The organism is Hymenobacter sp. 5516J-16, from assembly GCF_022919335.1.
In the GTDB taxonomy this organism is placed as follows: Bacteria; Bacteroidota; Bacteroidia; order Cytophagales; family Hymenobacteraceae; genus Hymenobacter; species Hymenobacter sublimis.
This window is the reverse complement of sequence record NZ_CP095058.1, coordinates 3,773,099-3,888,441: the sequence shown is the minus strand read 5'-3', so window position 1 is coordinate 3,888,441 and position 115,343 is coordinate 3,773,099. Positions and strand designations below refer to the sequence as shown.

At 59.2% G+C, this 115,343-nt stretch carries 101 protein-coding genes, 4 pseudogenes and 1 riboswitch (2 of these 106 running past the window's edge); of the genes and pseudogenes, 48 read left to right on the top strand and 57 right to left on the bottom strand.

Translation table 11 applies throughout. The features are described from left to right. From MUN84_RS19225 to kduD, 9 genes are all read right to left on the bottom strand, one after another. Positions 1–1,229, bottom strand: the 5' portion of a protein-coding gene (locus MUN84_RS19225; protein WP_244695572.1) for a tagaturonate reductase. The gene continues 295 nt to the left of window position 1, outside the view; 1,229 of the gene's 1,524 nt are visible here — the first part of the coding sequence; its start codon is at positions 1,227–1,229; its stop codon lies beyond the left edge, outside the window. 14 nt (positions 1,230–1,243) lie between these two features. Then, a complete protein-coding gene (pelA, locus tag MUN84_RS19220) occupies positions 1,244–2,938 on the bottom strand; it encodes a pectate lyase (protein WP_244695571.1) in 1,695 nt (564 codons plus the stop codon). 59 nt (positions 2,939–2,997) lie between these two features. Continuing rightward, positions 2,998–3,417, bottom strand: a complete 420-nt coding sequence (locus MUN84_RS19215) for a pectinesterase family protein (RefSeq protein WP_244695570.1) — start codon at positions 3,415–3,417, stop codon at positions 2,998–3,000. Positions 3,418–3,442: 25 nt separating this feature from the next. Beyond that, the gene (locus tag MUN84_RS19210) at positions 3,443–3,775 is read right to left on the bottom strand and encodes a cupin domain-containing protein (protein ID WP_244695569.1); all 333 of its coding nucleotides are present in this window, start codon (positions 3,773–3,775) and stop codon (positions 3,443–3,445) included. Positions 3,776–3,880: 105 nt separating this feature from the next. Further along, positions 3,881–5,731: a RagB/SusD family nutrient uptake outer membrane protein gene (locus MUN84_RS19205; protein WP_244695568.1), complete on the bottom strand. Its 1,851-nt coding sequence runs from the start codon at positions 5,729–5,731 to the stop codon at positions 3,881–3,883. 33 nt (positions 5,732–5,764) lie between these two features. Then, entirely contained in the window at positions 5,765–6,526 is a 762-nt protein-coding gene (locus MUN84_RS19200) for a hypothetical protein (protein WP_244695567.1), read from the bottom strand. 8 nt (positions 6,527–6,534) lie between these two features. After that, complete coding sequence (locus MUN84_RS19195) at positions 6,535–9,015, bottom strand: SusC/RagA family TonB-linked outer membrane protein (protein ID WP_244695566.1); 2,481 nt, start codon at positions 9,013–9,015, stop codon at positions 6,535–6,537. A 38-nt stretch (positions 9,016–9,053) separates the two neighbouring features. Continuing rightward, positions 9,054–9,884, bottom strand: coding sequence for a 5-dehydro-4-deoxy-D-glucuronate isomerase (gene kduI, locus MUN84_RS19190; RefSeq protein WP_244695565.1), 831 nt, complete (start codon positions 9,882–9,884; stop codon positions 9,054–9,056). Between the two features lie 111 nt (positions 9,885–9,995). Then, complete coding sequence (kduD, locus tag MUN84_RS19185) at positions 9,996–10,766, bottom strand: 2-dehydro-3-deoxy-D-gluconate 5-dehydrogenase KduD (protein WP_244695564.1); 771 nt, start codon at positions 10,764–10,766, stop codon at positions 9,996–9,998. Positions 10,767–11,076: 310 nt separating this feature from the next. On the opposite strand from kduD, the gene MUN84_RS19180 reads away from it, so the two are divergent. Beyond that, on the top strand, positions 11,077–12,105 hold the full coding sequence (locus MUN84_RS19180) for a LacI family DNA-binding transcriptional regulator (RefSeq protein WP_244695563.1): 1,029 nt from the start codon (positions 11,077–11,079) through the stop codon (positions 12,103–12,105). A 244-nt stretch (positions 12,106–12,349) separates the two neighbouring features. Here MUN84_RS19180 and MUN84_RS19175 read toward each other — a convergent pair whose 3' ends face one another. The 10 genes from MUN84_RS19175 to MUN84_RS19130 form a co-directional block, all read right to left on the bottom strand. Continuing rightward, positions 12,350–13,975, bottom strand: a complete 1,626-nt coding sequence (locus tag MUN84_RS19175) for a glycoside hydrolase 43 family protein (protein ID WP_244695562.1) — start codon at positions 13,973–13,975, stop codon at positions 12,350–12,352. Positions 13,976–14,092: 117 nt separating this feature from the next. Further along, positions 14,093–16,024 carry a glycoside hydrolase family 88 protein gene (locus MUN84_RS19170; protein WP_244695561.1) on the bottom strand — a complete coding sequence of 644 codons (1,932 nt, stop codon included), beginning with the start codon at positions 16,022–16,024 and terminating at the stop codon, positions 14,093–14,095. A 56-nt stretch (positions 16,025–16,080) separates the two neighbouring features. Continuing rightward, positions 16,081–18,420: a glycosyl hydrolase family 28 protein gene (locus MUN84_RS19165; RefSeq protein WP_244695560.1), complete on the bottom strand. Its 2,340-nt coding sequence runs from the start codon at positions 18,418–18,420 to the stop codon at positions 16,081–16,083. 425 nt (positions 18,421–18,845) lie between these two features. Further along, the gene (locus MUN84_RS19160) at positions 18,846–20,159 is read right to left on the bottom strand and encodes a di-heme oxidoredictase family protein (RefSeq protein ID WP_244695559.1); all 1,314 of its coding nucleotides are present in this window, start codon (positions 20,157–20,159) and stop codon (positions 18,846–18,848) included. Between the two features lie 421 nt (positions 20,160–20,580). Continuing rightward, a complete protein-coding gene (locus MUN84_RS19155; RefSeq protein ID WP_244695558.1) occupies positions 20,581–20,808 on the bottom strand; it encodes a DUF2905 domain-containing protein in 228 nt (75 codons plus the stop codon). Between the two features lie 475 nt (positions 20,809–21,283). Next, a complete protein-coding gene (locus tag MUN84_RS23235) occupies positions 21,284–22,414 on the bottom strand; it encodes a DNA topoisomerase (RefSeq protein ID WP_262920577.1) in 1,131 nt (376 codons plus the stop codon). After that, complete coding sequence (locus MUN84_RS19145) at positions 22,408–23,823, bottom strand: DNA topoisomerase (protein ID WP_262920576.1); 1,416 nt, start codon at positions 23,821–23,823, stop codon at positions 22,408–22,410. The genes MUN84_RS23235 and MUN84_RS19145 overlap by 7 nt, the downstream gene beginning before the upstream one ends. A 123-nt stretch (positions 23,824–23,946) precedes the next feature. After that, positions 23,947–24,375, bottom strand: a complete 429-nt coding sequence (locus tag MUN84_RS19140) for a hypothetical protein (RefSeq protein WP_244695557.1) — start codon at positions 24,373–24,375, stop codon at positions 23,947–23,949. Positions 24,376–24,446: 71 nt separating this feature from the next. After that, on the bottom strand, positions 24,447–24,932 hold the full coding sequence (locus MUN84_RS19135) for a hypothetical protein (RefSeq protein ID WP_244695556.1): 486 nt from the start codon (positions 24,930–24,932) through the stop codon (positions 24,447–24,449). 610 nt (positions 24,933–25,542) lie between these two features. Beyond that, complete coding sequence (locus MUN84_RS19130) at positions 25,543–26,340, bottom strand: SUMF1/EgtB/PvdO family nonheme iron enzyme (protein WP_244695555.1); 798 nt, start codon at positions 26,338–26,340, stop codon at positions 25,543–25,545. A gap of 110 nt (positions 26,341–26,450) precedes the next feature. Here MUN84_RS19130 and MUN84_RS19125 point away from each other — a divergent pair, with 110 nt between their 5' ends. After that, positions 26,451–26,924 carry an EamA family transporter gene (locus MUN84_RS19125; RefSeq protein WP_244695554.1) on the top strand — a complete coding sequence of 158 codons (474 nt, stop codon included), beginning with the start codon at positions 26,451–26,453 and terminating at the stop codon, positions 26,922–26,924. A gap of 315 nt (positions 26,925–27,239) precedes the next feature. On the opposite strand, the gene MUN84_RS19120 is transcribed toward MUN84_RS19125, so the two are convergent. From MUN84_RS19120 to MUN84_RS19105, 4 genes and pseudogenes are all read right to left on the bottom strand, one after another. Then, positions 27,240–27,815, bottom strand: a complete 576-nt coding sequence (locus tag MUN84_RS19120) for a carbonic anhydrase (RefSeq protein WP_317239008.1) — start codon at positions 27,813–27,815, stop codon at positions 27,240–27,242. A 78-nt stretch (positions 27,816–27,893) separates the two neighbouring features. Further along, positions 27,894–29,504: a SulP family inorganic anion transporter gene (locus tag MUN84_RS19115; RefSeq protein WP_244695553.1), complete on the bottom strand. Its 1,611-nt coding sequence runs from the start codon at positions 29,502–29,504 to the stop codon at positions 27,894–27,896. Between the two features lie 183 nt (positions 29,505–29,687). After that, a complete protein-coding gene (locus MUN84_RS19110) occupies positions 29,688–31,124 on the bottom strand; it encodes a sensor histidine kinase (protein WP_244695552.1) in 1,437 nt (478 codons plus the stop codon). Between the two features lie 287 nt (positions 31,125–31,411). Next, positions 31,412–32,091: pseudogene (locus tag MUN84_RS19105) on the bottom strand (response regulator transcription factor). Positions 32,092–32,446: 355 nt separating this feature from the next. Here MUN84_RS19105 and MUN84_RS19100 point away from each other — a divergent pair. From MUN84_RS19100 to MUN84_RS19005, 20 genes and pseudogenes are all read left to right on the top strand, one after another. Further along, a complete protein-coding gene (locus tag MUN84_RS19100; RefSeq protein WP_244695551.1) occupies positions 32,447–33,166 on the top strand; it encodes a polysaccharide biosynthesis/export family protein in 720 nt (239 codons plus the stop codon). Between the two features lie 51 nt (positions 33,167–33,217). After that, complete coding sequence (locus tag MUN84_RS19095; protein WP_244695550.1) at positions 33,218–34,186, top strand: Wzz/FepE/Etk N-terminal domain-containing protein; 969 nt, start codon at positions 33,218–33,220, stop codon at positions 34,184–34,186. A 53-nt stretch (positions 34,187–34,239) separates the two neighbouring features. Then, positions 34,240–35,610 (top strand): polysaccharide biosynthesis tyrosine autokinase, encoded by a 1,371-nt coding sequence (locus tag MUN84_RS19090; protein ID WP_244695549.1) that lies wholly within the window; start codon positions 34,240–34,242, stop codon positions 35,608–35,610. A gap of 132 nt (positions 35,611–35,742) precedes the next feature. After that, entirely contained in the window at positions 35,743–36,696 is a 954-nt protein-coding gene (locus tag MUN84_RS19085) for an oligosaccharide flippase family protein (protein WP_244695548.1), read from the top strand. A 46-nt stretch (positions 36,697–36,742) separates the two neighbouring features. Next, positions 36,743–37,384 carry a hypothetical protein gene (locus MUN84_RS19080; protein ID WP_244695547.1) on the top strand — a complete coding sequence of 214 codons (642 nt, stop codon included), beginning with the start codon at positions 36,743–36,745 and terminating at the stop codon, positions 37,382–37,384. 2 nt (positions 37,385–37,386) lie between these two features. Then, positions 37,387–38,541 carry a glycosyltransferase family 4 protein gene (locus MUN84_RS19075; RefSeq protein ID WP_244695546.1) on the top strand — a complete coding sequence of 385 codons (1,155 nt, stop codon included), beginning with the start codon at positions 37,387–37,389 and terminating at the stop codon, positions 38,539–38,541. Next, positions 38,538–38,981 (top strand): hypothetical protein, encoded by a 444-nt coding sequence (locus tag MUN84_RS19070; protein ID WP_244695545.1) that lies wholly within the window; start codon positions 38,538–38,540, stop codon positions 38,979–38,981. The genes MUN84_RS19075 and MUN84_RS19070 overlap by 4 nt, the downstream gene beginning before the upstream one ends. Continuing rightward, positions 38,959–39,219 carry a hypothetical protein gene (locus MUN84_RS19065; protein ID WP_244695544.1) on the top strand — a complete coding sequence of 87 codons (261 nt, stop codon included), beginning with the start codon at positions 38,959–38,961 and terminating at the stop codon, positions 39,217–39,219. The genes MUN84_RS19070 and MUN84_RS19065 overlap by 23 nt, the downstream gene beginning before the upstream one ends. Then, positions 39,219–39,875 carry an O-antigen ligase family protein gene (locus tag MUN84_RS19060; protein ID WP_244695543.1) on the top strand — a complete coding sequence of 219 codons (657 nt, stop codon included), beginning with the start codon at positions 39,219–39,221 and terminating at the stop codon, positions 39,873–39,875. The genes MUN84_RS19065 and MUN84_RS19060 overlap by 1 nt, the downstream gene beginning before the upstream one ends. Beyond that, positions 39,859–40,815, top strand: coding sequence for a nucleotide-diphospho-sugar transferase (locus tag MUN84_RS19055; RefSeq protein WP_244695542.1), 957 nt, complete (start codon positions 39,859–39,861; stop codon positions 40,813–40,815). Before MUN84_RS19060 ends, MUN84_RS19055 begins: the two co-directional genes overlap by 17 nt. A 186-nt stretch (positions 40,816–41,001) precedes the next feature. Further along, the gene (locus MUN84_RS19050; protein WP_244695541.1) at positions 41,002–42,198 is read left to right on the top strand and encodes a glycosyltransferase family 4 protein; all 1,197 of its coding nucleotides are present in this window, start codon (positions 41,002–41,004) and stop codon (positions 42,196–42,198) included. A 52-nt stretch (positions 42,199–42,250) separates the two neighbouring features. Further along, on the top strand, positions 42,251–43,048 hold the full coding sequence (locus tag MUN84_RS19045; RefSeq protein ID WP_244695540.1) for a glycosyltransferase family 2 protein: 798 nt from the start codon (positions 42,251–42,253) through the stop codon (positions 43,046–43,048). A gap of 130 nt (positions 43,049–43,178) precedes the next feature. Then, positions 43,179–43,481: a hypothetical protein gene (locus tag MUN84_RS19040; protein ID WP_244695539.1), complete on the top strand. Its 303-nt coding sequence runs from the start codon at positions 43,179–43,181 to the stop codon at positions 43,479–43,481. Further along, positions 43,478–44,185, top strand: coding sequence for a hypothetical protein (locus tag MUN84_RS19035; protein ID WP_244695538.1), 708 nt, complete (start codon positions 43,478–43,480; stop codon positions 44,183–44,185). The genes MUN84_RS19040 and MUN84_RS19035 overlap by 4 nt, the downstream gene beginning before the upstream one ends. Positions 44,186–44,324: 139 nt before the next feature. Then, positions 44,325–44,465, top strand: a complete 141-nt coding sequence (locus MUN84_RS19030; RefSeq protein ID WP_244695537.1) for a hypothetical protein — start codon at positions 44,325–44,327, stop codon at positions 44,463–44,465. Positions 44,466–44,983: 518 nt separating this feature from the next. Then, a complete protein-coding gene (locus MUN84_RS19025; protein ID WP_244695536.1) occupies positions 44,984–47,254 on the top strand; it encodes a hypothetical protein in 2,271 nt (756 codons plus the stop codon). 402 nt (positions 47,255–47,656) lie between these two features. Next, positions 47,657–48,768, top strand: a pseudogene (gene gmd, locus MUN84_RS19020) (GDP-mannose 4,6-dehydratase). Between the two features lie 127 nt (positions 48,769–48,895). After that, positions 48,896–49,846: a GDP-L-fucose synthase family protein gene (locus MUN84_RS19015; RefSeq protein ID WP_244695535.1), complete on the top strand. Its 951-nt coding sequence runs from the start codon at positions 48,896–48,898 to the stop codon at positions 49,844–49,846. Positions 49,847–49,881: 35 nt separating this feature from the next. Then, positions 49,882–51,126: a glycosyltransferase family 61 protein gene (locus tag MUN84_RS19010; RefSeq protein ID WP_244695534.1), complete on the top strand. Its 1,245-nt coding sequence runs from the start codon at positions 49,882–49,884 to the stop codon at positions 51,124–51,126. 31 nt (positions 51,127–51,157) lie between these two features. Further along, positions 51,158–52,183 (top strand): glycosyltransferase, encoded by a 1,026-nt coding sequence (locus MUN84_RS19005; RefSeq protein ID WP_244695533.1) that lies wholly within the window; start codon positions 51,158–51,160, stop codon positions 52,181–52,183. Between the two features lie 141 nt (positions 52,184–52,324). Here the strand turns inward: MUN84_RS19005 and MUN84_RS19000 are convergent, their stop codons facing one another. The 16 genes and pseudogenes from MUN84_RS19000 to MUN84_RS18930 form a co-directional block, all read right to left on the bottom strand. Then, entirely contained in the window at positions 52,325–53,671 is a 1,347-nt protein-coding gene (locus tag MUN84_RS19000; RefSeq protein WP_244695532.1) for an NAD(P)H-dependent oxidoreductase, read from the bottom strand. Between the two features lie 108 nt (positions 53,672–53,779). Beyond that, positions 53,780–54,334: a dTDP-4-dehydrorhamnose 3,5-epimerase gene (gene rfbC, locus MUN84_RS18995; protein WP_244695531.1), complete on the bottom strand. Its 555-nt coding sequence runs from the start codon at positions 54,332–54,334 to the stop codon at positions 53,780–53,782. Between the two features lie 90 nt (positions 54,335–54,424). Continuing rightward, the gene (locus tag MUN84_RS18990; protein ID WP_244695530.1) at positions 54,425–55,519 is read right to left on the bottom strand and encodes an NAD-dependent epimerase/dehydratase family protein; all 1,095 of its coding nucleotides are present in this window, start codon (positions 55,517–55,519) and stop codon (positions 54,425–54,427) included. Positions 55,520–55,642: 123 nt separating this feature from the next. After that, complete coding sequence (gene rfbF / locus MUN84_RS18985) at positions 55,643–56,533, bottom strand: glucose-1-phosphate cytidylyltransferase (RefSeq protein ID WP_311136883.1); 891 nt, start codon at positions 56,531–56,533, stop codon at positions 55,643–55,645. 249 nt (positions 56,534–56,782) lie between these two features. Then, a complete protein-coding gene (locus MUN84_RS23230) occupies positions 56,783–57,079 on the bottom strand; it encodes a WecB/TagA/CpsF family glycosyltransferase (RefSeq protein ID WP_262920575.1) in 297 nt (98 codons plus the stop codon). Positions 57,080–57,132: 53 nt separating this feature from the next. After that, positions 57,133–57,297 carry a WecB/TagA/CpsF family glycosyltransferase gene (locus tag MUN84_RS23225; RefSeq protein WP_262920720.1) on the bottom strand — a complete coding sequence of 55 codons (165 nt, stop codon included), beginning with the start codon at positions 57,295–57,297 and terminating at the stop codon, positions 57,133–57,135. Continuing rightward, positions 57,273–57,563 (bottom strand): WecB/TagA/CpsF family glycosyltransferase, encoded by a 291-nt coding sequence (locus MUN84_RS18975; RefSeq protein ID WP_244695529.1) that lies wholly within the window; start codon positions 57,561–57,563, stop codon positions 57,273–57,275. The genes MUN84_RS23225 and MUN84_RS18975 overlap by 25 nt, the downstream gene beginning before the upstream one ends. A 130-nt stretch (positions 57,564–57,693) precedes the next feature. Then, a pseudogene (locus tag MUN84_RS18970) lies at positions 57,694–58,853 on the bottom strand (exopolysaccharide biosynthesis polyprenyl glycosylphosphotransferase). A gap of 508 nt (positions 58,854–59,361) precedes the next feature. After that, entirely contained in the window at positions 59,362–60,288 is a 927-nt protein-coding gene (locus MUN84_RS18965; protein ID WP_244695528.1) for a gliding motility-associated C-terminal domain-containing protein, read from the bottom strand. After that, on the bottom strand, positions 60,288–60,560 hold the full coding sequence (locus tag MUN84_RS18960) for a hypothetical protein (RefSeq protein ID WP_244695527.1): 273 nt from the start codon (positions 60,558–60,560) through the stop codon (positions 60,288–60,290). The genes MUN84_RS18965 and MUN84_RS18960 overlap by 1 nt, the downstream gene beginning before the upstream one ends. After that, positions 60,548–61,270 (bottom strand): hypothetical protein, encoded by a 723-nt coding sequence (locus MUN84_RS18955; protein ID WP_244695526.1) that lies wholly within the window; start codon positions 61,268–61,270, stop codon positions 60,548–60,550. The genes MUN84_RS18960 and MUN84_RS18955 overlap by 13 nt, the downstream gene beginning before the upstream one ends. A gap of 83 nt (positions 61,271–61,353) precedes the next feature. Next, complete coding sequence (locus MUN84_RS18950; protein WP_244695525.1) at positions 61,354–61,503, bottom strand: hypothetical protein; 150 nt, start codon at positions 61,501–61,503, stop codon at positions 61,354–61,356. Between the two features lie 598 nt (positions 61,504–62,101). Further along, a complete protein-coding gene (locus tag MUN84_RS18945; RefSeq protein ID WP_244695524.1) occupies positions 62,102–62,854 on the bottom strand; it encodes a LytR/AlgR family response regulator transcription factor in 753 nt (250 codons plus the stop codon). Between the two features lie 85 nt (positions 62,855–62,939). Continuing rightward, entirely contained in the window at positions 62,940–63,611 is a 672-nt protein-coding gene (locus tag MUN84_RS18940) for a sensor histidine kinase (protein WP_244695523.1), read from the bottom strand. Beyond that, on the bottom strand, positions 63,599–63,961 hold the full coding sequence (locus tag MUN84_RS18935; RefSeq protein WP_244695522.1) for a hypothetical protein: 363 nt from the start codon (positions 63,959–63,961) through the stop codon (positions 63,599–63,601). The genes MUN84_RS18940 and MUN84_RS18935 overlap by 13 nt, the downstream gene beginning before the upstream one ends. A gap of 775 nt (positions 63,962–64,736) precedes the next feature. Continuing rightward, complete coding sequence (locus MUN84_RS18930) at positions 64,737–65,570, bottom strand: hypothetical protein (RefSeq protein ID WP_244695521.1); 834 nt, start codon at positions 65,568–65,570, stop codon at positions 64,737–64,739. A 149-nt stretch (positions 65,571–65,719) separates the two neighbouring features. Between MUN84_RS18930 and MUN84_RS18925 the strand changes: the two genes are divergently transcribed. The 3 genes from MUN84_RS18925 (at position 65,720) to MUN84_RS18915 (ending at position 69,043) form a co-directional block, all read left to right on the top strand. Next, the gene (locus tag MUN84_RS18925; RefSeq protein WP_244695520.1) at positions 65,720–65,959 is read left to right on the top strand and encodes a hypothetical protein; all 240 of its coding nucleotides are present in this window, start codon (positions 65,720–65,722) and stop codon (positions 65,957–65,959) included. Between the two features lie 524 nt (positions 65,960–66,483). Then, a riboswitch (SAM riboswitch) is annotated at positions 66,484–66,575 on the top strand. A gap of 405 nt (positions 66,576–66,980) precedes the next feature. Continuing rightward, positions 66,981–67,997 (top strand): RimK family alpha-L-glutamate ligase, encoded by a 1,017-nt coding sequence (locus MUN84_RS18920; RefSeq protein ID WP_244695519.1) that lies wholly within the window; start codon positions 66,981–66,983, stop codon positions 67,995–67,997. A 20-nt stretch (positions 67,998–68,017) separates the two neighbouring features. After that, complete coding sequence (locus MUN84_RS18915; protein ID WP_244695518.1) at positions 68,018–69,043, top strand: LLM class flavin-dependent oxidoreductase; 1,026 nt, start codon at positions 68,018–68,020, stop codon at positions 69,041–69,043. Between the two features lie 180 nt (positions 69,044–69,223). Here the strand turns inward: MUN84_RS18915 and MUN84_RS18910 are convergent, their stop codons facing one another. From MUN84_RS18910 to MUN84_RS18890, 5 genes are all read right to left on the bottom strand, one after another. Then, entirely contained in the window at positions 69,224–70,741 is a 1,518-nt protein-coding gene (locus tag MUN84_RS18910; protein WP_244695517.1) for a glycoside hydrolase family 32 protein, read from the bottom strand. Positions 70,742–70,918: 177 nt separating this feature from the next. Then, a complete protein-coding gene (locus MUN84_RS18905) occupies positions 70,919–71,833 on the bottom strand; it encodes a carbohydrate kinase family protein (protein ID WP_244695516.1) in 915 nt (304 codons plus the stop codon). 122 nt (positions 71,834–71,955) lie between these two features. Further along, positions 71,956–73,290 carry a sugar porter family MFS transporter gene (locus MUN84_RS18900; RefSeq protein ID WP_244699053.1) on the bottom strand — a complete coding sequence of 445 codons (1,335 nt, stop codon included), beginning with the start codon at positions 73,288–73,290 and terminating at the stop codon, positions 71,956–71,958. 427 nt (positions 73,291–73,717) lie between these two features. Further along, complete coding sequence (locus MUN84_RS18895; protein ID WP_244695515.1) at positions 73,718–76,504, bottom strand: substrate-binding domain-containing protein; 2,787 nt, start codon at positions 76,502–76,504, stop codon at positions 73,718–73,720. A 530-nt stretch (positions 76,505–77,034) separates the two neighbouring features. Beyond that, entirely contained in the window at positions 77,035–77,235 is a 201-nt protein-coding gene (locus MUN84_RS18890) for an ATP-binding protein (RefSeq protein WP_244695514.1), read from the bottom strand. A 552-nt stretch (positions 77,236–77,787) separates the two neighbouring features. Here MUN84_RS18890 and MUN84_RS18885 point away from each other — a divergent pair. Continuing rightward, entirely contained in the window at positions 77,788–78,867 is a 1,080-nt protein-coding gene (locus tag MUN84_RS18885) for an NAD(P)-dependent alcohol dehydrogenase (RefSeq protein ID WP_244695513.1), read from the top strand. Between the two features lie 97 nt (positions 78,868–78,964). After that, the gene (locus MUN84_RS18880) at positions 78,965–79,762 is read left to right on the top strand and encodes an SDR family NAD(P)-dependent oxidoreductase (RefSeq protein WP_244695512.1); all 798 of its coding nucleotides are present in this window, start codon (positions 78,965–78,967) and stop codon (positions 79,760–79,762) included. A 279-nt stretch (positions 79,763–80,041) separates the two neighbouring features. Here MUN84_RS18880 and MUN84_RS18875 read toward each other — a convergent pair whose 3' ends face one another. From MUN84_RS18875 to MUN84_RS18860, 4 genes are all read right to left on the bottom strand, one after another. Then, positions 80,042–81,091 (bottom strand): alpha/beta hydrolase, encoded by a 1,050-nt coding sequence (locus MUN84_RS18875; RefSeq protein ID WP_244699052.1) that lies wholly within the window; start codon positions 81,089–81,091, stop codon positions 80,042–80,044. A 642-nt stretch (positions 81,092–81,733) separates the two neighbouring features. Continuing rightward, positions 81,734–82,468: a LytR/AlgR family response regulator transcription factor gene (locus MUN84_RS18870; RefSeq protein ID WP_244695511.1), complete on the bottom strand. Its 735-nt coding sequence runs from the start codon at positions 82,466–82,468 to the stop codon at positions 81,734–81,736. 16 nt (positions 82,469–82,484) lie between these two features. Next, positions 82,485–83,549 (bottom strand): sensor histidine kinase, encoded by a 1,065-nt coding sequence (locus MUN84_RS18865; protein ID WP_244695510.1) that lies wholly within the window; start codon positions 83,547–83,549, stop codon positions 82,485–82,487. Positions 83,550–83,675: 126 nt separating this feature from the next. Continuing rightward, the gene (locus MUN84_RS18860; RefSeq protein WP_244695509.1) at positions 83,676–84,089 is read right to left on the bottom strand and encodes an aldo/keto reductase; all 414 of its coding nucleotides are present in this window, start codon (positions 84,087–84,089) and stop codon (positions 83,676–83,678) included. A gap of 246 nt (positions 84,090–84,335) precedes the next feature. On the opposite strand from MUN84_RS18860, the gene MUN84_RS18855 reads away from it, so the two are divergent. The 6 genes from MUN84_RS18855 to MUN84_RS18830 all read left to right on the top strand — a co-directional run bounded on the left by MUN84_RS18855 (position 84,336) and on the right by MUN84_RS18830 (position 88,885). Next, positions 84,336–84,539: a hypothetical protein gene (locus MUN84_RS18855; protein ID WP_244695508.1), complete on the top strand. Its 204-nt coding sequence runs from the start codon at positions 84,336–84,338 to the stop codon at positions 84,537–84,539. 23 nt (positions 84,540–84,562) lie between these two features. Next, a complete protein-coding gene (locus MUN84_RS18850) occupies positions 84,563–85,705 on the top strand; it encodes a VPS10 domain-containing protein (RefSeq protein WP_244699050.1) in 1,143 nt (380 codons plus the stop codon). Further along, positions 85,698–86,282, top strand: a complete 585-nt coding sequence (locus tag MUN84_RS18845) for a hypothetical protein (RefSeq protein WP_244695507.1) — start codon at positions 85,698–85,700, stop codon at positions 86,280–86,282. The genes MUN84_RS18850 and MUN84_RS18845 overlap by 8 nt, the downstream gene beginning before the upstream one ends. A 275-nt stretch (positions 86,283–86,557) precedes the next feature. Beyond that, entirely contained in the window at positions 86,558–87,124 is a 567-nt protein-coding gene (locus MUN84_RS18840) for a hypothetical protein (RefSeq protein WP_244695506.1), read from the top strand. Positions 87,125–87,345: 221 nt separating this feature from the next. Further along, positions 87,346–88,155 (top strand): MBL fold metallo-hydrolase, encoded by an 810-nt coding sequence (locus MUN84_RS18835; protein ID WP_244695505.1) that lies wholly within the window; start codon positions 87,346–87,348, stop codon positions 88,153–88,155. Between the two features lie 496 nt (positions 88,156–88,651). Further along, on the top strand, positions 88,652–88,885 hold the full coding sequence (locus tag MUN84_RS18830) for a hypothetical protein (protein WP_244695504.1): 234 nt from the start codon (positions 88,652–88,654) through the stop codon (positions 88,883–88,885). A gap of 104 nt (positions 88,886–88,989) precedes the next feature. Here the strand turns inward: MUN84_RS18830 and MUN84_RS18825 are convergent, their stop codons facing one another. Then, the gene (locus tag MUN84_RS18825) at positions 88,990–89,541 is read right to left on the bottom strand and encodes a hypothetical protein (RefSeq protein WP_244695503.1); all 552 of its coding nucleotides are present in this window, start codon (positions 89,539–89,541) and stop codon (positions 88,990–88,992) included. A gap of 318 nt (positions 89,542–89,859) precedes the next feature. Beyond that, positions 89,860–90,264, bottom strand: a complete 405-nt coding sequence (locus tag MUN84_RS18820) for a hypothetical protein (protein WP_244695502.1) — start codon at positions 90,262–90,264, stop codon at positions 89,860–89,862. An 87-nt stretch (positions 90,265–90,351) separates the two neighbouring features. On the opposite strand from MUN84_RS18820, the gene MUN84_RS18815 reads away from it, so the two are divergent. From MUN84_RS18815 to MUN84_RS18790, 6 genes are all read left to right on the top strand, one after another. Continuing rightward, positions 90,352–90,546, top strand: a complete 195-nt coding sequence (locus MUN84_RS18815; RefSeq protein WP_244695501.1) for a hypothetical protein — start codon at positions 90,352–90,354, stop codon at positions 90,544–90,546. 146 nt (positions 90,547–90,692) lie between these two features. Continuing rightward, complete coding sequence (locus tag MUN84_RS18810) at positions 90,693–93,602, top strand: PAS domain-containing protein (RefSeq protein ID WP_244695500.1); 2,910 nt, start codon at positions 90,693–90,695, stop codon at positions 93,600–93,602. 26 nt (positions 93,603–93,628) lie between these two features. Continuing rightward, positions 93,629–94,036: a response regulator gene (locus tag MUN84_RS18805; protein ID WP_244695499.1), complete on the top strand. Its 408-nt coding sequence runs from the start codon at positions 93,629–93,631 to the stop codon at positions 94,034–94,036. Between the two features lie 659 nt (positions 94,037–94,695). Next, positions 94,696–94,986 (top strand): hypothetical protein, encoded by a 291-nt coding sequence (locus MUN84_RS18800; RefSeq protein WP_244695498.1) that lies wholly within the window; start codon positions 94,696–94,698, stop codon positions 94,984–94,986. Between the two features lie 121 nt (positions 94,987–95,107). Beyond that, positions 95,108–97,543, top strand: coding sequence for a PAS domain-containing protein (locus tag MUN84_RS18795; protein ID WP_244695497.1), 2,436 nt, complete (start codon positions 95,108–95,110; stop codon positions 97,541–97,543). A gap of 78 nt (positions 97,544–97,621) precedes the next feature. Next, entirely contained in the window at positions 97,622–97,960 is a 339-nt protein-coding gene (locus MUN84_RS18790) for a sensor histidine kinase (protein ID WP_244695496.1), read from the top strand. 461 nt (positions 97,961–98,421) lie between these two features. On the opposite strand, the gene MUN84_RS18785 is transcribed toward MUN84_RS18790, so the two are convergent. After that, on the bottom strand, positions 98,422–99,384 hold the full coding sequence (locus MUN84_RS18785; protein ID WP_244695495.1) for a S41 family peptidase: 963 nt from the start codon (positions 99,382–99,384) through the stop codon (positions 98,422–98,424). Between the two features lie 209 nt (positions 99,385–99,593). Next, positions 99,594–100,355, bottom strand: a complete 762-nt coding sequence (locus tag MUN84_RS18780) for a PQQ-dependent sugar dehydrogenase (protein ID WP_244699048.1) — start codon at positions 100,353–100,355, stop codon at positions 99,594–99,596. A gap of 1,664 nt (positions 100,356–102,019) precedes the next feature. Here MUN84_RS18780 and MUN84_RS18775 point away from each other — a divergent pair. From MUN84_RS18775 to MUN84_RS18740, 8 genes and pseudogenes are all read left to right on the top strand, one after another. Next, complete coding sequence (locus MUN84_RS18775) at positions 102,020–103,003, top strand: aspartate carbamoyltransferase catalytic subunit (RefSeq protein WP_244695494.1); 984 nt, start codon at positions 102,020–102,022, stop codon at positions 103,001–103,003. A gap of 95 nt (positions 103,004–103,098) precedes the next feature. Then, entirely contained in the window at positions 103,099–104,376 is a 1,278-nt protein-coding gene (locus MUN84_RS18770) for a dihydroorotase (RefSeq protein WP_244695493.1), read from the top strand. 94 nt (positions 104,377–104,470) lie between these two features. Beyond that, positions 104,471–104,743 (top strand): hypothetical protein, encoded by a 273-nt coding sequence (locus tag MUN84_RS18765; protein ID WP_244695492.1) that lies wholly within the window; start codon positions 104,471–104,473, stop codon positions 104,741–104,743. Between the two features lie 192 nt (positions 104,744–104,935). Beyond that, a complete protein-coding gene (purE, locus tag MUN84_RS18760; RefSeq protein WP_244699046.1) occupies positions 104,936–105,397 on the top strand; it encodes a 5-(carboxyamino)imidazole ribonucleotide mutase in 462 nt (153 codons plus the stop codon). Continuing rightward, on the top strand, positions 105,394–106,644 hold the full coding sequence (locus MUN84_RS18755) for a 5-(carboxyamino)imidazole ribonucleotide synthase (protein ID WP_244695491.1): 1,251 nt from the start codon (positions 105,394–105,396) through the stop codon (positions 106,642–106,644). The genes purE and MUN84_RS18755 overlap by 4 nt, the downstream gene beginning before the upstream one ends. 629 nt (positions 106,645–107,273) lie before the next feature. After that, positions 107,274–108,215: a helix-turn-helix domain-containing protein gene (locus tag MUN84_RS18750; RefSeq protein ID WP_244695490.1), complete on the top strand. Its 942-nt coding sequence runs from the start codon at positions 107,274–107,276 to the stop codon at positions 108,213–108,215. Continuing rightward, the gene (locus MUN84_RS18745; RefSeq protein WP_244699114.1) at positions 108,106–108,846 is read left to right on the top strand and encodes a hypothetical protein; all 741 of its coding nucleotides are present in this window, start codon (positions 108,106–108,108) and stop codon (positions 108,844–108,846) included. Before MUN84_RS18750 ends, MUN84_RS18745 begins: the two co-directional genes overlap by 110 nt. 387 nt (positions 108,847–109,233) lie before the next feature. Beyond that, positions 109,234–109,464 (top strand): annotated as a pseudogene (locus MUN84_RS18740) (IS481 family transposase); the annotation flags it as partial. A gap of 840 nt (positions 109,465–110,304) precedes the next feature. On the opposite strand, the gene MUN84_RS18735 reads toward MUN84_RS18740, so the two are convergent. Both MUN84_RS18735 and MUN84_RS18730 read right to left on the bottom strand, forming a co-directional pair. Next, positions 110,305–110,613, bottom strand: a complete 309-nt coding sequence (locus tag MUN84_RS18735; RefSeq protein ID WP_244695489.1) for a hypothetical protein — start codon at positions 110,611–110,613, stop codon at positions 110,305–110,307. A 117-nt stretch (positions 110,614–110,730) separates the two neighbouring features. Then, positions 110,731–110,871: a hypothetical protein gene (locus tag MUN84_RS18730; RefSeq protein WP_244695488.1), complete on the bottom strand. Its 141-nt coding sequence runs from the start codon at positions 110,869–110,871 to the stop codon at positions 110,731–110,733. Positions 110,872–111,232: 361 nt separating this feature from the next. On the opposite strand from MUN84_RS18730, the gene MUN84_RS18725 reads away from it, so the two are divergent. Then, positions 111,233–112,468, top strand: a complete 1,236-nt coding sequence (locus tag MUN84_RS18725) for a PD-(D/E)XK nuclease family protein (RefSeq protein WP_244695487.1) — start codon at positions 111,233–111,235, stop codon at positions 112,466–112,468. 105 nt (positions 112,469–112,573) lie between these two features. Here MUN84_RS18725 and MUN84_RS18720 read toward each other — a convergent pair whose 3' ends face one another. From MUN84_RS18720 to MUN84_RS18710, 3 genes are all read right to left on the bottom strand, one after another. Next, positions 112,574–113,767 (bottom strand): DUF4268 domain-containing protein, encoded by a 1,194-nt coding sequence (locus tag MUN84_RS18720; protein WP_244695486.1) that lies wholly within the window; start codon positions 113,765–113,767, stop codon positions 112,574–112,576. A gap of 67 nt (positions 113,768–113,834) precedes the next feature. Beyond that, complete coding sequence (locus tag MUN84_RS18715; RefSeq protein WP_244695485.1) at positions 113,835–115,103, bottom strand: PD-(D/E)XK nuclease family protein; 1,269 nt, start codon at positions 115,101–115,103, stop codon at positions 113,835–113,837. A gap of 25 nt (positions 115,104–115,128) precedes the next feature. Then, positions 115,129–115,343, bottom strand: partial view of a DUF4209 domain-containing protein gene (locus tag MUN84_RS18710; protein ID WP_244695484.1) — the end only. Its footprint extends 1,696 nt past the window's final position; only the last 215 of its 1,911 coding nucleotides appear in the window; its start codon lies off the right edge, out of view; its stop codon occupies positions 115,129–115,131.

Genomic DNA, 115,343 nt, shown 5'->3' with positions numbered 1-115,343 from the left:
TAGGCGGCAAAGCCCAGGGCCATGTAGTGCGGTACGGCGTGCAGCTTCTGGTAGTAGTGCAGCAGCGTGGGCACGTTGCGCATCTGCATCTTGGCCGTGTAGTTCATCGAAATCGACAGCCACTTGTGCTCAATGGAGGGGTTGCGGAACCGGTCCAGCACCTGCATGCCGAAGCGCTGGCCCATTTTTTCATCCACGGGGTAAGGAATGCCGGGCAGCAGATCGGCCAGCATCAGGTTGTGAATGAAGCCGGCCAGGTTGGCGTCGTCCATGGCCTCGCGCACCGTCGGGAAACCCGCCAGAAAGGCCAGGCCGCAGCTCAGGGTGTGGGTACCATTAAGCAGGCGCAGCTTCAATTCCCGGAACAGGTTGATGTCGGGCTGGACGATAACGCCGGCGTCGGCCCGCTCGAAACTCAGGATTTCCTTTACCCGCGCGTCGCCCTCAATGGCCCACAGCGTGTACACTTCCGACATGGTCAGCAGCTCGTCCGCGTAGCCCAGCTCGGCTTCCAGCGCTGCTTGCGTGGCCCGGTCGGGGCGGCCGGGCACAATACGGTCCACCAGGGAGTTGCATACCTGGTTGGCCGTTTCCAGCCAGTCGATGAACTCCGCGTCGAGGTTGTTGCGGTGGGCCTGCTCCAGCAGAATGGCTTCAAGCTTGGTGCCGTTGTCGGGAATCAGCTCGGTGGGCACAATCACGAGGCCCTTGTCCTTGGCGCCGTTGAACGCCTGGTAGCGGGCCAGCAGAAACGCCAGCAGCTTGCCGGGAAACGACTGGGGCGGGCTCTGGCTGATGTCGTCGGACACGAGTTGAATGCCTACTTCCGTGGTGTTCGAAATAACCACCGTCAGCTCCGGGTTGGCGGCGCAGGCCACAATGTCGGCCCACTGGCTTTTGGCCGACAGCACCCGGCTGATGGCCGAGCACACCACGTTTTCCGCTACCTCGCGGCCGTCTTCAATACCCCGAATGCCGAGGGTGTAGAGGCCGTCCTGGCGGGTGAAGGCGTCGATGTCGCCGCCGTCGGTGCTCTTCACCACCACAATGCGGCCGTTGAAGATGCCCTGGCGGTTGGCTTTATCGATGAGGTAGTCGGGCAGGCCGCGCAGCAGCACGCCGGTACCAAATTGGAGGACTTTTTCGGGGAGTTCCAGCAGGGCGGGCGAGGGCAACGCCACGGTTGCCGGGGGCGCCTGGGAAACCAGTTGTTGGGATAAGTGCGGCATGGTCAGGACCGTTATTATGGTTTGCTGCCCGGGGCGGGCGTAGCGTTGCTATTGAGTTTCTGCTGCCAGCGGGGGTAGTCGCGGCTGAGCAGTTTGGCGGGCCACACGCCGGCATACGCGTAGCCGGTGCGACGCTCGTATTCGATGTCGGAGAGCTTGGGCCGGGGCTTGGAGTCGCGGCCGACGTAGATGGGCTGGTTGGTTTGCAGGTCGTAGAAGCGGGCCCAGATGGTAGCGCCGGCTTCGGGCAGAATCACCCGGTCGAAGCCCTTGGGCTGTTTGGGGTCGGGCTGGTCCTTAATGGTGTAGCCCGTGATTTTCACCGCGTCGAGCCAGGCGACGGCCGCATCCACGCTTTTCTTGATAGCGGGGGTAGGATTTTCAGTGTCCATCAGAAACTGCACGATGTACACGGTTTCCATGCCGCTCAGGGAGGGCAGCTCAAAGGCGCGGGCTTTTACGGGCTGAAAGGTTTTCTCGTCATGCTGGGCGCACCAGGCCGTGAGCTTGCCCTTCTGCACGTACTGGGTTTTCAGGATGCAGGCAATGCCGCGGGCCACGGCCTGGGTAGCGGGCTCCACCAGACTGGCATCAACTACGTCCAGGCCATTGGTGCGGCGGCTCACGTCGCGGAGCACCTGCAGGGCCCGCACCATGGCGTTGTCGTTGTAGGTGATGTAGTGGCGGTAGCTGCTGGAATCGGGGTAGTACTGCGGGAAACCGCCGGTGCGCTGCTGCATGCGGAGCAGGTAGCGGATGCCTTTTTCGGCGGCGGCTTTGTAGGCCGCGTTGCCGGTGGCTTTGTAGGCGCCGGCCAGGTAGCGAATCTCGCGGGTGGTTGCCTCGTTGTCGATGGTGGCGTCGTTGCGGCCGGCATCGTCGCGGGTGGCCGCTTCTTCGGCTACCGTCATCGGGTGGTCGTACTTCACCTTGATGTTGTTCACCATCTTGGGCCAGCCGCCTACCGTGCGCTGATACAGCATCATGCGTTCCGCCACCGAATCAACCTTCACGGCGGCAACGGGGGTAGCACCGCCGACCGAAGCCGTGGCCGTAGCATCTGCGGATTTGGCTGCTGGCTTGGGCGCCGTCGAGTACTTGTCGGGGCCGCCGAGGTTGGAGGGCTTCAGCGGCACCGTGGCCGGCCGGCCCGACTTCGGGTACCAGCGCCCGCCAAAAGTCCAGTCGGCGTTGATGTTGCGGGCTTTCGGGGCGTTTTTGGCCGAGCTGAGGTTGTTGCTGAACCAGACGTAGTCGCCGCCTTTGCGGTGGTTGTTGTGGTAGTACACGCGGCGGCCCCACTGCTTGGCTCCGGGCCCCGACTGAGCCCAATAGATGTCGGCATCAGCCATGTTCTGCGCGAACGTGCAGTTCACCAAGTAAAACTGGGCCTCGCGGTGGAAGCGCCCCAGCTTGAAGCCAGCATCTCCCTCGAAAGAGCAGTTCTTGAGCACCGTTTTGGAGTCCTCGTCGCTGGAGCCGTCGTGCCAGATGGCGGCGTTGGGGTTGTGGCAGATGAAGCGGCAATTTTCGGCGTAGGCCCAGCCGCGGGGACAGTAGAAATCCACGCCGCCTTCCAGGGTACAGTCCTTGAAGTAGTACAGGCCCGCGTCCACATCCCAGGGGCTGACGGTGTCGCCGCCCAGGGCCCGGAAGGTGCAGTGCTTTACCACCAGGCGCGTGGTGCCGGGCATGGTGCGTAGGGCCATCTGGTGGCCGGTTTTGCTGATGGTTTTCTTGCCGCTGGGCTCCGTGGGGCAGTCGATTACTACCTCCCCGGGGCATCAAAGCCGTAGCTGTTGATGACCGTGAGGTTTTCTAGGGTGATGTCGGGGGAGTTGCGCAGGTTCAGTGTCGCCACGCCCCAGTCATCCTGGCCCGCTACTGGGTCGCAGCGCCAGGCGTCGCGGGCCTGGGCCGAGGTCAGGACCACGCCCTTTTCGCTCTGGCCCTTAAGGATGATATTTCGCTTGCCATCGAGAAAGACCTTTTCGCGGTAGGTGCCATTCTTGATGTACACCGTGCGCGGCTTGGTTGCCTCGTTGGGCAGGCTATTAATGGCGGCTTGGATGGTCCGGAAATTTCCCGAACCATCCGCCGACACCGTTACCTGCTGGGCCCGGGCCGATAAGATTCCCATTTCCCCAACCCCCGCCAGCAGGAACAGTATTGTCAGTAGTCGTTTCATAGTGCAGGGCACAAGCCGCCTCCGGTTACACAAAATCTTCCCGCATGGGGCTGAAGGAATCGAGCAGCACGCCCGCTTCCAGGCACTCCACGCCGTGCCACACGTTGGGGGCGGCGTAAAACGTGTCGCCGGCCCGTAGCACCCGCTCCTCCTCCCCTACCGTGCACCGGAACACGCCGCTTTCCACGTAGGTAATCTGGGAGTGCACGTGGTGGTGGCGCGCCCCAATTCCGCCCGCTTCAAAGGCCACTTTCACCAGCATCAGTTCGGGCCCATAGGCCAGGATCTGGCGCTGCACGCCGGGCCCCACCGTGAGCCAGGCAGGACGTGCAGTGGTAGGAAAGGCGGGGTTTAGCATGCCAAGTTGTGTAGTTGCAAGAGGTGGAGTTGTGCAGGATTAGGTAGCCAGGCCGTTACCCAGAAAGGCAATACAGAACCATGTCACAACTCCACCTTTCACCGGTTAGTAGCCGAAGTTTTGCTTAAGGGCGGGGTCAGAAGCCAGAGTGCTCTGCGGAATCGGGAGCAGTTCTCTGCCCTGGCCGGGTACGTACTCAGCGGCCAGGCCAGCGCCGGTGCTGGAGGCGGTAGTGGTGCCCAGGGTGTAAGAGGTACCGGCGGGCCGCAGGTTAGCCAAATAGGCGGCATCAAGGGCCTGGCGCCAGTTCACGCGTACCGTCCCGGTTGGGGCCGTAGCATTAGCGGGCGAAGGGCGATAGAACGAACGAGTCCACTGCACCGGGCCAGCGGCGGGCGTGCGGAAGTACATGTACTGGGGCACGTTCTGGTACGGAGCCTGGGCTCTGGCCAGCTTCTCAATGTCGGCCTTCACCTCGTTCATGCGGGTAGCAAACAGGTTCCACCGAATCAAATCGTACTTACGGATGCCTTCGCCCCCAAACTCCAGGTAACGCTCATTCACGATGGCGTTGAACAGCGCTTCTTTGGAGCCCATGTTCAGCCCAGCCATAGCCTTGGCGGCGGTGCCGAAGGCCCGGGTGCGTACTTGCAGCAGGGCATCTTTAGCCGCCTGGGTAGGACCGTTCAGCTCGTTTTCGGTTTCGGCAAACATTAGCACCACATCCGAGAAGCGAATGAGCGGCCAGTTGTAGCCTAGGTAGTTGCTGGAACCCGTCACGAGCGGAATGTGCCAGTCGCGGCGGAATTTGCCATCGGCCACCACGTTCAGGGCCACGCCCGAGAAGAAGGTGCTGGTGCTGGCCATGCCGTAGGGGGCAATGGTTACCGGCAGGCGGGTGTCCGTCGAGTCGAAGGCGTAGAAGTAGGTAGGCGCAATGACCATAGCACCCTGGCTGGAGCCGTAGGCACTATTGGCGTTCTGCAGGCGGGGGCCATTGTAGTAACCCAACTTACTATCAGATACCGAGTTAGAGCCACCGGCTCCTACCTGGAACATGATTTCATTGGCGGCCTCGGCGCGCTGCTCATTAATGCTTTTGAAAACTTCCAGGAAGCTCGGGTTGAGGCGATGCTCGGTGGGCTTGGCCATCAACTCAGCGCACTCCTGGCGAGCAATGCGGTAGTACTCCTGGTAGTCGGCGGGGCGCACCATCTGGTTGTCCTTCGGCGCATAGCCACCGCGGTACAGGGCCAGGCGGGCCCGCAGGGCCTTCACGGCGCCTTTGGTGATTCGCTCGTTGGCCGTGCCGGCGGCTGAGCGCCAGGGCACGAGCTTTTGGGCTTGGGCCAGATCGGCAATCAGGCGGGTGAGGGTTTCGTTGCGGTCGGCGTTGGGCAGGTTGAAGTTCTGACCCGATACCGAAGGCGTAAACTGCGCCGGCACGTCGCCCCAGTTGCGAATCAGCTCGAAGTAATACTGGGCCCGCAGGGTCAGGGCCTCGCCGTGCAGGCGGTGCAAAGCGGCCGTATCAGCGGCCGGGCCGCTGGTATAAAGCGCCATCTGCGGAATCTGCTGAATGCAGATGTTGGCGCGTTCCACGCCCTGGTACAGTTGGTTCCAGGGGTTGGTAATTTCGGTGTTGGTAGACTGGGCTTTGTAGCGGGCAATGCTGCGGCGCTGCCCGTCGGGGGCGCCCGGTGAGCCAATCATTTCATCGGTATCCACGGAGTAGTATAGGCTGATGCGCTGTCCGTAGCCATTGTCGCCCGAGAGCGGGTCGTAGGCTCCGATAACGGCCGTGGTAGCGCCGGCCACCGTGCTGAACACGTAGGAAGTGGTGTTCAGCGCTACGGGCTCTACATCCAGAAAGTCTTTGCAGGAGGATACCAGCCCGGCGGTTCCGGCCAGCGCCACGGCAGCCACGGCAGTCCGGAAGGGGAAGATGGATTTCATATGCAAAATGTCGAAAAGCAGTGGGTGGGAAGGTTACAGGGCCAGATTCACGCCGAACAAGAAGGCGCGGCTGCGCGGGTAGGCGGCGTAATCAACGCCGGGCGTGAGCGGCGAGGAGCGGCGGGTGTTCACCTCGGGGTCGTAGCCGGTGTACTTGGTGAAGGTGTACGCGTTGTTCAGGGTCACGTAGAAACGAGCCTGGGTTAGCTTCACGCGCTGAATCAGGGGTTTGGGCAAGGAATAGCCAAACGTTACGTTGTTCACGCGCAGGAACGAGCCGCTTTCCACGGCCCAGGAGTGCAGGAAGTAGCGCTGGGTAGGCGTCCAGATGGTAGCATTCCGGTTTACCTCGCGCAGGGTGTTGATATCCGTAATCCGGCTACCATCGGCGTTGATGGTGCGGTAGCGGTCCTCCATAATGCCCAGCACGTTGCTGTACACTGTGTTGGGCGTGTTCGAGGTGAACTCAATCTTGTTGGCGTTGTACACATCGTTGCCCAGCACGAAGTTCAGGAAGATGCTGGCATCGAAGTTCTTAAAGGTGAACTGCTGGTTGAGGCCGCCCGTTACCTTCGGGTTGGCATTACCAATAATGGTCTGGTCTAGGTCATTCACCACGCCATCCTTGTTAAGGTCCTTCAGCTTGATAACGCCGGGCTGGGCCACCTGCCCCACCGCCGTACCCGAGGGTAGCAGGCCTTGCTTGGGAATCCAGAGGTTGGTAGCTGCATTGTAGCCCTCAAAGTCGTCGGCCGTGTAGAAACCGTCCGTCACGTAGCCGTACATCTCGCCCACCGGACGCCCTACCTGCGCCTTGAAATCGGCGGCGGAGGCAAAGTTGGAGCCGGCCCAACCCGAGTTGATCGGGTAATTTCCTGCAAGTCGCCGCCCAGGCTTTCAATGCGGCCGCGGTTCATGGAGGCGTTGGCGGTGGCCGTCCAAGTAAAGTTAGGCTTGTTGAAAATGGTACCCGTTAGCTGAAGCTCAATGCCCTTGTTCGAGGTTTTGCCTACGTTCTGGAGCTGGCTGAGGTAGCCCAAGAAGGGTGGGATAGGCACGTTAATAAGCAGGTCGGTGGTCGTGTTGTAGTACACGTCGCCGGTGAACTGCACGCGGTTGTCCCACAGGGCCAGGTCAACGCCCAGGTCGCGGGAAGTGGTTACTTCCCACTTCAACCGCTCATTGCCCAGCGTGGTAGCCGAAGAACCCAGCACCTGGGCGTGGTTGAGGAAGTAAGGCGCACTACCAGCAGTAAAGAGCTGGTCATAGAGGAAGTCGCCGATGCGGTTGTTGCCGGCCTGGCCGTAGCTCAGGCGCAGCTTCAGGTCCGATACGGCCGGTACTCCCGTGAAGAAGTTTTCCTTGGAAATACGCCACGCCGCCGAAGCGCCGGGGAAGAAGCCCCAACGGTTGCCTTCCCTGAACTTGGAGGAGCCATCGGCCCGGAACGTGCCCGTAAACAGGTACTTATCGTCGAAGGAGTAGGTGAGGCGACCAAAGCCCGAGAGCAACCGGAAGTTCTGCGGAATATCGGTGCGGGGCAGCACGGGCTGGGCCGTAACGCCGGTGGGTAGTACGCCCTGGTTGATGTTGGCCCAGGCCCGCTCGGCGGTAATATCCAGGGGTAGGTAGTTGGTTTGGATGTACTGCAGCTTGTTGCGCTGCTGATACACCTCTTCACCCACCAGCAGGCCCACCGCGTGCTTGCCTTTGGTGAAGCTGTAATCCAGCACGTTCGAGTTATTAATCGTCGACTGGTTGGTGGTGGTGATGGTAGCAAATGGCAGCTCGTTGTAGCCACCGGCCGGCTGGCGCAGGGTAGGCGAATTACGGCCGTTGAAGGTGCTTAGGTCGGCATTCGTGATGTCAAAACCCGCCGTGGTCCGGAACACCAGGCCTTTGGCCAGGGTCAGGTCGGCATTGGCGCCCACGTTGAAGGTGCGGCGCTTGTCCTCCCGGAACTCGCTGTCGATGGCCACAATGGGGTTTACCAGCGAAGACGTCGTGAAGAAGTCGGGGTCGAAGGCGTTGGGGTCGAGCAGAACGCCCGTGCTACGCGGCACCGATAGCGGCAGGTACTGCACGGCATTGCGCAAGCGGGAGGTGGTGTTCGAGCCGGTGGTAGAAGTGCCGGCTCCGTTCACTTCCTGGTCGTTGAAGCGCATGTTCAGGCCGATGCGCAGCTTATCCGTGGGCTTGGTGTCGAAACGGAAGTTCACCAGGTTGCGGACAAAGCCCGAACCGCGCTGAATGCCGTCTTCGTCGTTGCGGGTCAGGCTCAGGGCATACGTGGTGCCTTTCACCCCACCCGACACCGAGAGGTTGTGAGTTTGCTGGAAGGCGTCGCGCCCGAAAGCCTCGTCCTGCCAGTCCAGGAAGGGTGAGTTGCGGGCCCGCGACAAGGTGTCGCTGAGGTAGTTGGAGCTGCCGAACAGGCGGCGGTAGGTTTCCAGGCTGCCGCTGCCGGTAGCGCCTACCTGCTGGGAGCGTTCAAACTGGTAGTCGAGGTAGTCGGCCGGGCCCAGCACGTCCAGCTTCTTGGCAATGCGGCGGAAGCCAGCGAAGCCATTGTAGCTGATAACCGTTTTGCCCTCGATGCCTTTTTTGGTCGTAATAATCACTACCCCGTTGGCACCGCGGGCCCCGTAGATGGCCGTGGCGGAAGCGTCCTTTAGCACGTCAACGGAGGCAATATCCTGGGGCGCAATAACGGACAGGGCGTTTTCAATCTGGATGCCATCCACCACGTAGAGCGGGGAGTTGTCCTGGGTGATGGAGCCGCCGCCCCGCACCCGCACCCGCACATCGAGGTTGCCGGGCGTGCCCTCCGAGGAAGTCAGCTGCACGCCGGCCAAGCGGCCCGTCAGGGCTTCAGCAGCGGAGTTTACCGGAATATCTTTGATCTGCTGGGCGCTTACTGACGACACCGAACCCGTTACGTCGCGGCGCTGCACGGCCTGGTAGCCGATTACTACTACGTCATCCAGGGTCTGGCTGTCCTCTTTCAAGGTCACGCTTACCTCAGTGCGGCTACCTACGGCCACCTCAAAAGGCAGGAAGCCGATGTAGCTGAAGCGCAGGGTAGCATTGGCCGGCACGTTCAGGCTGAAGCGGCCTTCCCCGTCGGTAGAAGCGCCGGCCGTGGTGCCTTTCACGACTACCGTTACACCCGGCAGGGCCTCGCCCTTTTCCGACTTAACGACGCCCTGCACGCGCTGCTGCTGCGCCCAGGCCGGTGCCGCCGCCGCTAGCAGCGGAGTCAGCAACAGTAGATTTCTTTTCATGACGTAGAGTGTGGGAATTATGTGGGATGTAGCGCCAGTTAGCGCAAATCGGTAATGGGCGCGGGGTCCATGTCGGTGTATTCTTGGTTTTCGCCGCCCATGCCCCAGATGAAGGTGTAGCCGGCGGTGCCGCAGCCCGAGTGAATGGACCAGGGCGGGGAAAGGATGGCCTGCCCCTCGCCTACCCACAGGTGGCGGGTTTCCTGGGGCTGGCCCATGAGGTGGAGCACGCGCTGGCCCTCCGGCAAATCGAAGTAGAGGTAGGCCTCCATGCGCCGGTCGTGGGTGTGGGCCGGCATGGTGTTCCACACGCTGCCGGGGTGGAGTTGGGTGAGGCCCATCACCAGCTGGCAGCTCTGAATGCCCTCGTTGTAGATGTACTTATAAATGGTGCGTTGATTGGCCGTTTCCAGGGCGCCCAGGGTTACCGGCGTGGCTTCGGCCTGGGTGAGGCGGGCAGTGGGGTAGGCGGCGTGCGCGGGCGTGGAGAGCAGGTAAAACTTAGCCGGCTGGCTGGCGTCCTGGCTGGCGAAGATTACCTCGCGGGCATCCTTGCCCACGTACAGGCAGTCCTGGCGGCCCAGCTCGTAGGCGGTGCCATCCACAGTCACGGTGCCGGCGGCCCCGGTATTCAGCACGCCCAGCTCCCGGCGCTGCAGGAAAAACTCGGCCTTCAGGTTCTCGGGACAGGGTAGCGCAATCGGCTCAGCGGTGGGTACTACACCGCCCACGATCATGCGGTCATAATGCGTGTACACTAGCTGAATTTCGCCGGGCACAAATAGGTTTTCCAGCAGGAAATTCTCGCGCAGCTCGGCGGTGGACATAGCAGCTGTTTCGCGGGGCCCGATGGCGTAGTACTGGCGCATTTTCAGTGGTGAAATGGTGAGATGATGAGTAGTGAAATGGTGAGTGGTGAGATGGAATAGTGAGGCGGCTGGAACGACAACTCATCATTTCACCATCTCACTAGTTCACCTTTACCTGCCCATCCAGCCGCCATCGACGGTGAGGATGGTGCCGTGGATGTAGTCAGCGGCCGCAGAGGCCAGGAAAACAGTGGGGCCTTTGAAGTCGTCGGGGGTGCCCCAGCGCCCGGCCGGAATGCGGCCCAGAATGCTCTGGCTGCGGTCGGGGTCCTGGCGCAGGGCCTGGGTGTTATCAGTAGCGATGTAGCCGGGAGCAATAGCATTCACGTTCACCCCGCGGCCGGCCCACTCGTTGGCCAAGGCCTTTACCAGCGAGCCAATAGCGCCCTTGCTGGCCGCGTAGCCCGGCACATTAATACCGCCTTGGAAGGTCAGTAGCGAGGCCGTAAAAATGATTTTGCCGCCACCCTGCTCCAGCATCCGGCCGCCCAAGGCGCGGGCCAAACGGAAGGGCGCATCCAGGTTGATAGCCAGCACGTTGTCCCACAGCTCGTCGGCGTGCTCAGCGGCCGGGGCCCGCTGAATAGTGCCGGCGTTGTTAATGAGAATGTCGATGCGCGGGAAGTCCTGCTGCACCTGGGCCAGGAAGGCGTCTACCTGCTCGCGCTGGCTGAAGTCGGCCTGGTAGGCGCGGAACTGCCGGCCCAGGGCCTGCACTTGCTGCTCCGTCTCGCTGCCGCTCCGGGCCAGGGAGGCCGAAACGCCAATGATGTCGGCCCCAGCTTCCGCCAGTCCCAGCGCCATGGCCTGCCCGATGCCTTTGTTGCAGCCCGTTACCAGCGCTACCTTACCAGACAAATCGAACGAAGTGGGACCCGACATATAGAGGAGAATGTTTGTAAACTTTTCGAAGAAATCCGGTGTACTTTTGAAACAGCCGGATGGCCGGCGGCATGATTAAGATTAAAAGATGCCTTTCCGAAAAGGAAGTATCTGGTCTTAATAATTTGCGCAAACGATGTCGGGAACGTTGCCAACTATCGCCTAGGGCAGGTAAAGCCGCCTTCTCCCGCCGTTATTCGGCCCAACATTCTGCTTACCTGCCTCCGCGCGTTCCTCCTACAATAGCCTCGGTTTTAGGACAAAAGTAAGTGCCCACTCTCCTACTCCCATCTTCCTACCGCTCACACCTGTGGAAACCTTTACCATCAAAGACATTGCCCGCGAGCTAGGCATTTCTACCTCCACGGTATCCCGGGCGCTGCGGGGGAGCTATGAAATTAACCCCGAAACCAAGCGGCTAGTAATGGAGTGCGCCGAGCGCCTCAACTACCGCCCCAACCCCATTGCCCTGAGTTTGAAGGGTAGCGCCAGCCGGGCTATTGGCGTTATTCTGCCCCAAATTGCTAACTACTTTTTCTCCCAGGCCATTAATGGCATTGAGGCCATTGCCTACAATCGGGGCTACCACGTCATCATCTTTCAGAGCCAGGAATCCTACGAGCGGGAAATTGCCAACGTGCAGCAGGCCATGTCGAGGAAGGTGGATGGGTTGCTAATGTCGCTTTCCAGCGAAACCGCCAATGTGGCGCACTTGCAGGAAGTACTGGATAAGAATGTGCCCCTGGTTCTGTTCGACCGGGTTTCGGCCGAGTTGAACGTGACCAAAGTAGTGGCCGACAATTTCGGCGGAGCCTTTGCCGCCACCGAGCACCTGATTCAGTCGGGCCGCAAGCGGATTGCCCACCTGACTATTCAGCCCTGGCTGAGCATCACGCAGGAGCGCCTGGCCGGCTACCGCGCCGCCCTGGAAAAGTACGGCCTGGAGTTCGACGAAAGCCTGATGCGCTACGGTAGCTTCGGCCCCGATGAGGTAGGCCCCATGGTCGACGACCTGATGCGCCTGCCCGCCCCACCCGACGCGTTTTTCACCGCCTCCGACCGCCTGGCCGTCGGTTGCCTGCAGGCCCTGCGCCAACGCAACCTGCACATTCCCGAGGATGTGTCCTTGATTGGCTTCACCAACCTCAACGTCGCCGATCTGCTGGCCCCGCCCCTAAGCACGGTGGTGCAGCCGGCCCAGGAAATCGGGCAGCTAGCCGCCGAGCGCCTCATCGACCAGATTGAGCGTAAGCACCGCGCCCTGCCCGTTGAAACCGTAAAAATCCCCACGGAGCTGATTGTGCGCAGCTCCACGATGGTAGAAGTGGTGAAATTGTGAGGTGGTGAAATAGTGAGTTTGCTGTTCTGTCCTGGCGAGGAGGCACGATGCGGCCATTCGTCCTTCACGAAGTCTTACCCTTAGTAAATAGACAAGCCCTTGACGCTACCATACGTCAAGGGCTTGTCACATTATCAGGTGTCAGGCACAAGAGAGGAAGGATGGCCGCGCTTCGCTCGCCATGACAACTCACTCACTCACTCACTCACTCACTCACTCACTCACTCACTCACTTACAACCTCACTACTTGGCTTCCTCCACCCGAAACCAGTCCACGTCGGCGGTGCCGGCGTCGTTGGTTTTGCCGGGGCGGGTGCAGAACAAGCCTACTTTGGCCCCAATCCATTTGCCTTCCCGAGCCGTGAATTCGGTGCCCAGGGGCTGAAACTGCTCCCCATTGAGGCTGTAGCTGAACTGACACTTGGCGCCTTCCCGCACGGCTACGCGCAGGTAGAGGGGCTGCTTACTCGGCACGACAATGGGAGTCGTGGTGGTTTCGGGGGTAAGCTTATCGGCGTTTTGGCATACCGCCTGCGCTAGGTGGAGCTGGCCGGCTTTGCTCGTGAGCGTGAGGGCAGCGTAATCGAGTCCCATCATCACGAGGCCCACTTTTTCGCCCTCGAAGCGCGGGGTAAAGGTAAGCTTGGTGGTAACGATAAACTTCTCAGCGGGCAGCTTTTGCAGCAGCAGGTTAGGCACCTGCCACAGGTTCTGGTAGCCTTCTGGCAGTGGCACCGAGTACAGGCGCAGGAAGCCCGCACTGCCGTTGAGGAAGTGCCAGCCCGGCTGGGGGTTGGCGTGCCACTGCCACTGCAGGCCGAGGGTATTAGCGTCAAACTCGTCGGAGGTAGCGGGCGTAGCCAAAGGCTGGGGCTTGCCCTTCACGGCGGGCTTGCGGTACGTAAGCACGGGCTGGCCGGTGCCGTCCCCGTCGGGGTCCTCGCCGATAATGGGCCAGTCGTTTTTCCACTGCATGGGCTGCAGATGCACCACCCGCCCGTAGGCGCCCTGGTCCTGGAAATGCAGAAACCAGTCCTGCTTACCATCGGGCGTATCAACCCAGGCACCTTGGTGGGGGCCGTTGATGGGGGTGTTGCCCTGGGCTAGCACAATTCGGTCTTCGTAGGGCCCGAACACGTTTTTGGCGCGCAGCACCACCTGCCAGCCGGTGGCTACCCCGCCGCCGGGCGCGAAGATGTAATAGTAGCCGTGGCGCTTGTAGAACTTAGGCCCCTCAATGGTCGGGTGCTTGTCGTGCCCGTCGAACACCAGCACCTCGTCGCCGAGCAGGCTCAGGCCATCGGGGCTCATGCGGCTCACGGCCAGCACGCTCTTAAAGCCCGCGCGCGAGCCCGCAAACCCATGCACCAGGTAAGCCTGGCCGTCCTCATCCCAGAGCGGGCAGGGGTCAATCCAGCCCTTGGCTTCCTTGATGCACACGGGCGTGCTCCAGGGGCCGGCCGGATTCTTGGCCTTCGTGACGAACAGCCCCAAGTCCGGGTCGGGGTAGTAGATGTAGAACTCCTTGCGGTGGTAGCGGATGGCCGGGGCCCACACGCCGTTGCCGTGCTGGGGCAGGTTGTAGCGGGCAAGGGGCGGCTGTTGGGTGAAAACTGCACCAATAAGCGTCCAATTCACCAGGTCGCGGGAGTGCAGAATTTGCAGACCCGGCGCAGCATTGAAGCTGGAGGAAGTAAGGTAGTAATCCGGCCCCACCCGTACCACATCGGGGTCGGAGTAATCGGCGTAGAGCACCGGGTTTTTGTAGCTGCCATTACCCAAATCCGGCACCCACACCTTCGATAAGGAGGATTGAGCCGCGGAAGCCAGCGGCAACAGAACAAGCAGCAGTAGAGAAAGACGTACCAAGGGCTGTAAGGCTGAGCTCCGGCTCGGCGCACGAGCGGAGCGAGTATGGAACGTGAGCCAACGCGTGGCAGGCGCGTAGAGACTCGCTCCGCTCGTGCGCCGAGCCGGAACTCAGCCTTACTTAGCCTGTTGCAGCAGCCAGGTCGCTAGGTCCTTCGCCGCCTGAAAGTTCTGGTACTCGGCCGGAATCTTGCGGCCATCCACGTATTCGTTGTAGAGCCACGGGTCACCCACGGCGAAGACTGTTCCCTTGCCTACCTTGGCGGTGGCCATGATAACGCTGCCGCCTTGGCTAACCAGGGGCTGGGCTGGGGCTTTCACGTCCAGCGGGGCCAGCTCCTTGATGTAGGCAGCGCGGGCCGTTTTGAACACCGCATTACCCGCGGGCAGCTCTACCCTACCCTGCTCAAATTGGGTGCCTTTCACCATGTTCAGGTTCTGGCTTTTAAACTGGATGCCAAAGGCCTGAGCAAGGGTGTTGAAGCGCGGAATCTCGCAGTTGCTGGTGTCATTGGCCATGAGCACCAGCGTGCCGCCGTCTTTCACCCATTTCGTTAAGGCCTGCACGTCGGCAGGTTGCACGAAGTTGGGTTTAGCCGTTTCCTTTTTGGTGTCGGGGTCCACGATGATGTACACGTCCACACCTTTCAGCGCGGCGGCCGTAGGCGCGGTAGTTATAGTAGCGGTTTTGGCGCCCAGGTCGCGCAGCTGCTGGCCCCAGAAATAGAAGCCGCCGTGGGTGCGCTCATCCCAGGTGTAGTGCCAGGTTTCCTCCTGCCCGCTAAGGGCATTCTTGCGCAGCTCGTGGTTAAAATAGTTGTCCACGGCTACGGTTTTGCCTTTGCCCAGGGTGCTTTCGGCGGCCACTTCCATTTCCAGGCTAGCGAGGATGAACGGCCCAACGCCTTTCAGATCGTTCTTGCGTAGGGGTTCGGAGAGGTAGTACTCGAAGCTACCGTCGCGGTAGGGGTTGCCACCCAGGCCACCCACGCTTACCGTGCCGTTGAAGGCCAGGGCATTGCTACCTTCCGTGGCCACGAATTGCTTAAGCAGGCCGTCATAGCCTTTGCGGGCCACCTCGGCGTACTTTTTATCGAGGTAGCCCATGCGCGCGCCCTTCTGCAGAAAGTACACGAACATGCTGCTGCCGGAAGCCTCTTGGTAGTTGCCTTGGCGCGCGGCCTGGTCGACCACCAGCGCCCAGGTGCCCGTTTTGGGGTCTTGGTATTTTGCCAGCACGGGTGCCAGGCGCTGCACGTTTTTGATGAGCTGCTGGCGCTGTGGATGGTTCTGAGGGAAATAGTCCAGCACATCTACCAGGGCCATGGCGTACCAGCCCATGCCCCGGTCCCAGAAGTTCGGCGACTGGCCCGTTTGCTTGTTGGCCCACTTTTGCTCCCGGCTTTCATCGTAGCCGTGGTAAAGCAGGCCGGTTTTGGGGTCCACCAGGTTCTTCTCGATGAGGGCAAATTGCTTGGCTACGTCGTCGAAGCCAGCGGGCTGGTTGAAGGCCTTGCTGTACTCGGCGTAGAAGGGCTCAGCCATATAGAGGCCATCCAGCCACATCTGGTTGGGGTACACCTTCTTGTGCCAGAAGCCGCCGGCCTTGGTGCGCGGCTGGCCTTCCAGCTGCTTGCGCAGCAGTTGGGCCGCTTTCTGGTATTTCTCGGCCTGGGGCACCGACATCTGGCTGAGCGTGAGCAGAGCGTGGCCGGTGGTCAGGTTATCGAGGTTGTAGTCTTCCAGCTTGTAGGTGCGAATGGTGCCATCGGGCCGCACAAACTGGTCGAGGTCTTTCTGAATGTAGGTGAAGTAGCGCCCGTCGCCGGTGCGCTGCCACACCCGCTCCAGGGCCTTCAGCATCAGCCCCTGCTCGTAGTCCCAGCGGGCCGTTTTGCGGTTACCAATGACGATGGAATCGGGGTGCCAGCTGATGAAGGCATCCGCCATGCGCTGCGACATCGGCCGTCCCGTGCTGGGCGTGGTTTGAGCCTGGGCAGTAAGCGAGGCGAGCAGCAGACCGGAAAGCAAGAAGCGGCGGGAGAGCATGGGTAGGAAGTAGCGTGTCGGGGATTTTAAGGAGATGCTTCGCTCTGGAGGCGCCATTACAGCTTAGAAACCGTCACGACTTTCTTGGCCACCTTCTCACCCATTTCTACGCCTTTTTTCGCGGCTTTGGTGTCGGTGTTGCGCAGGGTTACGGCCTTGCTGCGGCTACCCGTAACGCGCAGTAGCAGGTCGGCGCCGGGGGCGTAGCGCAGGTTGTCGAAGCTGATGTTGCGGCTGTTCTGGACTTCCAGCACGGGGTTGGTTTGCTTGGAAATCAGGGTCACGTTCTTGAGGCGGATCCCGTCGGCTTCCTGGCACACCAGGCCTTTATTGCTTTCCAGCACTGTGTTTTCAATGTCCACGTCTTTAATGGCCATTTCCGGCAGACCGCGCACCAGAATACCCGTGTTGGCGCCCTTACAGGTGACGTTCTTGATGCGGAAGCCGCGAAACTGGGGCGTGCCTTCGCCCAATGGCTCGGCCTTGATTTCCGGAATGCCGTAGGCGTCGCCGTTTACTTGCACCGGGTCTTTGGCGGCGTAGTACATATCGAAAAGGATGGCCTCGCCGGCAATGTCCGTCATGTCCACGCCATCCACGAAGATGTTTTCTACTACCCCGCCGCGGCCCCGGGCTGTTTTAAAGCGCAGGCCTACGTCGGTGCCCATGAAGGTGCAGTTGTTCACGTAGATGTTGCGCGCCCCACCCGACATTTCCGAGCCAATTACGAAGCCGCCGTGGGCGTGGTACACTTTCGTGTCACGGATAATAAAGTTCTCGGTGGGCACGCCGCGCCGGCGGCCTTCCTCGTCGCGGCCCGATTTGATGCAGATGCCGTCGTCGCCCACGTCGAAAGTGCAGCCTTCCACCAGGCCGTTGCGGCACGATTCCAGGTCTAGCGCATCGGTGTTCTGGCCGTACCAGGGGTTGCGGGCCGTGACGTTGCGCAGGGTGATGTTGTCGCAGAGCAGGGGGTGAATGGTCCAGGCCGGAGAGTTCTGGATGGTAAAGCCTTCCAGCAGAATCTGCTTGCAGCGCTGCAGGCTGAGCATGTTGGGCCGCAGGAAATCCTTGAACTCCTGGTACTTGCTGTAGTCGGGCTGCTGACCCGCCTTAATGGTCCAGGGCTTGTTGAGCGTGGAGCCTTTCAGGGAGCTAGCCGAAGGGTACCAGGTCGTGCCCTTATCATCCACTACCCCACCCGATTTTACCAGCCGCTGCCACTGCCCGGCGTTGAGTTTTTCCTTTTTCACCATGCGCCAAGCGTCGCCGGCCCCATCAAAGGTGCCCTCGCCGGTAATGGCAATGTTCTCTAGGTCGTAGCCGGAAATGGGCGACTGGTTGCGCACGGCGTCCTCGCCTTCCCAGTTGGTTTTAATCAGCTGATAGTCGGAGAGCTTGTTGCTGAATTGCACCAGGGCGCCCTTGGCCACGTGCAGGTTTACGTTGCTTTTCAGCTGAATAGGGCCCGTGAGCCACAATCCGCGTGGCACCAGCACTACCCCACCCTTCTGGCTGCAGGCCTCAATGGCTTTGCGGAAGGCTTCGGTGTTCAGGGTTTGGCCATCGGCTACGGCCCCGTACTTCGTGATGTTGAAGGTATCCTTGTTGAAAGTAGGCTGAAGCACTACCGGCAAATCGTACTGATACTTGCCCGTGAAGGCCAGAGGCTGCAGGTGGCTGGCAATGCCTAGGTTCATCTTCTTCACGTCCTGAGCTACCAGCTGCGCCACCCGCTCCGCGCCATAAGCAGAGAAGTGCGTATTGTCGAGCTTGGTGTTGTTGGCGCCGTTCTGGTAGCTCCAGAACAAGGGCTTGGAACCGGCGTCGCCGAGTTGGGAGTACAGGCCCCAGCTGGTTTCGTGCAAGTCAATCAGGGGTACTTTCTGGGTTTTGGCTACCTCCTTCACTACGCCGGGGTAGTCGCCGTGGTCATCCTTGCGCTTGCCTTGCTCGTCAAAATAACGGCGACCAACGGGCGTGAGCAACACAGGATTGGCGCCTTTAGCGCGGGCTTCCTGCACGTAGCGAGTTAGGTTCTGGCGGTAGGCGGTTTGGGGGGCGGCGTAGCGGGCGGTGTCTTCCTGCTTGGAGTCGTTGTGGCCGAATTGAATGAATACCCAGTCGCCGGGCTTGAGCTGGTCCAGCACTTTGGCCCAGCGGCCCTCGTGGCGGAAGTTGCGGGTGCTACGCCCGTTCATGGCGTGGTTCTGGATGGCCACGCCTCCATCAAAATACTGCCGGAAGTACATGCCCCAGCCGCGCTCGGCTTTGTCTAGGGGCTTGTCCGACATGGTGGAGTCCCCAACCAGGAAGATGGTGGTCTTGCGGTCATCGGCGGCCGGGCGGAAGGCCAGCAGCGCAACAGCCAGCAGCAGAACGGCAAATGGTTTCATACAGAGCGGGTGGGAAGGAGTTCAAGAACCAGGCACGCTTGCTCAGAGTGCACCCGGGAAAAGGAGTTTTCCGTGACCCGGCGCGGGTGAGTGAGTGCTGAATACATGTTAAGGTTAGCGGAATAGTTGGCCTACCCTGCACCCTCGTCCAGCATTTTTTGTGCAATCGTTATCGGGAACGTTCCCAATGCCAGCATTCGTGCCCGCGGCGGCAGCTACCTGGCGGCAGCGCCTACCCTATCTACTCACTTTGCCTTGGGGTTTAACTGGCTGAAGCTGCCCGTCAAATTGCACTTACCGCTACCCACAAAAAAAGAGTGCGGCCGGAGCGCGCACTCTTTTTTGTATTGGCAATCGACGTGTACAGAGTCCGGGGCCGCCGGGTAGGTGCCTACACCGGCCGCCGCGGGGTTGCTGCCAGTTGCTTAGATGGAGCTGAGGAAGGTTACCAGCGCATCACGCTCTTGCTTGCTCATCTCGGTCACGATTTTGCGCGAGTTTTCGCCTTCGCCACCGTGCCACATAATGGCCTCTATTACGTTGCGGGCACGCCCGTCGTGCAACAGGTTGGTGTGGCCGTTTACGGTTTGCTGCAAGCCTAGGCCCCACAGCGGAGCCGTGCGCCACTCGCGGCCGGAAGCCAGGAAGTCGGGGCGGTTGTCAGCCAGGGCCGGGCCCATGTCGTGGAGGAGTAGGTCGGTGAAGGGAGCAATAACCTGGTTTGATACCTCAGGGCGGCCGGGCAGCGTACCGGTTTTCATGCGCGGCACGTGGCAGCTACCGCACTCCGCCTTGGCAAACATTACGGCGCCTAGTTGCGCCTGAGGGCTGCTATTGTTGCGGAAGGCCGGTACCCCCATGGTCTGGGTGAAGACGGTCAGGTCACGGATTTGCTGCTCGCTTAGGTTTAGTTGGGCCGAGGCGCTGGTTTCGCCGGGCTCCACCGGGAACACCGGCGAGGTCAGGCCCATGTCGCCGTTGGCGGCACCGGCATTTTGCTGCCGCAAAGTGGGTTGGTTGGCTTTCCAACCGAAACGACCAATGCGGGTCCGGCCCTGCTCTACGTCCCACACCCGGTTAGGCCGGCCCGAAACACCGTTGTTGGTATTCACGCGGGCAAACTCCAGAATGGTTTCTTCGCGCACGGCTTCCAGCAGGCCCAGGCCCGTTACCTGGGAACCAGTGCGGGGCGAAATCATGGTGCCGGTGGGCAGGTTTTGCGTGGTTTTCACGAAAGTGTACGTGGGCCGCCGCAGGCTAACGGTGCTGCCATCCTTGAACGGCAGGCTGGGCTGTTCCGTGTAGCGCACCAATACGTTGCCTTCGGCGCTAGCGCCGCGCACATCATCTTGGGCGTCAACTCCTTCTACCACCATCAGCGGCTGAATCTGGTCGCCGAAACCGGGCACTGGCTTGGGCTCTCCGTGGGGGCCGGTGCCTGGCAGGCTCACGCGGAACAGCAGCTGCGGGGCCAACTCGCCGGTCGTGGCATTCACCCGGGGCAGACCAGCGCGGGAGCCGCCCAGGTGGCAGCTCTCGCACCGCACGTTGTTCCAGAGCGGAGCTACCTCGCCCAACTCAAACGTGCGCTGGAACACTGTCTTGCCATTCAAATGAGCCGTCATGTCAACACCGCCCAGGTTAGGGGCCGGCTGAATCATGCTCAAGCTGCTGACGTCGTTCACGGTGGTCTGGCCGCCCGCTAAGGTGAACGTGGGGAAAACTTGCCCCCAATCCACGTTCAATTCGTCATCGCCCTCATTATTAGCCGATGTTGTAACCTGCAATGCGTCAGGACCTTCCAGCTCAGGTTTTTCGCAAGAGGTTAGCACTGTCAATCCTACCGCACAACTTACCAACTTCCAGGAGGTAAAGGGTTTTATCATATAATTGTTCTAAAATGGGAATGAAACTGCAGCAATATACAATATAATTCTACTTTGATATTGTTATATTCCGTATAAAACTATTTTTATTTTCTATGACTATACTGTTCAAAACTTGGCTTTTTCAGTTGATGCAGCGCAACGCTGGTTACGTGCCACCTGCGTGCGTTAATTAGCCTTCTCAAAGTTGGAAGCAATGAGCCTTCTTTTGGTCTACTTGCAGCTATGTATTGGCACGGCGAAACAGCAACCTGTCAGACTTCTACCCCTCAGGTTAGCCCAACCGCCGCACTAGCCAGAGCACAGCACTTAGCAATAAGCTCAGCAGCAGCATGGAAACAATGGGCGCGTAAAACCGGAAGCCCGGCCGCTCAATGCGGATGTCGCCGGGTAGGTGTCCGAACCACTTCAGCAGGCTGCCGCCCCCAAGCCAGAGGAAAGCACCCAAAGCCACCAGAATCAGGCCGAGAACAATGAAGCTTTTACCGAGTTGGGGCGTCATGGGTAGGCTGATATTGTATCGTGCGTTATAATCCCTCGAAAACCACTCCCACCACGTATGAGGATGAGGTCTATCCCAATCGGCTTTTCGGTGTAGGGCAACAAATGAATAGATTCTGGAAGATAGCTGTACTCGTGTAAGCGTAGCAATTTCTGAGGCAATTGCAGCAGCGCGGGGCCACTGGCGTTTTCATCAGCAACCGCTGCCCTAGCGCTGAAACAACTGAAACGCAGCACCAGGAACTGCCCATTAGCGCAAGTCAACCGGAGCTGGCTATGAAACGACGCACCTTAAATCAACGGCCCGTTTTCTGTAGTGTAAACTACATGGGTAGCTTTTCTAGGGCTATAACAACCCACTAAAACCTAGTAACTTCCCGATAATACTGGAATTCAGCAGGACACGCTTCAGTAGTTGAAGTTGCCTGCTGCTCCCAGGAGTAACAGCAAATGCGCAGAAGTAAAGGGTGAGGTCATTACCCCTGCCCAAACACCGGCTCTATTCTACCTTCGGCACCTACCTGCAGGGCGGCCTCGTAACGGTTGCCGGTTTTGGCCGACACGAATCCGCGGATGACGCCGGTTTTGCCTTTGCGCAGAAGCTGATTCATCTGACTGTCGGTGAGAGTTTTACCGCCCCACTCGAACGGCACCCGGAACTGGCAGTCCTCGCGGAAGCGGGAGCAGCCCCAGGCACTTTTACCTTTCAGCATCTGGCCCAGGCGGCACACGGGGCACGGAATCTGGCCGGGGTCGGTGGCCGTAGTCGGCTTGCTTTCGGCGGCGCGTACCAACTCCAGCGTGTACTGCGGGGTGAGGCGGATGGCGGCGCTGAACTTGTTGCCGGCGTCATCCAAAAAGCCCTGCATAGCCTGGGTACGGCCTTTTTTCAGTAGGTCGCCTACTTGCTTGTCGGTGAGCTTCTTGCCCTCATACTGTGTGGGTAGGCGCAAGGCGCAGCCCTCGCGCCAGCGCGAGCAGCCCAAGGCCGTTTTGCCGCGTAGCACGTGGCCACTGCCGCAGGCTGGGCACGGCCCCAGCGCACCGGGCACGGCGGGGGTAGGTGCGGCAGCCGGAGCCGCGGGCCGGGTAGCAGCGGCTTTGCTTCCAGGGCCAGCGGCGTCGGGGCTGGCGACCGTCACGGCGCGGCCGGAGCCGTCCTGCTTTACCTCGTGCACCATTTCGCGCACCAGCTGTTTCAGCTCGCCCAGAAATTGCTCTTGGTCGAGCTGACCGCCTTCAATCTGGCGCAGCTTTTTTTCCCACTGACCTGTCAGCTCCGCCGATTTGAGGGTGGGGTTGCGAATCAGCCCGATCAGCTCCACACCGGTAGCAGTGGGCACGATTTTCTTTTTGTCGCGGCGGATATAGCCCCGCTTAAATAGGGTTTCAATGATGGCCGCACGGGTAGAAGGCCGCCCGATGCCGTTTTCCTTCATGGCCTGACGCAATTCATCATCGTCGACGTTGCGGCCGGCGGTTTCCATACCGCGCAGCAACATGGCCTCCGAATACTCGCGCGGGGGCTGGGTCATTTTGGAATCGAGGCGGGGCTTGTGGGGGCCGTTTTCGCCTTTCTCGAAGCTGGGCAGCACGGTATTCACCACGTCATCGTCCCCTCGCCGGCCGCTTTCGGGGCCGAGGGAGCCTGCTGCTTCTCCGGGTCGCCGTACACCACGCGCCAGCCCGGGTTCAGAATCTGGCGGCCCCGCACGCGAAACGTGCGCCCAGCTGCTTCGGCCGTAACGGTTGTGTTCGACACCTCACAATCGGGGTAGAAAGCGGCCAGGAAGCGACGTACAATGATGTCGTAGACGCTGTGCTCGGTGCCGCCCAGGCCGCTGGCGCTGGCCCCGGTTGGGATAATGGCGTGGTGGTCGGTGACTTTGTTATTATTGAATACTTTGCCCGACTTCTTGATTTTGCCCGCCAGCAACGGAGCCGTGAGGCTATTGTAAGCGCCCAGCCCGCGCAGGATGCCCGGAATTTTCGGGTACTGGTCGTCGGGCAGGAAAGTGGTGTCGACGCGGGGGTAGCTCACCACCTTTTTCTCGTAGAGAGCCTGTACCGTTTTCAGCGTGTCTTCGGCCGACAGGCCCAACTGGTTGTTGCACTGCACCTGCAGGGAGGTCAAATCGAATAGAGAAGGTGGGGTTTCCAGGGCCTTCTTGATTTCGACGTTGGTTACCGTGAGCGGCACGTCCTTCACGGCGGCCATGGCGGCGTCGGCCTCTTCTTGGGTTACAAAGTAGCCACGGGCTTTCAGGCGGGCCTTTTCGTCGGGCTCATCGTCTTCGGTCATGCCTTTTTTGGGCGGGGCCACGTGGCTGAACATGGTGCCGCGGTATTCGGTGCGCAGCACCCAATAGGGCTCGGGCTTGAAGTTCTGAATTTCGTGGTAGCGGTCCACGAGCAGTGCCAGGGTAGGCGTCTGCACCCGCCCGATGCTGAGCACCTGGCGCTGGCCGGGCGCATACTTCAGGGTAAACAGGCGGGTAGCGTTCAGCCCCAGCAGCCAGTCCCCAACGGCGCGGCTTTTGCCAGCCTGGTACAGCTTGTCGAACTCCGCTCCGTCGCGCAGGTTCTGAAAACCTTGGCGGATGGCTTCTTCCGTAAGAGAGGAAATCCAGAGGCGCTTGGTGGGCTTGCGGTACTTGGCTTCTAGCAGCACCCAGCGCTGAATCACCTCTCCTTCCTGGCCCGCGTCGCCGCAGTTAATAACTTCTTCGGCGTTGGCCAGCAGGTTTTTAATGACGGTGAACTGGCGCACTACCCCATCGTCGCGGCGCATAAGCTTGATGCCGAAGTTCTCGGGCACCATGGGCAAATCGTGAATGCTCCAGCGCTTCCACTCGGGGCGGTAGTCCTCGGGCTCCCGCAGTTGGCAGAAGTGGCCGAAGGTCCAGGTTACCTGGTAGCCGTTGCCTTCAAAGTAGCCATCCATTTTGCGGGTAGCACCCAACACCTGGGCAATTTCGCGGGCCACGCTGGGCTTTTCAGCAATACAAACTTTCACTAGGGGCTAATTCTCGCTGATTCGTACTCAAATTTTGCTGGCGGCAGCGCCAGTGAGGAATCAACAAAGATACGCCGAGAAAAAGTCGGTTTACCCGCGGCGTTTGCAGCGGGTCGAAGCGGGTCAGGAAGCCGAGGCCAGCTCCAGCTCATGCTGGGTTACAAAGTGGTAGCGCACCTCGTAAAAGCCCGCATTCGATACCCGGTCCAGCATCACCACGCTTTCAATTTCAAAGGGCAGCCCCCGGGCCGCAATCCGCACTGGGTTCAGGCGGCGCTGGAAGATAATTTCTTCGCGGGCAATATGCAGGGCCGCATTTTCGGTGGCCGCCTGCACGCGCACATAAAACAGGTTGGCCAGCGGAAACTGCCGGTGCTCCAGAATTTCGCCGTCCCAGTTATCGAAGTTGTCCAGCTCTTTGGGGAAAGCGCTGTCGTAGCGCTCATCCAGCACCTTCTGCTTTACCTGGTGGTAGGCAACGGGCGTGTTCAGGCGGTGGGTAATCAGTTTTACCAGATGGGCCACCTCCAGTTGGGCACCCTGCTCAACCAAGCTACCACGGTGGTAAAGCCCAAACAGATTTTCCTGCTCGTTATGGGTTATTACTACCCCGCTGGCGGCCGCTACCTCGCGCAGTTCCTGGTCGTAGAGGCGCTGGCTGGCGTAGAGTTGGCCCCAGCGGTTCTCGGGGGTAGCAGCACGCCAAACTCGTCGGGCGGGGTGAGCACCATGGTTGAGGAATTGTTGCCCTCAAAGATGCGGGGGTAATACTGCTTAAGCTGGCTAAAGCTGAGCCCAGCTACCCACAAGGCAAACGTGGTGCGGTGCAACCGGAAGGTGCCGCCTTCGCTTCCCACGTAGTAGCCAATGGAGGTAAAGCGACTAGCCTGGTTTAGCGGCAGAGTAATTACCTGGGGCTCGTTGTCGGCATTAAGACCGAAAAAGCACGGATGCCCTTGTTCGGCGAGTTGAAGAACGTGTAGGCCGAAGGGAATATTCTCTTGTATTCCGGGCAGGCTGGTACCGCGGTACTCCAGCTCCTGCTTTTTCACTTCACTAGCTAGGTGCACTAGTGAATCATAGGCAAACAGTTCTTCAATTTTTCTCAACCCGTGCATGGTAACACTACTGATTTCTGTACCGCACGGCAATATATTGCGATATGGTTGAATTTTTGTAATATACAATACAATATATAGTACATAAAATTATATTATTAAGAAATAACTATTTTTACAATCGATTCACAACCAGCCTCTTGTTTTCTACTTGTAGCAGCAGCTCCTCCAGAATAAAGTCAGAAGCTTCGGGCCTGGGTAGCACTTGCGGTGGGTGAGTTGGGCGGGCTCGAAGGTAGCGGTAGGCAAGGCAGCGGCTAGTGGCAGACGTGGGCACAAGGAGTAGAGCAGGGCCTGGTTGGCTCCGTGCTACCTGATAACATCTAGCCAGATAACATCTACTTTCTTTCTCGATTTTTTGAGCTACTGTCCTACGAACTCCAGCAAGGCACGTGAATGCGCGCCTGCAACAGGTGTAGCAGTTAGGCTAACCTACTCTGATTTCTTGCGCATGTGCACTGTAGCCACGCACCGGAACCCCAACCAGCTTTGTGGCCCGGGTAGGCTTGCCGCGTTTCCAAGGTCAGGCCTACCACCGAGGACTTGAAAGAGCCCCCTTTGGCTACGCCTTTGGTAGCCGTCATTTCAGCCACGTTGCCAATTACCTGCTGCAGGCCAATATTATTGGGCGGCCCGTCGGTGATGCGCTGGAGCGGGAATACCTCCTTGGCCGGGCGCACTTGAACACCTGGTTGCTGCCCGCTAAGTAGTAGTTTTCCCGCAAGTTGAAGGGCAGTGCATACGCCACTTCCTCCGCCGGATGCGGCAGCTGCTGGGCATCTAGGCAGGCCGTTAGGACGTCGGCCTGGGCTAGCTTTTGACCCTTGGGTTTGCGAACCGGGCGGGTCTGAATTACTTCGAAAGGCCGGGGACCAGCCCCTACCCCACCGGCGGCGGCCAGCTGCCACTCTTGCTCCGTGGGAAGGCGGTAAGTTACCGTCACAGCGTAGTCACGCAACTCTGGGTGTTGCTTCCGAAACTCCGCGCCCTGAAAGTAAGCCCGGTTAACCGCGGCGCTCCGCCACCGACAATATGCCTGGGCCTGCTCGTAGCTGATGTTAGTGGCCGGGTAATAGCGGTAGCCCGGCGCCCGGAAGTAGGACTGCGGCGCCTGGTCCTGCTCAGGGTCGACGACGGGCTGCCACCCGGTCGAGTCGGGCAACTGGGAGCGGTACAGGGCAAGTGTAGAGTCGCGGCGCAGAAAGTGCAGGTACTCCAGCCAGTGAATGTTGGCTACCTCCGTTTCATCCATGAACAGATTCTCCGCCACGCGGGTAGTGCCGGGCGGCTCAGGCAAGGCCGGCTGCGTGGCTCCCGTCCGGGTACCTTGGGCCCAGATGAAGGCGGGTAGCAGCAGAATCAGGCCCACGGCGGCGCATACGTTGCTTTTGTTTTTCATACCCAATATACAAGAGGCAGCAGCCTGGAGCTTTTTGTTTAGCGCAGTACCAAATATAAAGCCATAGCCCGCTACGTGCCGAGGTAAAACCCGCCGTTCCCGGCTAAATTATGGCTGGCTCCGTATTTGGTCAGAGTCTTCTTGATCAGGAATCTATGTGGTGGATGTTTTCGTTGTTGGCTGCGCTGTCGGCCGCCGTTGTGGTTACGCTTTCCAAGGTAGGCGTCAAAAATATTGAGTCGAGCGTAGCCTTTGCCGTGCAGTCGGTGCTGATTGTGGGCGTGGCCTGGGGCGTAGTAGCCTGGCAGGGCCACCTGGGGCAGGTAGCTGAAATTGACCGGCGAACCTGGCTATTCCTGATTGCCGCCGGCGTTATTACCTGTGCCTCGTCGCTGTTGTCGTTTCAGGCCCTGAAGCTGGGCCCGGCCTCCCGCACCTCCTCCTTCGACAAAATCTCGCTGGTCTTTTCCATTCTGCTGGCCGTATTCTTTCTCAAGGAAAAAGTGACTTGGCAGGTTATCCTGGGCGCTACCATGATGGCCGGCGGCGCAATGCTCATTGCTTTTACCCGCAGTAGCGAGTAATCCGCTGTTTCGCTTTGAAGACAGGATACGGTTTCGGGCATACTTCAATACCTACCGTGTCTAGCGTAGTCAAAACCAAGCGCTCCATACACGCAAAAACCGCCGCAGCCAGTAGCCGCGGCGGTTCCACACATCGAAAGCGCACTCCCCTCAGACTACGCCCGATGATGCTAGTAGTGACATAAGCCGGGTTAGTCCGGTGCAAAATCTCGTTTTCTCTTTTGGTATTGGATGCCCGAGGGCCCGGGTATTAGTGACCAGCAGCGCTGGTTCTGTAGATTTCCTTCAGCTTGCCTTGCAGGTCATCTTCTACCTTCAAATCCTTGAGCAGACCTTCTTTAATATCATAAACCAAGCCGTGCAGGCGCGGGGCTTGGCACCTTTGCGCGCGTTCTGAATGATGTTGGTTTTGGCCAGGTTACGCACCTGCTCAATCACATTGAGCTCGACCAAACGACGTAGCCGGGTTTCCTCGTCGGCAATGGCCGAAATTTCGGCGTCGTGCACCCGAATTACGTCCCGGATGTTGGTGAGCCAGCCATCAATGAGGCCGTACTGCTTGTTGCCAGCGGCGGCGGCTACCCCACCGCAGCCGTAGTGCCCTACCACCAGAATATCCTCTACGCCCAACACTTCCACGGCGTATTGCAGCACGGAAAGCAGGTTGTAGTCGGTGTTCACAACCATGTTGGCAATGTTGCGGTGCACGAACATTTGCCCTGGGCCGGTGCCCGTAATAGAGGCGGCCGGCACCCGCGAATCGGAGCAGCCAATGAACAGGTACTGGGGCTTCTGGCCGTTAGCCAAGCGGTTAAAAAAGTCCGGATCAGCGGCGCGCTTTTCTTCAACCCATTTGCGGTTATTTTCCAGAATTGGCTCGATGCCTTTCATAAGCGGGGAATTAAGGAGGTGAGTAGAAAGGAAAGGTACTAGGTGTACACCACGGCGGTAGCGCGAAGCTCCTCCGTATTAGTGTCCTAGAACCTGTACGTGCTCAATGCCGCGTAGTTCCACCTGAATGCCGCGTTCTGGGGCGGAAAGGCGGAAGTTTTCGATGGCTTCCAGCACATCGTAATCAATGTGGGAGGAGTTCGTGCCGTCGATGAGCACGTGGGTGTTGCTTGGCAGCTCGTGCAGGACCTTTACAATGCTGGCCTTATTCAGGAAGGAAACCTGCTCTGATAGTTTCAGATGCAGCGGCCCTGACTGCTGGGACGGAGGAGTGCTCAGGAAGTAAGCCGACTCGTAATTGGCCTTCAGAATGTAGAAGATGCCCACTACCAGTCCCACCGATACGCCCTTGAGCAAATCCGTGAACAGAATGGCAATAATGGTGATGATGAAAGGCAGAAACTGCTGCCAACCCAGCTTCCATTGGGTGCGGTAGAGGGCGGGCTTGGTGAGTTTGTACCCCACAAGCAACAGCACCGCCGCCAGGGCCGACAAAGGAATCTGGTTCAGCACCGACTCTAAGAAAAGCAAGCTGGTAAGCAGCAGCAAGCCGTGAAAGAACGTCGACATCCGGGTTTGGCCGCCGGCATTAATGTTGGCGGAGCTACGCACAATAACGGCCGTCATGGGCAGGCCACCGAGCAAGCCATTCAGCAGGTTGCCGACGCCTTGCGCGAGCAGTTCCCGGTTGGGGGGCGTCACGCGCTTATACGGGTCAAGCTTATCTACGGCCTCTACGCTGAGCAGCGTTTCGAGGGAGGCGACAATGGCAATGGTAAAGGCCACCGTGTAGGTAACGGGCCGGCGGAAAGCAGTCCAGTCGGGGGCAGTAAACACGTTGGCGAAATCCTGCCAGGCAGAAATGGACGGGAGGTTGACGAGATGCTCAGGGCGAATGCGCAGCACGGGCGCGGCCACGTCGAGCACGTTATTAAGCACAATCGACAGCACCACTACAATTAGGGCGCCTGGCACGAGGCGCAGGAACGCCACGCGCTTGGTGAGTATATTATCCCATACCAGCAAGGTTCCTAAGGAAACTAGCCCTACCAGGGCTGAGCCGGCGCTAATACCGCCCATGGCCTTTTTAATAGCCGAGAAAGTGTTCAGGCCATCGAACTGCAGAAAGTCCATGTCCTCGAAGTAGTCCGCATCGGCGCCCACAAAATGGGGAATCTGCTTTAGAATCAGAATCAGGCCGATGGCGGCCAGCATCCCACGAATCACGGAGGTAGGGAAGTAAAGGCCGATGATACCGGCCTTGGCCACGCCCAGCAGCATTTGCATGACCCCGGCTATAACCGTGGCAGCCAGCACGGCCTCAAAGGTACCCAGCGTGCTTGTAGCCGAGAGAATAATGGCGGTTAGACCCGCGGCCGGGCCACTGACACTAAGCTGCGACCCACTTATCCACGAAACGATTACGCCTCCAATAATGCCGGAAATAATTCCAGCCAGTAGGGGTGCTCCGGAAGCCAGCGAGATGCCTAAGCACAACGGCAGGGCTACCAGAAATACAACCAGGCCGGCAGGCAAATCTTTGCCTAGCGTTTTCCAGGGGGAATTGGGAATGCCAGTAGGCTGCTGCAGAGCTACTGGCGCTTCGGATACCGGAGCAATTTTCGACATGAACGAGGGGAAGTAGAGAGGTCGGATACTCCGGGCGGCTCCACAGAAACCTACCAGGCGTATGCAAGTCTATGACGCCGTCGTTAAGACCTAATTAAAAGGGAGTTAAAACCAAATTAAAATTATAAATGACTAATTTTCATATACTTATAAAGTTCTGCTGTAAGCCGTTAATTCTTCGTTTTAAACTACTGCGGCGGGTAAATCGAGGGTCACGGCTGTGCCTTGCTTCAGCTGGCTTTCTATGCTGACGATTCCCCCGTGTAGCTCCATAATTTTTGCCGTTAAGGGCAGGCCGATGCCGTGGCCAGGAACGTTGCGGACTGCTTCGGCCCGGAAGAAAGGAACGAATACTTGCTGCCGGTCGGCCTCACTCATGCCCACGCCCTGGTCGCGCACCACTAGCTGAATCCGGGTGCGGGTGGCCGTGAGCGTGGCTACAACGGGTTCGGTGCAGCCACTGGAAAACTTGCAGGCGTTTTCCATAATGTTCAGGAAAGCGGCCAACAGCAACGCTTCGTTGCCCAACACGCCATACGGAACCCGGCGCCGGTTATCAGCGGGTTCCCCAAAGTCTAGGTCGATGCGGCAGGTAGGATGGCGGCGGTGCACCTCCTCATGGGCCAGCAACAGCAGCTCATCGAGCCGAACCAGGGTGCGCGGTACCTGGGAGGGGTCGTCGGAGGCGCGGGCAATCTGGAGCAGGCCGTTGGTGAGGTCTTTGAGCAACCGGGCCGCATCGAGGGTACTTTGCAATACGCGGCGGTACTCCTGGGGCGTGCGCTCCTGCTGAAGCAAAGCTACTTCTAACTGACCGATAATGGCCGTGAGAGGCGTGCGCAGTTCGTGGGAGGCGTCGCGCACAAAGGTGCGCTGCCCGGCAAAAGCCGTTTCCAGGCGGTTCAGCAGACTGTTAAAGCGCTGGGCCAGCAACGATACCTCATCCAGCCCCTCGGCTTGGGAAAGGCGGCGGTGCAAGTCGGAAGCCGTAATGCTGTCAACTTCCTGAATAATGCGCTGCATGGGCTTGAGGGCCTGTCCGGCAAAGAAGAATCCTCCAATTCCGACTATTACGAAGGAAGCGAGCAGCCCCGAGAGCAACACGGTAAACAAGTCGTTCATCTTCTGGCGGCTGTCGGCATCAACGGAGGAAGCTACTACCACAAAGTCGCCGCGGGCCGCGTCGCGGTAAAGCAGCCCCACGGTTTGGCGGTAGTCGTCTTCCAGCACTACCTCCCGGCCGGCTTCGCGCACGGTGCGTAGCAGTTCCTGGGGTACTGGCTCGCGCCCGTCACGCCCTTCCTTGAACACTACTTGGTCGTTGGCATCGAATACGCGCACCTCTTCCTGGGGAAGGGTACGGTAGAACTGCCGCAGGTACCGGCGGTAAGAGGCCCGGCTTTCCTCATCGGCGCGGTTGGTCCCGTCGAGGTAGACGTGGGCCACAATGCGGGCCCGGGCAAATAGGCTCTCACTAAAAAACTCCCGCCGCGAATGGTAGGTGAAGTAGTAAATCACCAGAGAGAACAACAGCAGCGTAACGGCCAGAATAAGGGCGAACTGCAGCGTCAGGCGGGTGCGAATGGTCATGGAGCAGGATGTAGTGGGCAGGCCCGACAAGGAAAAAGCAAGGTAGCACCGAACGATTAAGGGTAGCTCCAAGCAGGAAGGCTCCTGTCATCAGCATAGCTAGTAGCTGTTACCAATTAAGGTCTACGCACACTAAAAAACGGTCATGCAGAGCTGGCGGCGAAGCATCTTGCGCGCTGGCGTAGTAGGATTACTATGGTAACCTCAGCACGCGAGATGCCTCACCGCTGGCTCTGCACAATGTTCCTCGGGTTAACTGTAAGACCTCCTAGCTTCCGGCTGGCCTTTCTCCTGCTCTACCCCTTCTTCTTATACGCTTAGGCTTCTTCCTTCATCACGTAGCCCATACCCACCAGCGTATAGATCAGCTTGGGGTGAAGTCCTTGTCAAGCTTTTTGCGCAAGAAGTTGATATACACGTCAATGACGTTGGAGCCCGTATCAAAGGACGTTTCCCAGACGTGTTCCAGGATGTCAACCCGCGATACTACCCGGTTTTGGTTGCGTAGCAGGTACTCCAGCAAGGCAAATTCCCGGGCCGTAAGCTGAATCGTTTGGCCGGCGCGCTGTACTACTTTGCGCACGGGGTCCAAGGTTAAGTCGGCTAGGCGTAGCACGGCCTCGGTGGTGGGCATTTCCTGACGGCGGCGGGTAAGGGCCCGGATGCGGGCCAGCAGCTCCTGGAAGGCAAACGGCTTAACCAAGTAGTCGTCGGCGCCGGCATCGAGGCCCCGGATTTTGTCGTCGGTTTCGCCGAGGGCCGTGAGCATCAGAATAGGCACGCCCGTATCCTGGGCCCGCACCTGACGGCATAGTTCCAGGCCACTCAGGCCGGGTAGCAGATTATCCAGAATCAGTAAATCGTAGGTGCCAGCCTGGGCTAGGCGCAAGCCCAGCAGTCCGTCGGCGGCTAGGTCCACGGTGTGGTGTTGTTCCGTCAGGCCTTGGTGCAGAAAGGAGGCAACCTTGGGTTCGTCTTCAACCAGCAGAATCTTCATGGGCAGGCTATACGCAGCTTAAAGTCAGCAAGGTAGTGTCCGGGGCCAGAAGTAGAGAAATACTGGGCAACTGTAACCAGCAAGGGGTCATTTCCGTTGCCTGTATCAATACAAAAAATTATCAGAATAATTTAAATATTCCTTGACATTGCGGATTGAATCCAATACGTTTATGGAAATATTCAATGGTAAGCTTATGCCCAAACAACTGATTTAGACTCCTCTGCCAGGTTTTGGTTAGTAGCCGCCTTCTCCCGCTTCACCTCTCTCCCTCCGCTGCTATGCTGTCAATGCTCCGCCGTTTCGGCCGTACTTTTCTGTTGCTGTTTTTGCTAATGCCGCTGATTTTCAGCGGGTGCGTATCTCAAAAAAACCTACCCTACCTGCAGGGGGCAACTACAATACCCGCACGCCCGTGGCGGCCGACAATGCCCCGCAGCGCTACCGCATTCAGGCTGGCGACGTGCTCAGCATTCGGGTGCAAAGCACTCAGTCCCAACTCAATGAAGCCTTCAATACGGTGGATACTCGCGCCGTGTTCAATGGCGACCCGGGCAACCTCTACCTGACTGGTTACTCCGTAGATGATGCCGGCAATATTAACCTACCCACCGTCGGCCGGCTCAAGGTGCTGGGCCTTACGGTAGAGGAAACCCAGGCCGCCGCCCAGCAGCAGGTAGCCCGCTACGTGCGCGACGCCAACGTACTGGTAAAGCTGCTCTCCTTTAAAGTAACGGTGCTGGGCGAGGTGCGCAATCCGGGCCGCTACTTCGTGTATAACGCCCAGTGCACCCTCCTGGAAGGCCTGGGTCTGGCCGGCGACCTGACCGAGTTCGGGAACCGCCACAACGTGAAGCTCATCCGGCAAACGACCAAGGGCTCGGAAGTGGTGCTAATTAACCTGACCGACCCTGCCCTGCTCACCTCGCCCTACTTCTATCTACTGCCCAACGATGCCTTGTACGTGGAGCCCCTGAAGGCCCGCACCGACCGGGGCAACGCCGGCAACCTCGCCCTGGTTTTCTCCGGCATTTCAGCTGTCGTGCTGATTCTCAATTACCTGAAAGTTTTCTAACGCTACCTCCCGCGCCTTTCCCGCGTCTACCCCATTTAACTACCAATCGGAATGGAATCACGTCCACACACTCCCGCCGATGAACTTGACCTGCACGAGCTGTTTTTTCGGCTCCGTCAGCGCTGGCCCTTGTTCCTGGCGTCGCTTCTGCTAGCCGGCCTGCTGGCCTTTCTTTACCTACGGGTAAAGGAGCCGGTGTATGCTTTCCGGTCAACTATGCTGCTCGGCGACCAAGGCACGGGCTCTAAGCAAGCGCAGGAATTGCTCAAAATCCTGGAAGTAAAGGAGAAGGGCACCAAGATGGAAGACGAAATTGGGCTGCTGACTTCCGCCGACATGGTGGGTCAGGCCCTGCAGCGCCTCCCCTTCAATGTGCAGTATTTCGCCGCGCCGGCTACCTGGCTGAACAGCTTCCGGGATGTGCAGGTGCGCGAGCGGCCCCTGGGAGCCGTGCCGTTCCGGCTAGTGCCCGACCCCTCCGCTCCCCAACTCACGGGCGTACCTATTTACGTAGAGCCCCTCCCCGACGGGCGCTTCACCCTGAAAGCCGATGCCGACAAGGGCACTCTTTATAGCCTGCCTACCGGCGAGCTAGTGCGGGAAGTGCTTGATGTGCATCTGAACGAAACGGTGCGGGCCGGCGACACGCTGCGCCACCCCTTGCTCACGGCCGTAGTGCAGGCCGAGCCCAGCTACCCAGCCGGCGGTACGGCGGAGCGCTATTTTGTGCTGCTGCGCGACCATGTCAGCCTGATTGGCGAGTACTCTCAGCATCTGAGCATCAAGCCCATCGACCGGGAATCACGCATGATTGAGCTGACCAGCAAAGGTAGCGTGCCCCAGAAAGAAATGCAGTTTCTGGATACGCTAATGCGCAATTACGTGCAAAACGACCTGCAGACGAAGAACCTGACGGGCCAGAAAACGGTAGCCTTCCTCGACAAGGAAATTGGTCACCTCTCCGACTCGCTCCGCCGCTCTACGGCGGCGCTCAGCTCCTTCCGGGCCGCCCGGGGGTAGTTGATGTAGAGGCTCAGTCGGCCCGCGGCATACAGCAGCAGGGCGAGCTGGAAATGCTTCGGGCCAAGGTGGCTACCAACCGCAAGTACTACCAGAACATGCTCAGCTACCTGCGGGCTAGCAAGGGCACCAACCAAATTGTGGCCCCCAGCAGCGTGGGCATTGAAGATCCGGTGGTCAACAACTTGATTCTGCAGCTCACCGACCTGAACAGCCAGCGGGCCGCCTTGGGCGTGAATGCCAGCGCCGAAAACCCCATGGTAACCGTGCTCGATGAACGTATTCGGCTGGCCAAAGAAACCCTGACTCAGACGCTGAACAACATGACCCGGGCCGCCGACATTGCCCTGCGCGACCTAGACTCGCAGCTGGGCCAGGTGCGGGGTACCATGAACCGGATGCCGGAAAATGAGCGGCAGCTGGCTACCCTGAAAAGCAAGACCGACTTCAACGACAAGAACTACCAGTTCCTGATTGAGAAGCGCGCCGAGGCGGCCATTGCCCTGGCCACCAACGCCACCGACAAGAAAATAGTGGACGAAGCCGGCATGAGCGGCGACGGCCCCACGGCGCCCAAACCCGGCGTGGTGGCCCTCATTGCCTTGGTAGCTGGCTTAGTGCTGCCCCTGGGCCTGACCCTGCTGCTGGACAAAGCCAACCGCCGCATCCAAAGCAAGGAAGACCTCTCGCGCATTACCAACATCCCAATGTTGGGCGTGGTAGCCCACGGCACGGCTCAAGACAAGGAAAACATGCTGCGCGACCCCAAAGGACCCATTGCTGAGTCGTTCCGCTCTATTCGGGTGAACTTGCAGTACCTGGCCGCCGGCCTAGACAAGAAGCTGATTGGGGTTACCTCCTCGGTGCCAGGCGAAGGCAAAACCTTCTGCTCCGTGAACCTGGCCTCGGAAATGGCGCAAAGCGGCCGTAAGGTGCTGCTGCTGGAGTGCGACCTGCGGCGCCCCACCGTGGCGGGGTATTTCCAGTTGGGCCAGGCTTGCACTGAACACGGCCTGAGCAGCTACCTCATGGGGCTGAGCACGTTGGAAGACTGCCGCCACGCCTCCGGCGTGCGCAACCTGGATGTGGTGTGCTGCGGCCCAATTCCGGCCAACCCCACCGAGCTGCTGGAAAGCCCGCGCATGGAAGAACTGCTAGGCCAGCTGCGCGAGCAGTACGACTACGTTATTGTGGATACCCCGCCTACCGGCTACGTGTCAGAGTTCTTTATGCTGCTGCGCCACCTCGACGCCAACATTTACGTGGTTCGCCAGAACTATACCGACAAGGGCCTGATCAGCCACATCAACGAGCTGCACCACGAACAGAAGATCAAGCACATTTACATGATCATCAACGACATGTACTTCACCAAAACCTACGAGTACCGCCACAAGGAAAAGGTGTACGCGTACGGGTATTAAGAAGGCCGCTCCCCATTCCTTTCCGCTCCCTGCTCCCGCCGGAAGACGCTGGCCTACCCTCCCGCGCCTTCCGGCAAGATTCCCCGCTACCTCTCCCGCGCTGCGCTCAACCCTTTCTACCCGGATAGCCTCATGGCATCTTCTGCATCCAACCTGACCACTGCCGCCGTCAATGGTGTCAAGTGGTCGACTGCGGCTACTATTACTATTTCCTTGCTTCAAATTGGCTACACTGCCACCATGGCCCGCCTACTCACGCCGGCCGCTTTCGGGCTGGTGGCATTAGCCGGGGTTATTTTGCGTTTTGGCTCTTATTTCGCCCAGATGGGCATGGAGCAGGCCATTATCCAGAAGCCTGAAATTACCCGTGCCGATGTGCGGGCTGCCTTCACCTCCTCGCTGGGCCTGGGCATTCTATTTGCCGGGGCCCTGGCCCTGGGTGCCCCGCTGGCGGCCGGTATCGTGCGGGCACCCGAGGTAGTACCGGTGGTTCGGATGCTGGCCGTGGGCCTGCTCCTGACAGGCTTTAACGCCACGGCCCTGAGCCTGCTGCGGCGGCGCATGAAGTTCCGGACCCTGGCCATTATCGAGGTAACATCTTACGTGGTCAGCTACGCTGCCCTTGGCATTGGATTGGCGTTTCAGGGCTTTGGCGTCTGGAGTTTGGTAGCGGCTATGCTGGGCCAGGGCGTGCTGCTGACCATTCTCAGCTACGCCGCGGAGCGCCACGACCTGCGCCTGCTCTTCGACTGGGAAACCTACCGCCCCCTGGTGGAGTACGGCGGCCGGATGTCGGCCATCAGCTTTCTAGAGTTCCTGACCGGCTCCCTGGATACCTTGCTAATTGGGCGGCTACTGGGCGCGGCGGCTCTGGGTATTTACAGCCGGGGCTGGATGCTGATTGGCTTGCCGGTGTACCTGCTCACGACCAGTGTTTCGAAGGTCGTATTTCCTTCCTTTAGCCAGATGCAGACCGACCGCCCGCGGCTGAAAACGGTGTACTTGAGCAGCATCACGCTGATTGCGGCCCTGGTAATTCCTATTTGCGCCGGCGCGGCCATAGCTGCCCCGAGATTGTGCAAGTAATGCTGGGCCCGAGTTGGGCGGCGGCCGTACCCATTCTGCGGGTAGTGTGCGCCGCCTTTGGCATGAGCATGGTTACCATGTTTGCCGGGTAGTCTGCGACGCTACCGCCACGCTTACGCCCAAGCTCTGGCTGAATTTGGGCTACGCCGTGCTGCTGACGGGCTTGTTCTACGGGCTGAGCCGCTACGGACTGCTGGGCGTGGCCGGGGCTGTGGTCATCGGGGAAGTTATCCGGACGGTGCTGTACCTGCTGCTCATGCGCCGGGTGCTGAATGTTACTGTTGGGCAGGTGCTAGGTTCCTATGTGCCTGGACTTCTGGCCGGGGTGGCCGTGGCCGCCGGCATTGCCGCTACCCGCTTCCTGCTTCCTGCTGGCACGGTGCCGGCTGCCGTGCTGCTCGTGGCCGAAATTCTGACCGGGGCCTTGCTCTTGGCAGGCCTGGCCGTGGGCGCGCCGCCCGCCCGCCTGCGCACCGTGCTGCGCCGCCTACTAAGCAGCTTTCAGGGAGGTAGCAGCTCGGACGGCCGCTTCTCGGGGCTGCTGCACGCCTTTTCCCGACGGCTGGCCCGGCTTGATGGCGAGGTGACTCCCGTTCCGGTTTCCGCTTCTGCCCCCACTGCTACCCCGCCCGCCTCGTTGCGGCCGCACTCCGCCCTGCTGCCCGATCCTGAAACTGAACTCGTTTAGTTATGCGCGTACTGTATGACCATCAGGCCTTTACGCTGCAGGATTTTGGCGGTGTTTCGCGCTACCACCACGAGCTGCTTTGCCACGCCAACTGGCAGTCGGAGCTGGCCGTGGCCCTGAGCAACAACCTGTACCTGCGCGACAGGAAATACTCCAACCACCGCACGTTTCTGCCAGATGTGGCGCTGCGGGGCCGCTGGCGGGTGATAAAGCACTTTAACCACCGGGCTTCCGTGCAAGCCCTGCGGCGCGGCGCCTTCGACGTGTTCCACCCTACCCTCACCGACAACGATTACTTTCTGGAGTTGCTGGAGGATCGGCCCTTGGTCATCACCCTCCACGACATGATTCCGGCCCTGTTTCCGCAGTACTATACCAACCGAGACGGAAACACGCTGGAGCGCATTGCACGCCGGGCCAACCGCATCATCACCGTATCGGAGCACACCCGGGCCGACGTGCTGCGGCTGCTGCCCGTAACGCCCGAGCAGGTATGCGTCGTGCACCACGGCCACGCCGACCGGGAATACCGCTCTAGCGGGCCCGCCCTACCCACGCCGGAGCGGTACATATTGTACACGGGTAGCCGCGCCCTGTATAAAAACTTCCGCGTGCTGCTGGAGGGTCTGGCCTTGCTGCCGCCGGCGGTGGCGGCTGGTCTGCATTTGGTGTGCGCCGGCGGAGGTGCTTTCACGGCCGCTGAACAGCAGGAGCTGCAGCGCACGGGGTGGGCCCGGCGGGCACACCAGTTCGGGCCCGTCTCGGATGCCCAGCTGAACACGCTGTACCGCAACGCCCTGGCTTTTGTATTCCCTTCCGAGTACGAGGGCTTTGGCCTACCCATTCTGGAGGCTTTCGGGCAGCAGTGCCCCGTGCTGCTTAGCCACGCTTCCTGCTTTCCGGAAATAGCCCAGGAGGCGGCCCTCTACCACCATCCGCACCGGCCCGCCGAGCTGGCCCAGCAGCTGGAGCGCCTGCTCTCCGATGCCCGCCTGCGTCAGGACCTGATTCGGATGGGGCAGTTGCGCCTGCTGGACTTCACCTGGCAGCAAACCGCCCGGCGCACCCGGGCCGTGTACGAAGCCGCCAGCCAGGACATTAACCGGCCGGACCAGTCTTGGCCCGTTGCGCCGCCTATTCCTGCCCTTGAGCTATGAAAATAAACTTACGCTTCCGTCATGTATTGCCCATTCTGGGGGTGATGGCCACGGACCGGGCCTTCAATGAGTTTGTGGTGCCCAACGGCGAAGATCCTTCCCTGGTACTGTATAGCTACGCCATTACGGGCTTCTCCTTACTGCTCATTGCAACCTGTTTTCGCTACCTAAGCCCGGTGATGCGGCGCTGGCTACTGGTTACGCTGGCCGCTACCGCAGTGCTGGCCCTGGAGTCGTACAACGGGTGGGGTACGCCCATGGTCTACCCCACGTGTTTGCCAAGCTGCTGGCCCTGCTGCCCATTTTCGCCATGTATGCCTACTACCGGCGCCATCCGCTGCCGGCGGGCTGCTAATGGTGCTACTGCTGGCGGGGCTCGTTATCAACCTAGCATTTTTCCATCCCGATGCCCTGAGCTTGTCGGCGTTTCTAGAGAATGAACGGGGCTTTGATGTGACATCGGCCTTTCTGCTGCTGCTGCCGGCTCTGTACTACTTCAATCAATACCTGAGCCGGGGCGGGCTGCCGCAACTGGTCGTGTTCTTTGTTTTGCTGGCCCTGATTGTGTTTCTGCAGCACCGCACCGTGTGGCTGACCACGGCCCTGGCGCTCGTGCTCAACGTCCTGCTGGTACTAACCGGTCGGGTGGAAGGGTGCGCCTTAGTACAACCCGCCTGATGCCTGTGCTGCTCATGCCCCTGCTCATGGGCCTGCTTGGGGGCGCGGCCCTGGTGCTAGACAACCCCAAAGTGCTCCGCAAGCTGGAAAGCAGCGTGGAGGACATAGAAAACGTGGACAAACAGGGCACGGGTAGCTGGCGCCTGCAGCAGTTTGAAAGCTACCAATCCTATGTGGAGGAGAACCCTCTTGCCGGTATGCGCCTGGAAGGCTTCGAGCTGCCTGTGCAGTTCTACGGCGACGGGGACCACCCCGTCTGGGCCGACCGCACGGGCCACCACTTCCACAGCTTCTACCTCGACCGGCTATTCTACTTCGGTATTCTGGGGCTGCTGCTAGTGCTGGTTGTGCCCATCTGGCAGCTCTGGAAACGGCTGCGGCAGCGCGTGCCTTTTGACCCGACTACGGCCGCCTTTGTGAGCTACGCCGGCTGCGCCCTGCTCTACGGCGTTTCCTACGACTGGCCTCCCTACCTCTACGGGGTTATTGGGCTGACGCTGGCCATTGCCGGGCCGGTGTCAGTGGCGGCCTTCGGGCCTGGAACTCCGGCAGCTTCGGCTCCTCTCCCCGTGGGCCCGCCCACTGCGGACGGGGCCCCCGTTCGGCTTCCTTATCCTGGTCTTCAAGCTCCTGCCGCGCATGCTGTCCACTCCTGAACTATCCGCTCCGGCTGCCCCGGCTCCGCTGCAAACGGCCGTACTCTTGCTCATCTTCAACCGGCCCGATACGACCCGGCAGGTGTTTGAGGCCGTGCGCCGGGCCCGCCCGCCGCGCCTGTACGTGGCCGCCGACGGTCCCCGTGCTTCTCACCCCACCGATGCCGCTACCTGCGCCGCCGCCCGGGCCGTAGTAGCCGACGTGGACTGGCCCTGCGAGGTGTTCACGCTGTTTCGGACTGCTAACCTGAACTGCGGGGTAGGCCCGGCCACCGCCCTCGACTGGTTTTTCCAGCACGAGGAAACCGGTATTATTCTGGAAGATGACTGCGTGCCGGCTCCCTCCTTCTTTCGCTTCTGCGAGGAGCTGCTGGTGCGCTACCGCCACGATACCCGGGTGCTGCACATTGGGGGCAACAACTTCAGCCGGGAGGCCCGCCGCCCCCAGCCCGCCGGCGCCGATTCCTACCATTTCTCGACTCAGGTAAACAGCTGGGGCTGGGCTACGTGGCGGCGCGCCTGGCAGCTCTATGATTTTCACCTGCGCGACTACCACCAGCTAGCCGCCGAGGGCAAGCTGCGGGGCCTCTACAGCTCCTGGCTGGAAAACCGCTACCGTCTCAGCAAAATCAGCAGCGTGGTGGGCCTACCGCAGCCACCCGACGTGTGGGACTACCAGTGGCACTTTACCATTGTGGCCCACGCCGGCCTGTGCATAGTGCCGGCCGTGAACCTGGTGGGCAACATCGGTTTCGGGGAGCAGGGCACGCACACGCTAGATGCTACCGACGAGTTTGCCAACGTACCCACCACGGACCTGGCCTTCCCGCTGCAACACCCCGCCTTTGTGCTGGCTGACCGCCGCCGCGACCAACAGCGCTTCCGGGAGTTTCTGTGGGGCCGCTTGGGGCCAAGGCCCGGCGCCTACTGGCCCGGGTAGTACCTGAAAAGCCTACCCCTACGCCCGCCTCGGCTGCGTCCCCGGTTTCGTCCTCGTCTCCTCCCGTTCCGCACACCCAACTGATATGAACGTTCTCATTTCAGCCTACGCCTGCAACCCCGCACACGGGGCGAGGACAGCAACGGCTTCAACTGGGCCTGGCAAACGGCCCAGCGCGGCCACCGCGTGTGGTGCATTACCAACCCCGATGGGCGCGCCGGTATTGAGCCGTTTATGGCCGAGCACGGCCACGAGTTGTCCGCTGATCAGCTCCAGTTCTTTTATGTGGCCGTGCCGGCCTGGGTGCAATTTCTGCACCGCTGGCAGTTTGGCGTGTACCTGCATTATATGGTGTGGCAGTTTATGGCCTGGCGCCGGGCCCGCCGCATTTGCCAGGAAGTAAACGTTGACTACGTGCACCACGCCACCTACGGCAGCCTGCAGATGGGCTCCTGGATGTGGCGCCTGGGCAAGCCCCTGATTTTTGGGCCCGTGGGCGGCGCGCAGCGGGCCCCGGAGGCTTTTCGGGCTTTTATTCCCGGCTGGTTTAAAACCGAAACCATGCGCAACGTCATCGGCTGGCTGCTAATGACTTTCGACCCGAATGTGCGCCAGACCCTGCGCCACGCCGCGCTGGTGCTGGCAGCTAATACCGAAACGGCCGCGCTGGCCCGGCGGCTGGGCGCTAACCGGGTAGAACTGTTTCTGGACTCCGGCCTACCGGAATCTTTCTTCCTGCCCACCTGCCCGGAGCGGGAAGCCGGGCCCGTACTGCGCCTGCTGTGGTTAGCTCGCCTGTACCCGCGTAAGGCGCTGCTGCTGGTGCTGGACGCGTTGTCAAGGGTAGACAAACGCGTTGCATTTCACCTGACCGTCATCGGCGACGGTCCTCTGGGGCCGCAAGTTCCCGGCTGGATTACCCAGTACGGACTCACGGACCGGGTAACCTGGCGCGGGAGCGTGCCTTGGGCTGAGGTACAAAGTGCTTTTCTTAGTCACGATGCCTTCCTGTTCGGGAGCCTGCGCGACTCCTTTGCCACGCAGTTTCTGGAGGCGATGGCCACGGGCCTGCCCGTGATTACCCTCGACCACCAGGGCGCCCACGATTTTATTCCGGCCGCTGCCGCTATTAAAGTACCCGTTACTACCCCCGCAGCTACGGCCGATGGCCTGGCTCGCGCCGTGGAATACCTCCACGACCACCCGCAGGTGCGCCCTGCCATGGGCCAGGCGGGCTACGCCTTTGCGCGTACCCAAACCTGGGCGGCTCGCACCTACCGACTTATGAAGCTAACCTCGGTTCAGGTGCCGCCGCGCCACGCTTGGCGGGCTCACCGCTCGGCGGCCCAGGCGTCGCAGCTGGCTACCGCTCGGCTAGCCTGAGCTACCCTGGTGTACCTTTTTAGACTTCTCCCCTTAGCTTACCCCGGATATCATGCTTTACATTGTCATCCCGGTTTTTAATCGGAAGGAATTCACTCGGGCCTGCCTGGAGTCGTTGCGGGCCCAGACGGAGCAGAACTTTCGCGTGGTGGTAGTAGATGATGGCTCCACTGACGGCACGGATCAGATGCTGCGCACCGAGTTTCCGGAGGTACTCATTGAGGAAGGCGACGGAAACCTGTTCTGGACGGCGGGCGTGAACCTGGGCATCCGGCGGGCCCTGGCCGAGGGCGCTACCCGCGTCATGACCCTTAACAACGATGTGCTCACAGCCCCCGACTTTCTGGCCCGCATGCTGAGCTGGGCCGAGCGCCACCCCACGGCCGTGCTAGGAGCCCTGGAGCTAGACGTAACCACCGGCCAGCCCGTGTACGGGGGCGAAACCCTAGATTGGCGTACCAACACCCGCCAGGACTTGCTGGAAATTTTGCCCGCTGAGCAGCGCCGCGGCCTGCACCCAGTTACCTACCTGCCCGGCCGCGGCCTGCTGATTCCGCGCCTCGTGCTGGAAACCATCGGCCTCTTTGATGAGAAGCGCCTACCCCACTACCTCGCTGATTTCGACTATACCAGCGTGGCCCGTCGGCACGGCTTCCCGGTTTACTGCAATTACGACGCCCAGCTCAGCACCTACCCCGAGGAGAGCGGCCAGGAAATTACCCGGCGCCAGCGCAGTTTGCGCGGCTACTACCAGCATCTGTTCGGGATTCGGGTGGCGGCAACCTGCGCAACTTCACGTATTTCAGCCTCAAGAACTGCCCCCGGCCCTACCTCCCCTACTTCCTGCTGAATGGCTACGCCCGGCGGTTGGTGGGCTACTTTCTGCATTAGTACCTAGGCAGAACTGGTTAGGGGCGCTTATCTACTCTTTATTCTTTCTGCTGGGTGCATTTTTCCTCCTTATTACGGCTCTTTGGGCTGTGTTGCTGCTGTTGGTGGGTAGCCGGTGCACGCTGGCTGGTCAGGATGCCGTGTTGGTTATTACGCGCGGTGGCACGTACTCCGGCCGCTACGAGAGCAACAGTTCCGAGCGGGCCTGCATTCGCATTGCTACCACCGAGCCGGTTATTCTGGAAAATTGTGTACTGCGGGGGCCTGGCCGGCTGATTGACGCTACCACCGGCGGGGCCCGCCTCACCGTGCGTAACTGCCGCGGCTACGGCCTCCCCCCACCATCGACAACCAGGCCCGGGGCCGCTTTCTGGAAATTAATAGCGGCGTGAGCCTGCGGATAGAACACAATTACCTGGAGCAAACAGCTGGCATGCTGGCCTACCAGTGGAGCGGCGACGGCTCGGCAGCCCAAACGCTGACGGTGCGCTATAACTCCGCCCGTAATATAGATGGCCGCTACCGCAACGGTGGCGGGGCCCACGTGAGCTTTTTGCAGCTCAACGAGGTGCACGGCGTGGGTCACATAGACATTAGCTGGAACCAAGTAATCAACGAGCCCAATAACAGCTTGGTCGAGGATAATATCAACCTGCACAACTCCTCGGGCACCGCCACCAGCCCCCTGCGCGTCCACGACAACTACATCCAGGGAGCCTACCCAGTGCCCGCCACGGCCCCCAAGTTCACCGGCTCAGGCATTACCATGGACGGCGACGCCTCCTCGGCCCTGACCACCACAGCCTACGCCGATGTTTACCGGAACCACATCGTCAGTACCTGCAATGCGGCTATGAACATTGCGGCCGGTCACCACAACATCTTTCACCATAACCGAATGATAACCAGTGGCCTCCTGCCCGATAGCACTCGTCTGCCATCCACTTATTCAGGGGCCTCTATTTTTAATTTTTACCGCAAGCCAGCCACGGTTTTCTTCGCCAACCGGATTGAGAATAATACCATTGGCTTCGTGAGCTGGGCCGCAACTCCCCTGGCCCGACCGGCACGATTTGAGCACGGGTGCCTGCGCTGAATGCACGGGCACTACGCATCTGCCCGGCCCAATTACCCTGCAGCTGGAGCAGCAGGAAGTAAAAAACTGGCAGGCTAGGTTGGCCCAAACGGGCCAGGTTGCAGGGCCCACCGCTACTGCGCCCTAACTGCCTCAGTACGTGCTGAAAAACCTCGATAAAAACGGTAAAACGCTGATTGCCAGCCAAGGCAATTTCCAAATGCCCGAATTTTATACAATCAGCCTGTCAGCTACGGACAGGCTGATTTTTTTGTTACACGAAGGTTGTAAATTAGAATAATACAATATCTTTTCTTTCACTTGGCCTTTGTGTTTTCAATCTATTGTATACATTTGCATTGAACCCAAGGAATCAATATAGTACTTTTCACAGTCTAGTATTGAGCAGGTTCTTCCTCAGGTGCCCGAATGCCTCAGTTTCCAACATTCGAATTGTATCTAATGGAGAACCGAAAGTTCAGGGGCCTACATTGGCCTCTGGTGGCTGTAAATGGAACGTGTAGTGAGATAAACAGGTTTGCCACAGACAATTCAAGCCTAGCTTACCAAGCTAAACGACAGTACTGGTTGCTTCGAGGTAGGGTTGAAGCATGCACCAGGCGCCGGGTGCCGCTCTTAAACCCAGCCAGTACTGCTTAGCTTGCGGTGGCCGACTTGCCAACTCACAAATAGCACAAATTCTATCCAGCCACCTGGAACGAATTGACTTAAGGGGAAATGTCAACGCTCATTTCTACCTGGTTTCTTTCTTTGAAGGCTCACAGAATGCAAAAAGCCCTCGGACCACATTTTTTCCTGATGACTCAACGCAACCGCTCTGGCGCCCGCTTCCTGCCTCTTTCGGCAGCTGTGCTGTTCCTGCTTACTCTTGCCCCAACTTTCGGTCATGCGCAGGGCCAGTATCCGACCAACATCACCTATTCAGCCCCAATAACCATTACCCAAGGGGGTACTTACACCGGCAACTTCCGCAGCACGGACTCCAACACGCCCTGCATCCGGATTCAGACCACGCAGCCCGTAACCATTAAAAACTGCGTGCTGGTAGGCGCCGGCGACCTGATTGACGCCAAAAACGGCGGCTCCACGCTCGTTATCACCAACAACAAGGGCTACGGCATTCAGCAGAGCGCTGATAACCGCCGCCACGGGCGCTTTGTAGAGGTGAACACGGGCCGCTCGGTTCGCATCGAGAACAACTACTTTGAGCATACGACCGGCATTGCCGTGTATCAGTGGAGCGGCGACGGCTCGGCCAACGGCACGCTAACCGTGCGCTACAACTCCGCCAAGAATATTGATGGCCGCTACCGCAACGGCGGGGGCCAATACGTACAGTTCTGCGGCCTGAACCAGGTGCGCAACGTGGGCAACATCGACATCAGCTGGAACCAGGTGGTGAATGAGCCGAATAACAGCTTGGTAGAAGACAACATCAACTTCTACAACTCCGGCGGCACCCAGCAAAGCCCGGCCCGCGTGCACAACAACTACGTGCAGGGCGCCTATCCCTACCCCGCTAACAGTAGCACGTTCACGGGTACGGGCATCACTACGGACGGTGACGGCTCCTCGGCCGCTACCACCACAGCCTTCCTGAACGCCTACGAAAACCAGTTCGTGTCGACTTGCAACTCGGCCATGAACCTGGCGGCTGGCCACGACATCAAGTACTACAACAACCGCATGGTAACCAGCGGTCTGCTGCCCGATGGCTCGCGCCTGAATGCTACCTACTGCGGCACGTCCATCTTCAATGCCTACCAGCAGCCGAGCAGCGTGTTCTACAACAACTCGGTTAGCAACAACACCATCGGCTACATCAAGTGGGGCTACAACTCACCCATGAGTAACCGCCACGACCTGAGCAACGGGGCCTGCTCGAACTGCACGGGCACGACCCACATGCCCAACCCCATCACGCTCCAGTCGGAGCAGGCGGAGCGCACGTTTTGGCAGCAGAAGCTGCAGCAGAACAACATTGTAGTGGGCGCTGATGCTACTAACAGCACCATTGCCTCTCCTACGCCTGCTCCGGCACCTGCTCCGGCCCCGGCACCAGCGCCGGCCCCAGCTCCTGCTCCTACCAATGCAGTGTTTGTGCGCGGCATTAACGTAAACGGCGGCGCTACTACCATTGATGGTCAGGCCTGGCAGGCTAGCAGCGCCAGCGGCATCAGCATGAACGGTCACGGCGCTACGGCCCCCAGCCTGGCACTGAACCCCTCCACTGAAGCGGCCCGCACCGAGATGTTGCGCACCTTCCGCTACTCCAACGCCTTTGACATCAAGATCGGCAGCCTGAGCAGTGCTACTTACTCCGTGTACCTGTACGTGGTTGAGAACATGAACGCGAAAACCTACAGCGTGCAGATGGAAGGCAAAACCGTGCAGAGCAATTACAACAGCGGTCCGGTGGGCACCTGGCGCAAGCTCGGTCCCTTCACCGTAGCCATGACCGATGGTACGCTCAACATCACGACCACGGGCGGCCACGCCAACCTAGCAGGTATTGAAATCTGGCGTCAGGGCACCAGCACGGCCACTACCACGGCCCCCGCTCCGACTTCCATTCCCGCTCCGGCTCCTACCACTGTTACGGCTGCTACCTTTTTCCGGGCCATCAACCTCAACGGAGCCGCCGTTAGCATCGACAACAACGCCTGGGAAGCCAGCACTGCCCCGAACTACACCACCAATGGCACGCCCTTCGCTAACCAGGGCATCAGCCTCAACCCGGTAGCTACCACGGCCCAGGCCGAGATGATTCGCTCCTCGGTGTACTCGCGTAACCTGAACTTCACCATGAGCAACGTGCCCAACGGCTCGTACGAGGTGTACGCTTACATCTGGGAAGATAACGACGCCCAGACCGTGAGCATCAGCGTGAATGGCCAGGCGGCCTTGAGCAACTATGACACGGGCTCTGCTGGTGCCTGGAAGAAAGTTGGTCCCTACGTGGTGGCCGTAACGAACGGTACCATTCAGCTGCTCGGGAGCGGTGGCGACATCAACCTCTCGGGGTGGAAGTGTGGCGCCAGAACGCGGCCACTGCCTTCCTACCGGTAACGCCCGCCCGCGCGGCTCAAGCCTTTGCCCCGATGGCTACAGAGTTGAATCCGCTGACGGGTGGGGCTAGCGCCCTGGCGCTTCTAACACCCACGTTTGCCTAACTTCCTGCTGCCTCAGTTAAGCAGCGCGTAGCCCGGCCGCCGCTTCCGCACAAGCTGAAGCGTTGCAGAGTACAAAAGCCTGATTCCCGAAAAAGGAGTCAGGCTTTTTTTATGCCCAAATGTGTGCCTACGCGGCCAGGAGCCGGTATTCGGGGCTTGTATTTTAACTTATTCAAGTTATAAAATAAATTTTTCTGCAAAATAGGTTGTTTATCAAATTCAAAATACAATAATTTGTCGTTAAAGTTATACAGTAAAGTTCCTCTGCTTTGGCTGTTCACTCTCATTCATTCAGTATATGAAGCGCGCACTTATTACGGGCATTACGGGCCAAGATGGCTCTTACTTGGCAGAACTACTCTTGAGCAAAGGCTACGAGGTGCACGGCATCAAACGCCGCTCCTCTATGTTCAACACCGAGCGTATTGACCACCTCTACCAAGACCCCCACGAGAAGCACGTGCGCTTCAAACTTCACTACGGCGACCTAACCGACTCCACCAACCTGATCCGGATTGTGCAGGAAGTGCAGCCTGATGAGATATACAATCTGGGGCCATGTCGCACGTGAAGGTGTCCTTTGACACGCCCGAGTACACGGCCGACGTGGATGGTATTGGTACGCTGCGGCTGCTAGAGGCCATCCGGATTCTGGGCCTCACCCACAAAACGCGCATTTACCAGGCCAGCACCTCCGAGCTGTACGGCTTGGTGCAGGAAGTGCCCCAGCGCGAAACCACGCCGTTCTACCCCCGCTCGCCCTACGCCGTGGCCAAGCTCTACGGGTTCTGGATTACGGTCAACTACCGCGAGGCTTACGGTATGTACGCCTGCAACGGCATCCTCTTCAACCACGAAAGCCCGCAGCGCGGCGAAACCTTTGTAACGCGTAAAATCACGCGCGCCGCCGCCCGCATTGCCCTGGGCCTGCAGGATAAGCTGTACCTGGGTAACCTGGATGCCAAGCGCGACTGGGGCCACGCCAAAGACTACGTAGAAGCCATGTGGCGCATGCTTCAGCAGGAGCAGCCCCGCGACTACGTGGTAGCCACGGGCGTTACCACCACCGTGCGCGAATTTGTGCGCTTGGCCTTTGCTGAACTGGGCATAGAGGTAGGCTTCAGCGGCGACGGGGCCGAGGAAACGGCCTTTGTAGTGGCCTGCCACCACCCCGACTTCCAGCTGCCCCTGGGCCAGGAGGTAGTAGCCGTGGACCCGGCTTATTTCCGCCCCACCGAGGTAGAACTGCTGATTGGAGACCCCACCCGGGCCAAAACCGAGCTAGGCTGGGAGCCCCAGTACGATCTGCCGGCGCTGGTCCGGGACATGGTGCAAGCCGATCTGCGCCTGTTCCGCCGCGACGCCGTGCTGCTGGAAGCCGGCCACCAGATCATGTACCACGATGAATAGGTTTTGTTAGGGTAGGAGGTGCAAGGGCAAGAAGACAGGAACTTCTAATTCTTATACCCTTGGGCCTTCTGCTTTCTTACCCTCACCCCTTCTACCTCACTCCCCTCTTTCACCTGCCTCTCTCCCTATGGAACTGAACGCTAAAATATACATTGCCGGCCACCGGGGCATGGTGGGCGCCGCGCTCATGCGCCGCCTCGAACGGGCTGGCTACCATCATCTTATTACCCGCACATCTAAGGAATTAGACCTGCGCGACCAGGCGGCCGTGGAGGACTTTTTCTCCCTAGAAAACCCCGAGTATGTGCTGCTGGCCGCGGCCAAGGTAGGCGGCATTCAGGCCAACAACACCTACCGCGCCGACTTTCTCTACGACAACCTGATGATTCAGAACAACGTGCTGCGCGAAAGCCACCGGTGCGGAGTGCGCAAGCTGCTGTTTCTGGGTTCCTCCTGCATTTATCCGCGGCTGGCTCCCCAGCCCATTAAGGAAGAGTACTTGCTCACGGGCCCCCTGGAGCCAACCAATGAGCCCTACGCCATTGCCAAAATTGCGGGCCTGAAGCTTTGTGAGGCCTACCGGACCCAGCACGGGGCCAACTTTATTACCGTGATGCCCACCAACCTATATGGCCCCGGTGATAATTACGACGCCCGCAACTCCCACGTGCTGCCGGCTTTGCTGCGCAAGTTCTCGGAGGCCGTAACGCTGGGCCTGCCGCGGGTGCCGGTGTGGGGCACGGGCACGCCCCGCCGCGAGTTCCTGCACGTAGACGACCTAGCCGATGCCTGCTACCACCTGATGCTGCACTACGATGGTGCCGAGCCCGTTAACATCGGGACCGGCCGCGACATTACCATTCAGGAGCTGGCCGACTTAGTGGCCGAGCTGACGGGCTACGCGGGCGAAATCCTGTTCGACTTCTCCAAGCCCGATGGCACGCCGCGTAAGTTGTTGGATGTAAGCAAGCTGCATGCCCTGGGCTGGCAGCACTCTATTGGGTTGCGCGAAGGCATTACGGCCGTGCTGCAGTCCGCCGATTGGCAACAAGCTACCTCCCAGCCCCAATTAGCTTAGCGTTCCTTCTTCCCTCCCCTCCTATTTCTAGTACTATGCACGACGTACTACTCCGGGCCCGGCGTAAGGCGGGTCGTTTGCTGCGCGAGTGGATACCCCAGAATATGCGCTACCGCCCTATTGGCGTGCATGCCAGCAGCCGCGAGCTGGCCGCCCGGCCGGCCGGAGGAGTCGCTTACTTTGAGGTAGTGCCCGCCCATACCTCTACCCTCAGCATCCCCGACGACTTTTATAAACGGGCCTCCACCTACGGAGGGCTGCACGACAAGCCCCTGCGCCAGGAGAAAGTACCGGCGGCCTTCGTGGTAGAGCTTATCGATGGCCGGGTGTACGCCGATAACTTCAACAGCGTAGCCGTTATTGCGGCCGACAACCGCCTGGTCGGCGACGTATCGTTTCAGTACGACGGGGCCCGCTGGGATTTGACGCCGCCCGAGGAAAACAACATTTTCCGGCAGCGCTACTTCCAGCGCCCGGTGGAGCTGCCGGGCACCTTGTGCAGCCTGCTCTCGGGTGGGGGCGCGGCCAGCGGCAACTACTACCACTGGCTGATTGACTCCTTACCTCGTTTGTACCTGGTGCGCGAAGCCGGCCTGCTCGATGCCGTTGATTACTTTCTGGTGTATGATAAGTCTAAGCGGTTTGTGCTGGACACCATGGGCGCGCTGGGCATCGGGCCGGAGCGCTTAGTGGACGTCGCCACGAACCCGCACGTACGAGCCCGCTGCCTACTGGCTACCCCCGGGGTGCGCGGCAACCTTACCCACACGCCGGCCTGGGCCTGCAAGTTTCTGCGCAGCATTCTGCTCCCGCCCCCGGTAGTAAACCGCTCCTTCAGCCCCTACATCTACATCAGCCGCCGCGACGCGCCGGGCCGGCATATTCTTAATGAAGAGGCCCTGGAAGCCATGCTGCGCGAGTACGGCTTTGAAACCCACGTACTCACTCCTTACACCCAGAACGAGAAAACGGCCCTGTTTGCCCAGGCCCAGATTATTGTCTCGGCGGTGGGAGCTGGGCTGGCCAATATTGTGGTAAGCCCGGTGGGTGCCCAACTGATTGAGCTGTTCCCCAGCAGCTTCGTGGTGGCTGATTACATGGAATTTACCGCCCGCATCGGCATCGACCATCACTACCTGGTGTGTGATACGCCTAACCCCAGCCGCACGCGCGCCGGGGCCCAGCGCGACCACCTAACCGTGGACCTGGATGCCTTGCGGCCCCTCATCGAAAAAGCCTTGCGCAACCAAGCCCAGCATACCGCGGTGCGCTCGGTGTAATTCCGGGCTTTGTTTTTTACTCTCCCTGCCTATGCCCTCTGTCCTACTTTCTCTGGTGTCGTGGAATAGTGCGGACTCCATTGAGGCCTGCCTGCGTTCGGCTTTAGCTCAGTCGTGGTCTGATTTTGAGTTGTGGGTGGTTGACAACAACTCGCACGACGACACCTGCGCCCGGGTAGAGGCGCTAGCGGCCACCGATTCTCGCCTGCGCCTGCACCGGCTGCCTCAGAATACCGGTTTCTGCGGGGGCCACAACTACGCCCTCGACCGCACCACCTCGGACCTGGTGCTGCTGGTGAATCCCGACATCGAAATGGCCCCCGACTACCTAGCCCAGGCCATAGCAGCTATACACCGAAATCCGCGCATTGGTACGGTGTGCGGCCTGCTGCTGCAGAACCAGGACGTGGACCCACGCATTGATAGCGCCGGCATGGTAGCCCTGCCCGACGGCCGCTACGGCCTGCGCCTGCACGGGCAACGGCTCAGTGAAGTAGCACCCCTGGCAGCTACCTACGTAGACGGTGCCGATGGTGCCCTACCCCTGTTCCGGCGGCGCTTCATTGATGATTTGCGCGTGCAGGGCGAGTTTTTCGATTCCCGTTTCTTTGCCCACAAGGAGGACTGGGATATTGCTTGGCGGGGCCGCCTTTTTGGCTGGCATACCTTGTTTGAGCCCGCTTGCCGGGCCCTGCACCCCCGGCAGTTCCTACCCTCCAACCTGCGCTTACGCCGGCGCCTAAACAGCGCTATCAAGGTAGATGCCGTGAAAAACCAGTGGCTGTTGCTGCTTAAAAACACAACCCGGGAGCAAGCTCCTGGCCTGCTGGCTCGCGCTATTCCGCGCCAGTTGGGTATCCTGGCTTATTCGTTGGTAGCGGAGCGCGACTCCTTGCGGGCCGTGCGCTACCTCTGGCAGCACTGGCGCCAGGTACTGACCACCCGCCGCCTGGTGCAGCAGCGCGCCAGCCAGCCGTGGCAGCCACCTGATGAGCCCAGCGCCCACCTGCCAGCACAACCAGCTACAGCTCTTGAGGTAGAAAGCTCTGTGCGGTAATCAACCAACAAAAAGATCCGCAGCCACACAAGGCTGCGGATCTTTTCATTCGTGGGCTAGTTGAAGCAAGGCACTTCCCAGCCCCGGCAATTCATTGACTGCCAGGGCTGAGAGTGCGCAGTCTGATTATAAGTTGCGTATCTACAGCACAGGCTCAGAAGCCGTTAGCGGAGAAGCCGTGGAGCCAACAGACGGCTGGAAGTAAGCCGCTTGCTCCCGGCGCAACTGGTCAATCAGCCGGCCTTCGGGTAGAATCACGTCGTCGTAGGTCAGCACCTGGTCCTTGGGCACATCGTGGCGCAAAATGCAGCCTTCGGCCACGCCAATGGGCAGCAGGTTTTCGCGCTGGGTGACGTCCGCGTTTTCGGCCAGGCCATAAGTGTGGTAGTGCCCAATGCCATCGAGCACCTGGCCGGCGTGCAAATCAATTTTGGCAGCCGTTACTACCTCTACGCACATGGGGCCGGCCGGCGCGAGAGCCGCGTCCTGAAACAGCACGGCTCGGGCCACGGTGGTCGGGGTTTCAAAGTGGCACAGGTGGTAGGGCGTGTAGAAGCAGTACAGCGGCCCCGGCCCCAGCTTGTAGAGCTTGAGGTAGTGCTGCTGCACGGGGTCATCAATAGTGCCCAGCACGAAAACGCCGGGTCCGGGCTCCGCTCCCACCACGTAATCCACGATGCCGGGGCCACCATTGAGTAGCAGCTCGTGCGGGTACCAGTCGGCGGCCTGGGTGACGGGCGTACCAGGGGCCACGGTGGGGCCCAGCATGCCGCGGCGGGCCACACGCATGCCTAGGGCATTGGCTATTACGGCCTGCTCGAAGCTGATCTTGCTACCATCGGCGAAGCTGGTCACCATGCTCGGGTTCTGGCCCCACTGGCGGGCAAAGCCTTCCTGGGTAGTGGGGTTGCGGTAGGGGTCGTGCAGGCCCTTGATGTTGCCGCAGAGCACAGGCGTAACGCCCAGGCCTTTCACGAAGCGGGCCAGGTTCAGGGTCACGCCGGGCTGGTCGCCATCGGCCACGGTGTATACTACCCCAGCGCGGTCGGCGTATACTTTTAAAATAGGCCCCACGGTTCCGTCCAGCTCGGCATTGAGCAGCACAATGTGCTTGCCGTGCCGGATGGCTTCTAGTACCACGTGCGCCCCGTGCTCCACGGCCCCGGTCACCTCAATAATGGCCTCGATGCCGGCGGCCTGGCTTAGCAGCAGCGCATCATCGGTAATGGCCGGACGGCCCTGGGCTACGCAGGCTTCCAGCTGGGCTACCGTACTAACCTCGGCCACGTCCGTTACCCCGGCTTCGGCGTAAATGGCGCGGGCTTTCTCGGGGGTGCGGTTGGCAATGGCTACTAGCTCCATGCCGGGCACGTAAAGGCAAATTTGCCGGGCTACGCCCCGGGCCATGAAGCCGGCCCCTACCATGGCCACCCGAATGGGCCGGCCCTCGCGCTGGCGCTGCTGCAGCGCGTTATCAATGATGAGCATCTGAATCTAATTAAGTAAGTACAGCTGACTGTTTTAGGACAACCTCATGCAGTCAAGACCTCGCTCACCGTCCGTTCCATCCACCGCCTCGACTTTGGATATTTCGTTTTAGCTACCGATTGTTTCGGGCACGCGCAGCACAAAATCCGGGTGTTGCTGATCCTTTTCGGAAATGATAGTGGGCTCGATGGGCCACTGGATGCCAATGGCCGGGTCGTTCCAGCGCAGGCCCCGCTCAAAGCCGGGCGCGTACTTGGCCGACACCTGGTAGCCGACATCGGTATTATCCTGCAGGGTAATGAAGCCGTGGGCGAAGCGACCGGGCACGAACAACATACGGAAGGAGTCGGCGGTCAGCTCTACCCCCAGCCACTGCCCGTAGGTACGCGACTCCTCGCGCAGGTCCACAATCACGTCGTAGATGGCACCGCGGGTGCAGCGCACCAGCTTGGTTTCCTCGTGCGGGGCCAGCTGCAGGTGCATGCCGCGCAGGGTGCCACGCCGCGGGTTAGATGATACGTTGGCTTGCAATGGGGGCATGAGGATGCCGTGGGCCGCAAACTCATCGGCGCACCAGGAGCGGGCAAAAAAGCCCCGGTCGTCGGCCATGCGGTCTACGTCGATGATAAACGCGCCGGGCAGCTCAGTTTCGGTGAAAATCATAGGTAGGTGATTGGAGATGATACAAAGGGCGAGCCCACGCGGGGCGTCATTTGGCCGTGCCCGATGCGCGGGATGAGGTGTGCGGAAGCCTTAGGCAATTACCGGCGCCGGTGCCAGTGCGGGCCGAGTGGCCACGGCGCGTACCCAGCTCAGGTCGTCGCCCAACTCGTGGGTTTCGCGCAAGCCGGTGAGCACGCGCAGGCGCATCAGCTCCGAGGAGCGGAAGGCAGCATCGCGGAAATTCATGCCCAGCAAACCGTCGCGCAGCTCGTCAATGGTATCGGAGAGGGTGCGGCGAGGCTGATGGGTGGGAGCCAGCTCCCGGTACAAGCTGAAGTCGACGCGGTAGGAGCGTTTGTCGGGTGGGGCAGCCGCATTCAGGCTTACCTGGGTGCCAGGTAAGGAGTCGGCCACGGCGTAGGCCAGGTCACGCACCTGGTAGTTCCACTGCTCCGAACCGGTGTTCACGGCCAGGAAGGTGCCGCCTACCTCGGCGGGGCGGCCAATGGCCCACTCAATAGCCCGGGCCATGTCCTGCACGTGAATGAGGGGGCGCCAGGGCGTACCGTCGCTTAGAATGCTGATTTCGCCAGCGGCCACGGCCCCGGCCACGAAGTCGTTGACTACCAGATCCAGGCGCAGCCGGTCGCTCCAGCCGCAAGCCGTGGCAAAGCGCAGGCAGGTAATCAGGAAGTTATCATCGGCCAGGGGGCGGAGGTCTTGCTCGGTCATCACCTTGGAGCGGGCGTAGGCCGTCAGCGGGTTCAGCTCCGAAGTTTCCGTTTTGGCCCCCTCGCCGCCGGCCCCGTACATGCTGCAGCTGCTGGCAAAGATGAAGGAGCTGACGCCGGCAGCTTTGGCCTGACGGGCCAGCTCGATACCAGCCCGGTAGTTTACATCCAGCGTCACCTGCTCATAGGTCTGGCCCATGGGGTCGTTGCTGATGGCGGCCAGGTTTACTACCGCATCTACCCCGTCGAGCAGGCCGGCGGGTAGCTGCCGAATGTCGCCGAAAATCTGCCGGTCCAGGCGCGACTCCGGCAGGCGGCGGGCCCCGGTGAGGCAATGGGCAAAGTAGCCCATGTCATACCCAATTAACTCAGCCTGCGGAAACTGCTGACGCAGATGACGCACAACACCCGGGCCCACATAGCCCATATTACCCGTGATAAGGATTCGCTGCATACGGTGAAGTAGTGAGATGGTGAGATAGTGAGATGGTGAGCTAAAAGTGCTAATGGCGCGTATTGGGCAGTTCGGGCCGCCAGAACGTCAAGCTCACCATTGCACCAGCTCACCAGTTCACCTTTAGTCGGCGGGCATGATGGTGGGGGCGGCTACCCGCTGGTGCGGGGGCGCTACCACGGGAGTGGCCAGGATGTCGGCTAGCACGGGGTCCGGCTCCGCTGATTCAGGTTCGTTGCTCCATACTTTCCACTGGGCCCGGCCCTGCTGCCACATTTCTTCCAGCATATTCTTATCGCGCAACGTATCCATGGGTTGCCAGAAGCCGGTGTGCCGGAAGGCAGCCAGGCGGCCCTCGGAGGCCAGGCGCTCCAGCGGTGCCTTTTCCCACACCGTTTCGTCGCTGTCAATGTAGTCGAACACGGAGGGCTCAAGGACAAAGAAGCCGCCGTTAATCCAGGGCGTTTCGCCGCCCTCGGGCTTTTCCGTGAAGCTGGAAACCAAGCTGCTCGACTCTTGCAAGTTAAATACCCCAAAGCGGCCGGGTTGGCGCACGGCCGTGAGGGTAGCCAGGGCCCCTTGCTGGCGGTGGTAACGTACTGCTTCCCGGATGTTTACGTCCCCTACCCCGTCGCCGTAGGTCAGGCAAAACGTTTCGTTGTCAACGTAGTCGCGCACCCGGCGCAGGCGGCCGCCAGTCATGGTTTCCTGACCAGTATCCACCAAGGTCACGGTCCAGGGCTCGGCGTGGTTGCGGTGGATCTGCATCTCGTTGCGGTCCATGCGGAACGTTACGTCGGAGTTGTGCAGAAAATAATCGGAAAAATACTGCTTGATCATATGCCCCTTGTAGCCGCAGCAAATAACAAAGTCGCGAATACCGTGGTGGGCATAGATTTTCATAATGTGCCACAGGATCGGCCGGCCCCCAATTTCTACCATTGGTTTAGGCCGTACGCCACTTTCCTCGCTGATACGGGTGCCGTAGCCGCCCGCCAGAATTACTGCTTTCATACGCGTGAGGGGTTGTAACTGGAAGGTCAATAAAGAAGTCAGCGAGAGGAGCGCAACCCCTAAGTTGGGTGGTACTTATACAGCGCTAAAGTTCCTGAAATATACTGCTAATTGTAATATTGTCAATAATTATTATCAATATTTTTAAAATAAAGTAAAGTCCAACTCAACATTGTACCGAGAACAGCACATGGCAAAGCACCCACACCTAGTAGGTAGGCAGGGACGCTAGTATGTAGCAAGTAGGTGTTAGGCTGCTGGTCGGGGCACGGGCCGGCCGGCTACGTGGGAGGCCGCGCGCCGAGTGAGCAGGTACACAAACCGGGTGTTAGTGACCAAATAGCGGCGCCACAAACGGCGCGGCTCCAGCCACAGGCGGTAGGCCCACTCCAGCCATAGGCGGCGGGCCCACAGTGGCAAACGCGGCTCCAAGCCCGCGTACACCGGAAACGCCTGCCCTACCCCAAGCATACACGCCCGCACACGCCCCTGGTGAGCGGCCATCCAGCGTTCCTGCCGAGGACAACCCAGGGCTACGAACAGCAAATCGGGGTCGGCGGCGTTGATGGCAGCAACCTCTGCTGCGTCTTCTGCGGGCGTTAGGGCCGGAAGGGCGGCGAGTGTACCCCGGCAATGCGGAGCGTGGGCAGCTCCCGCCGCGCCCGGGCTACCATAGCCGTTAATACCTCAGTAGTAGTGCCGTAGAAATACACGGACTGTCCGCTTTCAGCCGCGGCTTCTAGCAGGGCCGGCAACAAATCCATGCCGGCCACGCGGGCTGGGGCGGGGTATCGGGGTTGAGCCACTGCACGGCCGCAGCCACGGGACTACCGTCTGGCGCTACGACCGCAGCCTCGCGCAATAGCTGCCGAAACTCCGGGTCGCGCTGGGCTTCTACCACCATGTGCACGTTAGCAAAGCACACGTAGGCTGAACTGCGGGCCTTGCCTAGCTCCAGAATAGTAGAAACAAAGCTGGCTACCGGGCCGGTGGAAATCCAGGAATCCAGGACGGGTACCTTTGGCAGCATAAGGTAGAAAGTGAAGTAGTGAAAGGGTAAGTTAAACGTCAGCTTAGGGAATGGCGTGAAGTAATTTTGCTGCTACTTCTCGTCTCGGAGAACAGCAAACTCGCCACTTCACCACGTCTCATTCTCACCGCTAATAGGCGTTTTTCTCGCCTTTTACCATGTTCCAGAGCGTGAGGCCAATGATTTTCATATCGAGGCCAAACGACCAGTTCTCCACGTATTTCAGGTCGTACTCTACTCGTTTTTCCATGGTGCCTGCCTCGCGGGTTTCGCCTCGGAAGCCATTCACCTGGGCGTAGCCCGTAATGCCGGGCGTTACGGCGTGGCGCATTTGGTAGGTACGAATATGCTTGCTGTACTCCTCCAGCTGGGAAATCATGTTGGGCCGCGGCCTACCACCGACATGTGGCCGAGCAGCACGTTAAAGAACTGGGGAAGCTCATCGAGGTTGTACTTGCGCAGGTACTGGCCTACCCGGGTGATGCGGGAATCATTTTTGGTGGCTTGCAACTCGCTCTGGCCGTGGTCGGTGCGCATGGTACGCAGCTTGTAGCACGGGAAAAGCTGGTTGCGCTTGCCAGGCCGCATCTGCTTGAAAAACACTGGTCCCGGCGAATCCAGCTTGATGAGCAAGGCCAGCGCCGTGAGCACAAACGGGAACACGCCCAGGATAATGACCAAGGAAAAGGCAATATCGAACAGACGCTTCAGCAGCTGGTTGGTGCGGATGCCCAGGGGTGCGTGCCGAATGGTCAGGATCGGCATGTGGTCGTAGAAGTAGACGTTCACATCTTTACGGACAGTGCCGCGGAAATCGGGGACAATACGGAACGACAGGAAATGGTCATCGGCAAAGCGCGACAGGTCTTCAATCAGCTGCCGACGGTCGAGGGGCATGGCGAAGTAGATTTCGTCTACCTGGTCGCGCACACAGAAGTTTTTCAGATCAGAGACGCGGCCGCGCACTAGGTGTTTCAGGCTGGCGGGCACGTGTTCGGTGCTATCCGTGAAAAAGCCCATGAACTGGTTGGCAATCGGGTCGTGGGACTGCAGGAAGCGGTACAGCTCCTGGCCGCTGGCCCCCGCCCCCACAATCACGAAGCGGCTGTGGGGCCGCGCCAAGTGCGTATGGTAGGCCCGGTACAGAAATGTTATCAGGAAGCGCCCAGCTACCACGGCCGTCACGGAGAAGCTGTACACCGAGAATAGGTAGCGCACAGGCAGCCAGTACATACGCATAGCTACCACCGCCAGCAGCACAATACCGGCGTGCAGCAGGAACGTGCGCATCAGGTACAGCAGCTTTTCGGGGTAGGTAATGAGCCGATCGGTGCGGTAGATGTTGGCAAACTGCCCCGAAATGATCCACCAGATCAGGGCGAAGATGGCGTAGAAGAACGGGTAATAGCCCCCAAAAGACCAGTTGCCCAGGAATAAGTAACCAGCTACCCGAAAAGCTCCGAAAATCAGCAATACGTCTACCAGAGGTAGGATAAAGCGCGAAGTATCAGCGTAGTGTCTGTAGCGTTCCATAAGCTAAAGAGAGAGGTGCTAAGGAGACTAAACCGTGAAAAAATGTGAAAACACCAATCGAGTGCTTACCCAACAAAGAAACGCATAATTGTTCTTTAAACAATAATAAATAGTATTAATTTTTAAAAGCTGTAAACTATACCTCAAAATGATTCAGATAGTTACATCTAGCCCAAACTTCTTAGGTAAAGCCACGCTGCCCGCCCGCTACGGCAAATACCGTAACGGGCGGGCAGCTTGAAATTTTCCTATAACACTCTCTTGCTCAGGGATTCACCTGCAGCCAGCCTTTGTACTTACGACCATCGGTGTAGGTAATTAAAAAATAGTAGGTGCTGGCCACGCCCGCGCCGGCCCACGTAAAGCTCCGGCTCCCTGAGCGGTACACCTCCCTTCCCCACCGGCTATAAATGGCAATGCTTCCAAAGCGGCCGTCGCACAAGTCGGGCGGCAGGTCAGGTAGCACAAACGAGTCGTTCTTTCCGTCGCCGTTAGGCGTGATGATGTTAGGCGGCAGGAAGGCCACCGTATCGGGCGTTGGGACCAGCTCAAAACGGACCGTTCGGGTCTGGCTGAGGTTGGCACAGGTAGCCTGTTCCTGCAGCCGAAACGTGACTACCATATCCGGGAACTGCTGGGCGGCGCAGGAGGCCTGCCACTGAAACGTGCCGGCCGCCTGGCCCCGCCCGTTCTGGGCCGTAAAGGTCATGCCGGCCGCCGCTAAGTCGAAGTTTTGCCCGGTGGCCGTTAAGGTCAGTGGGTCGCCGTCCGCATCCAGGCCGGCCAGCGTAGCCGAATAGGTAGTGCCCACGGGTACCCGCACGGTTATCGGCGGAGCATCCTGGGCGTTAACGCCGGGCGGGAAGGTAGTCGTCAGTTGGGGTGCCGCATCGGGTGGGGGCGCCGCCGTGAAAGCCACCCGCACGGTGTCGCGCTTGGGCAGGCTGCACCCGTCGTCGGCCACAATCACGTCCAGCAAATACACTTGGCCTTTGGAATCCAGGCACTCGGAAAAGCAGAAGCGGGCCGTGAGCGTGTCGGGAGTGCCGGGGCCCCGCACCACGCCAGTGGTGGCGGTAGTGAAAGTGGGCACAGGCGTGGTAAAATTGACGGGGCGCAGGGCTACCGTCAGGCGGGAGTTGGCATCGGGGTCCGTGAAGCGCACCTGCAGGCAGTGGTCGGCGCCGGGCACTAGCCGCAGTGTATCGCGGCCGGGCGGTAGGGCACACCGGCCGAGGTGCGGAGCTGCAAGCTAGGCACGGTGTTGCGGGGGCAGTTGAGGACGTAGAGCTGAAAGTCGCGGCGGGTTTCCCCAATTTTCTGCCCGCCCCTGTACTCGGTGCAGCGCACCCCAAACACGAATAGGCCCAGCTGGGTAGGCCGCACCATGAGGCGGCCCGTACGGGCATCAATGCCAAGGGTAGGGTTGCCGGGAATCTGATTTTGGGTGCCTAACCCCGCCACCCACGAAATGGGCGCGTACGGGCGGGTGCGGCCTGGTTGGGGCTGGAGTTGCCGGTGCTGGCGTGGCCATTCAGGGGCGTCACCATATCGTAGACCAGGGAGTCGCCATCGGGGTCCTGCCCGCCGAAATCGTAGTAAAACAGCTCGCCCCGGCAGGCGTAGTCGCCCAGGGGCGGAAAGATGCGCGGGGTAGAGTCAACGAAGGGGCGGCCGTTGCGCACGACGGCCGGAAACTCCAAGTAAAAGGCCTGAGCCGCACCCAAGGAGTTAATTATGTTGCTCAGCCCTTGGTTGCGGCAGCAACGCTCCACGGCCACGTAGTATCCGGCCGGACTGGTGTACGTGGCCGCGGGCAGCGTGATATTGACGGTATAAATGAGCTTGCGGGTGCTGAGCGAGGAGCTGGTGCAGGCCGGATTGGTATAGCTCACAAACGTGTTGCTGGTTAGGGGTAGCGTCACGTTCTGCATGCGTTGGTTCGTGGCCTTGTCGAAGATGCTGGCCTGCATGCTGTTATCTAGGGCGCCGGGGCTGCCATTAATGGCATCGAAGTAGAGGTTGAGCGTGAGGGCGTAGGAGCTGCCCGACCGATACTGCAAATCCAGCTCGCCGCCCACAATGTGGGTAGCGCGGGCGCTCGGCGCCACCAGCAACCACAACCCAGCCACGGCCAGCCACACTACCCGGGAAATTCGCGTACATCTTCTCATACCTGTCAGAAAAGCGGAAAGAATAAATCCATTACCCACATACCACCAACTGGCAGCTGGCGGCACGTCCGGCCCCCGCTGAATTAGGAAGCACCGGTGGTTGTGGTGGTATCGGTGGCGGTTGTAGGCCGGCAGTTTTTGTTGCCTTTGGGCCCGATGTTCGGGGTTTCGCAGGCCGTAAGCAGGCCCAGCAGCACTGCGGCACCGGCCCGAAGGAGGAAATACTTTCTCATAAGAAAGGAGGAAAAGATGAAAAAAGCTAACGGCAACTTCTTGACAAACTGCCGATTGCCACCCAAACAGCTCACCCCACTGCTACTCAGACCCGCCGCCAGGCGTGCGCCGGGACGAACTCCGCAGGGGGCTACCAGCGCTAAAACTAATTTTCCCCTACCCCTCTCATGATTCCATCCGACCAGCCCCGGTAGAGAACCGACCGAAACCCAAACTGTATAGACTATTCTCCTGCTCTTCAGGGCCTTCCTCTTTCCTACCTAGCCATGGAGTAGTTTGACCAGCAGCGGGTTCTGGTTGCCGTTAACGCCTTGTGCAGTGGTAACGCCAAAGCATTTGGCGTGCTTCGGCGCTACCTTTTAAAATAAGGCAGAAGGAAGGAGGCCTTGACCTCGCTCAGCGTGACATGACTACCCGGCGTCAGGCCATGGGGTGCTTCGTCTCTGCTCGATGCGCAAAACGCTCGGCCTGACGGACTTGAAACTATGGTTTACTCGCTTTACTGGAACAGTTGAGTTTCCGCCCGGGCTGGCAAGCCGGCAGCGCCGAAGGCGGGGTGCTACCGCGTGAGGTGACTGAGAGGGTGATGGCTGCGGGCTACTTCCAGCGGCTGAAAAACTGGTCGAAGGATTCGCGGTACCCGTCGCTGACGGGAATGGTAACCTCCCCAATATGCACCGTGCCGCGCGTAACGGCGCTGATGTGGTTAAGCCCGACAATGTAGGACCGGTGCACGCGCATAAACTGGCGGGCCGGCAGGCGCTCCTCCAGCAGCTTCAGGCTCGACAAGGACAGCAAGGGACGGGTTTCGCTGCGGCGGTACACCTTCACGTAATCCTTCAGCCCTTCAATGTACAGGATGTCCTGAAACGGCACCCGCACCAGCTGGTACTCCACTTTCAGGTAGAGGTAGTCCTCGGCCGGCGGCGCCGGTACGGGAGCCACAGCGGGGGTAGCGGCGCGGGTTAGCTCGTAGTAGGCTTTGGCTTTCAGGGCCGCCCGCAGAAACTCATCGTACTCAAAGGGCTTGACCAGGTAGTCCAGGGCATCTACTTTGTAGCCATCGAGGGCAAACTGGTTGTAGGCCGTTGTGAAGATGATGCGCGGAGTGCGGGCCCCGCTGCTGCCTCGGTCCAGGGTGCGGGCCAGCTCCAGCCCGTTCAGGTCCGACATCTGAATATCCAGAAATAGCACGTCGATGTGGGCGCCGGGCTCGTGCAGGCCGCGCAGGGCTTCCACGGCGCTGCTGTAGCGCCCTACCAGCTTCAGAAAGGGAGTCTGCTCAATAAAAGCCGACACCAGCTTCAGGGCCAGGGGCTCGTCATCAACGGCAATGCAATTCAGGATCATAGACTAGCGCAACAATGTGATACACACAACTAGAACCCATCAGGCAACACGCTGAGTGGGTGGGGCCACCGCGGCCGGCCAGGCGTTAGAGCTGAAGCGTGAGCAGTACGTGGTACTCTCCGGCTGGGGTTTGCTCCTGCACCGTTAAGTGGTAGCGGCCGGCGTACAGCAGCTCCAGCCGGCGCCGGGTGTTTGTGAGCCCAATACCGCCGGCTTCCAGGGAATCGGGGCGCTCGGCAAAAACAGAATTGCACACCTCAAACTCTACCATGTTCGGTTCGGCCTCAGACTGGCGCAGCGCCACCTGTATGCGGCTGGGCGCGCCGGCGCGCACTCCGTGCTTGAAGGCATTTTCCACGAAGGGGAGCAGCAACATAGGCGCAATGGTCGCTTCCTGCAAGGTTTCGGGCAGGTCCAGCGCCACGCTTACCTCTTCGGTCAGGCGCAGGTGCATCAGGTCGATGTAGTCGCGCAGGAAGGTGACTTCGTGGCTGAGCAGGGCCGTTTGGGCGGGCGTTTCATAGAGTACGTAGCGCATCATCCGGGACAGGCGATGCAGGGCCGTACGGGCCTGGGTTCCGTCGATGAAGGTAAGGGAGTAGATGTTATTCAGCGTGTTAAAGAAAAAGTGCGGGTTGATTTGCGCCTTCAGCAAGGAAAGCTCGGTAGCCAAGCGCGCCTGCTCTAGCAGCTGACGGGTGTGTTCGTCGCGCTGGCTTTTCTGCACGGCGGCCACGCTCGTGCTTACCCCCAGCACAAACAGGGTAGTGAGCAGAATCCAGAGGTTGAAAAACCGGGCTTCGCCTTCCGGACCGTGCGGGCCAGGCGGGCGACCGGGCGCACCCGGCCCGTGGGGCCCGCCTGGCCGAAACGAATCAGGGGCCTGGGCGGACCTGGTGGGCCCGGAGCCGGCCAGTCGCGGGCGGAAAAAGCCGCGTGCCGAGCTTCGGAAAGCCGGCGAGGCACTTCCAGCTCGGCATCCAGACGCCAATGCGCCCATAGCACGGCCCCGGCCACCGCCGCGCCCACGCCCAGGTAAGCCAGCACCTGCCGGCGGTAGAGCAGGCGCGGTACGGCCCAGTGCACATTGGCGTAAAATGCAACCACAAGTAAGCCTAGCACCGCTGCCTGCTTCAGCCAGAAAACCCCGGGCAAGGGACTGGGCTGGCCGGGGGCGGAATAGACAAAATCAGCCCCACTACACTCCAAATCAGGGTGTGGAGCAGCAGGACGGGAGCAAACCGGGAGAGGACAACAGGCACGAGAAACGCGGGCAAACGACAAACCGCTGGTAAAGTACTACCGCCGCCGGTAGGCCGGCGCCCGGTTCCACCACCAGCCCGTATTCACCGACCAGCAGCCCGCTTTTATCGGCAGCAGCTCGTGGCAAACAGCGGGTTGCTCCCCCCGCCAGAGAGGTAGTACCTCACAAGCAGCGGGTAACTATACCCCTAAAACGAGCGGACAGTGAGCAACAAAAAACGCTAGGCCGAGCATGCTGCGCGTTAAGCAGCGCCGAAGCAGCCAGCGGGTGGCTAACGTTAGACGTACTATTACAAAGCCGCTACACGAGCTGCTTTAGCTCCGGCTCGGCATGACGCTCTAGCACGGCACTAGGCGCCTTCTGTTCACAGGTCCCTAGCTCGACTATAACGCCAGCAACGCATTTTCCGTATGTTTGTCTTGCCGGCCGTTACAGGTGTGTGTCTGCCGGCAAGAGCTACACCTATTGCATTTCAAGCCCCGGCTGACGAGCCGGGGCTTTTTATTTCTGCACGACCCAAGCGGCGTGTAGAAAGACGGTAAGCCACGCCACGGACACGAAAAAAGCCCGCTTCCCTGAGAAGACGGGCCTTTTTTGTACCAACACGTAGGTAAACAGCTACCGGTTCTGGCGCACGATGGTCGTATTGCCGTTGCCGGTTTGCAGTACGTCGCTGCTGTTGCCGCTGGCCCCCTGGTAGGTGCGGGCATCGTTGCTGTTTCCTACCTGGACCTGGCGGGCGTAGGAGTCGTTGGCTTCCTGGCTGATGTAGCCGTAGTTGCCCGAGCGAGTGGGGAAGCTGGCGGAGCCGCCTACCTGCTGGTCCTGCAGGGCCGTATTGCGGTTGCCCGTCTGCTCTACTACTGCCTCGTGATACTCCCCTTGCTGACTCTGGGTAGCTGCGTTGCGGTTACCCTCCTGCTCAATGGCAGCCTGTACAAAGCCGGCGTTTTGCTGGCGCTGCGTGGCCGTGTTGTTATTGCCCATCTGCAGAACAGTTGCCCCCGAAAATGCTGTATTGACCTGCGTTTGGGTGGCCTCGTTGCGGTTGCCATTCTGAGTAGCCGCAGCGCTTACTGACATCACGCCCGTCTGGCTTTGGGTAGCGGCGTTGTTGTTGCCAGTTTGGGTGGCCGTGGCCGCCACGGTGCCGAAAGAACCGGAGTGGTTTTGCGTTTGCGTAGCGGCGTTGTTGTTGCCGGTTTGCTGAATGAAGACCGAAGAAGACGCACTGCCCTGGCTGCTCTGCGCCTGCGCTGCCGCATTGTTGTTGCCCAGCTGACCAATGCTGGCGCTCATGATGCCACTCAGGTTCTGCTGCTGCTGGCTGGCCGCATTATTGTCGCCCTGCTGCAGCACGCTAGCCGAGGCCGACTGGCCAGAGCTGTTCTGCTGCTGGCTAGAGGTGTTGTTAGCCCCCAACTGCCGGGCCGCGGCAGTACCTCCGAACACATTGGTATTCTGGTCCTGAGTGGCGCGGTTGTTATTGCCTGTGCTCTGAAAAATGGTAGCAAAAGCATTGCGGCCGCTTTGGTTTTGGGTGGCATAGTTGGCCCCGCTTGCCTGCTCAATGGAAGCACTATGGCTGAAGCCCCCTGGTATTGGCTGGCGTAGTTGCCGTCGCTGTTCGCGGCAGTGGAGCCCTGCCGGATGCGGGCCCCATTAGCGCCCCGGCTCACATCCGAAAGCTGCACCTGCACGGCCTGCTGGCGGTTACCCATCTGGTCGGTTTGAGCCACATGCTGGCTGCCGGCCTGGGTCTGGGTCACCTCGTTATTATTGCCACTGCTACTGCCCCCATTCACGGCCGCGTCGTTCTGGCGGGCAATGGCCGTGTTTGAGCGGCCCGTTTGCTCCACCGTCACGCGGTTGTTGCTGCCGTAGCTGGTGGAGGTTTGGGTGTTGTCCTGCGCAATGGCAGCGCCGCTGGTCAGGAGAGCGGCCATGAGTACTCCGGTTTTTTTCATGCGAATACGGTATAACTGGTGGGGAAATTGAACACGCCCGACGGGCACCTATTGAACAGCAATATGTATAAAGATTTATATAAATATTCATAATAAAAATTAATTACATCCATTTTTACCTCAATAACAGCCCAACATAATTTCCTGACTATCAACATGCATAAGTCAACCAGGCTTGTCCGCTGAATTGGAGTAGGTAGCGCAGCTTTTGGCCCGCAAATCCTCCCGGCGGCCTGCACTGGTTTCCCTCCCGCTAGCTTCGGGGGCACGCGGCATGGCTCACCAGGCTTTGCCCGGACCTCTCGCCCGACGCCAGCGCCACTGGCCAAAGAAAATTTGGCAGTGTGGACCCAGCGGGTTTACCTTTGCCCCACTCAATTCTTTACCTGAAAGGATTGTTTTTATACAGAGGCGTGGAGAGACAGGCTCGACGAAACGCCGGCAACCTTCAGTAAGACTGAAACGGTGCCAACTCCTGACCATATAAAAACAACGTACCGTGAACCGCTTCCCGCACTTCGCCCCCGCTCCCGCCACCCCTGCTTCCGTACAGCATGGATGTTGTGGCACGTGTTGTTGGGCGGTCTGTACGCCGCTGGTTGGGTAGGTAAGAACCGCTGGGTACTGCTTTTGCCGCTGGCTCTTTGCGCGCAATGCGCTGCTGGTAAAACTACTACCTGACTATTTCCTCCCTAAGTAGACCAGCCCAGTAGCGCTGCTACTTTCCCCGCGGGGCTTTTCTTCCTACCTCGTTTCGCGCACCCAAGCTCCGGTTTCTCGGTTTGCCCGCGCCTTTCCGCCAGCCCCTACCCCGTCCGGGCTTGCCTGTTTTGCTGCCCGAATGAGGGCGGCAACTTCCGCTGATTTCTACTTTCTAGTTCTTCATTCTCCTCGCATGTCACAGTCTGTGAAGCCGATTGGCATTTATTTCGAACACCCCGAGTGGTTTAAGCCTCTGTTTGCCGAGCTGGACCGCCGCGGCCTGCCCTACGAGAAAATCGACGCCGCCCACCACCTCTTCGACCCGCTGGAAACCGAGAGTCGCTACTCGCTGGTAGTCAACCGCATGAGCTCCTCGGCCTACCTGCGCGGCCACGGTCAGGGCATCTTCCATACGGCCGGTTACGCTACCCACCTGGAGCGCATTGGTACCCGCATCATCAACGGCTCGGGCGCTACGGCCATCGAAACCAACAAGGCCCGCCAGCTCAGCCTGTTTGCCTCGCTGGGCCTGAAGTTTCCGAAGTCTTTCGTAATTAACCACGCCTCTCGCGTGCCCGATGCGGCCCGCCAGCTGCAATTCCCCATCGTGGTAAAAGTAAACATCGGGGGTAGCGGCGCGGGCATCATCCGCTTCGACACGATAGAGGGCGTAGAAGCCGCCGTGGCGGCCGGGCAAATCGACCTGGGCATCGACCAGACGGCCCTGGTGCAGGAGTACGTGACGCCCCGCGGCGGCAACATTCACCGCGTGGAAACTCTGAACGGCAAGTTCCTCTACGCCATGAAGGTGTACACCACTGGGGAGAGCTTCAACCTGTGCCCCGCCGAAATCTGCCAGATTCCGGAGGAGCCCGCCGCCGGCGACTTCTGCCTCACCGAGGCCCCCAAGAAAGGCATTCAGGTAGAAGCTTTCACGCCCCCGGCTGAGGTAGTGGAAGCCGTGGAGCGCATTGTGGCCGCCGCCAAAATCGACGTGGGAGGCATCGAGTACCTGATTGACGACCGCACCGGCGACGTACTGTTCTACGACATCAACGCCCTGTCCAACTTCGTGGCCGACGCCGTGAACGTGGTAGGCTTCGACCCCTACGCCCGCTTTGTGGACTACCTCGAAACCCAGATTGGCGCCCCAACCCCGGTAGCCAGCCGGCGGCCACTGATGCCGTATTCTCCACCCAACAGCCGGTAGCGGCTTCTATTCACTAAGCCATGCGGTACGGATATTGGATGCCCGTTTTTGGCGGGTGGCTGCGCAACGTAGAGGACGAAAACATGCGCGCCGACTGGGACTACGTGAAAACGCTGGCCCAGCGCAGCGAGGACCTAGGCTACGACCTGTCCCTGATTGCCGAGCTGAACCTCAACGACATTAAGGGCGAGGAAGCGCCCTCGCTGGATGCCTGGAGCACGGCGGCAGCCCTGGCGGCCGTCACCAAAAAAATTGAGCTGATGGTGGCTGTGCGGCCTACCTTCCACTCCCCAGCCCTCCTAGCCAAGCAGGCCGCCAACATCGACCACATCAGCAACGGACGCTTGAGTTTGAACGTGGTGTCGTCGTGGTGGCAGGATGAGGCCAAGAAGTACGGCGTGCACTTCGAGCAGCACGATGACCGGTACGCTCGCACCGCCGAGTGGCTGCACGTAGTCGACAACCTCTGGAAGCAGGACCACTTCACCTTCGAAGGCAAGTTCTACAAGGTCACCGATTCCATTCTGCAGCCCAAGCCCGTGTCGCGCCCGCGGCCGTTCATTTACGCCGGCGGCGAGTCGGAAGCTGCCAAGAACCTCATTGCCGCCCAGTGCGACGGCTACGTGATGCACGGCGACGAGCCCGCCGCCATCGGGCGCCGCATCCAGGACCTGCAGGAGCGCCGCGACCGGCTGAACTTGCCGCCCATGAAGTTCGGGGTAGCCGCCTACAGCATCGTGCGCAACACTGAAGCCGAAGTAAAAAAGGAGCTGGACCGCATCACCAACGTGCAAGGCTCGGCCGCCGGCTACAAAAACTACCAGCAGTGGCTGGCCGGCACCCAGCTCGAAAACCAGGTTTCCTTGCAGGATTACTCGGTTTCCAACCGCGGCCTGCGTTCCGGCCTCACCGGCACGCCCCAGCAAGTAGCCGACCGTATCGGTGCCTTCGAGGAGGTTGGTGTGGACCTGTTCCTGCTCCAGTGCAGCCCCCAGCTGGAAGAAATGGAGCGGTTCTCCGAAGCCGTGATTCAAGTGCTGGCGTAATAGAAGCTGACACGTATGGAAAAGGCCCCGCTGGTAGACAGCGGGGCCTTTTTGGTGACCCCACCCCAACCCCTCCCCGGTGGGGAGGGGCTTATTTTACCATTGCAACGCCACCAGTTGACACCGTTGTGGTGCTATCCTAAGCCCCTCCCCACCGGGGAGGGGTTGGGGTGGGGTTTGCTACTTGACCATACTACCTACCTTGGCATATGTCAGCGCGTCTACCGTCAGGCCGGCGGTAGAGCGTAGCTTGAGTTGGGTGAAAGGCTGCTTGGGGAAGAAGATTTCCGTCATTGTGGTCAGGCCGCCGTCGGCGAACAGCTCCACGGAGGCCGCATCAACGAGCAACGTCAGGTCGGCGGCGGGGCTGGTGGCCAGGCGTGGGGCGGGGTGGCGGCCGGCGAATTTGTCGCTGAAAGTGCTCAGGCCGGCCTTGGTGCGGTCGATGTAGTACTGGTTGGCCTGCTTATCGTAGCCAATAACCAGCTCCTCGCCTCCCGCATTCGACAATACCACGGCCATGTCTTGGAGCTGCTTGGTCGTGAGCTTGAGCTGAAACTGCGGGCCGGGGTTCTTGATCTGGTCGGCTAGGCTTAGCTCTGATTTTACCGTCAGGTTTTTCAGAATTTGGGCGGCTTGCAGGGCACTGGCTACCTCCTTGGCAGGCTGGGAAGTCAGGTAGATTTCCGGGCCGACTTGGCGCAGGGCCAGGTCTCGCGGGGCCGTCATGGCGTTGCGCCAGGGCGAGGTGGGCACCTGGTTGGCGTACTCCCAGTTGCTCATCCAGCCCAGGAAAATCTTGCGGGCACCGGTATTACTCCAGGTTACGCCGGCGTAGTTGTCCTTTCCCCAATCAACCCACTTCTGGGTAGTTGTGGTGGGCGTGAAGGTTTTGCCGTCGAACTGGCCCACGAAGTACTGGGTAGCCGAGCCGCCGTTGGGCCCGCCGGGGTTAATACTCACCAACAGCACCCAGTAGGTTTTGCCGTTCAGGGTCAACGGAAACAAATCGGGGCACTCCCACACACCGCCGTGGGCACCCAGCTTCTCGCCAAACTCGCTGAGCTTGGTCCATTGCTTGAGGTTGGGCGAGGAATAGAACGTAATGCGGTCCTTGGTGGCGAGGGTCATCACCCACTTTTTGGCCACCGTATTCCAGCTCACTTTCGGGTCGCGGAAGTCCTGGATGCCGGGGTTGGGTAGCACGGGGTTGCCCTCGTACTTGGTCCAGGTCTTGCCCTCGTCGAGGCTGTAGGCCAGGCTCTGGTACTGGTGCCGGTTGGTTTTCTTTTTCTCCTCGGGGTCGTTGTGGTGGGTAAAAATGGCGACCATAGCATTCTTGCCAAAGCCCGCCGTATTGTTCTCGTCGATAACGGCGCTACCCGAGAAAATCCAGCCCAGCTTATCCGGAAACAGGGCAATGGGCTGTTTCTGCCAGGTAATCAGGTCCTTACTCGTAGCGTGGCCCCAGTGCATAGGGCCCCATACCATGGCGTCGGGGTAGTGCTGGAAGAACAGGTGGTAGGTGCCCTTGTAGTACACCATGCCGTTGGGGTCGTTCATCCACATTTTGGCCGGACTGAAGTGGTAGGCCGGGCGGTACTGCGGGGTAGCGGGCGGCACAGGCGCCGCTGGTTGAGTTTGCCCCAGGGCCGTCAGGCTAACCAGGGACAAGGCTAGAAGTAGGGTCTTTTTCATATCGGGTGGATGGGAAAGGAAGTCAAAGTGGAGTGTTTGCTATGGATAGCAACGTCATGCAGAGCCGGAGGCGAAGCATCTCGCTCGAATCGTTGAATTAATTTGGCAACATCAGCCGAGCGAGATGCTTCGGCTGCGCCTCTGCATGACGTTCTTCAAAAACTGCCGCCCTAGCGTCTACACTGCCTGAACCGCCAGCAGCCTGGTTACATCGTGTTCCGTGAAGGTGGGAGTAGCGCCCTGGTGGGTGGCTACCAGCGCGCCGGTGGCGCAGGCGAAGCGCAGGGCTTCGCCGGGTTCTTGGCCGGCCAGCCAGCCTTTGAGCAAGGCTGCCAAAAACGCATCGCCGCTGCCGATGGTGTCCTTGACTTCGACGGGGATACCGGGGGCGCGGTAGAGCTGGCCGCCGGTCCAGAGCAGGGCGCCGACGGCCCCACAGGTCACGCAGACGGCTTGCAAATCGAACCGTTCGGCCAGCCACTGCATGGCGGTGGGGCGCGCCATTTCTGGCCCAAACCACGTCATGATTTCGGCTAGCTCGTGGTGGTTCATTTTCACCAGACTGGCCTTTTCGAGCAAGTGCTGCACCACTTCTTTGGTGTAATGCGGAGGGCGCATGTTCACGTCGAAGACCTTGAACCGGGCGTGCTCCAGCAGGCGATAGAGGGTTTCGCGGGTGCCGGCCTGGCGGGCGGCCAGGGAGCCGAACACAAACACCTCGGCCTGCCCCACCAGTTGCTCCAGAGCCGCGTCGTACTGAATGTAGTCCCAGGCAACGGGCTGCACAATCTTGTAGGTGACTTCCTGGGCATCGTCGACGTTGGCTTTTACGACCCCCGTCAGGTGGGTTTTGCCCCGCTGCACGAAGTCGGTGCGCAGGCCCTTGGAGGCAATGAAGTCGAGCAGCTCTGTGCCCAGCTCGTCGTCGCCCACGCGGCTGATCAGGTCCACGGGCAGGCCGAGCTGGTGCAGGTGCACGGCCACGTTGAAGGGCGCGCCGCCCGGCTGTTTGCCCGTCGGCAGCACGTCCCAGAGCACTTCCCCAAAGCAGACAATAGTTGGGGTCTTGGGGTCTTGGGGTCTTGGGGTCATGGATGCAAGATTAAGGTCGTAGGTGAGGACTTGGGGGTTTAGGATCTTGTGGGGACTTGGGTAAAGCTCAGGAGCATAACAGAACGTCATCCAAGACCCTAAGCCCCCAAGAACCCAAGCTCCTAATGCAGTACCAGCGTCTTTTCGAGCTGCTCCAGGCTGGTGCCCTTGGTTTCGGGCATCAGGCGCCAGACGAACAGCAGCTGCAAGACCATCATGGCGCAGAAGAAAGCGAAGGTGTTGCCGCCACCCAGCTTCTCGGCGAAATACGGAAACGTGAAGGCAATGATAGCCGCCATAACCCAGTGGGTAGAGGAGCCCAGGGCCTGGCCTTTGGCGCGCACCGTGTTGGGGAAAATTTCGGAGATGAACACCCAAATAACGGCGCCCTGCGAGAAGGCGAAAAAGGCAATGTAGACGAACAGCAACACCGGCACCAGCATGCCACCCAGGGCGCTAAAGTCCTGACGGTAAAAGGCCCAGGCCACCAGCCCCAAGGTCACAATCAGCCCGTAGGAACCGATGAGCATCAGCTTGCGGCGCCCAAACCGGTCGATGAACTGCCGGGCCAGCAGCGTGAAAGCGAAGTTCACCAGGCCCAGCCCGGCCGAGGACAGCAGGGCCGAACCCTTGCCCAAACCCGTCATTTCGAAGATGCGCGGAGCAAAATAAATAATGGCGTTGATGCCCGACACCTGGTTGAACACGGCAAACAGCACGGCCAGTAGTACGGGCCCGCGGTACTGGCGGGCAAACAACAAGTGGCCGCCCAGGGCCTCATCGGCGGCGTTGGTGGTCAGGATGCTGGCCACGTCCTGGTCGGCCTGGGCGGGGTTGATGAGGTGCAGCACCCGCCGCCCTTCCTCTACCCTATCCTGCCCAATCAGCCAGCGGGGGCTTTCCGGCACCCGAAACAGGAGCAGGAAGAACACCGCGGCCGGCAGCACCTGCACGCCCAGCATCCAGCGCCAGTCTTCGCTACCCACTCCCGTTAGGAGGTAGTTGGAGAGGTAGGCCACCAGGATGCCCAGCACAATATTGAACTGGAACATACTCACCATCCGCCCCCGCGACTCCGGCGGCGATACCTCCGAAATGTAGAGCGGCGCCGTCACCGACGAGGCCCCTACCCCCAGCCCGCCCAGGAAGCGGAACACCATGAAGGCTACCCAGTTGCTGGTCAGGGCCGCGCCCAGCGCCGACACAAAGTAGAGCACGGCAATCCAGATCAGCGTCTGGCGCCGCCCCAGTTTATCCGAGGGCAGGCCGCCGAAGATGGCCCCGAACACGGTGCCGATCAGGGCAATGGAAATGGTGAAGCCGTGCTCCACGGGGTTCAGGCTCCATACCTGCTGGATGGCCTTCTCGGCCCCGGAAATAACGGCCGTATCGAAGCCGAACAGGAAGCCGCCCAGCGCCACCACCAGGGACCAGAAGAAAACGTTGCTGTTTTTCACGGCATCGAAATTCAAGTTGTAGAACAAGACAGTTAACTTTTTGGAGTACCGCCGCCAGCTCCTGTTCCCTCGTCTTGCAGCTACAACGTGAGGCAGAAAGGCAGCGGTACCTTACCAAAACGACCTGCGTTGACAGAGCCGAGCATTTCCCAAATATCCTGCACCTGCCCAGTTCGGGCCTGCTTAATTCATTCAATGTCTTTCGAATTTGCATCAAGTGCAGAATTTACTATAACGCTCTATAATTCAGCAATATATCTCATACTAATAATAGCTACTTACGCTACCATTATCACTTCCGATACCTGATTTTTAAAATTGATACGCACTTGGTTCCGCCAAGGGCGCACGAAAATGAAAGCGCGGGCCCGGCTCCTGTTGGCAAGAGCTAGACCCGCGCTTCGGACGCGCGGATTCAGGTGGCCACCTACCCCGCCGTGGTGTGCAGGGCCCGGAACTCGGAGGGCGACACCTGGTAGCGGGCCTTGAAGGAGGTCGAGAAGTAGGACGGCGAGGAGAAGCCCAGCTGGTAGGCTACTTCGGCAATGGTCAGGTCGTCGTCGAGCAGGAGCTGGCGGGCCTTGGTCAGGCGGATGCCCTGGATGAAATCAGTAACGCCGGTGCCGAGCACAGCCTTCACTTTGCGGTAGAGCTGCACCCGCGAAATGCCCAGGCTGCGGGCCACGTCTTCTACGCTCAGTTCTGAGCGGTTGAGGTTGGCCTCCACAATGGCCGTGAGATTAGCTAGAAACTTCTGGTCTACCCGTTGCGGGGCTACCGTGGCCGTATTCACCGACAGCTCCCGGCGGAAATGCTCCCGCTGCTTGTCGCGGTTACGAAGCAAGGTGCGCAGACTTTCAAGTAGAAAGGCCGGATTGAAGGGCTTGGTGAGGTAGAGGTCGGCGCCGGCCTGTACGCCCTCCACCTGCTGCTCCGGGGCATTGCGGGCCGTGAGCAGCACCACCGGAACGTGGGACGTGCGCCAGTCGGCCTTCAGTTGGGCCACCACTTCCAGCCCACTCAACTCAGGTAGCATCACGTCGCACACAATCAGGTCCGGAATGGTTTCGGCGGCCAGGCGCAGGCCGGTAGCCCCATCCGTGGCCGTGCTGACCTGAAAGTGGGGCCGTAGCTTCTGGGCCAAAAAGGCATTGACTTCGGGGTTGTCTTCGATTACTAGCACCAGTGCCTCGCTGCCTGTACCCGCCGCCGCCGGCCCTACCCCCGCATCGGTAGCCGAAGCTGGGGTAGCAATATCTTCATCGAGGAGGAAGGCGGCCGGTACTTGAGTGAGGCTGATTCCGGAACGCAGCTCGGCGGGTAGCTCCAGTGGCAAGGTCACGACGAAGGTGCTACCCCGGCCCGGTTGGCTGGTGAACGTAAGCTGGCCCTGGTGCAAACGGGTGAGACCCAAGGCCAGGGCCAGCCCCATGCCGGAGCCCCGGGCCGCGGATTGCTGGCCCTGGTAAAACCACTCAAAAATGTGCGCTTTGTCGGCCTCCGAAATGCCCGCGCCGGTGTCCTCCACGCTTACCCGCACCATGCGCTCGGTGGGCAGGGGCTGGAGGCTCACGGTAATTTGGCCCCGGTCGGGCGTGAACTTTAGCGCGTTGCTGAGCAGGTTGAAAAACACCTTGTCCAGAATGTTCCCGTCAAACCAGACCAGGATGGTAGGCTCAGCGGGCAGGAAGCGCAGACTGATGCCGCGCTGCCGGGCGGGCCGCTCGAACACGTCCATGATTTCGCGCACGAAGGCCACCAGGTTGCCCTCGGTGGCGCGCACCGGCATTTTGCCCACATCAATCTTGCGGAAATCCATGAGCTGGTTTACCAGTTGCAGCAGGCGCTGGGCGTTACGCCGGATCAGGCCCAGGTCGTGGCGCTGGGCCGGGAGTAATGCGGGGCCGCTGGTGAGCATCTCCTCCACCGGCCCGAGAATAAGTGTGAGCGGGGTGCGCAGCTCATGGGAGAAGTTGGTAAAGAAGCGCAGCTTGGCTTCAGTTTCAATGCGGGCCTGCTCAGCGAAGGCCTGAATCTGGTTGCGTTGGGAGAGAATTTCCTGGTTTTGCTCCTCCAGCTGCCGATTAATGCGGCGGTTGGCCCGGAAGGCCCGCCACACCAGCAGCCCCAGCACCGCCGCCCCCAGCAGGGCCGCCGCCAGTACGTACAGCACCGTTTGCTGGCTGGCATAGGTGGCACGCTGCTGGTGCAGGAGTTGCTGCTGGCGCTGAATGTCTTGCTGCTGACTAGCCAGCTTTTCAGTTTGCAGCTTCATGGTCAGCACGTTGGTCGAGTCGATGACCATGGTACTGAGTATGTTTTCCTTGTTGAAGGGCGCGCGGCGCAGAATGCGCATTGCCGTGCGAATGGCCTCCTCCCCGCCGGGCGAGTACAGCAAGGTGGCCTTGATAATGCCGTCTTGCACCAGCTCAATACCACCGCGCGGGCCGGGCAGCCCGTCCACGCCCACAATCTTCACCTCCCGATCGAGCCCCAGCTGCTTGCACACCTGGTAGGCGCCCAAGGCCAGCCGGTCGTTGTGGGCGAAGATGAGGTCAACCTCGGGATGGGCGCGCAACACGGCGGGTAGCCGCGCCAGCACCGAAGGACGCTCCCAGTTGCTGTTAACCTGCGCTACCAGCCGCAGGCCGGGGTAGGCGGCCAGGGCTTGCGCAAAGCCTTGATGGCGGTCGGTAGCCGGCGAGGAGCCTGGAGCACCCAGCACTTCCAACACCTGCCCCCGTTGCCCCAGCAGGTTGGCTACGTAGTTGCCGGCGGTGTGGCCAACCTCCACGTTGTTGCCGCCTACAAAGGCCGTGTATAGCTTGGAGGTAGTCCGCCGGTCGAGGATAACGACTGGGATGCCCCGGTTGTAAACCTCTTCTACAATGGGAGTTATCGGCTCGGTTTCGTTGGCCGAAACAATCAGCAGGTCAATGCCTTCCTGAAGGAACTCCCGTATTTGCTGCTCCTGCAAGGCGCTGTTATACTTGGCATCCTTGAGGCGAAAATCGACCTCAGGGTAGAAGCTCAGCTCCTTTTTCATGCCGGCCAACATCGCCTGCCGCCACGCGTCGCCGTTGGTGCACTGCGAAAAGCCGATGACATACTTGGGAGGCGGCGCTTTGCGGGCGCAGGCCACACTTCCCAGCACTAGACCAACGAAAACGACAAAACGCGCAAGGAAAGACGCCGCGGGGGCAGGAATACGCATGGGCAACGGGCTGCATCGGGCCTCTACTTAGCGGCTCGGCAGGCTAAAGTTCAAGATATTCCGTGAACAATCCTTACTGCATTTACCCTCGTCTTCCTCTCGGAGCTTGCCGGCACTGGCCAGCCACTTCTGCCGCTGCCGGCACCCGCGGCTGGCGGCCCTACCTGCCCTTATTCGGTACTACTCTCAGGAATGAATAAGGGTAGGTAGGACCGCAAGCGCACAAATGGGTCTTACGCCGCGCACTTTGTTGTACCCATTTAAAGTCCCGTGTGCGTTGGGGCTTCGGGTTATTTTGAAAGCGAGCCTGCAGCTACCAGCCAAAGCGCCAGACTAATGCGCCGAGCAGCAGCGTACCCAAGCCCAGCAGCAGCCAGCCAAGGGTTGAAGCGTCTAGTACTGGCGGTGGTTTGCGAGGATGGCGAGGCATGAGGGGAGGTAGTGGGTTCCTAACATACGCATATTAGTCTGCTCCCAGATTCAATGCCGCGTGTTACGCCTCCTGCCCTAGCCTAACGAACAAGCGGTTACTACACCGGAAACGTCACGGTGAAGGTGGAGCCCACATCCGGCGCTCTGGTCATGGCAATGGAAGCGCCGGCGTTTTCAATCAACCGCTTAATCATGTACAAGCCTACCCCTATGCCCTCCACATGCGTGTGCAGGCGCTGAAACACACCAAATAAGCGTTGCTGCTGGCCTTCACTGAGCCCCAAGCCATTATCCAGCACGCTTACTACAACCGTATTGGTCAGCTGCTCAGCCTGCAGCCACGCGCGCGTAACACCTCTTTTCGCCTCTTGAGTTCCGTTTCTTGCTGGCGCAGCTACCCGGCAAACAAGCTTTTTACTAGCTCTAAGACGGGGCAGCGAGTAATCCGGTGCTTGTCATCAGGCCCTACCCCACGGCGGGTGGCCCTACCCGACGGAAGCCCGGGTTTGCTTTCCTGATTCTGCCCACAGCTACCACCGGTTATGTTGCCTAGCCAACCCTAATGATTCTGCGGTAGGGTGCTACTGCCAGGCACAGCAGCAGCGACGCCTGGCAGCGTGCAACAGCCAGCTATTCAAGGCAATAAAAGCGAGTCGCTACCCGCATAACTTTTTGGCAAAGCCACCGGGTAGGTCAACCAAGCAACGTTCCAGCGGGTATAGATAAACCGCCTGCTTAGGCTCACGACGCCAACCTAGCCTACTGCTTCCCTGCGCCCTGAGGCCAAGCCAGTTAGCTACTACCCAACCCTGCCTTTTTCACCTTTTCACTTACGTATACCTACCACTTCTATGCAAGCCCTCCCCACGAAAGCGTACGGCGCGACCGGCTCTATTTTTAATGGCCTGAAGCCCATGGAAATTGAGCGCACGCCGCCTCAGGCCGATGAGGTACACATCGATATTCTCTATTGCGGGGTGTGCCACTCCGATCTGCACCAGGTTAAAAACGACTGGCACAATACCATTTATCCCTGCGTGCCGGGCCATGAGATTATCGGCCGCGTGATTGGGGTAGGCAGCGCCGTAACCAAGTTCAAGGCCGGCGACGTGGTGGGCGTGGGCTGCATGATTGACTCCTGTGGCGCGTGCAGCGCCTGCCAGGAGGGCGAGGAAAACTACTGCGAAGGCCCCGTGAGCTGGACGGCTACCTACAACGGCTACATGAAACCCCAGAACAAGGACTTCAATACGTTTGGGGGCTACTCCACCAACATCGTGGTAAAGGAATCCTTTGTGCTGCGCATTCCCGAGGCGCTGGATATCAAAGCCGCCGCGCCCATTCTGTGCGCCGGCATCACCACCTACTCGCCCCTCAAGTACTGGCAGGTTGGCCCCGGTAGTAGCGTGGCAGTGGTGGGCATCGGTGGGCTGGGCCACATGGCCGTGCAGCTGGCCCGGGCCCTGGGTGCCACCGTTACGGCCATTACCCGCGACGCCGATAAGCAAACCGACGCCGAACAACTAGGCGCCCATCAGGTGCTGGTTTCCACCGACAAGAAGGCGATGGAAGCCTACGAGTTGCAGTTCGACTTCATCCTCATCACCATCCCCGACGCCTTCGAGGTCAACGACTACGTGAAGCTGGCCAAACGCAACGGCGTCATTACCACGGTGGGCCTGATTGGACCCTACAAGGCGCCACTAGACAACCAGGAAATAGCCATGCACCGCCGCTCGGTGGCTGGTTCTGTTATCGGCGGCATTGCCGAAACGCAGGAGGTGCTGGAGTTTTGCGCTAAACACCAGATCCTGCCCGAGGTGGAGATGATCCGTATGCAGGACATCAACGACGCCTACGACAAGATGCTAGACAAGGAGGTACGCTTCCGCTACGTCATTGACATGCAATCCTTGAAGGACGCCGAGTAGCCTTGCTACCTCGCCCCTCCCTTTCTGAACGCATCCTAACTCCGCAGCAACGGGGCTGCCCAGCTAGTTACTTCACCTTCCTCACCTTTTTCGCATTATGCCTACCTCCCAAACTGTGCTGATTACCGGAGCCTCCAGCGGCATCGGCTTTGAACTCGCCCGCTGCTTTGCCCGCGACGGCTACCGCCTTATCCTTTCAGCCCGCCCCGGCGGCGACTTGGAGCAGGCTGCCCAACAAATTCAGCAGGAGTTTGCCGGCGTGCAAACCCTCGTCATTCCCGCTGACTTAAGCACCCACGAGGGGCCGGTGCACCTTTTCGAGGAAACCCAGCGCCAGGGCCTGCAGGTAGATGTGCTGGTTAACGACGCGGGCTTTGGCGAAGCGGGCCTATTTGTGGAAACCGATTTGCACAAGGAAATGGGCATTGTGCACGTAAACGTGCTGGCGTTGATGACGCTTACCAAGCTGTTTCTGCGCGAGATGACCACCCGCAACGCCGGCAAAATCCTGCAACTGGGCTCCGTGGTGTCGTTTTTGCCTAACCCGCGCCAAGCTGTGTACGCCGCTACCAAGGCCTTTGTGCTCAGTTTCTCGGAGGCTCTGCAACAGGAGCTGAAGGAAATGAAGTCCGACGTGACCATGACGGTACTTTGCCCGCCCGCCACCGAAACCGACTTCTTCCGCGTGGCCAATGCCGAGGACACCAAGGTGGGCCAGAGTAAGAAAGCCACGGCCCAGGAAGTAGCCGAGGGCGGCTACAAAGGCCTGCTCAACGGCGACGCCCGCGTGCTACCTACCTTCGGAGCCAAAATGAACTTCGCCTCCAGCGCCCTGTTCCCCGACTCCATGCTCGCCGCAATGATGAACATGCAAATGCAGCCCGAAAAGGAGTAGCTCAAGCAGTCGGAATCATAAAGAAAAAGCCCGGTCAGTAGCTGACCGGGCTTTTTCTTTGAGCACTACCTCAGTGCACCTCTTCTTTTTGTAATAGCTGGATGCCCTTAAGATGCACCGCGCTTAAGCTGGCCGCACCATATTGTCCGAGTTCTGTAAAAGGCCAAGACAAGTTGCTGAAGTTGTGAACTGTGCAGGCAATGTTCTGAATACCAAGCCTGCACAGTTCACCTACCCGTAAGCCCAGGTTATATGGCTTGGCCTTACCCACGGATCAGCTTATTGAAACGCCGCCTTCAGCCGGGAGGCCGCAAAGTCTTGGGCTTCGATGGCCTTGGGTACGACGTCGTGGGTGCCGAAGAATTCGTGAGTAGTGCCGCTGTAGAGCATGTACTGAGTGGCCACGCCCACCTGCGTGAGCTTGTCGCGCAGCTGCTGGCCCTCGGTGAGCAGCGGGTCAATTTCGGCGGCAATGATGGTGGTTGCTGGCAAGCCGCGCAAATCGGCCACGTCTACCAGGGAGATAAGCCGGTTGTCGCCGTCGGCCATGGTACGGAAGTAGTTCATGGTGAAGTACTGCACATTCGGCCGGTTCAGCGGCTGGGCGTTAGCATATTGGTTGTAAGAAGCCGTGTTCAAGTCGTTGTTGGCCACGGGGTATACCGACAGAATGTGGGTGGGTAGCGTCAGGCTGCGCTCCTTAGCCAGCAAACTCACTCCTACGGCCATGTTGCCCCCAGCCGACTCGCCAGCTACGGCTACCTTGGCCGGGTTGCCACCGAAGGAAGCGGCATTGTCGCGGGCCCATTTGTAGGCCGCATAGGCGTCTTCGTGGGCCGCCGGGAACTTGGCTTCGGGTGAAAGGCGGTAGTCCACGTTCACCACAATGGCGCCGGCTTTTTCCGCCAGAGCTTTAGCGGAGGGCTCATACACGTCTAGTGAGCCAATGACCCAGCCGCCGCCGTGGTAGTACACCACTACCGGAAACGGGCCGCTGCCGCTGGTGGGCGTGTAGATGCGCACCAAGATGCCATCCGGGCCGACTGGGGCGTGTAGGCGCCCGGAATCAGGCGCTGGGTGGTCGTTACGGCGGCGGCGCGGGCTTCGCGGTTGTTTTTGCGCAGCAGGGTTTCTACCGCATCCGTAACCGAGGGCGCCATGCGGGCCTGCCGAGGCGAGAGGGTGGGCAAGGGCGGCGTGCCAAACGCTACGAACTGCTCGATGACAGCGCGCATCTGCGCGTCCATGTTCTCGCTGAAGGGCACGCTGGGGCTGCCGGCGGGCTGAATCAGGCCGGGCTCGGGCTCCTCGTTGTTGTCGTCGTTGCAGGCAGGCAGGGTTGTTCCTAGCAGCAGCAAGCAGGCGAAAATGCGCCCCAACGCTTGGTCAGCTGCCAGGAAAACAACGCAGCGTGATGATGTGAAGCAGAGTGGTTTTTCATGAATGGGTATGAGTAGTGAAGTAGGTAAAGCAGAGGAAAGGGCCCGCAAGTGGCCTGATGACGTACCGAGCGGGTAGTTGGGGTAGACACTCACGGCCGGCTCGCGAGTAGCTTTAAGCCCTGCAGCTTTGGAACGTGACTGTAGCTTATGGCAACTGCAACATCCTCCTGATGCAGCCCTCGAGGTAGAGCGGGTCAAGTGCGGAGTAGTGCGGGCGCAGGTGCCGGGCCTAGTCAGCTACCCCGATGTGCTGAGGCTACACCCTACCCAGCGCCGGCGCTTCTAAACTTGTTGGCAGGGAATACATAAGGCCGCGGCGGCGCAGGCGTAAGATGAATTCCTGATCTGCCTGGTAACAGGTAGTAGGCTGCATAAGAAAAAGTAAGCGGCAAGGCGAGAATGAAGCCGTAGCCTGTCGGCCCGGACGTAGCCTGCCTACGCTACTTTCGTTCTGCACGTAGCTCGACAAGGGACGAGTAGGACTATTTACGGGATGAATGGTACACTAGGCGCAAAATCCTACCCCTCTTTATAGCGCGAAGCCCTTTAAAAACCGCTGAATATTATCGGCGTACCCGCGCGACGATGTTAGGTGGGTGCCATCGAGCAGGGTGAGCAGGTACTCGCCACGAGTCCAGGGGCGAAGCTCCTTGAGGTAGCGCGTGTTGACGACCACGGAGCGGTGCACCCGCAGAAATCCTTGCGGATCAAGCCGACTTTCCAACTGCGCGAGCGTGGCGCGTAGCTGGTGCTGCCGCCCGTCGGCGTGCACGGTTACGTAGTTGCCACGTGCTTCCAGATACTGCACCTGCTCGGCGGCCACGAAATAATAGTGGCCGGGTTGCTTGACCAGCAATTGCTCGGCGGGGGCTACTGCCGCTGCTTGGCGTTGAGTCAGCAAGCGGCGCAGGTGAGCCAGGCAGCCCTGAAACCGCTCCTCATCAATGGGTTTGAGCAGGTAGTCTACGGCATGAGTTTCGAAGGCCTGCAGGGTGTACTGGTCATAGGCCGTTACAAATACCACCAGCGGCCAGGGCCCCTCCCCTTCCAGCTGGCGCAGCACCTGCACGCCGCTTAAGTCCGGCATTTGCACGTCCAGAAACACTACGTCCACCACCGGGCCCTGCTGCAGCGCAGCTAGGGCTTCGGCTCCATTGCGGCACTCCCCGCTGATGGTGAAGTCGGGGGCTTCACTCAGCAGCTGGGCCAAGCGCCGGCGGGCCAGGGGTTCGTCATCGACAAGCAGGGTACGGATGGGTTCCAAAGCAGGAGCGGCGAGGTTAGGGGGTAGTGCTGAAGGGTAGGTCCAGCCAAACAGTGAAGCCTTGCGCCGGGGCGGTGTCGATGCGCAAGGCCGCACGGGCACCGTAGAGGGTACGCAAGCGTTCTTCCGTGTTGCGCAGGCCAATACCCCAGGCTCCGTCGGGACCGGGGGCTCCCGGTCCGTCATCGTACACGGCCAGTTGCAGCCGGTCGCCCTGGCGAGCCGCGCGCAGGCAGACGGTGCCGCCATCCGGATTGCGGGCAATGCCGTGGCGAACGGCATTTTCTACCAACGGTTGCAAGAGCAGGCTGGGCACCAGTGCGGGCCGGGCCTGCGAATCCACCTCGTAGCAAAGCCGAAGCCGGTCGCTAAAGCGGATCTGCTCAATTTCCAGGTAAAGTGCCGTGAACTGCAGCTCTTGCTCCAGCGTAACCTGCTGGGCATCTGAGTGGTCGAGCACCACGCGCAGAAATTGGCCCAACTTACCCATCATGCGTTGCCCGGCCTTGGCATCGTCGCCGGTTAGGGCTGCAATGGCGTTTAGCGCGTTGAAAAGAAAATGCGGGTTCAGCTGCATTTTAAGTGCCTGTAGCTGAGCCTGAACCAGTTGAGTTTCCAGTTGGGCGGCTTCGAGGCTGCGGTTGCGGTACCGGTCGTAGTACTCCAGGGCGTAGGCGGCCAGCAGCAGCATCCAATACATGGGCACCCACACGTTGAGGGAAGCCACTATGGCAGACCAACTTACTTCCGTGCCGGGCACGGCCAGCAGCCGCAATAAGAGCACATATGCCGCCCGGTACCCGAGCGTCAGCGCAATGCCTACCCCAATGTGCACCAGGAATTTGGTTAGCCAGCCGCGCCGGCCGGCCGTCAAATCAAACCGCGAGGCGAGGGCAAATACTACCGGCGTAAGCAGGGCCCAGAGCAAGCTGTGCAGCAAGGGCACCAGCACCACCGTCCGCCAGTGCACTGCCGCGCCCCGGCTAACGGCCTGGCCGTAGACAAGCCCCATCATGAACAGGGCAAACAACAGCCAAGCCAGCGCGATGCGTCCCCATTTAATGCGTTCCAGGTGCAGCATAAGCGGCTCTTTGGCACCGCGCAGGTGCTGTAGGGTAAAAACAACGGTCAGTTTCGGCCTGTAGCCGTAGCCAAGTAGCCTCAGCGGGCAGGCCCACCAGGAGCAGTAGCCCTACCCCATCGGGTACTACGTGAGTAAGCGGGCAGCTGGCTGATGTTGCGGGGCTGCAGAGGCGGTTGGGGCGAAGTTGCTGCCGCCAATGGCTTTGATGCGGCCCGCGTTGTAGAACTCTTCCATGGCGCGCCATGCACCGTGCACGTTGCCGTAGGGCTGGTGAATCAGGTAGAGGTCGAGGTACTCCAGCCCGAGCTTCGGCAGGGACGTTTTAAAGGCCTGTTTGGCCCCTTCGTAGCTGGCATCTTGCACCCACAATTTGGTGGTAATGAATAGGTCTTCGCGCGGCACACCGCTCCGCCGGATGGCCCGGCCCACGGCCTCCTCGTTCCCATAAGAAGCAGCCGTATCAATGAGCCGGCAGCCGGCTTTCATAGCCTCTCCTACGCTGTTTTCGCACTCAATAGGGTCAGGAACTTGGAACACGCCAGAGCCCAACAGGGGCATTTTCACTCAGTTGCTTAATTCTACTGTCTGCACGTGGCTGCCTGCAATGATGAGTTGAAACCCGTACGCTGGTGTAGCGCCTTGCCTAGCGGCCGAGCTACACAATGAAAGCACCTAGGAGTTGTTACTTGCGCTACCACAGGTGCTACCTTCCATACCCTCGATTATCCTATGATGCACAAACTTCTATTCTCCTTCCTTCTGCTCCTTTTTACCTTTCCTGTTGTGGGCCAGGACGAGTACTTGGCCCGGTTGCCCGTGGTCGGTGGGTTTTCCGAAATAAGCGTATCGCCGGCGGAAGAAGTGTGGATAGCTACCAAAGCTGGCAATATCTACTACACCAAGCAGGTAGGAGCCGTATGGGACTACGCCTCTATTACGGGGCTACCACCGGGGCTGTTAGCCTGGGCCAAACCTATGAAAGGGTAACTCACTTTTCGGAAAACGTGCTGATGGTTTCCGGCTTTATTCAGGATAAGGGGGAGCAGGATTTCGTGTACTGGTCCGACAACCACGGTGCCTCCTGGCGCAAAGTCACCTTCGGCAAGAGTAGCTGGATTGATGCCTGCTACGCCACCCCTACCGGCAAAGCCTGGATGAGCGGCAGCTCCCAGCTCATTTACTATACCGAAGACAGCGGCCGCAGCTGGCGCGAATTCAATAAGGTAGAATCCACGGGTAATCTGCGCTTTTCCACCATCCATTTTGCCCCGGACGAAAAAACCGGCCTGTTTGGCTCGCACTGGAATGTACTCTACCGCACCACAGACAACTGCCGCACCTGGGAAAAACTACCTACCCCGCTAAGTCAGAACAAATACCGCAAGCTATCCAAGGAACAACGGCCGGAGGTACGTAAGGCCCGGATCTTCGGTAAGTACTACCTACTCAACCAGGAAGGAAAAGTATTCATCACTCCCTCCAACCACGTTGATTGGCAACGTCTTCCGGAGGTTATCGACTTTGAGGTAAGCCCAGCGGGCCACCTGTATACGGTACGGAAAGACCTGACCATCCAACTCTACCAGCAGGATTTCAGCCCTATTTGGCACTCCACGCAGCCCCTTGACCAAGCTCCCCACGCCCTTTTCGTCCGCAACGAAAAGCTGTTTGCCGTAACCCACGACAAGGTCTACCGCATTGAGCCCACGCAATTCACCGCCGCCCGTTTACTGACCAACCAGGTTGACATCCCGGACCCGGAGCTGACCATACGCTACCACGGCGCGGAGTACGGCGTTGATGGCCAGGACATTGTACGTTATGACAAGGCAAGCAAACGGTGGGCGCGGTTTCTAACGGCTCCCTTCCCCATTGCCACTGCGGCCTTGTTCAATGGTCAACTCCTAGTAGCCGACCAACCCCTTACCAACTATTTCCGGGTAGATGAGCAGCGGAAAGTACTGCTACCGTTTACTCTACCAGCCAGCTTATTTGGTCAGCAAGCAAATGCAGTGGCTGAATTTCACGTGGAAAGGGGCTCCCAGGGCTGCTTTCACGCGGACAATAGCCGCCGGTCTTTCACAAGAAAGGGCAATCAGTTTGAGTTGATGACGCAAAAAAAAACCGAATGCTTTCCTGCCGAAAATGGCTGAGCGTATTCCCGCTTCCGTCGTAGCAGAGCTAGTGGCTGCCTTGGACCAGTCTCGGACCCAAGCAGTACAGCTTTCTGACCTGGGCATCAGCAAGGACCACGTTGAGCATTTCCAGGCCTTTATCGACCGGGAAGCGGAAAAGATAAAAAAGCAGGGCTTCACCTCGTTTGACAGGGACAACCTGTATCAATTTCCAGGGGAGAATGCGGATTTTAGTTTTTACAAGAGCACCGCCAGCAACCTTGCCTCTTTAACTGCCAGCCAACTCACCAGTGCGTTCGGGCAAGCCTACGGCAATTGGAGCACGACCCGGAATTGGAGTAGAGTTGTGTTTGTTTTCGCAGATGGCAAAAGGCTGATCGTTGAGAATTCGGATGATAAGCCCACTTATCTGTATAGCCCTTGGCAAGGAGATTACGACGGATTGAAGTTTAGCTCCACCTCTATCCGTTTCGGTCAGTTGCTGGACGAACTCACTGAAGGGCAATTCTTTCCCGCCACCGTACAGGACAAGAATTACGCCCTCTTTACAATCACGAACTACCTCTACAAGCAGAAACTACTGGCCGAAGAGTAGCTCCTATTCATACCCACCCCGAGGTTACCCTGCGCACCTTGACATACACAGGTTTTACGGAAATCCTTGCGTAAACTGCAGCCGGTAGCTTTCCATAGACTGCGCGGTTTTCCCGTTATTTAGGGTACAGCCTGCCGTAGTTCTGGTCTTCCGAACTCGTTTGTTTTCCTTGGATTCCGGCACTTAGGGCAACGGCGCGAACCTCAGACCGTAGGAAGTACGGTGCCTTCCAGGCGCCCGTCTCGTTCGACTACTCTTATACCCCGCAGATTACAATGGCCAAACAAGCCCCCGCCACCAAGGCCGACAAGCTTAACAGCCTCTATAAGGAGTGCGGCCTGATTAAGGAAGACGTGTTTCAGCACCAGCACTACACCATCCTGACTCGCTCCGGCATTGAGAAGGTGCAAGCTCACTACGGCATCCAGGTCAGCTATAAAGCCCTGAAGCTCGAACCCAAGTACGCCGTCATTAAGGCCGTAGCGAAGATGGACGAGGCCACGGTAGAAACCTACGGCAGCGCCGTGCCGGAGAACTGCAAGAACAGCTACTTTGCTGAAACCGCCGAGAAACGGGCGTTGAGCCGGGCGGTGCTCAAGCTAACGGGTCTTTACCAACACGGCTTCTTTGGGGAAGAGGAATCCGAGCAGCTAACGGCAGAAGCCAAAGCCGCCCCGCAGAAGTCTCCCGAAGCCGATGGGCTCACCGAGGCCCTGAACCGCCTGCAGAACGGGGACGCCCCGGGCACCGTGTGGAAAGCCCATCCTGAACTGCACGGCAATGAAGACTTCAAGGCCGCGGTAAAGGCAGAGGCCGAGCGTCGCAAAGCGGCGGCGGCCTAGTCACAACTAAGCCAAAGCAACACCACGGTCACCGGTTCGGTAATTCAATCAGATTCCGCTAGGCTTCCGGCAGCGCCCGGCGCGAGGACCGGACCAATTGCCCTACCTGAGTTTGGGCAAAGCAAGCGGGTTATCATCCCGCTTGTAGAGGTAGCTACCCCCCGCGGAGCCCGGCAGCTGGAAAAACCCGGTAACAACGTCACTCAACCGTTAGAAAACGAATGAAATCTACTCTCCTGCTCACGGCTGCGCTGGCCACGTTTACTCTTCAGGCCCAGGCTCAAACTGCTCCTACCGCCTCTACAGCACCCACCGCGGCCCCCGCACGGGCCGCTGCCGACCAGATTAAAACCAAAAAAGGTCCGCTCACAGTGCAGCCCATTACCCACGGCAGCGTGGTATTCACTTGGCAAGGCAAGACAATATACGTGGACCCCTACGGCGGTGCCGCGGCCTACGCTGGGCTGGCGGCGCCTGATTTGATTCTGATTACGGACATTCACGGCGACCATCTGGATACGAAAACCCTGGCCGGCCTCTCCGTGGGTAAGGCTCTACTGGTAGTGCCTCAGGCGGTAGCCGATCAGTTGCCGGCCGAGTACCAGGCGCGGGTGCGTGTCCTGCGCAACGGCCAGCGACTCGACACGCTGGGGCTGACGGTGTCGGCCCTTCCCATGTACAACCTGCCCGAAACGGCCGATTCCCGGCATCCCAAGGGTCGGGGCAACGGCTACGTCTTAGGTCTGGGCGGTACAAACGTCTACCTGTCCGGCGATACTGAAGACATTGCCGAAATGCGGGCCCTCAAGAACATTGATGTGGCCTTCGTGTGCATGAACCTCCCCTACACCATGGACGTGCAGCAGGCCGCGCAGGGCGTCCTGGCCTTTAAGCCCAGCATTGTGTACCCCTACCACTACCGGGGTCAGAACGGGCTGAGCGATGTGGAAGGCTTCCGGAAAACCGTGAATGCGACCAACCAGAAAATTGACGTGCGGCTGCGCAACTGGTATCCGGCGGCAGCCCAGTAAGGCAGCCCCGCGGCGCAGGACAGCCGGCTGAGCAATTGGGTTGGGCTTGGGTAGGAGCACGATGTCGTGCACCTGAACCCGTAGAGAGTTGCAGGCCTGGTATTTTCCTGCTAGGAGCGCCGGCTGAAACCTAGTTACCTATATAGAGGTAGCAACCGGAGTTCGACTTTATGCTCTCTTCAGCACCGAGCGGAGCCTGCGTGCCGTATCCTTGCAGATTCCTCCCGCCGATACTGTTTTCGCTGCCCGCGGAACCCAAGTGGTTTTGCCCGGAGGCATGAGTGGTCAACGCAACCACTACCAATGGGAGCGGCTGGTGGGGCAGACATGGGTAATCATGGCGGGAGCAACTAGCGCGAACTTGTCCGTCACGATGGACGGGGAAAGCAGTGAAGGTATCTACCGGCAGCGGGTCACGAATGACTGGGCCGTATACCCCTGGGGCTCGCCCGTATACTTCTATACACTTCCTCACTACGCACGCTTGCGGCCGACTATGGTCTCACAGCCGATCAGCAGCCGACAGAAGCTGGAAAGCAGCTTTGATGAGCAGGGCTGTTCCTATACGCTCACTAGTCAGGAGCCTATCCGGGCCTTCGAGGTGGATGAGGATGGGGTAGCACGTACGGCGGACTATATCCATCCCGATGGCACCCAGTTTGAATTGCAAAATGAGAAGCTACATGTGCGACAAAATCGTCGCTCTCACGTTATCAAACTCATTCCTTAGAACAATTCTGTAGGCAGAACCATCACTATTCCCTATTCCCTATTCTCACTCTGACTTCCTACTTGATGATCACGTCAGTCCACTCGAATCTTTATCACAGTTTCTCAATTATTTAAAACTTTAGTTATAATATAAACTGGTATTCGCTTAATTTTGTAATTTCTACCTTTATGTTTTTTATAGATCTTATATTTAGCACAATCTAATTCCACTGGAATTATCTGAAATTTATGTCCAATATAAACTGCGTTGAAATTCAAATTTATAGGCAAATAATTTATACCACAATAAGGAGATATTTTATTTTTTTCGTTCTCTCTATTCATTGATAACGAATCCAATTTCCTTGAGAATGCTTCAATAGATTCTAAATCTATCTTCAGCGAAGGATGTTGCAGATAAAGCTTTTTTACTAAACTAATATCTAATTTATAATATGATTTTTTATAAAATGAATTATTATATTTATTATCAACAAAACCATTCATTTTTATGATTTGATCTCCAGAACGATAAGATTCAATATCCAACTCATATAATAAAGTATCAACCTTGCTAATTTGCTTGACAATATCAATATGTTTATCATCGAAAACTTGATAATCGAGAGGGCGATGCTCTCTTTTATAAGTTTGCCTTATATATCGACCCTTCATGGTTAAACAGCAACCACTGAGTAGTATAAACAGCCAAAATCCTATTCCATATCTCATGGCGTAACTCTCCCTTTTTTGACGTTGTTTTTTATGATCGTTTTAGTATTATCCTCGCTCGGCGATACTTTACCTGTTTTAGCTTGGTCTAAGCTAGCAGGTGAAGTTGGAGAAGGATAAACGGCATTACCACTATTATCAATAGAGTGCAACAAACTCATCATGTTATGAAACCCGACTTCATGAACTAGCACTTCTTCTGCCGTAAATGGTAGGTTTGTATTGTACCCTGGGCAACCCGGCCAGTAGTGCTACCCTTCATTAGGTGCCTGGCTCCTGCCCATTGGTCTCCTGCAGCCACTGGCTAGCTTCTTCCAGGGTGGCGAAATAACGGGTACAGATGCCGTAGAGCCGCTTTCCTTCCGAGCTGACATCCAAGGATTGTAAGCGCAGGTGCAAGGGCCGGGCCGTCACGACGGCAACCTGGGTGAGCAGTTGGCCCGTGCCCGCCCGGGGCAACCAGTCGACCAGCAGCCACCCCATGTACTCCTCCGTGGCCGGAACGCGCTGGCGCTGATCCGTCAGCAGCTTCCCGCAACCCGAAACTTGCAGCAAGCGCAGCACTTCGTCGAACACGGCCCGGGCCGCCGCGGAGTCTCCGGACCCCGGCCCCCATTGGAGGTGAACGTACCCGGCGGGGTCTACCCCCACGGTTCCGGCGGCCATCTGCCTTGCTAAATCCATTGCGTAAGGTACTACACTCGCGGGAAAGAGCGGAGTGGGCAACTCGGCGGCTAGCATGTCTTCCCCGGCATGACGCAGCTGCCATACGACCTACCCCTATTCCAGGCCCTGGCGCAGTGTTATGCCGCCCCGCAAGGTGAACCTAAGGGCGTTGGCAGGCCAGCCGAAAACGATTTTATCCTACCGTTCCGGATCCGCAAAGAGAAGCCCTGGCACTTACCTGCCGGTTACAAGCTGACCGCCGCCGCCAGTGTGGGGCGTTAAGTTGAACCGCCGTAGAAGGACTACCTTACGCACGAGTTGCTCCGCCTTGTTGGCTTTATTTCAATGGCTACCGTTCCTACTCCTCTCGCGTATGTTTGCGGGGCCTGAGCGCGGGTGATTTATTCGTACTCCTTATCCTTTCCTCGATGCCTGCTTCATCAGTACCTACCCCCCTGCGCTCCTTACCAGCTGACACCCTGCTGGGGGATTTGCTGGCAGTGTCGATGACCGGCGTTATTTACTATACGCCTCTCTACGACCCAGCGGGCTCAGGCGACATCGTAGATTTCCGCTTTGAGTACCTGAACCCCACGGCCCAGCGCATGATGCGCATGCCGGAAGTGCCTACGCTGACCCACAATGAGCAGTGGCCCCACAGCAAGGCCCACGGCACGTTTGCCTTTCACGTGGACGCCTTTATCTCTGGTGAGCCGCGCGAATACAACATCAACTACCAGGCCGACGGGTACGACAATTACTACCGCCTGGCGGCCCGTCGTTCGGGCGACGGGCTGTGGGTAAGCTTCACCGACACGGCCGACCAGCCCCGCTCCCCCGTGGAGGTAGCCCTGCGCGAGGCCCAGGCCCGCGAGCAGGCCGCCCACGCCGAAGCCGAAACCCAGCGGGCCCAGCTGCACCACATGTTCGAGCAGGCGCCGGCCATGATTTGCATTTTTGAGGGACCCCAGCACGTATTCCAGTTCGTCAATCCGCCTTACCAGGCCTTGGTGGGCGAGCGGCCCCTGGTAGGCCGGACCATTGCCGAGGCCATGCCCGAGCTGGCCGGCCAGCCCATCTTTGGCTTACTGGACCGCGTGTACCAGACGGGCGAAACCTTCGAGGCTCACGAAATGCTCGTGCAGCTCGACCACCAGAATGCTGGGGCATCGGAGCTAGAGAAGCGCTACTACAATTTCATCTACCAGGCCCGCCGCGACCTAACTGGCACCATCGACGGCATCCTGGTTTTCGCCTACGAGGTAACCCCGCAGGTAGTGGCCCGCCAGCAGCTTGAGCAGCTCAACCAAGAGCTGGAGGCCCGCGTGCAGGAGCGCACCCAAGCCGCCCTGGTGGCCCAAGCCGAGGCGTTGCGCACGGCCCAGCAGCAGGTACAGCAGCGCGAAGCCCTGTTTCACATCCTGGCCGATACTCCCGCCGCCGTGGCCCTGCTGCGCGGTCCGGAGCATCACTTCGAGTACGTGAACACGGCCTACCAGCAGCTTTTTCCCGAGCGCCAGCTCACCGGCCGGGCTGTGGCCGAAGCCCTACCCGAAACCGAAGAGGCTGGCTTCCTAACCCTCCTCGACGAGGTGTACCGCACCGGGGAAACCTTTTTCGGGACGGAGCTGCCCATGCACCTTGCGCCGGCCGGCGGGCACACCAGCCAGCAGGTGTACTACACCTTTACCTACCAAGCCTACCGCGAAAACGGGCAGGTGGCCGGCGTTTCCATCTTTGCCTTCGATGTCACGGAGCAGGTGCAGTCCCGCCAGCAAGGCGAAGCCGAGCGTCAGCAGCTGCATACGCTCTTCATGGAAGCCCCAGCCCCCATCGTCATCCTCAGCGGCCCCAACCTGGTATTTCAGCTCGTAAACCCAGCCTACCAGCGCATCTTTCCCGGCCGCGCGCTACTCGGCCGGCCGGTGCTCGACGCTCTGCCCGAAATTGCCGACGCACCCATTTACCAGCACTTGCGGGAAGTGTACGACACGGGCACCACGTTTGTGGCCCAAGAACTGCCCCTGCAGCTGGCCCGCCACGACGATGGCCCCCTGGAGGACATGTACTGGACGTTTACCTACCAGGCCCGCCGTACTACCGAAGGCGCCATCGACGGGGTGCTGGTGTTTGCCCACGAGGTAACTGACCAGGTGCGGGCCCGGCAGGTAGTGGAGCGCAACGAGCAGTACCTGCGCCAGATGGCCGATAACGTGCCCACCATGATCTGGCTCACGGACGCCGCCGGCCAGTGCGTGTACCTCAACCAGCAGTGGTACGACTACACCGGCCAAACTGAAGCCGAGGGCCTGGGCGTGGGCTGGCTCGACGCGGTGCACCCCGACGACCGAGCTGCCACGCACGCCACGTTTGCGGATGCCGCGGCCCGGCAGGCCCCGTTCAGCCTGCTCTACCGCCAACGCCGCCACGACGGGCGCTACCGCTGGGCCGTGGACACGGGCTTGCCCCGCTTCCACCGTTCCGGGCAGTTCGAGGGCTACGTGGGCACGGTGTTCGACATTCATGAGCAGAAGCAGGGCGAACAAGCCCTGCAGCGCCTCACCACCAAGCTGCGCATGGCCCGCGACCGGGCCGAGGAACTCAACGCCGACCTGCAAGCCAGCAACGAGCAGCTCACGCGCACCAACGTAGACCTAGACAACTTCATTTACACCGCTTCCCACGATCTGAAAGCTCCCATCAGCAACATTGAGGGCTTGCTGAACTTACTGCAGGAGGAGCTGCCCGCTCACCTGGCCCAGTCCGCGCAGGTAGCGCCTACCCTGCTGCGCATGATGGACTCGGTGGAGCGGTTCAAGCGCACGATTGACCACCTGACCGAAGTAACCAAGCTGCAGAAGGAGCACGACGCACCAGTTACCGCGGTTAATCTGGCCGCGGTGGTTGAGGACGTGCACCAGGACCTGCTGCCTCTGATGCAGGCCACCGGCGCCAAGCTGGTCATTGACGTGTCGGGTCAGCCGCCCGTCCGGTTTTCGGAAAAGAACTTGCGCTCGGTGGTTTATAACCTGCTCAGCAACGCCCTCAAGTACCACTCCCCCGACCGCGCACCCCGGGTAGATGTGCGGGCCCACGTGCGCCTGGGCCACACGGTGCTGGAAGTGCACGACAATGGCCTGGGCATCGAGTCGGCGTATTTACCCCGCTTGTTTAGCATGTTTCAGCGTTTTCACACCCACGTGGAGGGCTCGGGCATTGGCCTGTACATGGTCAAGCGCATGGTAGAAAATGCCGGGGGCCATATTGATGTACACTCCCAACCCGGCGCCGGCACCACCTTTTTCGTACACCTGCCCCAGGCAGTAGAAACCGCCTGACCTGTGTATCTCTCTTTCGCTTCTGCATGACAGCCATATCCTGTACGTTGCTCGTTGACGACGACGAAACGACCAATTACCTCAACCAGACCCTGCTGCGGCGCATGGCCGTCACCGATACCGTGTTGGTGGCTACCAACGGCCAGCAGGCCCTCGACCTGCTGCACACGCACTGCGCGCCGGTAGCGTCCCCTACCTGTCCGGCGCTGATTCTGCTGGACATGAAGATGCCGCGCATGAACGGCATGGAGTTTCTGCAGGCCTATGCCCGCCGCCCGCCCACCGACAACCCGGCCGTGGTCATCATCATGCTTACTACCTCCCTGAACCCGGCGGACGTAGCAACCATGCAGAGCCTACCCATTGCAGGCTACCTGACCAAGCCCCTAACCCGGGATAAGGTGGACCAGATTCTGCAGGAGCACTTCACCTAGCTGCCCGTGGTACGGCCGACGGGCCTTGCATAACTACAATGTTTCGTGCAGCGGCCCAGGGGCTTGGGTAGGACGGGTCGCGCTCCTACCCCAGCTCATAAGCAAGCAGTGGTGTTACAAATTTTCTGTGATTCCTTAGGGTACATGAGCCTATTGGGCGGGTACATCAGCACCTGATTGCACCCCAGAAAACTTGGTGCGCAGAATGCTGGCCCGCGGGTAGTAGCACGACGCTGCTCGTCTCCTATCACTCCACATAGCAAAGCTCATTCCTGCTTGAATGGCGGCTTCACCCGCTGCCAATAGGGCACGCACACGCCTCCAGTTCCTACTTTAGTTGTGCGCTTTATCGGCTTCTTACCTCCTGGCCTACCCTAAAAACCCAAAATTTTTAGGAAATAAGGCTACCACCGGGAACAGAAGCAGCACAGCCGTGGTTGGCCCAACGCCATTCGATTTCCCTATGCCATGACCTCCTACTCTGCGGCCACCTCTTCCACCTCTGTGCCGGACCTTGAACGATTCACCCAGGTACTGCACGAGATGGGTGTGCACGCCGCCCTGGGGTTTCTGAACAACCGCACCCCGCACCGTTATACCGGCCTATTTCGTTTCGAGGGGAGTACTCCCGCAATATCCTGCTCTACGACCGGTATAATGTGCACCGCCACCAGGGCGACGATGTGCCTTTGGCCGAGGCCTTCTGCTCGCTGGTTGGGCGTCAGCAGGCTCCCGTGCACATTCTGGATGCGGCCCTGGACCCGCGCTCCGAACAGGTAAACACGCTGGTCGTGTCGTACTGCGGCGTGCCGGTGTACGACGCGCAGGGCCGCCTCTACGGTTCGTTGTGCCACTATGATTTGGACCTCTGCCAGGAGTGGGCTGTCAACGTCCCCTTACTTGAGGCGGCCGCTCCGCTGTTTTACCAAGCCTTGCATTCGGCCTCCTAACGGAAGTAGCTGCTTGAAGATAACGGATAAGCTAACCCGGTGGCACTGGCGCCGTTAGCGGATAGTATCTTCGCCGGCTTGCTATCCGCCTGCTTATACTCGTTTTACACCTATTCTCGTCGTGGCGACTGATAATCCGCTTGATGTCTTCTTCGACCTGGTTCCCACCGGGGCCGTGCTCTACGCCCCGATCTTCGATGCGCGCGACGAGCTAGTCGATTTCCGGTTTGTGCGCCTGAACCCAGCGGCCCAGCGCCTGCTGCACTTGCCCGCGCAGCCCGCCCGCACGTTTCGCCAGCAGTACCCGCACAGCGGGCCCACGGGTATTTTTGCTCAGTACCGCACGGCCTACCTGACGGGCCACCCCACGACGTACGACGTGCCCTACCAGGGCGACGGCCTCGATACGTACTTCCGGCTGGTGGCCCAGCGCAGCGGCGAGCTGCTGGTCGTCAACTTCACCGACCTGGCCGACCTACCCCGCTCGGCCGTCGAGCAGTCCCTACGCGACAGCCGGGCCCGCGAGCAGGCCGCCCGCGCCGAGGCCGAAACCCAGCGCCAGCGCTTTTACGAGGTGCTGATGGCGCTGCCCGCGCAGGTGGCCACCTACCACGGCCCCAACCACGTCTACAACTTCGTCAATACGTCGTACCAGCGCCGCTTTCCTACCCAGGCCCTGCCCGGCCGCTCCCTGCGCGAGGTGCTGCCGGAGGCGGAGGCCCAAGGCGTGCTGGCCGTAATGGACCGCGTGTACCAGACCGGCGAGGCCAGCTACCAGCAGGAGTTGGAGGTGTGGCTAGACTTTAACGGGAGCGGCCAGCCCCAGCAGCTGTTTCTGAATCTGTTTTTTCATCCCCTACGCGACACCCAAGGCCGCGTGGATGGGCTGCTGGATTTTTCCTACGACGTGACCGAGCAGGTGCAGGCCCGCCGGCAGGTGGAGCAGCTCAACCAAGGGCTGGAAGCCCGCGTGCAGGAGCGCACCGGCGAAGTACAGGCAGCTCGCGCCGAGACGGAGGCGCAACGTCAGTTGCTGCAATCGGTGCTAACGCAGGCTCCGGTAGCTATTGGGGTATTTCAAGGAGAAGACTTGGTAGTCGCTCAGGCCAATATTTGGCTCTGTGCCATGTGGGGCTACGAGCCGGCCCAGGTACTGGGTAAGCCACTGCTGGAAGGCGTACCGGAGCTACGCGGCCAGGGCTTCGAGGACTTGCTTCGAGAAGTGGGCCGCACCCGTATACCCTTTACGGGTACGGAATTGCCGGCTACGCTGCGCCAGGACAACGGGGAGCTTGAAACGCACTATTTCAACTTCGTGTACCAGCCTCTGTACGGCCCGGCCGGCGAGCTGCTGGGCGTGCTCAATATTGCCACCGACGTCACGACCCAGGTAGAAGCCCGCCAGCAAGCTGTAGTGTTGCAGGCAGAGATATTAGCCGCCGCACAGCGCCAAGTAGCCGAGCGCGAGATGTTCTATCAGGTGTTCGAGCAAACGCCGGCCGCGGTCTGCATCCAACGCGGCCCGGAGCACCGCTTCGAGTACGTTAACCCCGCCTACCAAGCCCTATTTCCCGACCGCGTGTTCGTGGGGCACACCCCAGCCCAAGCCTTACCCGAAGCCGTCGAGTATGGCTTCGTCACCCTGCTCGACCGGGTGTATCACACGGGCGAAAGCTATTTTGGGGAAGCGCTGCCGCTGGTAGTCCGAAATGCGGCTGATGGGCCTGTGCGAACCATTTACTCCAGCTTCACCTACCAGGCCTACCGGGAGAACGGCGCCATTGTCGGCATTACCACCTTCGCCTACGACGTCACCGAGCAGGTGCTTGCCAAACAGCAGGTAGCGCGCAGCCGCGAATCTCTGGACCTGGCCTTGGCCGCTGGGCAAATGGGGACGTGGCACCTGGACCTGCGCACCGATACTTCCGTGCGAACGGTGCAGCACGACCGTCTGTTCGGCTACCCACATCTGCTACCCGAGTGGGGCTACGAGCAGTTTGTGTCGCACATCGTCGGGGAAGATCAGCTGGCGGTGGCGGTGGCGTTTGACCAGGCTGGTACTACCGGCGCGCTGCATTTTGAGGCGCGCATCCGGCGCACTGATGGCGCATTGCGCTGGATTGAAGTACGGGGCAGCGTTTTTTATGATGATGACCACCAACCCCTGCGGATGGCGGGCGTGGTAATGGATATTACCGAGCGCCGACAGGCTCACCAGCAGTTGGAGCTGGTAACCCAGCAGCTCGCCACCGCTAACCAGGATCTGAACCATACCAACGAGCAGCTCACACGCACCAACGTGGACCTGGACAACTTCATCTACACGGCCTCGCACGATTTGCGGGCGCCCATCGCCAACGTAGAGGGCCTGCTGTTGGCCCTGCAACACGAGCTACCCGCGGCCGGCCGCGTCGGCGCCGTACCCGAGATTCTGACCCTCATGCACGGAGCCATCGAGCGGTTTAAGCGCACCATTGCTCACCTCACCGACATTTCCCGCCTGCAGAAAGAGCACAGCCCGGCTCATCAGCCGGTATTGCTGGCGGGGCTGGTGTAAGCCGTCCGGCTCGACCTGCTGCCCCTGCTGCACTAAAGCCAGGCCCGGCTCACGGTGACCATCCCAGCCGACCTGACGGTGACTTTTGCCGAGAAGAACCTGCGCTCCGTGGTATACAACCTACTCAGTAACGCCCTCAAGTACCGCCACCCCGACCGCGCCCCCCACGTGCAGATCTGCTGCCAGCCCCAGGAGGGCTACCAGGTGCTGGAAGTGCAAGACAACGGCCTGGGCCTGAACTTGCAGCAAGGGCAGGACAAGCTGTTTGCTATGTTTCAGCGCCTGCACACCCACGTCGAGGGCTCGGGCATTGGGCTGTACATGGTTAAACGCATGGTAGAGAATGCCGGGGGCCGCATTGAGGTGCAGAGTGAGCTGGGCCGCGGTTCCGTGTTCCGCGTCTACTTTCCCGGTTGACTGGTCCTGCCTGCCTACTCGGATGGCGGGCTGCTCCTGCCCTAGCCGGCACCCAGCTTTCGGGCTACCTTCATGCTTATGGAAGCGCGGCCGGGGCAGTTTATCATGGGCACGATATCAGCGCGGGAGGAAGCGAAAGGGCCAGGGAAGGCTACGAGCCGCTTGATTCGGTTGCTGAGTCAGTTACTGAGCGCGGACATGGAGCTGCCAATCTTAGCAAATGGTATGCTTACCCGATAAGACGCAAGAAGCCCCAACCATTGGGCTTGTTCTTACCCAAATCTTGTTGCGAAAAAGCCAGCCTACCGGCTGGCCTTTTTTACTTGTGTGTTTTCGTCGGCGTGAGTCTTTCCGAGCAGTTTTGCGATGCCATCAATGGGCCGCTACTCATTTTGGCCGGGTACAGCTCGGTGATGTGCGTCGTTGTCGGCGCGTGCGTACCCTGCTAGCCGGCTGGGTACTTATTTCTTTGCCTTGTATTCTTCTCTAATCCAGCGAATAGCATGCGTTACAACTTCGGTGGACTTGCACAGCTCGTCGGGTGCTATCGAGTGGCCATAGGGTACCAGGCGGCGGTCGGCGAATACAGCGGTTGTCAGCAAGAGAACAGATCCATCGGACAAATAAAAGCGGCTTCTGCTGGTAGACACTCCGCACGTGCCCGCCCCAAAGCTTCTGGTGTGCTTCCGAGCCTTGAAGGCGACTACCACGGCCTCGCCCGAGCTAGCCGTTAAGGTATCTGTCAGCACGGCCACGACCGGATTGGCGGACTTTAATGTGTAATAATTGGCTGCTTCTGCCTGTGCGTCACCGTCCAGCAATGCCTTGCCTTTTTCGTATCGCCAAGCCGTTTTAATATCATTCGAGGTAAAAAAATAGCCTAGCGTGTCTTCTCCCAAAATCGGTCCTGCTCCTACAAGCATCGGCCACATATTACCCCCCATATTGCCTCTTAGGTCCACGAGCCATCCTTTTAATTCTACCTTATCCCGCTCCTTAATTTGGGCTTGTACATGGGCTATATACGCGTCCATTTTTTGCTGATTGCCAACTACCCAAGGAATGCGGATGTAGCCGATGTCTCCGGGCACCGGCTCGTCAGGATATACCGGAGGTTGCTTGTCAGCGGGGGCTTGGGGGCCCTTTACCGGGCTGGCGGGCACGAAAGCGCTGTGCTTATCGCCCAGGGCAACGATGGCGGATACAACTGCTGGATACGCCTGCTCAATCGTTTGAGCGTCGCTTGCCTGCGCTAGTAGGTTTTGCCTGAATTCTACCCAGTTAATAGTCTTCCGGTTAATAGAGTTGGCTTGCATGATATCAACGACTTCTGCCAAATATTTCCGCACCACTGGGGAGGGCGGTTTACCTTCTGCCCGACAAGAAGTAATGAGAGAGAATAAAAGCCAGAGCCTAAACGTCATGTGTAAGCGGAATAATGAAGCAAGGTTCGATATGCAATAGCCAGCTCTGAAAGGTACACCTTCCCGAGCCACTACCGTTTAGGGTGGTACTGTTAGCAACACTCGAAGCAAAAAGCGCCAGCTGGTAGGCTGGCGCTTTTTGCTTCGAGTGTTGGGTAAAGACGAGTTATCATAACGGGGCTTCTGCGAGTACAACCCCTTAGCTGAACTCAGTTGCCGCGGTAGCTCACGCGCCAAACAACACCGGCCCCATCCTCGGCAATGAGCAGCGAACCGTCCGGGCCTGTAATCAGGCCCACTGGGCGCCCCCATACCTGCGGGGGAGCGGCTTGCCCCTCATTAAGCTGCCAGCCGGTCACGAAGTCTTCGTATGCAGCCCCGCGCCCATCCGGGCCAGCCGTCTCCGGTACTCCCGCGGCGTTCATGCGCACGCGCACCACCTTGTAGCCTGAGCCTACGGAGCGGTTCCAGGAGCCGCGCATGGCCAGGAACAAGTCCCCGCGTGCGTCCTCGGGAAACACCGATCCGGTGTAGAAGGTTAGGCCCAGCGCCGCGGCGTGGGCGCGCAGCAACACCTCGGGCGTGCGGGTAGTGGCAACCTGGGGCGGGGCGGGGTCCATCACGCGCGGGTCACGCTTTTCGGGCGAGAGGTAGGCCCAGGGATACCCAAAGAAGGCCCCGCGAGGAACCACCGTGGCATAGTCGGGTACCAAGTCATCGCCCAAGCCGTCCCGTTCATTCACTACCGACCAAATTTCTCCGCTACGGGCGGGGTTCACGGCCATGCCCTGGGGGTTGCGCAGCCCAGAGGCGTAAGTAGTGCCCCCGTGCCGTCGAGGTTGTACTCCTGAATGGTCGTGCGGCGCGGGTCCTGCTCGACGGCCGCGTTCTGGGAGGAGCCAATGCCCACGTAAAGTTTGTTGTTGTACAGGAGCAGGGAGCGGGCCGGGTGCTGGCCCCCACCGGGCAATTCCACGAGTTGGGTTGGCTGGCCGCCGGCTTGCCGCTGGCCGCTGCTGTAGTCATAACGCAGAATGGCGCCGGAGCAGGCCACGTAAAAATAGTTACCGTTGAAGGCCATGCCCATCGGCCGGTTCAGCACTCCCCCGGTAGCCCACACACTACGCTCGTCGGCCCGTCCGTCGCCATTGGTGTCGCGCAGCACCGTGATTTGGTTGAGCATCATCTGGGCCACGAACACGTCGCCATTCGGCGCTACGGCCAGCCACCGCCCCTGGGGCAGATCGTCGGCGAAGGTGTTGACGGAGTAGCCCTGGGGAGCCCGCAGGCGGGCATCGTCAGGACGCTGAGCCAGCACTTGGGGTAGTTGGTCACTGACTGACTGGCAAAGGGAGCGGGCACATCGGCGAGGCGGATCCGGGTAAGGCTGGGCGTCAGCGTCTCGGTCTGGATATCCTCGTTCTGCGGTTCCTCCTCCGCGTTGTTCTCGTTGTCGCAAGCGCCCAGACTCAGGGCAGTCAGCAGTAATAGCTTGGTAATGTTTTTCATCGGATACAGGATTAGCCTACCAGGTGCTACGAGTCTTGCTGTCAGACCGTTATAGATGAGGTTAAGCTTTACTTCTTTCCCTAATGCATCCGGGTAGCACCGCTGGCGGCTAAGTCCCGGGCCCTCATTATGCCTGCTGAAATACTGGCACTGGAAGGCCTTGCGCTTACGGCCAAGCTTATATTAGCCGAAGTCCTCGACCTCTATAAAGTCAAGAAGCACGTCGTCAGCTCACCCCTACCCTGCCGAACCTTTTGTCTGCTGATCCGTCGGTACAGGTCCCGCTCGGCCGGAGTCGTGAAGAGGTACCCCGCACACTTTGTAGCAGTTGTTGGAGGTATGCGTTGGCAACTGCCGGAGTGTAATCAGCACCTCGGGAAAGGCAAGTACTTATTGATGGTGACGAAGGACCGATACCGCCCCGACCTGTCCGGTCTAACCAAACCACCTTATTACCTATTGTACCGGCCTAAAATGAGGCAGCCTATGAACTACCAAGTGGTTTATGAGCTGCTTGCTACCGGGGGGAGGTGGTGACTTGCCAGCTGAGACAAGCAGAATAAGGGGTTGAAATCAGGATGGCATGTGTTTGCAAAGCAGTGGGTCATGCAAGCCATGATTTTTTGATGGCGGAAAGCCGACAAAAGCTGCGCCGTTTAGCCCGCCGGCTATAAAATGAAATCTGAGAAAAGCACTGCGAAAAAAAACAGCATAGACGACGTGTTACCAGGCGCAATAATGCCGTAGTTTTGCATCATGCTTCAACTGAAAAACTTGTTGACGAAGCGTAGAACCCTGCTCAGCAGGGAACCGCGAGTGGACCGGAAGGTCTTCGCCATTATCGATTCTCCCGATTTTGCCGCTGGTATTTCCGTTGTTTTTTTGGGTATTGCCCCGCCACCGTTTCGGATTCCGAAACGGTTTTTTTATGTCCGTTGCGTTCGTCCCCTACTGCCCCGCAGCCAATGCATACCTCCCACGGACGCCAACCTTCTCGCCGCCACCTGTGGCGGCGTCCGGCGCCTTGGCCCACACCGGCAGCCAGTTTCTCCGTCACGGGTAGTGGCAGATAAGACTTCTTACCGTCCATTTTAGCTAGTCAACCTCACTTTTCCTCTACTCCGGTATGGCACGTAAAGATCTGCTCGACATCGCCTCCTTACACCGTGAGGAAATCGAGTTCCTGCTCGACCAATCCACGTCCTTTAAAAAATTATTCACCCACTCGGTGAAGAAAATCCCCGCCCTGGAGGGCAAGTCCGTGCTCATGCTGTTCTACGAGGCCAGCACCCGGACGCACTCCTCCTTCGAGGTCGCAGCCAAACGCCTCTCGGCGGAAGTGACGAATTTCGACGTCGCCCACTCCTCCATCACCAAAGGCGAGTCGGTGCGCGAGACGATTGAGACGCTCCAAGCCATGCGCACCGACTACATCGTCGTCCGCCATGGTCATCCCGGCCTGCCTGGCATGATTGCCCGCCAAACCACGGCCTCGGTCATCAATGCCGGCGACGGGGCCCACGAGCACCCGACCCAGGCCCTGCTAGACGCCTTCACCATCAAGGAGAAATTCCCTGACCCTCGGGGCAAAAAAGTCCTCATCATCGGGGATATCCTCCATTCCCGCGTCGCGCGCTCCACTAGCACGTTGCTGCAAAAACTGGGCGTCGAAGTCGCTTACCTGGGCCCGGGCTCCCTGGTGCCTAAGTATGTCCCGGAAAGCATCCCCCGCTTCACCGACTATGAGGCGGCCATGGCCTGGGCGCCGGATGTGGTGTACCTGCTTCGCGTGCAGATGGAGCGCCAGGACGTGCAGTTTTTCCCCAGCGTCCGGGAATACCACCGAGTGTACGGCATTACTACCGCCCGGCTGGCGGAAATCCGCGACCGAGGCCTCTACATCATGCACCCCGGCCCCGTGAACCGAGGAGTCGAGCTGTGCGACGCCGTTATGGATTATGAGCGCAGCCTAATCACCAACCAAGTTGAAAATGGCATCTCCATCCGCATGGCCGTGCTCGACTGGCTCACGCCGGGCGGAGAATTCCCGAAGCAAGAATCGACGTATGCCACGCGGCAGCGAGCTGACTCAACGGTAATTGTGCCCTAAATGCCGGACGCGGCGGCTGGTTCCGCCGGTGTGTTTTCATCTCCAACCGTCCGAATATTCTCACCCCCTTGCCAGTTAACAGCACTCCTACATTCATGCTTCTCCTTCAAAACGCCCGCATCGCCTCCGAAAACTCACCCGTACTGCTCGAAGGCGATGTCCTGATTGTCGAAGGAAAAATTCAGGACATCGGCAGCAACCTAGCCCCGCCCGAGGGTGCCCGCGTCATCGACGCGCGCGGTCGGGTTTTGATGCCGGCCATGTTTGACGCTCACGTCCATTTCCGTGCCCCCGGGTTTGAGAACAAGGAAACCATCACCACGGGTAGCGAAGCGGCCATCAACGGCGGCGTGACCGGCGTGGTCATGATGCCTAACACCCGCCCGGCCCTCGACTCGGCAACGGCGGTGGCTACCGTGCTGGAAAATGCCACGCACCGGTCCCGCATTCCGGTGTACACCTCCGGCTGCGTCACCAAGAACCGCGAGGGCAAGGAGCTAGCGGAAATCGAGGGCATGCGGGAGCTGGGGGTGAAAATGCTCACCGACGACGGGGATACCACCAGCGACCCGGCGGTGTTGCTGCGGGCCATGCAGTACGCCACTGAGTTCGGGATGTTTTTCGCCAGCCACTGCGAGGTGCCGGAGCTGGCTGGGCCGCGCGCCCTGAACGAAGGAGTGATGAGCTACCGCCTCGGCATTAAGGGCTCGCCGGCCTGCGCCGAGGAAATCATTATTGACCGTGACATTCGTCTGGCCCGGGCGGCGGGCGCGCACGTGCATATCCAACACGTGTCCAGCAAGCTCGGCATGGAAACCATCCGCTGGTGGAAATCGCGCGGCGATGTGAAAGTGACGGCGGAAGTAGCCCCGCACCACCTGCTGTTTACCGACGAGCACATCGGCGACTACGACACCAACTATAAAATGAACCCGCCGCTACGCACGCAAGCCGATTGTGATGCCCTGCTCGAAGGGCTTAAGGAAGGCGTATTTGACCTCATTGCCACTGACCACGCGCCGCACACACCGTTCGAAAAAGCCCAGGATTTCATCAGCGCCCCCAACGGCATCACCGGTCTGGATACAGCCCTGGTGTCGCTCTATCACTTCTTCGTCGAACCCGGCAAATTCGGCTGGGACTTGGTGGTGAAGCGCTATTCGGCGGAGCCCCGTCGCCTGATGGGCCTGCCGGTACCTACTATCGAAGTCGGTCAAGAAGTTAATTGCGTTCTGTTCGATACCGAAGCGGAAACGACTTTCACGCGGGACTTCATGAAATCTAAATCCCAGAACACACCCTTTATCGACCAGACATTGAAAGGCCGAGTGGACTTGGTGATTCTAGGCACAGAAATCCTGCTGGAGCGCTGATAGTTAGGACCTGACTAAAAAAAGAACGTCCTGTTGAGCTTGTCGAAGCATCTCTACCGCTTCGTTGATTTGTCTCACTTGACCCGTTAAAGCAATGGATGCGAAGCAATACAAGCAGCTGAAAAAACGCGGAGACGTTCTGGATTTTGCCACTCTGAATGCTACACGCAGAATCTTGGTGCAACGTGACCAAGCGCATCTTGCTGACCATATTACCCGCATTCTGTCAAACGACAAGATTGACAAACCCAGCTTGCACAACGCCCCACAGGAACGCTTTTCAGATTTCTATCGGGTCAGCCTAGCCGCTGAAGATATTGCGGCTATTGTTTCAATCCTGTTCGACTTCGAAGCCGAACAGGATTGATATTGATCCATCAGCAGCTGACTTAACTGACAAATGGAGTAACCTTAATGGGCTAACGAAGCGGTAGAGATGCTTCAACAAGCGGACGCCAGATCAAGCAGGACAACAAATATTTTTAATGAACACCCTTTCCACCTCCAACACCCCGATACCCCTAGCGCCGCCTCGGCCACGCCCCTGATTGGCGTGGTCATGGGCTCCAGCAGCGACTGGGACACCATGCAGCATGCCGTGCAGATTCTCACGCAATTTGGCGTGGCCCACGAAGCGCGTGTAGTGTCGGCCCACCGCATGCCCGACGACCTGTTTGCCTACGCCGAACAAGCCGGGCCGCGGGGCCTGCAGGCCATTATTGCCGGCGCGGGTGGGGCCGCCCACCTGCCGGGTATGCTGGCCGCCAAAACCACGGTGCCCGTGCTAGGCGTACCCGTGGCCAGCCGCCATTTGCAGGGGGTAGACTCGCTGCACAGCATCGTGCAAATGCCCAAAGGAATACCCGTGGCCACGTTTGCCATTGGCACTGCCGGGGCGGCCAATGCCGCGCTGTTTGCGGTAAGCCAGCTGGCCCTGCACGACGCGAACCTGGCGGCCAAGCTGCAGGCATTTCGCGCCGAACAAACCGAAGCCGCTCGCGCCATGACCTTGCCCATATGAACGCCGACAATCACGTTGCAGCTATGACCCCGATTTACCCGGGCAGTGTGGACGCCGCGGGCCAGCGGGCCACATTGGGAGTGCTAGGGGGCGGCCAGCTGGGTAGGATGTTTGTGCATGCCGCCCAGCGCCTGGGCTACTTCACCGCCGTGCTGGAACCCGACGCGCAAAGCCCAGCCGGGCTAGTGAGTCACCACCACATCCAGACCAACTACGATGACCCGACCGGGCTAGCGCAACTAGCTCAGCTTTGCCAGGCCATCACCACTGAGTTTGAGAACGTGCCGGCCCAGGCCCTGCAAACGTTGGCGCGGACCCGACCCGTGGCGCCGGGCGCGGCCGTAGTGGGCATTGCCCAAAACCGCATCGAGGAAAAAGCCCACTTCACCGCCTGCGCGGACGTGTCGGGAGTGAACTGCGCGCCTTATGCCGTGATTGAAACGCTGGCCCAGCTACAAGCCGTCCAGGCGGACCGGGCGGATTTGCTGCCCGGCATCCTGAAAACCGCGCGCATGGGCTACGATGGCAAGGGCCAGGTTCGCCTCAAGACCTCCGCTGAACTGGCCGCCGCCTGGGCGGAGTTGGGCGGCGTGGCCTGCGTGCTGGAAAAGATGCTGCCGCTCACCGCCGAGTGTTCGGTACTAGTGGCGCGCGGCTGGGACGGGCAAGTTGTCAGCTTCGCGCCCCAGCGCAACGTGCACGTCGATGGTATTTTGGCCGTTACCCACGCCTACGAAGAAAACATGCCGCCTGCCCTGGCCACTAGAGCCCGCGACGCGGCCGTTTCCATCGCGCACCATCTGGGCTACGTTGGCGTGCTGTGCGTCGAGTTTTTTGTGGTGGATGACGGCAGTGAGCACGGCGTGCTGGTGGTCAACGAAATGGCTCCGCGCCCGCACAACAGCGGCCACTATACCCTGGATGCCTGTGACGCGTCGCAGTTCGACCTGCAGGTCCATGCCATGGCGGGCTTGCCCTTGCCGCAGCCGCGCCAGCATTCCCCGGCCATCATGCTCAATCTACTCGGCGAGGTGTGGTTTGACGCCAGCGGGCAACTGCGTGAGCCGGACTGGCACGCCGTGCTAAGCCTGCCCGGAACGCACCTGCACCTGTACGGCAAGGTGCAGGCCCGCGCAGGCCGCAAGATGGGCCACCTGACCATCACTGGTCCAGATGTCGCCAGTGTCAAAACCGTAGCGCGCCGCGCCGCTGGTCTGCTTGGCTTGCCGGGGCTGGACGCCATTTAGATACTGTCGTCTGCACGTGACTGAGTTAGTCCAGCGCCGCGACGACAAGCGCCTGTGCTGCGCCGTGCAGTTGAGCCCGGTGAAGGCCGCACTACCTAAAACGGACATACACGAAGACATGTTACCGAATTTCGGCGGTGGAAGGGTGCCTCAGAATATGTGGCTTTTTAACCGCTTCTAGAGTCATTTGTGCCATATAAATTACCCAACCTGCATAAGGCTAGCTCGTGCTGGGCACTCTGCGAGGCACTGCTCTGCCCGACCCCGCGGAGTGCCTAACGGGCAGCAGCAAGATCATTCGGCAAGCAATAGGCAAACTATCCTTGTTCATCCGACCGGTGAACTGCTGCAACAGGCATTTCGCATGAAGCTTGAAGCTGGTTTCAGCCACTAACAGCAAAAAAAACCGGACTTACCACGATAAAACGTGCTAAGTCCGGTTTGGTGGGCCCAGATAGTGAAATATCGAACTATTGGCGCTAGGATTTAGAAGCTATAGCGGCCTTTAGCCGCCTCGTCAATCTTGACGATTTTACCATTTCGCAGCAGGAGGGCGTGGCGTAATGAAGTCGACTAACCCTTCTCCTACTGCGGCTACCAAGTCCCGCGCCCTCATCGTACCCGCTGATGTGCTGGCCCTGGAAGACATTACGCTGACGGCCAAACTTATCCTGGCTGAGGTCATCGACCTCTATAAAGTGAAGAAGCACGTCTTCGCCAGCGACGAACACTTCGCCGCCCGCCTCGGCATTGGCCTGCGCACCGTCGGCGACGCCATCAAGCAGCTCCACGAGCACGGCTTACTGGCCCGTACGGTTGACCCTAAGGCCCGCCACAAGCGCCAGCTCATACCTACCCTGTCCAGCAATTCCGATGCAAATCAGTCGGGAAAGTCCCTGCAGAATTCGCAGGCAAGCGAAGCGCAAGTGGCTGCGAATTCTGCTGCTAGTGCCCGCGAAATCCGCAATGACTCCCTGCGGAATCTGCAGGAAGTGCCTGCGAAATCTGCCGACATAAATACCAGGGTAAATTTCAAAGCAAATATCCAGCTAACCCCTATCGGGGGTGTGGCAGCCGAAGCTGCGGCGCACGCTCAAGATGGAGAAATCGGGAAAGAAGGTGATACTGCTTCGCCTCTGACGACTAGCCCTTCATCCCTCCTCGTTGCGGCCATCCCCCCTGCTTCCCGGTCACGGGCCGCCCGGGCCAAACCCAAGCCGATTCCACAGCACCCCTTCGCTGAGAGCCCCTATGCCGATGCTGATGCTTTCGTCGAAGCGCTACAAGGCACCGACTACGCCCACGCCGATCTGCACTATTACCACGAAGTCATCCGCACCTGGGCCGAAAGCAAGGATGCGCGCAACGCCAACTGGCTACCGATGATGTGCAATTGGATGTTGCGCGACGCCAAAGACCAAAAACTCAAAACTACTTCTTCCTCTTTTGCCTCTTCTTCCCATGCATACGCTTCAGCCTCTTCTTTCGCCAAACGTTCCCACCACCACGAATCACTCGCCGACGTCGGAGCAGCTGTTGATCAATACTTTGAAACAAAATACGGTCATTAGCATCGCCACCGGCCAGAGCCCGGCGCTGGCCCAGATGAAGCTGCTGCTCGTCGACATTCAATCCAGCCTCACCCCGGCCATAGCTCACCAGGCCCCCAAGCTATTTCAGCTGCGCAAAGCCGACCGCTTAGGTGAGAAGCTGCTACTTACGCTGGTCGTGTTTCTGCTCAAGACCTTTCAGGATTCGCTCAAGGTCAAGGACGGAATGGAAGCGGCCGACCTGATCGAAACAGCGGAAATGATCCTGCAGAAGTACTCGCACGACAGCCTCAAAGACGTGATGCTGGCCCTAAAGGAGGCGAAGTGGAGCGGCCACAACTTCTACAACGCGTTGTCCGGCCCCAAGGTCATGGAGGTGTTGGAGAAGTACTTTGACAGTAAAGCGCAACTACTCGAAATGGAACACCGCCAGCAAAAAGCACAACTGACTCCGAACCTGCTAGATAGCTTGCCAACAGAGCTGACCGCTAAGTTGCAGAGTACGGTAACCTCTTCAGTATCCAAGTTCGACGAAGAAGAATACCAGCGCCAGCGCGCCGCTTACTATGCCCAGCGTGTTGCCAAAGAAATACAAGCTGCGCAACTGGCAGCGGATTCTACGCCAGAGCCGCTGCAGCAGGACGCTGTTTAGTAATAACCTTTAAATAAAAGGCTGAACTCTTTTCGGACGGAATGCTACGCATCGTGGCCTGGGTATTGGATAAGCACACCTAGGCCACGATGTGTGGTATCCCTACCGACGGGTGCTACCACACGCGGCACAATGACCGAGTCGCAAAGGCAGCGAGTAGACCAGCATCATTGAATCCGTCAACTGCTCATTGCCGCAAAGTACACTATGCGCGTGCGCAAACTTATCCATCTAGTTACTCCCTATCCATGTACTGCATCCACTTGTAACTTACTATTGACGAGCTTAATCGGCGCATAGAAAAATATATCTAATTACCTAATATTTTACTAAATGTATAGTCCCAGGGAATGATGGTGTATTTTCCGGGCCGGAATTTCGCACAGCATTACGGGGCAAGTACTCCACGGCAGCGCCCGTACAACGCAGGCGACACGGCACGCTATCCAACACAACCAGGAAAGACTACAAAGCGTAGCCCGGCGCTACAGCATCAATCCGAAAACGGTGGCCAAGTGGCGCAAGCGTCCCACAAGCCAAGTCGCCTGGATGGGCCCTGAACCGGCTTCGACGGTGCTCACGGCCGAGCAGGAGGCCATTGCCGTAGCATTCCGCCGGTAGCCTGGACAGCCGGCGGACAATGGTGGCAAGCCCGTTTTCGCTCCGTGGCTCAGGCGCTTGTCAGCCAGCAACGTTGGTCCATACAAGAAGCCTATCAACACATTAGTCAGCACACTGCCTGTATGGAGATGTACCCCTATCACTCGCAGAGCTTCAAAGAGCCCAAGCCACTATTGGCTTCTAAACAACTCGCCTGCGATTACTTGCATGACGTGCTCGTGCCGCGGGCGCTAGCGGGAGAGGCATTGCTGGTTGCTACTCGGCAAGTAAAAGAGTGGCGACTGTCCGACAAGCAGCATGCAAATATCATCACGTATTCTGGGGGACAAACACGGGAGCACACGTAACGATGAACACCGCTGGAGGGGATGCCATCTTTCAACGATTACAAGCGCTTACACAGCGCTAAAATCATTAGGCCATAACAGTAGGGAGTGCCCTGCAATCCAGCGCAAAAAGCAGTTTACGCACTAGTAGGGCGGTCTAGTCGCAGCGGACACGGAGCTAAGGTCCGTGATTCAGCAGGTCGATTCAAACTGGCGGGGCGAGCGGTGACCGAAGGCGGAGTGACGTCGATCGAGGTCGAAGCAGGTGTCCAAGTTGCAAGCCTCTTCCAAGCTGGCAAAGGCCCCAATGTGGGGCAGCAGTCGGTTTTGAGCGTGCTCCAGCCGGCCTCGGCCTAGGCGTTGTTACAGAGGTTACCCGGCCGGGCGTGGCTGGCTGGCTGGCGCCACAGCGGCGTCGATGCGCTGGCGACAGGCCTGACTGGTGTAGTGACTGCCGCGGTCGGCGTGGACGATGAGTGCCGGCGCGAGCTGGCGCAGCGTCAGCGCCTATTCAAGGGCCGTAAGCACGAGTTCGGAGGGCATCTACGCCCAGGTGCCAGCCCACCACCGGGTGCAAGCGTCTCGCCAGGTGGCCAGTTAGCACCAGCGGTAGGTAAGTGATGTCGCCCACCCAAACATGATTCGGGGCCGTGGGGGCAGGTTGGCCCAGCGGCCGGCTCAGCGCCAACCGGTTCACCCGGTGGCTCTCGGTCTGAATCTCCGTCCGCAGACCACGGGTGCCATAGCGTCCGGCATGGCGCGTAAATACTTGCAGCGCAGCCGGATGCCAGGCGGGCACTAGGGGCGACCCGCCCGCCATTGGTAGCAGCCGCTGCGGCTGACTCCCAGCGCCTAGCATAGGTCACGCACGGCCCACGCACCGGTGTGGGCGTCGATGAACGCGTACTTGCTCGGGGCTGTGGCTACGCGGAGGTGGTTACCGCTTTTTTATAACATGCCGCTCGGCGCGCAGGCGTTTGATTTCCTCGCGCTTAGCGCTGCTAGACACGGATTGCTGCAACGCCGCACGCTGCCAGCGGCCCAGCAGCGCCAGGTAGATGCCCTGGGCACGGGCCACATCGGTTTGGCATAGACAGCGATTCCTCTGTGTCCGTTCCCGTTAGATCGCCTCACGCTGCTTGCGGTCTACAAACCTGCACATCTCGCCTAACTCCAATAACGGGACGGTCTAGCGAAATTTGCGCGGTTAGTGCGGACGACGAATTCGACGGTGCGCTAGGGTGGTGACTGGGACGGCGATGGGCGCACAGATCATGAGCGTAAGCCGGATCTGTCTCACTATGAAGTACCTTTCCTTCGCTCAAACAATTGAAAAGGTGCCAACCCTAAGTCCACATGCATGAAGGTTGTGACTAGAAGCTGATTCATTAAATTGTCACCTTAAAATTGTTTTCTGAAGCTACTTTAATCTAATAGCCATGCACGAATTACAGGCGCTGCTATCAGAGCTACAAATATTATTCAACAAGGCTAAGACTGTTGATGAGACGGATGTTTTCAACATTTTTCGCCTGCTACGGAAGGAGTCGGACGAGGTAAACTTGCATTCCCGATTTTTGGCGGAATTACTTGATCCACACGGGACCCATGGCTGTGGAAACACTTTTCTGAGGTTGTTCTTAGAGCAATGCGGTATAAAGCCGACCGAATTTCACATTGATACGGCGCGGATGCTTCGGGAGAGCAACCGAATTGATATACTGCTCCACACTAACCAAGAAGCAGTCATTATCGAGAACAAGATATGGGCGGGCGATCAAGACAAGCAACTGGAACGCTATGCTGATATAATCAGTGGGCGGCGGCTTCGCTATCGAATCCTATACCTAACTCCGCATGGGCACGAGCCTTCGCAGCAATCAGTGGGCAAGCTGGCCGACAGGGCTGACTTTAGAGAACTGATTACCTGCATCTCATATGCTGATCATATTCAACCCTGGATACAGGCCTGCATAAAGGAGGCTGCTCTCCATCTGCCGCTGCGCGAAACCTTAGTACAATACATCTCATTAATCAAAAGCATAACCGGTAACACGATGTCTGAAGCCGAGAAACAAAGCGTATTGGCCCTGATGAAGTCCGGGGACAACATTCTGAATGCACACGTGCTAGTAAGGAACTGGAACCATGTACGCTGGCACACGGAATGGGACTTTTGGGAGGATTTGGCTAAGGTGGTTGAGGCGGATGGCTATATTATCTCATCTGAGCGGCGTTATACCGACGAACTAATTAGTCGGGTGGTTCATTATAGCCGGAACCGCAATCCTTGGTACGGTATAGGGCTTCCACTACCAACATCAGAGTTTACTGGAGGGCCTCTCAAGCTGTTGATCGAGCGAGGAGACAGCCGGATGTATTACGGCATAGTCATTCCAGTAGCAGACGAAACAGTCAAAAAGCAAATCTATGATGCTGTGAAAAAGGCCACTGAACACCTGCACTGCGGGAGCAGCCCAGGCTGGCCGATTTGGGTACACACCCGCCGCAACATTGATTTTGAAGGCTTCCACCACGAGGACACCCTTCAGTTGGCAAATCCAGCTGTGCGGCAAGAAACCATTCGCGAGTTGTGGCAGGATGTACAGGCATTCTTGCAGCAACTCAATGAAGATTTTGCCCAAGCTGAGATTGTGCCTGCGGTCAGTACATAGGTTTACAGCTTAAGAACGGATAAAAGCCACTTGCGCTCTTTTAGTAGCTCAATAAAAAAGGCCGCCTAACAAAGGCGGCATTTCTTGTCGGAGACATGTGCACTATTAAACGTCAACAGGTTCTGTTGTTAAGGCTGCGTCGGGTACATCTTCATCGGCAAGGGCAGATTTAGGGCTGGCAGTTGCTAGGCTTTTGTAAGCTGCTTCCAAGGGTTTGCGGAACGCTTTTTCGAGCCGGGCCATAGCATCGGAGAGGAACTGTTGGATGACAGGCCACTGCTCTGACTCGAAGTAATTGAGGCCGTCGCGGCGATACTCAATCTTCACTGAAATGCGGTCGTCTTTGACGTCCCAATGTAGGGTATCACCAAAAGCCTGCTCAATCTGGTTGCGTTGAGCGAAGAGCTGCTCGTATAGGTAGACGTTTTCCCAGCGCTGGGGGCGAGATAGGTTGAGCAGCACTGAAGCGGAGCGGTAGGTGATGACGAATGAATACGGCACGGCTCGCACGCCTGAGCCGGCGGAAAGCCAATGGTCGCGAGTGGGATTGACGCCGGAAAACAGATCGGTCTTTTGGTTGATTAGCGGCAGGAGTTGCTGCCAAAAGTGGCGGCGTTGCTCGTGCCGGGATTGTTCGGCTGCTTTGGTCTGAGCCTCCTCCTGTGCCTTAGCGGCCATGCGGATGGTGTAGTCCTGGGTTTCGGGCAGCGGGATGATTTGCTCGACTTGCAGCAGCAACTGGTCACCGAGCTTGTAGAGAGTAACTTGGTGGCATTGCAGACGCACGTTGTAGTTGAGCAGCCATAGTACCGTGGAAGTTACCTCCTTACGGAAGTGAGCGGCGACCAGTAGGATGCGGATGCCGTTGGCTGCTTGGTTGAGTTGGCCTTCGAAGGAAGCGCCTTCGTAGAACTCGATGAGTTTCTCCTCCGCTTTCTCGCCGGGTTGGTAGCGGTCGAGGTACTGCTGAAACAGACGGATAATGTCCTGGGTACTGAGACTAGCGCAGTACGAAGCATACTTCAGGGCTTGCCAGGTAACGTTACGGCCGGAGTCGTCAAGCTTGTTTTCGATAACGACTAGGTTGAATTCCTTGTCGAGAGCCAGCAGGTCCAGGCGCTCGGCGGTACCGTCGAAACCGTCGAACTCCTTTTGAATGATAAGCAGCGGCTCGCCCAGAGCAGCGGGATTGGCTACTAGCCACTCTTGCAGGTCCGCACGCTCGGATAAGCCTTCGCTGCCGAAGGTGATTGGGGAAATGGACGCGAGGGACTTCTGCTGTTTGTCGACGAGGTACATAGTTGAGGCAACCGAAAATTATAAAATGACTGCAAGCAGTTTTCTTGCCTCTACCAAAGCGAAGTAGCTACGCCCGAGCCAAAGTAGAGCAAAACTGACGATGAAGTTTCTTGACTTCTTGGGTAATCTTCTTGACCAACTTCTGCCTGGACTCCGGGTCAGCCAGAAGCTGCATGTCAGGCAGGTCGAGAGGCAGGAAGGCAATCGGGCAGCTGGTGAGTTCCAGCTCAAGCAGTGTGTTTCCGTCTTGGATAACCTCAACATCATTAGCAGCAGCAAACTGCTCCAACTCGGTATGCGCAAACTTGCTACGACGAAATGAGCTAACCGATTTTATATGCCCTTGCTGAAAAAACGAGACGCTGAAGGATAAGCACCTGTTTAGTTCTATCCACAGTACCAGCTGCTTTTCGTCGCGCTCTTGGCGCAGTAATTCAATGGGAATGCCGTAGTCGCGGACTCGGCGGTTGCGGCGGTAGCAATCAGTGATTTTTTCGCGGGAATAGCGGTAATCTATGTCGGTGATGACCGTTAGCTTCGCCTGCTGTAACTGCTGCTCCAGCTCCTCCCAGAAGCATAGTTGTAGCTCAATCTTGGCTTGCACGAGGGCATCCTGAACGGCCTCAGCCTCGGCAAACATGTTGTGCTGAATCAGGTAGTGAGCCAGTTTTTCCGACAAGGTTTGTTGCACGTGCTGGTTGTGATAAGTCGTAAGCAGGTCCAGGTACTGCTTCAGCACTTGGTGTAAACGAGGGTTGGCCTGGGTGTGAGGCAAGCAGGTGTTAAGCCAAGTACGCACCTGTTCGTGGTAGGACCAAGTCAGTAGGCAAGCACCGTGGGGTCGTCTGCACGTCTGGGCGCCGCGGCCGTCCGGGGTCAGAAATATCAGCCAGGTATCGGAAGGTGCGTAGGCGTTGGGGTGCTCCCGCGCGGCTTCAAGATACCGGTCGAGTTGACGGTCACCCTCGGCAGCGTTGATTTTATTCTCAATCATTACCAACGCCGGGCGGTCTTTGATGCGACCGTGCAGCGCGATATCCCAACGGCCGTAGCGGTGGCTTTCCTCACTCGTCACATGCCACGTAACGGCCCCGTCAAATGGAACGCCTGCCTGACGCAGAAAGCAGCCTAAAAACAGATTACCGAGCCGGTGGTAACCCTCGGCATCGAGGAGGTCAGCCAGCAAGGCAGAGTGCTTAATCTCTTGTTCCTTGATGTTGAGGACTTCAAAAATGTTGTAGGCGTCCTCCTCAGTAGCCAGATACAGCGGATACGTGTCTCGGCAGAGCTTTTGGGCGTGACGGAGCAGGCGTTGAGTTGGGGATAGGGCCGGCATACCAGGCAGTAGTTACTAAAACGAGCTAACTGATGTTGCTTTGCGCTTCCTCCGCCGGCACCAATCGGAAACCAGTCAGGCGCAACAGGGCCGTAAGTAACAGAATCACCTCCTTAAGGGAATATCGTTCGGGCAGGTGATAGTAATTATGAGCAACGTTGTTGCGGAGGTTTCGCCCTAGTGGGGTGAAAACATACCGGAAGTAATAGGCTTCACTATCGTTGAGCAGGCTCTTGGCTG

Bases quoted from the DNA above. Each gene is read 5' to 3' on its own strand.
- MUN84_RS18805 (WP_244695499.1), top strand. From the start codon at position 93,629: ATGACAGCCATATCCTGTACGTTGCTCGTTGACGACGACGAAACGACC.
- MUN84_RS19165 (WP_244695560.1), bottom strand. From the start codon at position 18,420: ATGAAACCATTTGCCGTTCTGCTGCTGGCTGTTGCGCTGCTGGCCTTC.
- MUN84_RS18735 (WP_244695489.1), bottom strand. From the start codon at position 110,613: ATGGCGGGCGGGTCGCCCCTAGTGCCCGCCTGGCATCCGGCTGCGCTG.
- MUN84_RS18865 (WP_244695510.1), bottom strand. From the start codon at position 83,549: ATGCTGCACCTGGAACGCATTAAATGGGGACGCATCGCGCTGGCTTGG.
- MUN84_RS19120 (WP_317239008.1), bottom strand. From the start codon at position 27,815: ATGAAAGGCATCGAGCCAATTCTGGAAAATAACCGCAAATGGGTTGAA.
- rfbF (WP_311136883.1), bottom strand. From the start codon at position 56,533: ATGAAAGCAGTAATTCTGGCGGGCGGCTACGGCACCCGTATCAGCGAG.
- MUN84_RS18830 (WP_244695504.1), top strand. From the start codon at position 88,652: ATGGTCTCACAGCCGATCAGCAGCCGACAGAAGCTGGAAAGCAGCTTT.
- MUN84_RS19215 (WP_244695570.1), bottom strand. From the start codon at position 3,417: ATGAAACGACTACTGACAATACTGTTCCTGCTGGCGGGGGTTGGGGAA.
- MUN84_RS18820 (WP_244695502.1), bottom strand. From the start codon at position 90,264: ATGGCCGCCGGAACCGTGGGGGTAGACCCCGCCGGGTACGTTCACCTC.
- purE (WP_244699046.1), top strand. From the start codon at position 104,936: ATGGGCTCCAGCAGCGACTGGGACACCATGCAGCATGCCGTGCAGATT.
- MUN84_RS18955 (WP_244695526.1), bottom strand. From the start codon at position 61,270: ATGAGAAGATGTACGCGAATTTCCCGGGTAGTGTGGCTGGCCGTGGCT.
- pelA (WP_244695571.1), bottom strand. From the start codon at position 2,938: ATGGCCCTACGCACCATGCCCGGCACCACGCGCCTGGTGGTAAAGCAC.
- MUN84_RS19015 (WP_244695535.1), top strand. From the start codon at position 48,896: ATGGAACTGAACGCTAAAATATACATTGCCGGCCACCGGGGCATGGTG.
- MUN84_RS19155 (WP_244695558.1), bottom strand. From the start codon at position 20,808: ATGACGCCCCAACTCGGTAAAAGCTTCATTGTTCTCGGCCTGATTCTG.
- MUN84_RS19130 (WP_244695555.1), bottom strand. From the start codon at position 26,340: ATGAAAAACAAAAGCAACGTATGCGCCGCCGTGGGCCTGATTCTGCTG.
- MUN84_RS18765 (WP_244695492.1), top strand. From the start codon at position 104,471: ATGGATGCGAAGCAATACAAGCAGCTGAAAAAACGCGGAGACGTTCTG.
- MUN84_RS19060 (WP_244695543.1), top strand. From the start codon at position 39,219: ATGCCTGTGCTGCTCATGCCCCTGCTCATGGGCCTGCTTGGGGGCGCG.
- MUN84_RS19075 (WP_244695546.1), top strand. From the start codon at position 37,387: ATGCGCGTACTGTATGACCATCAGGCCTTTACGCTGCAGGATTTTGGC.
- MUN84_RS23225 (WP_262920720.1), bottom strand. From the start codon at position 57,297: ATGGATTTGTTGCCGGCCCTGCTAGAAGCCGCGGCTGAAAGCGGACAG.
- MUN84_RS18885 (WP_244695513.1), top strand. From the start codon at position 77,788: ATGCAAGCCCTCCCCACGAAAGCGTACGGCGCGACCGGCTCTATTTTT.
- MUN84_RS19070 (WP_244695545.1), top strand. From the start codon at position 38,538: ATGAAAATAAACTTACGCTTCCGTCATGTATTGCCCATTCTGGGGGTG.
- MUN84_RS18815 (WP_244695501.1), top strand. From the start codon at position 90,352: ATGACGCAGCTGCCATACGACCTACCCCTATTCCAGGCCCTGGCGCAG.
- MUN84_RS19055 (WP_244695542.1), top strand. From the start codon at position 39,859: ATGCTGTCCACTCCTGAACTATCCGCTCCGGCTGCCCCGGCTCCGCTG.
- MUN84_RS19010 (WP_244695534.1), top strand. From the start codon at position 49,882: ATGCACGACGTACTACTCCGGGCCCGGCGTAAGGCGGGTCGTTTGCTG.
- MUN84_RS18825 (WP_244695503.1), bottom strand. From the start codon at position 89,541: ATGAAGGGTCGATATATAAGGCAAACTTATAAAAGAGAGCATCGCCCT.
- MUN84_RS18850 (WP_244699050.1), top strand. From the start codon at position 84,563: ATGGTTTCCGGCTTTATTCAGGATAAGGGGGAGCAGGATTTCGTGTAC.
- MUN84_RS18725 (WP_244695487.1), top strand. From the start codon at position 111,233: ATGCACGAATTACAGGCGCTGCTATCAGAGCTACAAATATTATTCAAC.
- MUN84_RS18845 (WP_244695507.1), top strand. From the start codon at position 85,698: ATGGCTGAGCGTATTCCCGCTTCCGTCGTAGCAGAGCTAGTGGCTGCC.
- MUN84_RS19115 (WP_244695553.1), bottom strand. From the start codon at position 29,504: ATGTCGAAAATTGCTCCGGTATCCGAAGCGCCAGTAGCTCTGCAGCAG.
- MUN84_RS18905 (WP_244695516.1), bottom strand. From the start codon at position 71,833: ATGACCCCAAGACCCCAAGACCCCAAGACCCCAACTATTGTCTGCTTT.
- MUN84_RS19000 (WP_244695532.1), bottom strand. From the start codon at position 53,671: ATGCTCATCATTGATAACGCGCTGCAGCAGCGCCAGCGCGAGGGCCGG.
- MUN84_RS18880 (WP_244695512.1), top strand. From the start codon at position 78,965: ATGCCTACCTCCCAAACTGTGCTGATTACCGGAGCCTCCAGCGGCATC.
- MUN84_RS19005 (WP_244695533.1), top strand. From the start codon at position 51,158: ATGCCCTCTGTCCTACTTTCTCTGGTGTCGTGGAATAGTGCGGACTCC.
- MUN84_RS19195 (WP_244695566.1), bottom strand. From the start codon at position 9,015: ATGAAAAGAAATCTACTGTTGCTGACTCCGCTGCTAGCGGCGGCGGCA.
- kduD (WP_244695564.1), bottom strand. From the start codon at position 10,766: ATGTCGGGTCCCACTTCGTTCGATTTGTCTGGTAAGGTAGCGCTGGTA.
- MUN84_RS18895 (WP_244695515.1), bottom strand. From the start codon at position 76,504: ATGCGTATTCCTGCCCCCGCGGCGTCTTTCCTTGCGCGTTTTGTCGTT.
- MUN84_RS18990 (WP_244695530.1), bottom strand. From the start codon at position 55,519: ATGCAGCGAATCCTTATCACGGGTAATATGGGCTATGTGGGCCCGGGT.
- MUN84_RS18950 (WP_244695525.1), bottom strand. From the start codon at position 61,503: ATGAGAAAGTATTTCCTCCTTCGGGCCGGTGCCGCAGTGCTGCTGGGC.
- MUN84_RS18770 (WP_244695493.1), top strand. From the start codon at position 103,099: ATGCTTCTCCTTCAAAACGCCCGCATCGCCTCCGAAAACTCACCCGTA.
- MUN84_RS19205 (WP_244695568.1), bottom strand. From the start codon at position 5,731: ATGAAATCCATCTTCCCCTTCCGGACTGCCGTGGCTGCCGTGGCGCTG.
- MUN84_RS18835 (WP_244695505.1), top strand. From the start codon at position 87,346: ATGAAATCTACTCTCCTGCTCACGGCTGCGCTGGCCACGTTTACTCTT.
- MUN84_RS18775 (WP_244695494.1), top strand. From the start codon at position 102,020: ATGGCACGTAAAGATCTGCTCGACATCGCCTCCTTACACCGTGAGGAA.
- MUN84_RS19170 (WP_244695561.1), bottom strand. From the start codon at position 16,024: ATGCTCTCCCGCCGCTTCTTGCTTTCCGGTCTGCTGCTCGCCTCGCTT.
- MUN84_RS18975 (WP_244695529.1), bottom strand. From the start codon at position 57,563: ATGCTGCCAAAGGTACCCGTCCTGGATTCCTGGATTTCCACCGGCCCG.
- MUN84_RS18840 (WP_244695506.1), top strand. From the start codon at position 86,558: ATGGCCAAACAAGCCCCCGCCACCAAGGCCGACAAGCTTAACAGCCTC.
- MUN84_RS18915 (WP_244695518.1), top strand. From the start codon at position 68,018: ATGCGGTACGGATATTGGATGCCCGTTTTTGGCGGGTGGCTGCGCAAC.
- MUN84_RS18715 (WP_244695485.1), bottom strand. From the start codon at position 115,103: ATGCCGGCCCTATCCCCAACTCAACGCCTGCTCCGTCACGCCCAAAAG.
- MUN84_RS19210 (WP_244695569.1), bottom strand. From the start codon at position 3,775: ATGCTAAACCCCGCCTTTCCTACCACTGCACGTCCTGCCTGGCTCACG.
- MUN84_RS19125 (WP_244695554.1), top strand. From the start codon at position 26,451: ATGGCTGGCTCCGTATTTGGTCAGAGTCTTCTTGATCAGGAATCTATG.
- MUN84_RS19045 (WP_244695540.1), top strand. From the start codon at position 42,251: ATGCTTTACATTGTCATCCCGGTTTTTAATCGGAAGGAATTCACTCGG.
- MUN84_RS18745 (WP_244699114.1), top strand. From the start codon at position 108,106: ATGCATACGCTTCAGCCTCTTCTTTCGCCAAACGTTCCCACCACCACG.
- kduI (WP_244695565.1), bottom strand. From the start codon at position 9,884: ATGCGCCAGTACTACGCCATCGGGCCCCGCGAAACAGCTGCTATGTCC.
- MUN84_RS19085 (WP_244695548.1), top strand. From the start codon at position 35,743: ATGGCATCTTCTGCATCCAACCTGACCACTGCCGCCGTCAATGGTGTC.
- MUN84_RS19025 (WP_244695536.1), top strand. From the start codon at position 44,984: ATGACTCAACGCAACCGCTCTGGCGCCCGCTTCCTGCCTCTTTCGGCA.
- MUN84_RS18810 (WP_244695500.1), top strand. From the start codon at position 90,693: ATGCCTGCTTCATCAGTACCTACCCCCCTGCGCTCCTTACCAGCTGAC.
- MUN84_RS18785 (WP_244695495.1), bottom strand. From the start codon at position 99,384: ATGACGTTTAGGCTCTGGCTTTTATTCTCTCTCATTACTTCTTGTCGG.
- rfbC (WP_244695531.1), bottom strand. From the start codon at position 54,334: ATGATTTTCACCGAAACTGAGCTGCCCGGCGCGTTTATCATCGACGTA.
- MUN84_RS19095 (WP_244695550.1), top strand. From the start codon at position 33,218: ATGGAATCACGTCCACACACTCCCGCCGATGAACTTGACCTGCACGAG.
- MUN84_RS18720 (WP_244695486.1), bottom strand. From the start codon at position 113,767: ATGTACCTCGTCGACAAACAGCAGAAGTCCCTCGCGTCCATTTCCCCA.
- MUN84_RS18755 (WP_244695491.1), top strand. From the start codon at position 105,394: ATGAACGCCGACAATCACGTTGCAGCTATGACCCCGATTTACCCGGGC.
- MUN84_RS18945 (WP_244695524.1), bottom strand. From the start codon at position 62,854: ATGATCCTGAATTGCATTGCCGTTGATGACGAGCCCCTGGCCCTGAAG.
- MUN84_RS19090 (WP_244695549.1), top strand. From the start codon at position 34,240: ATGCTTCGGGCCAAGGTGGCTACCAACCGCAAGTACTACCAGAACATG.
- MUN84_RS18920 (WP_244695519.1), top strand. From the start codon at position 66,981: ATGTCACAGTCTGTGAAGCCGATTGGCATTTATTTCGAACACCCCGAG.
- MUN84_RS18910 (WP_244695517.1), bottom strand. From the start codon at position 70,741: ATGAAAAAGACCCTACTTCTAGCCTTGTCCCTGGTTAGCCTGACGGCC.